Origin of the sequence: Flavobacterium cellulosilyticum (genome assembly GCF_004349355.1) — a bacterium.
Taxonomy (GTDB): Bacteria; Bacteroidota; Bacteroidia; order Flavobacteriales; family Flavobacteriaceae; genus Flavobacterium; species Flavobacterium cellulosilyticum.
Genome location: NZ_SMFK01000008.1, coordinates 1 through 115343 on the forward strand (window position 1 = coordinate 1; position 115343 = coordinate 115343).

The window sequence follows — 115343 nt, forward strand, 5'->3', positions numbered from 1 at the left end:
TAATGCAGTATTTGTAGCGTCAGTAGTTGCTAATCCAGTTAAATCTGATGTATTTGCTTTTAGTGCTAACGCTGTATTTGTAGCGTCAGTAGTTGCTAATCCAGTTAAATCTGATGCATTTGCTTTTAGTGCTAAAGCTGTATTTGTAGCGTCAGTAGTTGCTAATCCAGTTAAATCTGATGTATTTGCTTTTAGTGCTAAAGCTGTATTTGTAGCGTCAGTAGTTGCTAATCCAGTTAAATCTGATGTATTTGCTTTTAGTGCTAAYGCAGTATTTGTAGCGTCAGTAGTTGCTAATCCAGTTAAATCTGATGCATTTGCTTTTAGTGCTAATGCAGTATTTGTAGCGTCAGTAGTTGCTAATCCAGTTAAATCTGATGCATTTGCTTTTAGTGCTAATGCAGTATTTGTAGCGTTAGTAGTTGCTAATCCAGTTAAATCTGATGCATTTGCTTTTAGYGCTAGTGCAGTGTTTGTAGCGTCAGTAGTTGCTAACCCCGTTAAATCTGATGCATTTGCTTTTAGTGCTAATGCTGTATTTGTAGCGGAAGTAGTTGCTAACCCAGTTAAATCTGATGCATTTGCTTTTAGTGCTAATGCAGTATTTGTAGCGTCAGTAGTTGCTAATCCTGTTAAATCTGATGCATTTGCTTTTAGTGCTAATGCGGCAGTATCGACATAGGAAATCCATTTCGATCCATCCCATATTTGCAAACCTGGTGATGAAGCATCTGTTATATATACTATCAAACCTTTTTCATTCGGTCCAAGAATCAAATTGGTTGATTGTTCACTAGTTGTCATTCTAGGAGGCAAAAACCCTTTAGTTTTACTTTCTAATTCTAAAACTGCATGTGGATTAATTGTAAATGAATTAGATCCGATTTTTTGCACAACTTGCGCTGAAACATCTGTAATTGAGAAACCAAATAGTATCAGTGTTACTATAATTTTTGAAATAGTTTTGTAATTCATTTTTTTGTTTTGTTTAATTAGATTAATTGATGATAAACCAGACTTTTCCGTCGGATTGTATCTTAAATGATTTGGGGTAGTTTAGTTGCGATATAGCAACTTTCTTAGTTAATTGAATGGGTGGATTTATATTTAATACATTTGAAGTTTCGTCTATTTTATTAATAACATATACTTTGCCTCGACAACTGCTTACCTCTGGTAAATTAATGGCAAAAGGCTTCGTTTCATTATCACATAAAATGGTGTAATCAGTTAAAAGAAGATTATAATCGGTTGATACAGTTATAACTGCATTTGTGGATTGATTGCCATCTAATTTTTGAATGGCTTGAATAATATTATCATTAGGAGTTATTTTTCCTGCTCCACTTTTATAAGCTGTAAGTGTCTTTGAAATAACGGCATCATTTTTTAAAGTAATAACTCCCGAATTAGTTATGATTGCTTCTCCAGAAACCTGTACTTCTTTAGCATTACCAACATTATCCCCAACGAATATTGCACCAGAAGACAGTTTGTTAGATGAAGAAACAGCTCCATTGTCTCCTACTAAAATCCAAATAGGAGTTGATTTTGTTCCAATATTAATCTCGATTGCTTGCAGAGTACTGTTATAAATTATCAATGCAGTGGCAGGATTCTTAATTAAATCCCGTTCATTAGAACTCATTCTGGGAATTAGTAATCCCTTAGCTTTGGAATCGATATCTAAAACAGAGGATTCATCAGGTTTTTTAGTACCAATTCCTATTTGAGCAACTGCAAAACTAGATTGCAGAAAAATTAATAATATCAAATAATTATATATTTTCATATATTTAAAGGTGATTTATAGAAAATCTAATTATAATTTTTATTAATAATTTTCTTTGTAATAGTTGAAGCTCCATTATCCAATTCAATTTTTGCAATATAGATCTCATCTGAATGGTTGAAAAGTAGGTTGTATTTTAAATCTCCATTTAGGTGCTCCGAAAATATTTTTTTGCCCATAATATCATATATATTTATAGCTGTTATTGGTAAAGTAGCATCAATATATAATCTGTTATTATTTATATATACCATCAATTCTACTTTATCAAATTTAGGAACCAAGAGTTGATTTGTTGTAGCGCCGAATGAAAAAGCAGAATAAGCCGATAAATCTACTTCTACATTTGAACTAATAGAGCCCGAAATCAAACTACTTATTTCGCCCTGTATAGAATATTCATCTACAGTTGAAGGTATTGATACCCACGCTGAACCATTCCAACCTACAATAGTTAAATTTGGTAGCGACGACGATGTTAAATCCGAAATAGCACTTGATGATCTCCAACTAAGCGAAATTCCAGCTTTTACTCCATTACCTATTATGTCCCAATATTCAACCGATGAAATCGATGATATGGATTCTTCCAAAACACTACCAATTGAGTTAAGGGATGATCTAAAGTAAGCAGCTCCTACACCTTCAAAATTAGAAGGAATTACTTGTATGGGTGCATAAATACCAGCTTGTCCAATAGGTAAAATAAAAGCAGTATTGCTTTGCGTTTCAACATAACCATCTACAAAATTCATATCGTTAGCTCCGTCCCATGATACTCCATTAGAAAAAGATAAAACTCCATAATCTAATTTATTTCTACTTGTTGTTGTTGAACCTAAACCAAAATTAAAACCATTTGAACCGTCATAAAAAACGCTACTTCCACTAATATATAACTCTCCGTCATTTTGAACTTGTGCCTGAAGTGTATTGAAATTGATAAAGATAATTATAAATAAAATATATGTGGAAAATAATTTTGTTTTTTGTCTAACTATCAAAGAAATACTTGCAGATGAGTTAATAATAAAATTTATAACTAAAGTAGCTAATTTATCATTATTGAAAGTAAAAGTATTAATAGAGTGCTTTTTACGCATTGATTTTATTTATTTTTCGGCAAACCTATGTTAAAAAATATGTGTTTAACTGAATTAAAAATTAAATCTGTTTAAAAGAGTTTAATGTCCGATTATGTACTTATTTCTCATTTCTTAGGTTCCATATAATTGAATTATTTTTAAAAAAATCAAAATGATTTAAAAATAAATTAATGAATAATTAATAAAATAATATTTTTATTAAAAATAACATAAAAGACAAAATTTCATAGATTCGTTTTGAAAGGTTTATAAACAACAATTCTAATTAGCTGTTTTTAAATAATAAAAACACAAAAGAGGATACCATTCAAGATATCCTCTTTTTTGAAATTGAATTAGTAAACTAATTAATCCTTCAATCCTAATTTAGACAAAATAGTCTCTAACAAACACCATTTGGTAAAACCGGATTGGATTAAATTGACTCCTATAAAAGCAGTGAACCACGACCAGTTTTGATTGACATATATTGTCAATATCAAACTAATTAAGATAAAAGTACCTACTAAAATTCTAAAGACTTTATTTTTCATTTTTTTTTAATTTAGTTAATTCGATATTTCCTCTTCAATCTCTTCTACTTTTGAAGAATCTTTAGATTTTTCCCATTTTTTTCGTTCTGTTATGTAATAGATAACAGGCACAACTAATAGGGTTAAAACAGTCGATACAATGGCTCCAAACACTAATGAAATCGCTAATCCTTGAAAAATTGGATCAAATAAAATAATAGAAGCTCCTATAACAACCGCTCCAGTTGTTAATAAAATTGGCGTTGCTCGTACCGCTCCTGCTTCAATAATCGCCTGTTTTATTGGCACTCCCTCATTCAGTCGGATTTCGATAAAGTCAATCAGTAAAACTGAATTTCGCACCATAACTCCAGCCAAAGCAATCATTCCGATAAATGAAGTCGCTGTAAAAAACGCACTCAATAACCAGTGTCCAAACACAATTCCGATCAACGACATTGGAATTGCCAACATCATCACCATTGGCGTTTTGAAGTTTTGAAACCATCCTACAATTAACATGTAAATGATAACAATTACCACCATAAAGGCTACTCCTAAATCACGAAAAACTTCCAAAGTGATTTGCCATTCTCCATCCCATTTTACAGTGAAATCGCTTTCGTCTGTAGGTTGTTCCATATACAATTCGCTCACTTTATAGCCTTTTGGCACTTTTATTTTGGCTAATTTTTCATTCATTCCTAGAATCGCATACACCGGACTTTCTAATGCTCCAGCCATATCGGCAGTTACATAAACCACCCGTTTTTGATCTTTTCTATAAATGGTTTTTTGCAACGTATCTTTTACCACTTTGACCAAATCACCCACCGGAATCATATTGCCTTCACTTCCTTTGATTTTTAGGTTTTTAATGTCTTGCAAACTTGTTTTGTCTTTGTCGTCAAGCGAAAGAACGATGCTCACATTGTCATTTGAATTTTCATCATACAAATTCGAAATTGGATACTCTTTTAGCAAATAAGTCAAATTCCCAACCACTTGTTGCGGAGCAATTCCATTGAGCATTGCTTTTTCTTTATCGACTTCCAATTTATATTCCACTTGATCGTCTTCTACAGTCCAATCGATATCTACAATATCCGAAGTGTTTTTCAAGATGTCTTTTACCTGATTGGCGACTTTTATTTGGTCTGCATAATTAGGCCCATAAATTTCAGCAACCAAAGTAGAAAGTACTGGCGGTCCAGGTGGAACTTCAATAATTTTTACATTTGCACCGTATTTCTTGGCAATTTTCTGAATATCAGGACGCATTTCCTTAGCAATATCGTGACTTTGCAACTTACGTTCGTCTTTGTGCAATAAATTCACTTGTATGTCTGCCATATTACTTCCGCCACGCAAATCATAATGACGAACCAATCCGTTAAAGGTAATTGGCGCCGATGTTCCAACATAATTTTGATAATTCACCACTTCAGGCTTGGTAGAAAGATACTGTGCAATTTCTTTTGTCACAGCCGCAGTACGTTCTAATGTCGTTCCTTCTGGCATATCAATTACCACTTGGAATTCATTCTTATTATCGAATGGCAGCATTTTGACCACAACCGATTTGGTAAAAAATAGGGTAACCGAACCCAATAATAAAACCACAGTTACCAATAAAAGAATTCTTCTTTTTGTACTGCTTTCCAGTAAAGGTCTTTCGAGTTTGTTGTAAATTTTATACACCCAACTCGTTTCCATTCCAACTTCATGTTTGTGTTCTTGAGATTCTTTTTCCTGAAGCAAATGATATCCCAAATATGGCGTTACGGTCAATGCTACAAACAATGATAATAGCATCGCAATCGAAGCACCAATAGGCATTGGACTCATATAAGGCCCCATCATTCCAGATACGAACGCCATTGGCAATATCGCTGCAATTACTGTGAATGTGGCCAAAATCGTTGGATTTCCTACCTCATTTATCGCATAAATAGCTGCTTGTTTGAATGGCAGTCGCTTCATCTTGAAATGGCGGTGCATGTTCTCGGCAATAATAATACTATCATCAACCACAATTCCCACCACGAAAACTAGGGCAAAAAGCGTAATTCTGTTCAATGTATAACCCAATAAATAATAAGCAAATAAAGTCAATGCAAATGTCAAAGGAACAGAGAAAAACACTACTAATCCGCCTCTCCAACCCATAGCTAATATCACTAAAAAGGTTACTGCAATAATTGCAATTCCGAGGTGTAGCAATAACTCCCCTACTTTGTCCGAGGCAGTTTCACCATAATTTCGGGTCACTTCAACATGAACATCACTTGGAATTATATTCTTTTTTAAATGCTCGACTTTGGCAATGATTTTTTCAGCAATTTTCATCGCATCCGCACCTTTTACTTTCCCAATAGAGATTGTAACCGCAGGATATTCCGATTGATCTTTTTTGAACTTTTCATTGGCTTTGCCATACCCAAAAGACACATAACTTCTCGCTGTAGACGCACCATCTTCGACTGTAGCTACTTGTTTTAAATATACAGGTCTGTTTTTATTTACACCTACAACCAAGCTTTCAACATCTTCCGAACTCGAAAGAAATTTTCCTGTTGTAACAAGATATTCTTGGTCATTATTGACAAAACTTCCCGATTGTGAACTTCCGTTATTGGTCTGAATCATGCCCATAATGCCCAAAGCATCCAGCCCATTTTCGGCCATTTTATCTTTGTCTAGAATTACTTTTAACTCTCTATTTCGACCACCAATTTCTTTGGTAATCGCCACGTCTTTCACTTTTTCAATCTCCGAAGTCACTTCTTCTGCAATTTGACGCAACTGAAAATCATCTACTTTTTCGCTCCAAAGCGTCAATCCCAACATGGGAACATCGTCAATCGAACGAGTTTTAACCATTGGTTTAGATACTCCTTTAGGAAACATATCCTCATGTTTTGCCAATTCATCATATAATTTCACATACGAACGCTCCACATCCTGACCTACATAAAATTGAACAATCAATAGCGCTTGACCGTTCATTGCCATCGTATGCACGTGCTCCACACCTTTGATGTTCGAAATAATTTTTTCGAGAGGTTTGGCCACACGACTTTCTACCTCTATTGGACTTGCTCCCGGATAACCCACCATGACGTCGGCCATCGGCACATTAATCTGCGGTTCTTCTTCCCTTGGAATCAAAAACGAACTATAAACCCCAATAATCATCAAACCTACCATCAACAAAATGGTCAATTTCGAATTGATGAAAAAATGGGCAATTTTACCTGAAATACCTTCTTGCATGTTTTTTTATTTATTTGTGCGTGACCCTCTCAAAAGGTCGGGTCGGGCTATTCGTTACAATCTTTTTCTGGTTCTCGATCCTTCCGCCAAAAAGCGGAAACTCGAACTGACGAAAAAGGATTTTCACTTCTATCCCTCACGCTGGAATTTACAATGAAATCTATTTTCTATAAACGTAGCACTACTTTGGAGCTATAATCTATAATCTGAATTCTTAAATCTGCAATCTAATTACTGAACACTAACCAAAGCTCCGTTATACAATTTTCCATCTGCTGAAATGATATAGTGTTCATTAGCTGATAAACCGGATAAAACTTCCACTTGATTACCAAATGTTTTTCCTAATCGCAACCATCTTAAAATGGCCACATTTCCTGTTCCTATTGTGTAAATTCCTTTTAACTGACCTTGGTTAACTAATGAACTCTCAGGAATTAACACTATATTTTTATTAGAAACTGTTGACTTATTTTCCACTGGAAACTGTACATTTACAAACATTCCTGATAAGACCGAAGCATCAGTTTTGTCTAGATTGATTTTTACCAAATATTGTCCGCCTGTATTAGTTGCCGATGCGCTCACTTCACTTACTTTACCCGTAAGATTGTCATTAGATGATTTCACCAAAACTTTGACAGGCATTCCTTTTTTGATAGCATTAATGTCATTTTCAGAAACCATTGTAGTTACTTCTAATTTTGACACTCCTTCAACGTTTACCAAAGGCATTCCCGGATTTGCCATATCTCCTTCTTTCACAAAAGTATTGGTTACCGTTCCAGAAAATGGAGCTGTAATATTCGAATAAGAAAATTGAGCCAGCACTTCATTTCGCATTTGTTTGGCACCTTCTAAACCTGCTTTCGCCATTTGGTAACGAGACGTCATATCATCCAGTTCTTTTTGGGAAGCAGATTGTTGTTTGAACAAAGTCACGAAACGATCATAGTCTTTTTTGGCATTGTTATATCCAGCAGTTGCTTGCAAAATACTTGCGTCTACTTGTGCTTTTTTTGCCTGTAAATCGGTATTGTTGATACTCACCAACAATTGTCCTGCTCCCACTTTTTGTCCTACTTTCACATGAACTTTAGTTACATAACCCATCATTCGAGTGCTTAAATTAGCACTGTTCTCCGCTTCAATTTTTCCACTTGCAGTGATAAATGCACCTTTGTCATTTTCAGAAACGCCACTTACTTTGACCGCTATAGCAGGTTCTGCCGTTACTGGTTCTTTTTGATCTTTTCCACAAGCGGTAAATAAAACTGCGGTAATGGAAAGGATTGCGATTATTTTTTTACTCATTATTATGTTCTTTAAAAATTGGGTTTCGTGAATCTTCGATTTCATATTGATTTATATTTTTCATCTATTATCTTTTCGTCTATTATCTATTTTCTACTTAGTTAAAAATTGTAAATATTGTTGCGTATAATTATATTCAAAAACGGATTGTAAAAACTCTAATTCTTTTTGGAACATTTGCGTTTCTGACTGCAATAAATCGGTTGTTTTTTCTAAACCTTGAGTAAAACGATTGGAACGAATTCTATAGGCTTCCCGAGATTGTTCCAAAGCTAATTTTTCTAAATTCACTTTGTTTTCAGCATCTTTCAACTGTCGATTGGCTTTATTGAGTTCCATTTGACTTTGCGCTTTGTATTGTTGGGATTCCACTACCGATTTTTGGAATTCAGCTTTTGCTTTTTCCATTTTACCAATCGATTTGTATCCATCAAAAACACTCCATGATAATTGTGCTCCCACTAAATAACCTTTGGCTGTAGTTCCAAACACCGTGTTATCGTACATTTCATAACTTCCAAAAGCATTTAATCTTGGTAAAAAATTCATTTTACTCGATTGCAACATTTTTGCATAAGCATCAGATGATTTATCCATTGCTTGAATGTCTTTTCTGCTATCAGATAATTTTGTATTGATCGTTTCAATAGTAATCGAGTTATCTAGATCTTCCAAAGGTTTGTACACCTTGCCTTTTGTGTCTTCGTTCATTAAAAAAGCCAAATAGTCTGAAGAGTTTTGCACATTACTTTTGGCAAATTGCAATTGGTTTTTAATTTCATTGCCTCGAACTTGCACCGACAATAGATCAGTTTTTTGAAGAATTCCTTGTTTGAAATAGTTTTCTACCAATTTCATATTGGCATCAGCCGTACTATTTGCTTTTTCCAAAACGCTAACCGATTTATATGCTAATTGCAACTGCATAAAAGATTTATTTACCTCGAGTTCAAAATATTCTTTAGTTCGTTCTGTTTTTATTTGATAGGCTTCCATTTTAGCTTTGGCTGCTTGTCTAGCATATATGCCGTCCATATTAATTAATGGTTGCAAAATTTCGATTTTTGTAGAATAATTTTGTGTTGTAGCAGGATTATTCAATAAAGATGGATTAAAATCTGAAGCAGTCAAAATTTCCTGATTCAATTTTGAACCAAAAGCCATCAAAGGATTTGTGGTAGAAATGGCAGTATGTGAAGCAGTAATACTTGGCAAAAACAGCGCATTGGATTGTCGATAATCTGCTTGGGACGATTGTACTTCTTGATTGGAAATCTGGATTTGCAAATTATTGTCAGATGCTTTTTGCCAAATATCTCTTTTAGAAATAGTCAACGTATCTTGGCTATAACCTAATGTTGAAATGGTAATAAATCCTATTAAAAGTATAAAATTGATGTTTCTCATAATTTAGTTTCTTAATTATTGTACAAAGATAGATTCACAGAGTGAGGTGGTCGGTAACAAGTGTTACAATGGGATTAAATTGAAGAATATAAAAAGCAGTTTTTAATTTTTACTATAAAATATTTAATTATTTTGTAATCAACTTTCAAATCATTTTAAATTGTTAATTATAATAAACACCTGAAATTTGAATGTCTAACAAACGTTAGCCGTTTTATTACTACTTCTTAACAGATTATTCACCATAAACACGTATATTACTGCAATTAATTATTACCCTATATTATGCCTGAATTATCTACAAACGAAAGAAATAGACTTGATGAATTAGATTCTTATCACATTTTAGGCGAAATAGAGCAATCTGATTACGATTTTATAACAAAAGTTGCTTCACAAATATGCGGAACTAAAATTTCTTTAATAAGTCTTATTGCAGAAGACAAACAATGGTTTTTGTCCCATCATGGACTAGAAATCCGAGAAACACCAAGAGAGTTTGCTTTTTGTTCCCATGCTATTAATAAGCCCGAAGACGTTTTTATTATTGAAGACTCCCGTAAAGACATTCGTTTTAAAGAAAATCCCCTTGTAACTGGAGATCCAAATATTGTTTTTTATGTGGGGGTTTCATTAGTTTCTGAAAAAGGATATCCGCTAGGTACACTTTGTGTAATAGATGACAAGCCAAAACATTTAAGTACAGAACAAATTGAGACATTAAAAATGTTGTCCAAACAAGTAATGCAGGTTTTAGAATTAAGAAAAAAAAGTATCGTCCTTAAAGAGTTAAATGATAAATTTTTAAAAACAGAGAAATTATTTAATGAAAGTCAGAGATTAAATAAAATTGGTGCTTGGGAGCTTGATTTAAACACAGGTATTACCCATTGGACAGATGAAGTGTATAACATTCATGAACTGCCTCTTGACTTTAATCATAATTTTGTCAATGCAATTGATTTTTATCATCCAGATGATCGAAATTTAATTACTAAAGCCTTGAATAAAACTTTATCTAGGGGAATAAATTTTGATGTAGTTTGCAGATTGATTACAGCGAAAGATAAATTAAAATGGGTAAGAGTAACTGGAATCAAATGGAATCAAATAGAAAATCAACCTAAGTTAATAGGCTCATTTCAGGATATCACAAAAATAAAATTAGCCAAAGAACGACTAGACGAATCTTTAGCTAAAAATAAGGCTATTTTTGATGCCAGCTCACTGGTAAGTATCATTATTACAGACGTATCAGGTATAATTACAGGTTTTAATAAAGGCGCAGAGTTGCAATTAGGATATAAGGCCGTTGAAATTATAGGAAAACATTCAATAGAGAGATTACATTCAAAAACTGAAATAGAAGCAGTAGGAAAAGAGCTTTCTAAAAAACTGAATACAAAAATTGAAGGATTAGATGTCTTATTTTCTAACGCAAAATTAGGAATACCTGAAACTAGAAATTGGACTTATATACGCAAAGACAATACCGATTATCCCGTATTATTATCAATATCTGCAATCAAAAGAAATGGTGATATTACAGGTTTTTTAAGTGTTGGTAGAGATATATATAAGATAAAAAAGGTTGAAAAAGATTTAATTTCATTATTGAATATCTCTGAAGATCAAAATGGACGACTTAAAAACTTTGCCTATATCGTTTCTCACAATTTAAGATCACATTCTAATGGAATAGCTATGTTACTCGATCTCTTGAAGAACGATAACCCTGAAATATATGAAAATGATTTAATAAAACACCTTCAAAAATCATCATACAACCTAACAGACACTATTAAACACTTAACTGATGTAGTTCAGATCAATGCTCAAACTAAAGACAATTTCATAGTTGTTCCTTTGAGACCAATTATTGAAAAAAATTGTAGCAGTCTACTATCTTTAGCCAAAAAAAATGAGGTGAAACTTAAAAACGAAGTACCTGATAACATAAATGTTATAGGTATAACTGCATATATTGATAGTATTATATTGAATTTTCTAACTAATGGGATTAAATATTCATCTAAAAACAGAGTTAGTTTTATTGAAATTAAAGCAGAACTGGTTGAAGAATTTGTAATGTTAACATTTAAGGATAATGGTTTAGGTATCGATTTAAAGAAACATGGACATCAACTTTTTGGCATTTATAAAACATTTCATAAACATGAAGATTCGAGAGGTGTTGGATTGTTTATAACTAAAAATCAAATTGAATCAATGGGTGGACATATCGAGGTTGAAAGCGAAATAAATGTAGGAACTACTTTTAAAATATTTTTGAAAAGTAAAAAATAATATGTCCATTATTATGGCTATCAAATAACTCTTTTTAGTTTAATTATAATTAATAATTTTATCCCCTTATCAAATTATTATTTATCATCTTAAATGCAATTTTACTAACCTAAAATGATTGAAATAAAATGGTTTTATCACACTAAATAATTTTTACAAAAGGCAATAAAAAAGTCAATTACAAGTTAAAAATCAGACAACTACGTTCAATTATTGAATAAAGATCTTTCTTATACGAAAATATTTTTTTAATAAAAAAATAAACTTTACAAATTACTCCAAATTGTTGTATTCTTGATAATTATTATATTAATATATTTACATTACTTATAATTTTCGCAATCTATATGAATTCTAGAAATCATAAACCAACGTATGAAGAATTACGAAAATTAACGAAAGACCAAGAGTCTGAAATTTTTCGTTTACGTAACAATGAAGTAGCTTTAACAAATCTAGATTTCTATTTTAAAGAATCATTAGATCTTATTTGTAAAGTTGGAACAGACGGTTTTTATAAAGAAATTAATCCTTCCTTTATTAAGACATTAGGATATTCGAGAGAGGAAGTATTAAGTATACCTCTTCTTAATTTTATCCATCCTGATGACTTGTATAAATCTAAAAAAGAATTGGAATCATTATCGAAAGGGATTACTTCAATTGACTTTGAGAATAAACTAATTAAAAAAAACGGGGAAATCATTTATATCCAGTGGACAACAAATGTGGATGTTTCAAATGAAATTATTTATGCTATTGGACGAGATGTCACAGCGATCAAAATCGCGCAAGCAGAAATATTATACAGTAAAAAATTATTGGAAAATGCTCAGGAAATTTCCAAAATAGGCAGCTGGGAGTACAATTTTGAAAATCATAAAATGATTTGGTCAAATGAATTGTATTCTATATATGATTTAAAGAAAGAGAAAAATCAAGATTTATTTCAGGAATATGTAAAACGGTTTTCAAAATCAGATGTAGAACTTTTCCTAAATAAAATTAAAAATTCTAAAATTGATAAAAAACCTTTTGAAGTTGAACAGTGCGCTATCCTAAGTAAGAATAAAACAAAATGGGTTCATGCGATTGTTCATCCCGTTGTTAATGAAAAAAAGGATGTTGTTGCATTAAGAGGGACTACACAAGATATCACAGAAAAACATCAAATTAGAAAACTTCTTAAATTTAAAAAACAGCTAGATATTGCTCAGAAATTAAAAAAAGTGGAGGTCGCAAGTAATGCCAAATTTAAAGGTTATGTAGAAAACGCTCCTGATGGTATTTTTGTTGCTGATGAAAACGGAAAATTTGTCGAAGTAAACAAAGCTGTTTCATCAATTTTCGGTTATTCTACAGATGAACTTTTAACCCTTTCTATGATGGAATTAGCATTCCAAGAATCTATTGAAGAATTGGAAATGTGTTTTAATAAATTAAAAAAGTTAGGTGAATCAAGAGGCGAATTTAAAACGATTCATAAATCTGGAGAAATAAGATGGAGTCGAATTGATTCAGTAAAAATTACTGAAACCCGATTTATTGGTTTTATTAAAGATATAACTGATATTAAAAATAGTGGTTTCCTAATTGAAACTAATGAAAAAAGATTTAGAACATTAGTTAAAAACACTAATGAAATCATAACTATTATTGATCAAAACATGAATACCGTTTTTCGAAGTTTGGGTGCAGTACGAATTACGGGTTATACACATGAAGAACATCAAACAGTTCCTACACAAGATTTTGTACACCCCGATTTTATGGACTATGTATACCAAAAACATAAAGAATCTTTTGAGAACCCAAATATACCAATACCAGTTTTGTTTCAAATTAAACATAAAGACGGTCATTATATTTGGCTAGAAGGAGTTTTGAATAATAAATTTCATGATAAAAGCATAAATGGGATTATTGGGAATTTAAGGGATGTTACTGAAGAAACAACAGCAAAAAATGTAATTACAAATAATGAAAAACGATTTAGAGCATTAGTAGAAAATAATGAAGGTATAATTACAGTTGTAGATAAAAATTTAAAAGTTTTATTCAGGAGTCCTTCATCTGCGCGAGTAACTGGATATACCGATAAAGAATTTGATGAAATTCCAGACAAGGAATATTATCATCCCGATTATTTAGAATATGTATATCAAATTATACAAAAAGCTATTGCTAATCCAGGTCAATTGTTCCCTGTATTATTTAGGGTAAAGCATAAAAACGGGCATTATATCTGGTTAGAAGGAGTTGTAAATAATAGAATTCATGATTGCAGTGTGAAGGGGATTATAGCCAATTTCAGAGATGTATCCGATAGAATTGAATTCAATGCAGCTTTAACAAAAGAAAGAGATATTTTTGCTAAAATTGCGGCTACTTCTCCAGGTTTGATTTATTCGATGCGTCAAAATTTGGATGGTTCTATATGTTATCCTTATGCCAGTGACGCCATTAAAGATATATATGGTTTTCGTTTTGAAGAAATTGAAAACAATGCAGATAAGATTTTTGAATTAATTCATCCTGAGGATGTTGCTGCAGTAAAAGAAAAAATAGCCAATACGAAAACAAATTTAGTTCCACTTAAAGGAGAATATCGTTATTTTCATCCAATAAAAGGACTTGTATGGCATGAAGTAAATTCATTGCCGGTAGTTGAACCTGATGGTTCTGTAATTTGTCATGGAATAATTACTGATATTTCTGAAAGAATTGAAGTGAAACAAAAACTTCAAAAAGCCAATAGACTTTATTTTTTTATCAGTCAAATTAATCAAATGATTGTTCGAACTATTGATCAGGAAACTCTTTTTAGAGAAGCCTGCACTATAGCTGTAGATTTAGGTGGATTTAAAATGTCCTGGATTGGATTAGTTGACCCATTAAGTAAAAATATTATTCCTGCAATGATTGCGGGAAATGATCAAGAATATTTTAATATAATTAAAACTATTTCTACTGATGAAAACACAGCCGAAGGTAATGGGCCAATAGGTACAACAATCAGAAGTGGAAATTATTGTATAAGCAATGATATCGAAAATGATTTAATAATGAGACCATGGAAAGAGGAAGCATTAAAATCCGGTTTTCAATCTATTATGGCGCTACCTATAAAAAAATTCGGCGATACCATTGGTGTTTTTGTATTTTATTCCAAAGAGAAGAACTTTTTTGACAACGAGGAGATTGCTTTATTAGAAGAAGCAACGGGTGATGTTAATTTCGCTTTAGATCTTTTCGAAAAAGAGACATTAAAAAAGAAGGTTGAACGTGAAATTTTTGAAAGTGAACAACGTTATCATACGCTAACTGAAGTTTCACCTGTTGGCATATTTCGAACTGATAAAAATGGTAACACCACTTTTGTGAATCCAAGTTGGTGTGAAATTTCAGGAATATCTTTTCAAGAAGCGTTAGGTAGCGGTTGGCTAGATGCAGTTCATGAAGATGACAAACAAAGAATTTTAAATGGATGGGAAAAAGCAACTACTATTGGAGAAAAATCATTGTCTGAATACCGTTTTATTAGACCTGATGGTTCCGTTGTTTGGGTTATGGGCCAAGCCATTGCTGAAAAAGACGAAAAAAATGAAATTATAGGTTATATTGGTACCATAACTGATATAACCTATCGAAAAGTATTAGAATCCAATTTGATTATTGCTAAAGAAATTGCAGAAACAGCCAATAAATCGAAATCTAATTTTCTTGCCAATATGAGTCATGAAATTAGAACGCCTTTAAACGGAATAATTGGTTTTACTCATTTATTAATGAAAACCAACTTAGACAGTAATCAGTTGGATTACATGTCTACAATTAATGTTTCTGCTTCCTTATTATTAGATATTGTCAACGATGTATTGGACTTTTCTAAAATTGAATCTGGAAAATTAGAATTATATATCGAAAAAATTGATTTGTTTAAATTGATACATCAAATTATTGATTTGTTTAAATATCAAGCAATAGATAAAAAATTAGAATTAATTCTTGACATAGATAAAAATGTGCCTCAATTTATTAAGGCCGATGCTATGAAAATAAAACAAATTCTAGTAAATTTATTAAGTAACGCATTAAAATTCACTGAATTTGGTGAAGTGAGATTGGAAATCAAAGAACAACAATCATTAAAAGATGATGTTTCATACCTCAAATTCTCTGTCTTAGACACTGGCAAAGGAATTCAACTGATTAATAATAAAAAAATATTTAGTTCATTTGAACAAGAAGACAATTCAACCAACAGAAAATTTGGAGGTACTGGTTTAGGGTTGGCAATTTCAAATCAATTATTGGCATTAATGGATAGTAAATTGGAATTAAACAGTATTTACGGAGAAGGAAGTGATTTCTATTTTTCCATCTATGTTAAAAAGCTCCAAAAAAGCAAAGTAAATGAAATAGTAAATAGTACTATTGAAGATATTAAACCGACGATTGACAATACGATTGTTAAAAAAATTCTTATCGTAGAAGACAATAAAATAAATATGCTTTTGGCCAAAACTCTAGTCCATAAAATTGTCCCTAATTGCATCATCCAAACTGCTTTTGACGGAAATGAAGCGATCGAAATCTTTTTAAAAGAACAACCCGACCTCATTTTGATGGATATTCAAATGCCAAATAAAAACGGATATGAAGCTACACAAGAAATTAGAAACTTAAAACTTGATGTAATAACACCAATTATTGCAGTTACAGCAGGAATACTTGCAGGTGAAAAAGAAAAATGTTTTGAGGTAGGTATGGACGATTATTTGCCAAAACCAATTGTTTATTCTGATTTAGAAAAAATACTTTTTAAATGGATAAATAAGTAAGTTCCCTTGTAATATTCCTATCAACATCCTATCTCATATAGGATGTTATGTTGTTGATTCTATTTTTTTTTAAGATATCATTATTTTCTAGATTCCTTAATGGAATACTTTTTCTACTACTTCAGGATTGTGTTTGTGTTTGAATAATACAGCAAATGCAATTGCAATTACTAATGCATAAGATGCAAAACTTAACCAGATATTATGCCAATCGCGTATACCATCATGTGTAAAAAAAGCATCTATAACTTGGCCGCTCACTATACCACCAAAGAAAGCTCCAAAACCATTAGACATCATCATAAATAATCCTTGAGCACTAGAACGAATAGACGAATCGGTTGAAGTTTCTATAAATAGCGAACCTGAAATATTAAAAAAGTCAAACGCCATTCCGTAAACGATACAAGACATAATAATTAAAAAAGTTCCTCCAAAAGAAGGATCGCCATAAGCAAAAAATCCGAAACGCAAAACCCAAGCCAACATCGAAATCAACATTACCTGCTTGATACCAAATCGCTTCAAAAAAAATGGAATTGCTAATATAAATGCTGTTTCAGAAAATTGTGAAATAGACATTATTAAAGTTGATTTTTGGACTACAAAACTATTTGTGTATTCAGGAATGTTCCCAAATTCAGATAGAAACACATCGCCATACATATTTGTTAATTGCAAGGCAGCTCCCAAAAACATGGAAAAAATAAAGAACAAGGCCATTTTATAGGTTCCAAATAATTTAAAAGCCTCTAACCCCAATTTTTTGGCAAAAGAAGCATTTTCATCAATTAGCTTTTGTGGAGGACATTTTGGTAATGTAAAGGAATAAATTCCTAATAAAATAGCAGCAAATGCAGCTATGTAAAACATATTTGCTGATGCTTTATTCCCAGTTAAATTAGTGAGCCACATTGCTGCAATAAAACCAATAGTTCCCCAAACACGAATAGGTGGAAAAACTTTAATTACATCGCAATCATTATTCTTTAAAATAGTATAAGCCACAGAATTTGACAATGAAATCGTAGGCATATAACATAGCATGGCTGCAAAAATCACCCAATAAAAAGTAATGGAATCATTAACTTGCGGTATATAACAAAGTGCTAAACCGCCAAGAATATGTAAAACCCCATATAATTTTTCAGCATTGATCCATTTATCAGCTATTATACCCGTTAATGCAGGCATTATTATAGAAGAAAGTCCCAATGTTGAAAATATGGCTCCAAATTCAGAACCACTCCATTGTTTTGTTGCAAACCAATAATTCCCAACAGTAATTAACCAAGCTCCCCAAACAAAAAACTGAAAGAAACTCATCAAAGTTAACCTATTTTTAATATTCATATGATTGGCAATTATTTTTTACTTTCTAATGGTAAATCTACTACTAATTTGAGCCAATCAAAATAAAATTAAAAATTCTTTTGCATAAAAAAAACCGCATTGGGGGATACGGTTTTTCTAACTAATTAACTAACTAAAATCTCAATTATGAATCCTTATATAGTAGGTTAAGGTTTAAAGTAGATTGTGGGGCAAACTTTTTAAATTATTTTTAATTGAGATTCTTGTTTCTAATTCTATGGTGTAAATATACATGTATTACCGATTAAATACCAAATAAAAGAGATGAAATGCACAATAAATAATTTTAATTATGTAAAATTCCTACTTTTTTATTAAAATACATTGCTATTTTAAATTAAATAAAATTAAAAATAGTAATGCATTTAAAAGTTTTAAGGAGCCAATCTATCAATCTTCCAAGAATAATCTTCCTGAATTTGATAACGGATTCTATCATGCAGTCTGTTAGGTCTTCCTTGCCAGAATTCAACTTCAACAGGGCGAACTAAATAACCACCCCAATGTTGTGGCCGAGGAATTTCTTTGCCTTCTAACTCTTTTTCCAATTGTTTCAGCCCTTCTTCTAAAATACTCCTAGATGGAATGACTTCACTTTGGTTAGAAACGATAGCTCCCAACTTACTTCCAGTTGGTCTGGAATCAAAATAACCATCTGAAATATTTTCAGAAGTTTTTTCAGCAATTCCTTTTATAATTACTTGGCGTTCTAGCGAATGCCAAAAAAATGAAAGACAAATATTTGGATTTTTGGTAATAGCCCTACCCTTTTCTGAATTGTAATTGGTATAAAAAATAAATCCTTCGTAAGTGAATTTTTTTAATAACAAAATACGTGATTTTGGAAATCCATCCAATCCAAAGGTGGAAACTGTCATCGCATTAACTTCGTCAACACCTCCATAATCTTCCACTTCATGAAACCATTTATTAAATAAATTAATGGGATCTTCGGGAATATTAGATTCTAGAAGTTCACTTTTCTCATACGATTTTCTATAATTGCCTACGTCTTTCACTTGGATTAAATTTATTAAATGTAAAATTACTCTGTTTTTATAGAAAAAACACTTCTAAAAACATCTATTTCAGTTTAAAACTCAAATGATTTTCCATCATCAGCCAAAAGTATGTTTGGAAAAATCGTTTCTGCTTGTTCCTTAAAGATTTCGATATTTTCATATCGCGTAGAATAATGCCCCAAAATCAATTGTTTTACATTGGCTTTCAAAGCAATTTTAGCTGCTTCTTTAGCGGTAGAATGCATAGTTTTTCCTGCCAAGGCTTCTTCTGAATCTAAAAAAGTAGACTCATGATACAAAACATTCACCTCATTTATAATTGGAATAATACTCTCGTCATACATTGTATCGGAACAAAACGCATAACTCATTGGCGGAACTGGGTCAAATGTCAATTTATGATTTTCTATACACCTACCATCATCTAAGGTGATGTCTTTTCCGTTCTTTATATTTTGATAATAACACTTTTCAATTTCATAGCTTTGAACAGCATCTAAATTTAATTTTCGTTCTTTTATTTTTTCCTGAAATAAAAAACCATTAGTGTAAACTCTATGTTTTAAAGGGATTGTTTTAACAATTACTTTATCGTCTTCAAAAATTATTTCACTTTCTTTAGATTCTAATTCGTAAAAAAACAAGCCGTAATTAGGCCATGAATTTGAATATTTCAATTGCAATTTAATAATTTCTTTAATTCCTTTGGGTCCATAAATATGCAAGTCAGCAGTCCTGTTGAGCAACATAAACGTGGAAACCAAACCCACCAAACCAAAAAAGTGGTCGCCGTGTAAATGGGAAATAAAAATACGATTGATTTTCGAAAATTTAATTTTGTTTTTACGCAATTGCACCTGAGTTCCCTCTCCACAATCTATTAAAAACAGTCTATTTCTTATTTCTAAAACCTGAGAAGTAGGATTGGTATACGTTCTAGGTGTGGCAGCATAGCAGCCGAGGATGGTTAGATTCAATGTAAATTGGTTAACGGGTTAAGGGTTATATGGTTAATCGTGGATTAAAAAGGTGGACTTCATTCGAATAAACAGTTAAACGAATAAACAATTAACCTTTTAAAATCCCAAATCACGCTCAATTTCTTCCATCTCAATAACATCATGGGCTTCTTGCATCGATCTAACAACAGCCAACTTATGAGAAACAGCATTAAAATCAAGTTCTGAAGTTACTATGACAAATGATTTTTTTGCTTTTTTGTGCGTTTTTGAAAGCGGCAAAAAACTTTCCATTTCATTTATCGAAAGTATTTTATGCGGCCTAAGATCAATAACAATATTATCCTTACTAAATGTTTTATATTCATGTGTCAGCTTTAACCGAAATGCAACCAAATCACCTTGCGTATCTTTTATGATAACAGTATGTCCTTTTTGTTCTACTCTCATAATGGAATAATTTAGTGTTTTGCTAATTTACAAAGAATATATTAGTTCCTCTAAATCATAAGATGTAAAATTTACTGAATTTTAGATGCCAATAAATAAATTACCGCCATTCTAATGGCCACACCATTTTCAACTTGATTCAAAATCACTGATTGTTTCGAATCGGCAACATCAGATGTAATCTCCACACCACGATTTATTGGACCAGGATGCATGATTACAATTTCTTTATTCAAGGAATCGAGTAACGTTTTATCTAGTCCATATTGTTGTGCGTATTCCCGAGTTGATGGAAAAAAGTTAACATCCATTCGTTCATTTTGAACCCGAAGCATATTAGCTACATCACACCATTCTAAGGCTTTACGTAAGTTAGACTCTACTTTTACTCCAAGTGATTCAATATGCCTTGGAATTAGGGTTTTGGGTCCGCAAACTTTAACTTCTGCACCTTGCATTTGCAAAGCATAGATGTTGGATAATGCCACTCGAGAATGTAAAACATCCCCAACAATTACCACTTTTTTGCCTGCTACTTCTCCTAATTTTTCTCTAATTGAATAACTATCCAATAAAGCTTGTGTAGGGTGTTCGTGAGCTCCATCACCTGCATTAACGATGCTTGCCTTTACATTTTGCGATAAAAAATGTGCTGCTCCAGGATTGGAATGTCGCATGACTACCATATCTACTTTCATCGAAAGAATATTATTTACGGTATCAATTAGTGTTTCCCCTTTTTTTACCGACGATTGTGCTGCTGAAAAACTAATTACATCAGCCGAAAGTCTTTTTTGGGCTAATTCAAAAGATAGCTTGGTTCTGGTGCTGTTTTCGAAAAATATATTTGCAATAGTAATGTCTCGAAGCGAAGGAACTTTCTTAATAGGACGGTTAATTACTTCTTTAAAATGATCGGCTGTTTCAAAAATAAGGTCAATATCTTTCTTGTTGATATATTTTATCCCTAATAAATGATTTACACTTAACTCGCTCATTTTATTTTATTTATTAATTAAATAAACGGCATCTTCACCGTCTTGTTCTGTCCAACACACTTTTACTCTTTCGTCATTGATTGCATCTACTTGACGGCCACGAAAATCGGGCTGAATAGGTAAATGACGACTAAAACGACGGTCAATTAAAACTAATAATTCGATTTCTGAAGGTCTCCCAAAGGATTGAATAGCAGTCAGCGCCGATCGAATACTTCGGCCTGTATACAAAACGTCATCTATAAAAACGACTTTTTTATCTTCGACAATAAAATCTATTTGGGTTTTATTAGCCTCCAACGGCTTTTCTGTTCTACGGAAATCATCTCTAAAGAAGGTGATGTCCAAATAGCCTAAAGCAATTTTAGAAATTTTATATTCGTTTTCCAACAAATCTTTTAATCGTTCTGCTAGAAATGTACCTCGCGGTTGAATTCCTACCAAAATGGTATTTGAAAAATCAAGATGTTTTTCGATTAACTGACAGGCCAAACGATGCAGAATGATATTGACTTCTTTTGAAGTAAGCAATACTTTTTGACTCATAGTGAAGTGTTGTTTGGGATACAAATATAGGAATTATGAGTTAGGAATTATATAATTTGAGTTGCGAATTTATCAAATAAATTAAATTCTGTAGAATTACACCACTTTTTACACTTTTAATAAATTCGAGCAGACGCAACTATGATTTATATTATTTCAAATACACTAAATTATATAACTTATTCTATAAATTATGTAACACCATTTCTTACTTATTCGATAATTTTATTTTAATTAATAAGAGTAACAAATAGTATTTATCAACAAAATAAAAACAATAAAAATGCAAGACAAAATAACAAGAATACTAATTTTACTACTACTATTGATATCAGTAACAAGCTGCTCATTAGTTGAAGGCATATTCAAAGCAGGAATGGGTGTAGGGATTTTTATTGTAGTTATTATATTGGCAGTTTTTGCTTTTATAATAAGTAAAATAGTTGGAAAGAAATAAATTAAATTACACAAAAAAGCCAGCTTTTATTTCTACAGCTGGCTTCGTAATTTACTAATATAATTCTAATTGTTGAATTTAAGAATACATCTTGGTTCTTAATTCCTGAACACTTTCGTTGTCAAGATATTCATCAAAAGTCATGTAACGGTCAATCGCTCCATTTGGTGTTAATTCGACCACTCGATTTCCAACAGTTTGAGCAAACTCATGATCGTGAGTGGTAAATATAACCGATCCTTTATAATTTTTTAATGAATTATTAAATGCTGTAATCGACTCTAAATCTAAGTGATTAGTAGGTTCGTCCAGCATTAATACATTAGCTCTTTCCATCATCATTCGAGATAACATACAACGTACTTTTTCTCCTCCAGATAATACGCGGCACGTTTTCAATGCTTCTTCTCCTGAGAAAATCATTTTCCCCAAGAAACTACGAATGTTAACTTCATCACGTTCTTCTTCGGTTTTTACCCATTGACGCAACCAATCTACTAAAGAATAATCACTTTCGAAAAAGGAATGATTATCACCTGGTAAATACGCTTGATTTGTTGTCACTCCCCAATCATAAGTACCTGAATTTGCCGTTTGATTTCCGTTAAGGATTTCGTAGAAAGCAGTTGTTGCACGAGAGTCTTTAGAAAATAAAACAATTTTATCTCCCTTAGCCATATTCAAATCAACTCCTTTAAATAAAACCTCTCCATCAACAGAAGCGCTTAAATCTTGAACGTTCAAAATCTGATCACCTGCTTCACGTTCTTGATCAAAAATAATCGCTGGATAACGACGGCTAGAAGGTCTAATTTCTGAAATATTCAATTTAGAAATCATTTTTTTACGTGAAGTAGCTTGTTTTGATTTGGCCACATTCGCAGAAAAACGACGAATAAATTCTTCTAATTCTTGTTTCTTTTCTTCTGCTTTTTTATTTTGTTGTGCGCGTTGTTTTGCCGCTAATTGACTGGATTCATACCAAAAAGTATAGTTTCCGGAATAGTGGTTTATTTTATTGAAATCAATATCTGAGATATGTGTACAAACGGCGTCTAAAAAGTGACGGTCGTGAGAAACAACAATAACTGTATTTTCATAATTAGCTAAGAAATTCTCTAACCAAGCAATAGTTTCAAAATCCAGGTCATTGGTAGGCTCATCCATAATTAGCAAATCAGGATTTCCAAACAGCGCTTGTGCTAATAGCACACGAACTTTTATCTTTCCTTCTAAGTCACCCATCAAAGTATAATGATTATCTTCGGTAATTCCAAGATTTGAAAGCATGGAAGCCGCATCAGAATCGGCGTTCCAACCGTTCATTTCTTCAAATTGCACTTGTAACTCCCCTATTCTATCTGCATTTTCATCATTATAATCCAAATACAAAGCATCCATTTCGGTTTTCACTTTGTACAAAACTTTATTTCCCATCAACACAGTTTCGAGAACGGTATGCGCATCGAACATGTTGTGATTTTGATTTAATACTGACATTCTTTTTCCTGGCTCTAAATGCACGTTTCCTGCTGTAGGATCCATTTCGCCAGCAATTATTTTAAGAAAAGTAGATTTTCCAGCACCGTTGGCTCCAATAACGCCATAAATATTACCGTTTGTAAAAACTGTATTTACTTCGTCGAACAAAATTCTTTTGCCAAATTGAACTGATAAATTATTGATTGATAACATAAATTTTTATTGTAATTTTTTTTGCAAAAGTACAAAAAAATAATAGTTTTTGAACCATAAAACAAACATGATTTCCAATAGTATTGGAATACTACTTTTGGTTTTTTATTTTGTCTTAATCAATACTGAAATCGTTTAAAAGCTTCAATAGCTTCATATTCAGCAAGTCCTAAATCATCATATAATTTTGAGGTATGCTTGTTGCGTTCTTCAGCTCTTAACCAAAATTCTCTAGTGTCATTACCTTGAAAAACAACTCTATCTTTTTGAGATTGATGGTGTAAAATAGCATGTCTTTTTAACATAACTTCGTCAGGACTGAGGGGAACTGCCATATCAATTTCATGAACATCCCATTCATGCCAAGCTCCTCTGTACAACCACAACCAACAATCTTTCATATAAGCCTCCGATTTCAATTTTTTCAAAGCTGTAAAAATAGCGTTGAGACAAACTTCGTGAGTCCCGTGTGGATCAGCCAAATCACCTGCTGCAAAAACTTGATGTGGTTTTATTTTTGCAATAATATCAGCTACAATATTAATATCTTCCACACCAATTGGTTTTTTATTTATCTGTCCCGTTTCATAAAAAGGCATATCTAAGAAATGAATATTTTCATCATTCAACCCAATGTGCCTTACAGCAGCGTAGGATTCACGACGTCTAATCAAACCTTTTAATTTTCGAACTTCTAAGGAGTCTATTTGATTCTCCGATTTGTTTTTCAAAAAATCTATAATTGATTTGAAATTAACTTTATACCCTTCATCAGCTACAAAATCATTACACACTTCGGCAAATTTAATCGCTTCATCATCTGTGACAGCTATGTTGCCTGAAGTTTGATAGACTACATGGACCTCGTGCCCTTGTTTTATTAATTTAGAAAAAGTTCCTCCCATTGAAATCACATCATCATCTGGATGTGGACTAAAAATTAGTACATTTTTTTTTGCAGGATTGGCTCTTTCGGGCCTATTGGTATCATCTGTATTGGGCTTTCCACCTGGCCAACCTGTTATGGTATGTTGCAAGACATTGAACATATTGATATTTAAATCATAAGATGAGCTGCCAGAAGCTAATAAATCGGACATTCCATTATTATTATAATCCCTATCAGTTAATTTTAAAATTGCCTTATTTGTTTTTTGGCAAAGCCAAACAATTGCTTTGTTCTTCAATTCAGGAGTCCAAATACAATCCTTTACCAACCATGGTGTTTTATTTCGTGTTAATTCTGAAGCTGCAGCTTGGTCTAAAACAAAAGTGGTATTGATATGGTTTTGTAAAAATGTGGCAGGAACTTCAGAGCTGATGTCTCCTTGAATAGTAGTTTTTACAATATCGGCTTTGTTTTTTCCCCAAGCCATCAAAACAATTCTTTTTGATTTTAGAATAGTCGAAACTCCCATTGTAATCGCTCTTTTAGGAACATTCCCAATTGAATTGAAATCAGAAGAAGCATCGACTCTAGTTATGTGATCTAAAGTAATAATGCGTGTTCCTGAATTGACATGTGAACCTGGTTCATTGAAGCCTACATGACCCGTTCTGCCTATTCCTAACAATTGAAAATCAAGTCCACCGGAGTTTTTAATTTTCTTTTCATAATCAACACAGTACCGATTTAAATCCTCAAAAGGAATATTTCCATCAGGAATATTTATATTTTCTGGCTTTATATCAATATGATTGAAAAGATGCTGGTGCATAAAATAGAAATAACTTAGATTGTTTTCCTTTCTCATAGGATAATATTCATCCAAATTGAACGTAATTACATTAGCAAAACTTAGCCCTTCTTCCTTATGCAAACGTACTAGTTCTTCGTAAACTTTTATGGGAGAAGAACCCGTAGCCAAACCAAGAATACATGGTTTGTTTTTTTCTTGTTTTGATCTGATTAATAGTGCTATTTCCTTTGCGACAATTTTTGAAGCTATTGTCGAATTTTGAAAAATTTCATTATGAATTTTTTCAAACCTAGTTTCTTCAAATTTTCCTGGGCTTTTATAGCTAATATCTTCATTTATTTTTTTAGGATTCATTTCAAAAATATTTTATCTTTAGTTAGATAAAGATATACTTTTTTGTTTTTGATATCTCAATTTTTAAAATTAAAACACTTAGAAAAACTCAAATTTAACTATTAATTGATGGTATTGTAACAGAGTAATTTTATAGTAAAATATAAATCCACAATTTTAATTAAGTCGACTGCCAGAAAACAGAAGCAGTAAATCAGTATATAAAAAAAATCTAAATTTCTAGTAGAAACCTGAAAGTTTTATAATTTAAGCTATTTTTTTTGGCTCTAAAACCTTTATGTAATTCGCAGTTTGATGAACCAATTTAATGACATACAAATCCACCAAGAAAATCATTAACTAGAATCCTATGGGTGTGTTTTTTTTTGTTGATACTCCAAAAACAAATAATTCTCAAATTATTAGTTATACTAACAAAAAAATACACTTTCCGTTTATTATATCGTTTTCGTTTGGTTTATTATATAATTAGTGTCTGATTTATTTTGTATGTACAAAAATACATATACATTTATAAAAAATTAATCTTAAATTCTGAATTATTAAAACTATGAACGCTGAAAATTCAAAAACCAATTGGGGACAATTCATTCCCTTAGTTACCGTCTTCTTTTTCTGGGGATTTGTTGCCGCCAGCAACGATATTTTAATCCCTGTTTTCAAAAAAGCATTTGATTTAACACAAGGTCAAAGTCAATTTGTATCCATTGCATTTTATATTTCCTATACCGTTGGATCGTTACTTTATATGGGAGTTTCTTTATTGATAGGAAAAGATTTAGTTAATAAAATTGGCTATAAAAATGGTTTGGCTTTAGGACTAATAATTTCAGCGCTTGGAACTTTATTATTTTATCCAGCGGCAAACACAGGATCATATACCTTAATGTTAGCAGGTTTATTTACGGTTGGTTTGGGCTTTTCATTGCAACAAACAGTAGCAAATCCATTAGCGATAGCATTAGGTCCAATAAAAACAGGTTCACAACGATTGACATTGGCTGGCGGAATCAATAATTTTGGAACTACAATAGGGCCACTAATTGTAAGTTTTGCCATTTTTGGAGCAGCTGCTTCAGGAAGCACAGATATGAGTATCGAAAGTGTAAAAATCCCTTATTTAATATTAGGTTTAGCTTTCTTACTTGTAGCTGTATTACTGAAATTTTCATCATTACCGGAACATCCCGAAACAATTGAAGAATCCGTAGAAGATTCCAATTCTGCCAAAAAATCAGCATTGCAGTATCCTCAATTGGTCATGGGAATGATTGCCATTTTCCTTTATGTTGGTGTAGAGGTTTCAACTGCGAGCAATTTACCCGCTTATATGGAAACAAAATTAGGATTTGCCATTGGTGATATTGCACCTTATATTTCTTTATATTGGGCAAGTTTAATGATTGGTCGTTGGACAGGAGCAGTTGAAGCTTTTACAGATAATATGAATACGCAAAAGATATTACGTTTCTTGGCTCCCTATTTGGCGTTTGGCGTTTTCTTACTCGTAAATGCAATCGCAAAACACGACTTAACTCCATTTTATATCTATGGATTAATTATACTAGTCTTAATTGCTGCAGATATGGCCAGTAAAGGCAATCCTGCCAGAATGTTATTAATATTTGCTTTATTAGGAATTGTTGCTTTGTTTACTGGAATGGCAACATCTGGAATGATAAGCGTTTATGCATTTACGAGCGTTGGTTTATTTTGTAGTACCCTTTGGCCATGTATTTTCACTTTAGCCGTAAGTGGTTTAGGAAAACATACTAGTCAAGGGAGTAGTTTCTTGATTATGATGATAATGGGTGGTGGAATTGTAAGCTGGACACAAGGTTATGTATCCGATACTATCGGTATCCAAAACAGCTACATCATTGGGGTCATCTGTTTTGCTTATTTGGCATTTTATGCATGGAAAGTAAGTGGAATTCTAAGAAGTCAAGGTATCGATTTTGATAAAAAAATCAGCGGTGGACATTAATCTATCGTTTTTTTAAGCATAAAAAAAAGGATTCGTTTACACGAATCCTTTTTTATTTAGAGGATCATTTATAATGATTCTTTCTTCTTTGCTCTTTTTTCCTTGTAAGCTTCCCAAGTTGCTCCACCTACCCAATAGGATACGAAACCAACTAAAAAAAACATTAACCAAAATCCTATCGTAAGGACGGTTAAGAAAAGTAAAAAGCCTAAATACTGTTGAAATTCAAACATGTTTTCCGGAATTTTTGAATGTAGGCACAAATGTATGTTTTATATTTTTTCTTAGCAATAATTTGTTAATAATATTTTTTTAAAACTCGAGTTATTTGTAAATTTAGGAACATTTTCGAAGTAATTCCTATAACTTTCTTTACTGAACAGGAATTAAAGTAAATGTCAACACTCTAAAAATTAACGTCAAAATGAAATACAGAACCGAAAAAGACACCATGGGAGAAGTGCTCGTTCCTGCTGAACGGTATTGGGGCGCTCAAACAGAACGTTCCAGAAACAATTTCAAAATTGGCCCTTCCGCTTCAATGCCAAAGGAAATTATTGAAGGTTTTGCTTATTTAAAAAAAGCCGCAGCCTACACCAATTGCGAGTTAGGTGATTTAGCAATAGGCAAACGAGATGCTATTGCAGCTGTTTGTGATGAAATCCTCGCCGGAAAACTGGCAGATGAATTTCCGTTAGTAATTTGGCAAACAGGTTCCGGTACTCAAAGCAACATGAATGTGAATGAAGTAATTGCCAATCGCGCCCAAGTATTAAATGGTTTTGAAATTGGAATAGGCGAACAATTCATCAAAGCCAATGATGATGTTAACAAATCACAATCATCAAATGATACATTTCCTACAGCAATGCACATTGCAGCTTATAAATGTGTTGCCGAATTAACAATTCCAGCAATCGAAAAATTAAGAGATACTCTGCATGGGAAAGCGATCGAGTTTAAATCAGTTGTGAAAATTGGAAGAACACATTTAATGGATGCTACTCCGTTGACATTGGGACAAGAAATTTCAGGATATGCTGCACAATTAAATTATGGATTGAAAGCTTTAAAAAACACCTTGGCACACTTATCAGAAATCGCTTTGGGCGGAACTGCCGTTGGAACCGGCTTGAATACTCCTGTTGGTTACGATAAGAAGGTAGCCGAATATATTGCAAATTTCACAGGACAACCATTTGCAACTGCTCCAAACAAATTTGAAGCTTTGGCGGCTCATGATGCCATTGTGGAAGCACATGGTTCATTAAAGCAATTGGCGGTTTCCCTAAATAAAATTGCCAATGATATTCGAATGTTAGCGTCTGGTCCACGTTCTGGAATTGGAGAAATACGCATTCCAGAAAACGAACCAGGTTCCTCTATTATGCCTGGAAAAGTAAACCCAACTCAATGTGAAGCTTTAACAATGGTTTGCGCACAAGTAATGGGAAATGATGTAGCCATTACTGTTGGAGGAATGCAAGGCCAATATGAATTAAACGTTTTTAAACCTTTAATGGCGGCTAATTTCTTGCAGTCAGCAAGATTATTAGGTGATGCTTGTCTATCTTTTGAAGAACATTGTGCAAGCGGAATCGAACCAAATTACAAACGTATTGAGGAGTTAGTGAATAATTCTTTGATGCTGGTTACTGCTTTGAACACTAAAATTGGTTATTATAAATCTGCCGAAATTGCTCAAACTGCACACAAAAACGGTACGACTTTAAGGGAAGAAGCTATTCGATTAGGATATGTCACCGCCGAAGATTTTGATGCTTGGGTAAAACCTGAGGATATGGTAGGAAATTTAGAGTAAATACGTGTTTTGAATCAAAAAATAAAGCTTGTATTTTGCAATTACAAGCTTTATTAAATATTTTATAAATTCAAAAACAACCCTAATTCATAAGTAATTCATACACTTGGTGAGCGATTTCTAACTCTTCATTCGTTGGAATAACCAATATCTTAGTTTTTGAATTTGGAGTATTAATTTCACGGATTTCTTTTGAACGAATTTCATTTTTAGTATGGTCTAATTCCAATCCGAAATAATCCATATCTTCACAAACTAATTTTCTCATATTTGAAGAGTTCTCTCCAATACCTGCTGTAAAAATAATTGCATCCAAACCATTCATTGCAGCCGAGTACGAACCTATAAATTTCTTAATTCGGTACGCATTCATAGCTAAAGCCAATTGGCATTCGGCATTTCCATTTGCGGCATTAGCTTCAATTTCTCTCAAATCACTAAAACCAGTAAGTCCAAGCATGCCACTTTGTTTTTGCAACATTGTGTTTACGGCATCAATAGAATATCCTAATGTTTTTACTAAATAAAATATCACTGATTGATCGACATCTCCACTTCGTGTACCCATGATCAATCCATTCATTGGTGCGAAACCAAGAGAAGTATCAATGCTTTTTCCATTCTTTACTGCAGTCATACTACAACCGTTGCCCAAATGAATAGTAATAATATTGGAATTATTATCTAAATAATTAATTGCTTTTTCTGAAACATACTTATGACTAGTTCCATGAAAACCATAAACGCGAATTTTATTTTCTGTTAATAAATAATTAGGCAATGCATATTTATGAGCTACAACTGGAATAGTTTGGTGAAAAGCAGTGTCAAAAACTGCCACTTGTTTAGCAGAATTAAATATTTCTTCGGCAACTACAATACCCTCATAATTAGCAGGATTATGTAAAGGTGCCAAATCAAACAATTGTTTTATTTTATCTTTTACTTCTTTATCGATAATCGTAGTATCCGAAAAATTACTTCCACCATGAACTATACGATGACCTACAGCTGAAATTTCTTGAGTACTTTTAATAACACCAACGTTTTCATCCATTAATAATTTAGCAATTTTTTCTAAACCAATTTTATGATTGGCTATAGGTAATATTTCTTCAATTTTATTAGAACTAGTTTCATACGTTAAATTTGAAGCCTCTAAACCTATTCTGTCAATCATTCCCGAACAAATGACTTTCTGTGCTGGCATTTCGATTAATTGGTATTTTATAGATGAACTTCCTGAGTTTATAATTACTATTTTCATTATTCTATTTTATTTACAACTTTAAACCATTAAACTTTTATTTTAGAAACCTTGTGCTTGAATCGCCGTTATCACAACTGTATTGATAATATCATCAACTGTACATCCACGACTTAAATCATTTACGGGTTTGTTCAATCCTTGTAACATTGGACCTATTGCCAAAGCACCTGTTTCTCTTTGTACAGCTTTGTAGGTATTATTTCCAGTATTTAAGTCAGGGAAAATTAAAACACTGGCGCGACCAGCAACTTCTGAATTAGGCATTTTACTTTGCCCAACTGCCAAATCAACTGCTGCATCGTACTGAATAGGTCCTTCAATTTTTAAATCAGGCCGTTTTGCTTTTACGATTTCGGTTGCTTTACGCACTTTATCTACTTCATCTCCTTTTCCAGAGGAACCAGAAGAATAAGATAACATTGCTATTTTGGGTTCTATTCCGAAAGCCAAACTAGATTCTGCAGATGATATAGCGATTTCTGCCAATTGTTCCGCTGTAGGATTAGGATTGATGGCACAATCGCCAAATATTGAAACTCTATCTTCTAAACACATAAAAAATATGGAAGAAACTACAGAAGATGTTGGTTTTGTTTTAATGAATTGTAATGCTGGTAAAATAGTATGCTGAGTAGTATGGGCAGCACCAGAAACCATTCCGTCAGCATGATCCTTATAGACCATCATTGTTCCATAATAAGAACCGTCTTCCATTAAATCTTTTGCAATTTCTAATGTCATTTTCTTTTCTTTACGCAACTCATAGTAAGTATTTACGTAATCATCATAATATTCCGAATTTCTAGGGTCAATTATAGATACTTTAGTTAAATCTAAGGTAATACCTAATACATTTATTTTATCTTCTATTTGTTTTTGTTTGCCAATAATAGTGATATCAACCACATCCATTTCTAATAATCGAGCAGCAGCAATAATAATCCTATCATCGTTTCCTTCAGGTAATACAATATGTTTTCTGTGCTTTTTAGCACGTTGAACTAAATTATATTGGAACATTTTTGGAGTCATGCCTTCTGCTTGAAACTTGATCAATTTATCAGCCAAATTATCCAAATCAACATAATTCTCGAAAGTATTAATTGAAGTTAGAATTTTCTGTTTATTGTCAGCATATATTTTAGGTTTTATATTCCCTATTTTATTAGTAATCATATAGGTACCTCCATCAACTGAAATAATAGGTACAACAGTAGAAAGTCCTTCTATTAATTTCAAAATACTATCTTCTGGCACAATATTACCTGTCAAAACGATTCCAGAAATGGATGGGTAATTAACAGATTCGTTAGCTTGTAAAGCTCCTAAAATAATATCGGCTCTATCACCAGGAGTGATCACCAATCCATTTTCTTTAAGGTTCAATAAATAGTTTCTCAATTGCATTGCTCCTACACTAAAACTACCAATTTGATTGTTTAAAAATGCCGCTCCAAATAACACTTTAGCATCCAAAACATTTATAACGTCTTGAATTGTTGGATAATTTAAACTCGAAATAATTGGAATAGAATTTATCAAAACCGTCTCTGGTAAACTTTTCTTTAATGCTTCAGCTACCAAAATAAGGTTTTCAGGTTGCACTTTGTTAGCAATAACAGCCAAAACTTCGACCTCTTTTGCTTTAAACGAATCATACGCAATATGAAGACTATCTAATAATTCATCTAAAGTTTTCTCAACGCCAGAACCAACGATGATACATGGAATTCCAAGATTTTTAGCGATTAAAACGTTCATATCAAGTTCTATTACCGTTCCTTCTCCAGTAAAACTAGTGCCTTCGACCAAAACAAAATCGAATCTTTCTTCTAAACGTTTGTATTTTTCTATTATCAAATCGACTACTTCTCCTATTTGCCCTTTATTTTTTTTCTTAATTAGCTTACTTTTTGTAATGGCATAAGCATCGTGAAAATCAATATCTAAACCAAAATGGGTAATTACGGTTTCGATATGATTGTCTATTTTACCATCTTCGATGTCTTCTACAATTGGTCTAAAATAGCCCACTTTGGCTGTTTTGCCAATGAGCATACTCATCAAACCTAAAGTAATAATCGATTTACCACTATACTCTTCGCTAGTAGCTATATATATGGCTTTATTCATCTTATTCTATTTTATATTTATTGTACTTTACTTACTTTTTTTTATTTAAAACCATCGTCGTTTTTTAAAATAATATAACATTCCTAAAGTTATAACTATCATAATTCCAATAACAGTATAATAGCCATTTACATATTCTAATTCTGGCATGTATTTAAAATTCATTCCATAAATTCCTGCAATAAAAGTTAATGGGATGAATGTTGCAGATACAATAGTCAGTGTTTTCATTATTTCATTCATTTTATGACTTTGTGCTGAAAAATAAAAATTTGAAGCGCTTTCTAACGAAATCATATCCGATTCAATTTGTTCTAAAAGCTCTAAGCTTTTTTGGTGTAACCTGGAAAAAAAACTAAAATTCACATTCTCAATCACGTTAAAAACAGTGTCCTCTTTCATACTTTTAATATCGTACAAAGAATCTCGTAGGGGAATAATAGATCGTTTCAAAAAATTAAAATTATCTCTGTGTTTTTCGATTCTTTCCAATATTATTGGATCGGCACTTTTTTTAGTTAAACTTATTAATTCTTCGATTTTGTTTTCTTCATTTTCAATTGTGATGTAAAAATTTTCTATGACAGCATCAAGAAGAACATATAATAAATAATCCGATTTTTTATTTCTTATAACCCCAGAATGTGTCCGAATACGTTCCCGAATATGTGTGAAAAAATCGGAACGTTTTTCCTGAAATGAAATCAACACATTGTCTTTTATCCAAAAACTGATTTGTTCCGTACTAATAGTATCCGAATCTTCTACAGGCAACAATGATTTTATATTAAAAAACAATACATCTTGTTGTTCTACAATTTTAGTCCTTCTGGTTGTATTTAAAATATCTGCAAGTAAAATAGTGTCAATTTCAAAATATTTACTAATAGATTGAAGTAATTCAATATCATTTAATCCGTGAATATTAAGCCAATTTGTTTTATTTAAATCAATACTTTTCTCTAAATCCGAAATTTCGAACTTACCATATTCTGACAAACTCTCATTATCATAAACAAACAACTGCATTTCTGAATCTGTACGCTTATGAATTCCAGTATATTCTAGAGTATTCGGTTGCAATTTTCGTCCTTTCTTATATTTTATTTTTCTCATCCGATTTTTGAAATCTATTACAATTAAATAATTTATTAAACTAAAAATCTAAATATACTACAAAAGTATGTTTTTTTAATAAAATTTTGAACTGATCTAATTATAACACAAATATAAACTCAAACCCTATTTCATTTTATGATATAAATCATTTTCAGGTTAAATAAATATAATACCAATCGAAAATACTTTTTAGATCAATTCTATTTTTGTCAAATCGGTCTTTTTTAAAATTATTATTGGTATAAGTACCTAATTGATTTTACATTTATTAAGTCCAAAAAATGACAAAAAAAAAAAAACCGAGCCATTGCTGACTCGGTTTAATCTTAATACTTAGTACTAAAATCTTAATACTTATTTTACTTCTTCGAATTCAACGTCTTCAACATTGTCTCCTTGAGGTTGCTCAGCTTGTGGTTCAGCACCACCTTGAGCTTGTTCTCCTTGAGCGTACATTGCTTCAGTAGCAGTTTTCCAAGCAGCATTGATATTATCTAATGCAGTTTGAATAGCTGGAATATCTTGAGATTGGTGAGCCATTCTCAATTCAGTCAATGCATACTCTACAGCAACTTTATGATCATCAGCTAATTTAGCTCCAAGTTCTTTCAATTGAGTTTCAGTTTGGAAGATCATTCCGTCTGCTTCGTTCAATTTTTCAGCTCTTGCTCTTAATTCTTTATCAGATTCAGCGTTAGCTTCAGCATCTTGTTTCATTCTTTCGATTTCTTCAGAAGTCAATCCAGAAGAAGCTTCGATACGAATATCATGAGATTTTCCAGTTCCTTTGTCAGTTGCTGAAACTTTGATGATACCATTAGCATCAATATCAAAAGTTACTTCAATTTGTGGAACACCTCTTGGTGCTGGTGGAATACCGTCAAGGTTGAAACGACCAATAGTTTTATTATCAGCAGCCATTGCTCTTGCACCTTGAAGAACGTGTAGTTCAACAGTTGGTTGAGAATCAGCAGCAGTTGAGAAAACTTGTGATTTTTTAGTTGGAATAGTTGTATTAGACTCAATAAGAGTTGTCATAACACCACCCATAGTTTCGATACCTAAAGATAGAGGTGTAACGTCAAGTAACAATACATCTTTTACATCTCCAGAAAGAACTCCACCTTGAATAGCTGCTCCAATTGCAACAACTTCGTCAGGGTTAACTCCTTTAGACGCTTTTTTACCAAAGAATTTTTCAACTTCTTCAACAATTTTAGGCATACGAGTAGAACCTCCAACAAGAATAACTTCATCAATATCCGATGTAGACAAACCTGCATCTTTCAACGCTCTTGCAACTGGTGCCATAGAACGTTTTACTAATGAGTCACATAATTGCTCAAATTTAGCTCTAGTTAATTTTTTTACTAAGTGTTTTGGTCCTGAAGCTGTAGCAGTTACGTATGGTAAGTTGATTTCAGTTTCAGTAGAAGAAGATAATTCAATTTTTGCTTTCTCAGCAGCTTCTTTCAAACGTTGCAAAGACATTGGATCTAAACGTAAATCAATACCTTCTTCAGTTAAAAATTCAGCAGCTAACCAGTCAATAATTTCGTGGTCAAAATCATCTCCACCAAGGTGAGTATCACCATTTGTAGACAATACTTCGAAAACTCCGTCTCCTAATTCAAGAACTGAGATATCAAAAGTACCTCCACCTAAATCGTAAACAGCAATTTTTTGATCTTGTCCTTTTTTATCCAAACCATAAGCCAAAGCAGCAGCAGTAGGTTCGTTGATAATACGCATTACTTTTAGACCTGCGATTTCACCAGCTTCTTTTGTAGCTTGACGTTGTGCATCATTAAAGTAAGCAGGAACAGTAATAACTGCTTCAGTTACTGTTTGACCTAAATAGTCTTCAGCAGTTTTTTTCATTTTTTGAAGCGTCATAGCTGACAATTCTTGAGCAGTATACAAACGACCGTCAATATCCACACGTGGCGTATTGTTGTCCCCTTTTACTACTTTGTAAGAAACTCTTTTTGCTTCAGCCGAAACTTCTGAAAAAGAATGACCCATAAAACGTTTGATAGAAGCAATAGTCTTAGTTGGATTAGTTACTGCTTGTCTCTTAGCAGGATCTCCTACTTTAATTTCTCCACCTTCAACAAAAGCGATGATAGATGGTGTTGTTCTTTTTCCTTCTGCATTAGGAATTACAACAGCTTCGTTACCTTCCATTACAGAAACACAAGAGTTCGTAGTACCTAAATCAATTCCGATTATTTTACCCATTTTTATTTATATTTAATTATATTGAATACTAATTTTAATAACTCGAGTTGCAATAGTCAATCTTTGTGCCAATACAAAAGGGTTCAATAAATTGTCAGTTTATGTTAAAATTGGCGGAAAAAGATATGACAAGATGACATTTTACGTGGACTGTCATTGAGAAAACGAAGTTAATCACGCTGTCAGTTTTAATAATGACAAGGAGATATTCCAGCGATTCACTTTATCTTAATGTTCTTATAGTTTAATACAAAAGATGCCGTTTTCATTTGTAATCAAGCATTCTAGGATTACCAATTTATGAAATCATAATGTTGAAATAGTAACTATTGTCAAGCAAACATTATTGACAAATTGGTATTCTGTGATCCTTCTGATTCACCAAAAATGTAATTTCAAACACATAAAACTTAAAATAACTCATTTTTTTTCTATTATAATTTCACTTCCAAAAAAGGAAATTATTTACACCACCTCGGTTACCACAAATTTATAAACTAAAAATGGCGTTAACCACTATGACCACTATCAACAACTTGCTTTTTAAATTAATTATACAGCCCTTAAAATAGTAAAATATTGAATATAACCACATTACAAATAACAAGTTTTAATCAGTTTACTACAGGATAGCACAGGACACGGTCTTTGTATGTATTGCCTAAATTTAGAAAAATAGATTTTTTTTGTACTAAAAATCTACTTTGCAAAACTACTTAAACCTTAATAAATAATTATATAAAACAAAATTAATATGAAATTCAAGCAAAATTATGTAACAAAATTAATCTTTTTATCACTATTTTTTATCGCATTGTCATGTAGTAGAGACTCTTTATATGAACCAACAAATAATGAGACATTAGCTTTAGGAGAGGTAAAATCACTGGTAATAAAACCTGGAATAAATAGTGCTAAAATAGAAGGAGTAATTGATGATCCAAACGTAACGGAAGTGAAAATTTTTTGGGATAATAAATCAAAATCGATTATGGTGCCTGTAAGTAACAATGGTGATGCAAGCACTTTCACGACACAAATTGATAATCTACAGGAGAAACTTTATATATTTAAATTTCAAACATTAGATAATCAAGGAGAAAGCTCTCGAATTACAAGTGGGGGCGCTAAAGTTTACGGCTCTAATTATCTTGCAAAAACTGTGAACAGAAATATTGTTTCATCACAATTAAAAGATAGTGATTTAAATTTTGTTTTTAATTCATTAATGTTAAATACTGGTATTTTAGGAACTGAAATAATCTATATAAACGCGGAAGGCAAAGAAATAGAAGTTTTTAGTAGCAATAATAAAACGAAAATCAATATCGCAGATTTTAAAAGTGGATCTACTTTAAGATATCGTTCATTATACAAATTTTCTCCTCTAGCTCTTGATACTATTTATACTGAATATAATAACCATAAACCATTTGTTCTAGCTGAATTGCAAAATGCATCAGGACCCTTTTCAAAGGCTGAATATGATGGAAAAAGATGGGGAAATCTAGCAGCACCATGGATCACCAACGATGCTGCTAAAAACCACAATGGTTATGGTGGTTTTAATGGCAAAAACAAATTATTCAATATGGAATCTGGTTGGGGTGCTCCTGCGATAACTAACGGAAAAATATATCAAACTATAGAATTAGATCCAGCTACATATCAATTAAAAGTAACTATAAGTGCTACGAACCTAAAAGATTCAGATGATGGCGGTGGATATATTGTAATTGCCAATGGTAATGGTCTACCAGACGTTGAAAATATTACTACTGCTACCGAAGTTTTAGGGTCTGAAAGAATAATAGGTACCAAGGTATATTACGTTGAATTTACGGTTACACAAACCACTGAAGTATCTCTTGGAGAAGTTTCAACACAGTCTGCTTCTGGACGTTATTGTAATATTAATTCTTGGGAGTTATTACACGTTCAATAAGTTTTTATAGTTAGCGATTATGAGTAATTCTAGTCTAATTATTCTGAAATATAGAAAATCCAAAGGCAGTCCATTTTAATTTTTAAATGGACTGCCTTTTCTGTTTTAACTTATGTATGCATTATATAGGAATGTTGTGACAGTACTAAATCTATAATTCCATTAAATTTATTTTTTATAACAACAAATAACATTATTGATATTTGAAAAAAAAATAAAAACATTATCGAAAATTTGAAATTATATTGATTCCTATTTTAAACTTTTCTATGACAAAACAGAAACTGATGGTGCAATCTTTTTTCTTATTAATCAAATTCACTATATTCACTTAAACAAAAAAAAAGAAAGTTTATTTGTTTTTATAGTTACACTTAAAGTGCTATTGTAAAAAAAATAAGTTGCATTGAAAAATCAATAGTTGATTGCATTCAGATCATTCTACTGGACAACTATATTCAAAAATAAATCTAGAGTCACATTTAACCCTCTTTTAAAAACAGAAGGCTGAAAAGACTTAAATGAATTTCAATCAAAAATCTCTTAACAAAAAACCAGATAGAAACTAAAATGGAAAACACCAAAATACTCCCAAATACTATTACCTTTCTAAAAAACCTCGAAACAAACAACAATAGAGAATGGTTTGCAGAAAACAAGCAAACATATATCGAAGCACAAGCCAACATCATTACCTTTGTTGACGAACTTATACTACTCATGAATACCCACGATGCTATTGAAAACACATCGGGTAAAAAAAGTTTATATCGCATTTATAATGATGTTCGTTTTAGTAAAGATAAATCGCCTTATAAACCTCGATTTGCTTTTAGTTTGCAACGTGCAACTAAGTTAAAAAGAGGCGGATATTATGTAAATATACAACCCGGCAATACTTTTTTGGCCTGCGGTTTTTTCTCCCCTAATCCCGAAGACTTGAAAAGAATCAGAAAAGACATAGAAGTCATTCCTGGAGCATGGCGCAAAATTTTAAATGCAAAGCCAATCATCGCTAATTTTGTGGAATTGGCAGGAAATAAAGTACCTACTTTCCCAAAAGGATTCCCTAAAGACCATGAAGCGATTGATTTAATTCGACACAAACAATTTATTTTGAGACATAATTTTACAGATCAAGATGTAATAGACCCCGAATTTGTTAATAAAACAAATGAAATCTTCAAAACAGTACGCCCCTTTTTTGATCACCTGACTTTAGTACTCACAACTGATTTAAATGGAGAAATCAATGTTTAAAAACTCCTATTGAGCAGAGAGTCCTAAACTGTGTAAAATTATAAGTAATCAATATAATCAAATATTACATCGTCTGTTTGATTACAATCGCTAGTCACCTATTTTTACCTCTAAATAAAATTGAAATAGTATTTGGTCTCGTCTATAATTGTGAAATTTTACTCTTAAATCAAACCTAATACATTCCAAGAATCAGTATTATTAATTTCATTTTTATACTAATTAAAAAATTATTAATTGATGTAGTCAAATACTGTGTTATAAAGAGTACTAAAAAAATACAATACAAAAATAAATTATTTCAAATAGTAATAAAAAAAAATATAAATTTACATCCCAAATAAACTTCAAATAACAACTAACTTAATCTCAACCTTATGAAAAAATTATTTATCTTCTTTGCATTATGTGCTCTAAACATGTCAGCTCAGGACCATTTTTCTGGTATTAAAAACTCCAACAAAGTTGGAATACTCAGTATAAGCACTAACCCTGCTGAACTTTCTAATTTAGGCAACAAATACGATGTGAATTTTTTCTCTTTTAGTATAAGTGCCTCAAACAACAAAATAGGCTTTAAAGATCTAATAAACTCCAACAACAATATCGAAGAACTAATTTTTCAAGGAAACGAACCTGTGAATTTACGTATTGATGCTGAAATATACGGGCCAGGTTTTGCAATGAAACACAACAAATGGGCATTTGGAATAACTACAAAATCCTATATAAAAGGAAACTTAGTAGATCTTGACCCACAGTTGGGTAAAGCAATTATAGACGGAAATACCTCTAATATATTAAACTCAACACTTTTAAAAAGTGATTATAATCAGCGTTTGAATGCTACCACTTGGGGCGAATTAGGTTTCACAGTAGCAAGAAATTTATTTGAAAATGAAAAACATAAATTCAATGGAGGTGCTTCTATTAAATTATTATTCCCTGGTTCTTATGCCAACATTGGAATCGATAAATTCCAAGGAAAACTTGATTACAGATTAAATGGCACTAGCCCAACAGCCTATTTAAGTGGTGTAAACACACAATTAAACATTGCTTATTCAGAAAATTTGGCTAATTCAAAAGATTATACAAAATCATTATTTGGAACTTTAAATGGTATGGCTCTTGATTTTGGAATCAACTACCAATTAAAAGATAAAGACAGTTATAAATTGAATGCAGGAATTGCCATAAAAAACATTGGAGAACTTACTTTTAAAAACAATAATAACTCTTCAACTAACTATACTTTAAACATTCCAACGGGTACTATTACCAGTCCAGGTCTTGATCTAAGTCTATTTCAAAATGTTACAAGTATTAAAGATGCAGAAAACACCTTATTAGGAACACCTTATTTAACTAAAAAACAGTCCGAAACTAATATAAAAGTAAAATTACCTTCTGTTTTTTCTGCTTATGCCGATTTTAAAGTAGTTTCGAAACTCTATGTTTCTATTTTTACACAGCAAAAAATCGGAAACGACAATGAGAATAATCAAATAACATCTCAAAATGTAACTTCAATTACGCCACGTTTTTCATTAAAAAATTTCGAAGTGTTTTCACCTTGGGCAAATAATGAAATTTCTGGAACTACAGGTGGTTTTGGATTACGTATTTATGGACTTTATTTTGGATCAAGTTCGATTATTACTGCATTAACCAGCGATACAAAACAAGCAGATTTCTATATGGGATATCGTTTAGGATTACGCTAAAAAATCATATTACTAATATATTTTAATTCTATTTAAATTAAAAAGCAAAACCCCATAAAATTAATTTTATGGGGTTTTCTATAAGAATAAATGCAATAAATTACTTATTTCCTTTTTCGAAATCAGCAACAAATTGTGCCAATCCAATATCCGTTAGTGGGTGTTTCAACAAACCTGCAATGGCAGACAATGGTCCTGTAATTACATCTGCTCCAATTTTTGCACAATTTACAATATGCATGGTGTGACGTACAGAAGCTGCAAGAATTTGAGTTTCGTAACCGTAGTTATCATAAATCAATCTGATTTCTTCAATAAGCGCCAAACCATCTGTTGATATATCGTCTAAACGACCAATAAAAGGAGAAACATAAGTTGCTCCAGCTTTTGCAGCCAATAATGCTTGTCCAGCTGAAAATACCAATGTTACATTAGTCTTAACTCCCTTTTCCGAAAAATATTTAGCAGCCATAACACCTTCTTTTGTCATAGGTAATTTTACTACAATTTGGTCATGTAAATCTGCTAATTCTTCACCTTCTTTGATCATTCCATCATAATCAAGTGCATTTACTTCTGCACTTACATCTCCGTCCACAAGGTTACAAATGTCAACATAATGTTTCAAAATGTTGTTTTTTCCAGAAATACCTTCTTTAGCCATCAATGATGGATTAGTTGTTACCCCATCTAAAACACCTAATGCTTGTGCTTCTTTAATTTGTGCTAAATTCGCTGTGTCAATAAAAAATTTCATAATATATTTATATTTAAATTGTGTATTCTTTTTTTTGGGCGTGACCACAAGGGTCAGGCTCTACATTACAATCTCCCGTGAAAAACGGGAGGATTTCCATTGCGATCCTTCACGCAAATAAAAAATCGCTGCAAATTACAACTTATAATGATTCATAAGCATTTTTTCATAGACTTTATCAGGCATAATACGTTTCAGTACTATAGAAAACTTCTGCATAAACACCCCTACTTTATAATGAATACTTGGATTTGGGTTCTGAATTATTTTATAAACCGCCTCAGCCATTTCATTAGGATTACTCCCACTATCAACGTGTTCGTCCATCATTTTCAACGTATTTCCATACGGAATTTCATATGCCGAATCCTTAATTAGAGGAGCATGAAAACGTCCTGAAGCGATATTTGTCGCAAAGTCACCAGGCGCAACATTGGTGATATTTATTCCAAAAGGCTTTACTTCCATTCTTAATCCTTCTGTAATCAACTCTAACGCTCCTTTTGAAGCAGAATAAACACTGCGATAAGGCAACCCCATATAACCAGCAATCGAAGTAATATTAATAATCAAACCAGAGTTTTGAGAACGCATTTGGGGCAGCACCGCTTTCATAACTTCAATAGGTCCAAACAAATTAATTTCAAAATTATTCTTGATTTCTACTGTTGGAATTTCTTCCAATGGACCAGTAATACCAACTCCAGCATTATTAATAACAATATCCAATTTTCCAGAAATGGCAACAATTTTGGATACAGCCGCAACTATAGAATCTACATTTCGAACATCCAGTTTAACCAATGGGAAAACAGAATTCAAAATGCGTTCTGGATTTCTGCTGGTTCCATAAACTACAAAACCTTTGTTGTGCAAAAATTCGCCAATTGACTTCCCTATTCCCGAAGAACCGCCAGTAATTAGTACTACTTTTTCCATTTTAGATTATAGATTTCGGATTATAGATTTGAAGAACGAAATAAGTCCAAAAATAAAAAAATCACGCTAAAAGGCGTGATAAATATCTATAAAATTACTTTGTAACTTCTTATAATTAAAAAATGGCAAGCGACCTACATCGCACCGCTCAACCACTTACCCTTGCTATGTTCCCATCCTGGGGGATTCTGCAGGAGCTGGTCGTGTAGGACTTGCCGGTGCAAATATACAACCTATTTTATATTTTACAAGTGCTTTGTACCTATAAAATAAGGTTGTATCTTGCATTTCAAAAAAAATATTTTATGAGAAATTATAACTTCCTATTTATCATTTTATTAGGAACTATTTTAGCTAGTTGTGGTGGTACAAAAAAAGGTGAAAATTCTTTATTTACTTTTAATAATTCTAATTTTAAAGCAAATTATATCCTTCAAGATGCAATTGAATTAGGTGTTTTAAATCCAAATACTAAAAATATTGATAGTATAGCCTATTATGTAAATAACAAAAAAGTAGGTGCCGCAAAAGGAAATTCTAAAATATCCTTTAATCTAAAAGACCAAAAATTAGGGTATCAGTACTTAAAAGCTGTTGTCTATTTTGAAGGCGAAAACTCCGAAGCTATTGCAAGAATTGAACTAGTTTCCAGCATCCAACCTAAATTATTAAAATATACTATCATAAATAAATACCCTCATGACATTGGCTCTTTTACAGAAGGTTTAGAATTTTACAAAGATACTTTGTATGAAAGTACTGGACTTAACGGAAAATCATTCCTTAGAAAATACGATTATAAAACAGGTAAAGTCTTCAAGCAAATTGATTTAGATTCACAATATTTTGGAGAAGGTATTACATTCCTAAACAACAAATTATATCAATTAACTTGGCAAAATAAAACTGGTTTTATTTATAATGCCACTACATTAAAACTAGAAAAAACATTTAAATACGATAAAGACATTGAAGGTTGGGGAATGACAAATGACGGAAAATACATTTATCAAACGGATAAAACCGAGAGAATTTGGAAAATGGATCCCGAAACTCAAAAAATGATTGATTATGTCAATGTATATTCCGGAGATTCAAAAATACCTAGCATCAACGAATTAGAATGGATTAATGATAAAATATATACTAATGTATGGCAAAAAGACGCCATAGCTGTTGTAAATCCAACAACAGGTGCTGTTGAAGGAATTTTAGACATGTCAGGATTGAGAAAATTCATCAAAAACCCTGAAGCTGAAGTCCTAAATGGAATTGCCTACAATCCAAAAACAAAAACCATTTTTGTAACCGGTAAAAACTGGGATACTTTATTCGAAATAACCGTTTCAGAATAATTTTACATTAAATGAAAACCCTAATTATCAACATCAAGGAATTAATTCAAGTGCGGGACAAATCCGTATTGAAAGTTTCTGGTGCTGAAATGGCAGTTTTACCCACTATTAAAAACGCCTATTTAGTCTTACAAAATGATCTCATTGCCGATTTTGGTTTTATGGAGGATATGCCCGAAGATTTAAATCCTGAAAAATGCATTGATGCTTATGGTAAAATGGTTTTACCTGCTTGGTGTGACAGTCATACGCATCTAGTTTATGCAGGAAATCGGGAACAGGAATTTGTGGATAGAATCAATGGCCTTAGCTACGAAGAAATTGCTAATCGTGGTGGAGGAATATTAAATTCAGCCAAAAAACTGAACGAAACTAGCGAAGAAGAAATCTACGACCAATCGAAAGTTCGATTAGAAGAAATCATGCGATTAGGGACTGGTGCTCTAGAAATAAAATCAGGTTATGGATTGACTGTGGATGGTGAACTGAAAATGCTCCGTGTTATTCAAAAATTATCCAATAATTATCCAATAACTATAAAAGCCTCTTTTCTTGGCGCTCATGCATTTCCATTGGAATTTGCTAAAAATCATCAAGGCTATATTGATTTAATTATTAACGAAATGCTTCCCGAAATTGCCAAAAACAAATTGGCTGTATATATTGATGTGTTTTGTGAAATGGGTTATTTTACCGTCGAAGAAACAGAACAAATTCTAGAAGCAGGAATCCGTTTTGGCTTAATCCCAAAAATTCATGTAAACCAATTTAATTCTATTGGCGGAATTAAAGCTGGAATAAAATACAATGCCCTAACAGTAGATCATCTTGAAGTAATGAAATCGGAAGATATAGAAGCATTAAAAAATAGCAAAACAATGCCAGTTGCATTACCTTCTTGTTCTTATTTTCTTGGAATTCCATATACTCTATCCCGAGAATTAATTTCAAGCGGATTAGCTTTGGCGCTTGCAACCGATTATAATCCGGGCTCTACTCCATCTGGAAATATGAACTTTGTGGTTTCGACAGCATGTATTAAAATGAAATTAACTCCAGAAGAAGCCATAAATGCTGCAACGATAAATGGCGCTTATGCCATGGGAATTTCAAAAACTCATGGAAGTATCACCATTGGTAAGAAAGCCAACCTTATTATCACTAAACCTATTTCTAGCTATTACCAACTGCCTTATGCATTTGGCAGTAATTTAATTGACGCTGTTTTAATTGAAGGTGAGGTTTTTATATAAAAAAAGAGGAGCAAAATTGCTCCTCTTTTTTTAATCTATTTTGAAAATTGATTATTTCAACGTAAAACTTGTTTTAGAAACCAATTCGTTTTTATCGAATACATTTACAAAGTACGTTCCTTTTTCGAAATTTTTCCCTGGTAAATCTTCTGAAACTTGAACTGTTTTGTTTTCATATTTCACATTAGTAATAAAACTATAAGTTAATGATTTTTCACCAAAATTTTCTGTTTTCTTGTCACCTAAAACATTGTTTTTACTGTCAATAACTTGAACATAATAGGTTTTATCTCCTGATTTGGCAATTTTATTTTCGGCAATTGTAAAACTAATTTTTAGCATATCTGCTCTTCCAGCTTTTTCAGTTTCAATTTGTTTACCTGAACTTCTCAATTTGTAAGCTGAAGTTTTCATGTTTAAAACTGTCAATTTAGAACCTAATTCAACTGTTTTAGAAAGGTCTTCGTTTTGACCAACTAAAACTTCATTGTATTTTTTTGATTCCCCTAATACAACTACAGTGCTATCTCGTTGTGTTGTTAATACTGTGTTTTGTTTTTTCAAACCTTCATTTTCTGCCATTAAATTTTTCATATTGGCTTGCAAAGCGAAAAGCTGTGTTTTGTATTTTGAAACATCCCCTTTTGAATGTTTTATATCATTCATTAGATTCACAACTTTGTCTCTTTCTTTAATTAATTCTTCTGACATCGACGTGTTTTCAGCAATAGCAGCATCATAGGTAGTTTTCAAATCCTGCAAATCTTTCATAACAACATCTTTTTCAGATACAGATTTTGCTAACTCTGTTTGCACTAGTTTTGTATTTGAAGATAATTTATATATATAAACTAGACTTCCTACCAATAGAATTGCTAAAATGGCTATAATTACCTTTAGACTTGAGCTTGAATTGTTTTGTTGATCTTCCATATTTTATTTTTTTTATTACAAATTTAATAATATAATTTGACCTATAAACGAATTCTAAACATTTATATTATATTTGATGTATATAATTTTTTATGGAGAAACTTATCCCTTTTACAATAAACGACCTTGCTAAAGCTACAAACCACAGAAGTGGAGAAATAAAATTTGGAGAAAAAATGATTACTATTCCAAAAGGAATTGATCCAAGTGAATTTCTAAAAACTTCAGATGCAAAATATGTGCTATTTGGAATCCCCGAAGATATTGGCATAAGAGCTAACTATGGCAGACCTGGTGCAGCATCGGCATGGCAAAGTGCTATAAAAAGTATTGCCAATATCCAACACAATAGATTTTGTAAAGGGAGCCATTTACTTGTTTTAGGTCAATTAGATGTAAGTCAAGAAATGAAAGATGTTGAAAATTTAGATTTCAATATATTCAAAGATCGAACTAGGCTTAGTCAATTAGTGGAAATAATTGACAAAGAAGTTTCTCATATTATTTACACAATCGTAAAATCAGGAAAAATTCCAATTATTATTGGAGGTGGACATAATAATTCATACGGAAACATAAAAGGAACAGCTCTCGCCAAAGGAAAATCAATAAATGCTGTTAATTTTGATGCTCATTCAGATTTTAGGATACTTGAAGGACGACATAGCGGAAATGGTTTTTCCTATGCATATGAAGAAGGTTTTCTGAAAAAATATTTTATTTTTGGTTTACATGAAAGTTACACTTCAAAAAGTGTTTTAGATATTATTAAAAAATCGGAAGAACGTCTGCGATATAACTCTTATGATAGTATCAACATTCGCAAAGAAAAAGATTTTAATACTGAGCTAAATAATGCCTTAAAATTTATTGAAAATGATTATTATGGAATTGAAGTTGATCTTGATGCAATACCAAATATTGCAAGTAGCGCAATGACATTAAGTGGTTTTTCAGTTGAAGAACTTCGTCAGTTCATTACTTTTTTCGGTAAAAATAAAAACGCAGCCTATCTTCATATTTGTGAAGGTGCACCTGATTTAGGCGATGAAAAAAACAATCAATTGATAGGAAAACTTATTGGCTATTTAATAACCGATTTTATAAAATCAAACAATAGTATTCCTCTATTATAAAAAAAATCAGCTCTATTTCCACCTCTAGAATTATTTTCTAATTTCTGTCAATAATTTAAATCCTATCTTTGCGGCACTATCTATGCACCTAATACTGGATATTTAATACACAATATATGTTATTCGAAGATTTATCACTTTCAAAAAGTATACAAAGAGCCGTATTTGAGCAAGGCTATACCCAACCCACCCCTATTCAAGAACAATCTATTCCAATAGTTTTAGCAGGAAGAGATTTAATAGGCTGTGCCCAAACAGGAACCGGAAAAACGGCCGCTTTTGCTATCCCAATAATTCATCAATTGCATCGAATTGTAGGCTCTTCTAAAAAAGCCAAACAAATACGTTCCTTAGTGGTAACACCAACTAGAGAATTAGCAGTTCAAATAGGGCAAAGTTTTGATGTTTATGGTAAATATACCAACTTAACCCAATTAACTATTTTTGGAGGAGTTTCTCAAAACCCACAAGTAGATACACTACGTAGTGGTATAGATGTTCTGGTAGCAACTCCCGGACGATTATTGGATTTACACAAACAAGGTTTTATAGATCTTGATCATTTACACACCTTAGTACTGGATGAAGCTGATCAAATGCTTGATATGGGATTCATTAATGATGTCAAAAAAATTGTAAAGCTTACGCCAAAAAACAGACAAACCTTGTTGTTTTCGGCTACAATGCCAATAGCAATCCGTGAACTAGCAGAGATGTTCTTGCAAGATCCTGCAAAAGTAGAAGTTTCTCCCGTTTCATCTACTGCAGAAAATGTGGAACAAAGAGTTTATTTTGTAGAAAAAGGGGAAAAAAGAAACCTATTGTATCATTTAATAAAAAATGAAAATCTGTCCGATGTTTTGGTTTTTTCAAGAACTAGACATGGAGCTGATAATGTGGTTAAAGCATTACGAAAAAAAGATATTCCTGCCGAAGCCATTCATGGTGACAAATCACAAAATGCAAGACAACGGGTTTTAGATGCTTTCAAAAACAAAGAAGTTGGAGTTCTTGTCGCAACCGACATTGCCGCTCGTGGAATTGATATCGATCAATTGCCGATTGTTATTAATTTTGATTTACCAAATATTCCAGAAACTTACGTTCACCGAATAGGAAGAACAGGTCGCGCCGGAAATGAAGGAGTTGCTATTTCGTTTTGCAGTAAAGACGAACATCAATATTGGAAAGACATTCAAAAATTGATAAAAGTAGATGTAAAAATAGTAAGTGATCATCCCTATCCTTGGCATTCAGGTAATCCGGAAACAGCTCCTGCTTCCGCTCAAAACAATTCAAACAGAAGTGGTGGTGCACATAAATCAAGAAAATCTAGCGCATCAAAACAAAACAAAAAACGATGGTATTAATTTCTTAAATATTCCATTATTTCATTATTTAAATCATCTTTTGGCTAGTTCCAAAAGATGATTTTTTTTTATTACTAAGCTTCTTATCACCAACGTATTATGTGTTAACAAATTGTTATATAACTTTTGAAAATGGCTCTTTATTATTAATTTTACATAGATAAATTATTAACTTATATAACATTAAATAGTATGGAAACTTTAGTAAAAAGAAACGGATTATTTCCGTCACTGGCTAACAAATCCGTTAATACGTTTTTTGATGATTTTATTACAAAAGATTTATTTGATTGGACCGATAAAAATTTTGTAGCATTAGGCAGCAACCTTCCTTCAGTAAATCTAAAAGAATCAGATACAAAAATAGAAGTGGAGTTAGCGGCTCCTGGAATGAAAAAAGAGGATTTTAAAGTTGAAATCGAAAATGACGTATTAATGATTTCTTCAGAAAAAAAAGAAGAAAAAGAAGAAATTAGGAAAAAAGACAATTACGTACGAAGAGAATTTAATTATCAATCTTTTTGTAGAACTTTTAGTTTGCCTGAATCTATTGATGAAAATAAAATAGAAGCAAACTATAAAGATGGTGTTCTTCATGTCGTGGTTCAAAAAAAAGAAGGAGCTAAAAGAAGAGCCTTAAAAAGCATTCCTATTAAATAAATCTTGAAATTAGCTTTAATTTAAAACAGAAAACGCTGGCGTTATTGCACAGTGTTTTTTGCATTATATATTTGGTAATTAATAACTTGGAAAAGGTTTAATGCTTCAAATGGTTTTATCATTATATCATTCATCCCTGCAGAAATTGCTTCTTCAGTTATTTCATCTTTTGCAAAAGCAGTCAACGCAATAATAGGTGTTTCAATTCCTTTTTGACGAATTTTTCTAGTAGTTTCAAAACCATTCATCAAGGGCATATTGATATCCATCAAAATAATGTCAAAATCCTCTTTGTCTAATATTTCAATTGCTTGAAATCCATCGTCAACTAAAGTGCAATTTCCGTTATTTTTTTCTATAATTCTTTGGGTTATCATTTGGTTAATTTTATTGTCTTCAACCACTAAAACTCTATATATTTCACCTGAACTTAAATCAACATTTATATTATTTATAAATTCAATTGTTTTTGCAGGATCATGCACAAACGCAATTGTGAATTTGAATGTAGATCCATATCCTATTTCGCTTTCAACCAAGATTTCACTATTAAATAACTCTAACAATCGTTTTACAATGGCTAGACCTAGGCCTGTTCCTTGATAATCATTCTCATTTCTTCCAACTTGCACAAATTTATCAAATATTTTATCTAAGTCTTTAGCAGCTATTCCTACTCCGTTGTCTTTAATTATAAATTCGATATAATTTGAAGTAAATTCTACTTTTTGTAATTTTACATGTATTTCAATAACACCTGCTTTAGTGAATTTCAAAGCATTGCCAATCAAGTTTATTAATATTTGAGAAAGTCTTAATTTATCACCAATTAAATATTCTGGAATTGAAGGATCAATTGTTAATTCAATAGTGTTATTATTATTTTTTGCTAAAAAAGAAAGAGAGTTTTTAATCAATCGTATCTCATCAGAAATATTGAAAACAAAACTTTCTAAATCAACTTTCTTTTCTTCAATTTTATTGATATGTAGAATATCATTTACAAGAGACAATAAATATTTTGCAGAGAATTTCAAAGAAAATAAATGGGGGCTATTTTCAAGCTCTTTGTGTTCGTCTAAAAGCATGTTTGTAATACCAATCACGCCATATAATGGAGTTCTCAATTCATGACTCATTGTAGAAATAAATTGTGTTTTTACATGATCCGCTTCTTCAGCTTTTTCTTTCGCAATAATTAATTCATGATTTGTGAGTAGCAATTCTTTGTTGATTTTTTTCTTGTAATTATAGTTTTTGTATAACGAAAAAAAGAAAAATAATAATGTGATTAATACTACAATAAAAAGAAATACAATAATTAGAGATTTTCTTAGATTTTCAGACTGTAACTTATTCTCAACTTCAATTTTGTTGACCTCTCTTTTATACTCATCCAATTCAACATTAACGCCTGCTACATTAGCTTTGTTAAGTTTATCAGTAGCGTATATTTCGTCTTTAATTTTATTATAAAGAACCAAATTATGATATGCTTTTTCAAAATCTTTGTTTTTAAATAAAAATTTGGAATACTCTAGATGTGAATAAGACAAATCCGATTTATCTTTATTTATTTTCCCAAGTTTTATAGCATTTATAAAGTAATATTCTGCTTTTGATTTGTCTCCTTTATTACTAAAATACATTCCATTAAGCATATTTAAGCAACTTTCCGTCGCGCTTTTACCAAATTTTGATTGATTTTTATTAACATACTCTAAATAAGGCATGCCTTTTGTAAATAAACCAATATCAAAATAAGCCCATGTAATATTCAATTTAGTAAATAGAATTTGTGCTCTATCATTTGTTTTTTGGCTATATACCAAGGATTTTTTAAAATAATAAATTCCTTTTTCATATTGCTTTTTTTCAAAACAATATATATTTCCTAAATTATTATTGATGTAATTTTTAATGGTATCATTATCTGTTTTATCGGCATAAAATAAGCCTTTATTATAGTAGGATATGGCTTTATCAGTTTCAGATAATTCATCAAGATTTGCAGCAATTATATTATAAGAAACAGCAATTAAGCTGTTGTCATTACTATTTGTAGCGTAATGTAATACTTGTCTTGATGTAGATATTGATTTTTCAAAATTTCCTTCTTTAAGAAATTCAACAGCTTGTTTTGCCATTGATACAATTTCTTTTTTAGTAGGTGATTTAGTTTGTGCAAATAAGATACTACTGAAAGGTTTCAGCAAAATTAAAATAAAAATTAAAACTCTTATTTGAAACATAAAAATAAAATGTACATCAAATATACTTTTTATTTTAATTAAATGAATGAATTATAAGTCTTTTCTTAAAACATTACTAACTTATATATTTAAATTGAAATACAATAATAAATTAGTAGTTCATTAATCCCATTATTTAAACTTCATTTACGACATTTAATTTTCCAACCGATTTTGCGACTATTGTACTAGCTATTGCATCACTAGTAACATTAACAACGGTTCTGCACATGTCTAATGGTCGGTCGATGGCAAAAATTAATGCTAATCCAGCTTCAGGAATTCCTGCTTGACCCAAAACAATTACTAACATTACCATTCCAGCACTGGGCACTGCTGCTGAACCAATTGACGCTAAGGTTGCTGTAACAATAATCATCAATTGAGTTTGTATATCGAGTTCAATTCCTAGTGCTTGGGCTATAAAAACCGCTGCAACGGACTGATATAAACTAGTTCCATCCATGTTTACAGTAGCCCCTAGTGGCAAAACAAAACTGGCAACCTCTTCGTCAACACCAACATGCTCAATAACACATTCCATTGTAACTGGAAGTGTTGCCGCACTAGAACTTGTTGAAAAGGCCAATAATTGTGCTGGTGCAATTGCTCGAAAAAATTTAATAGGAGAATATTTTGCAAAAACAATAAGTAAGGTTGGATATAAAACAAACACCATTAAGGATAAGCCAAATACCACTGTTAATGCATAAATTACTAATGCATTCAGAGTAGAAAAGTCCTGAATTTCAACAATAAGTGAAGCCATTAAAGCAAATACTCCTATAGGAGCTGCGATCATAATTAAATCAATAATTTTCAAGATTACGTCATTCATTCCCTTAAAAAAATCGACAACTGGTTTTGCCTTCTCTTCTTCAATTAAAATCAATCCAATACCTATCAATATTACAAATAATATAACTTGTAACATGGCCGCATTATCTGTCAAAGCATTAAAAAAATTATCTGGAACGATATCAACTAATGGTTGCAAGGGTCCTTTACTCTTCGCAGTCTCTGCTAATTCAATTTTTTGAGCTGCATCGCTAGCAAAATTTTCTAGTAGACTTTTTCGAGATGATTCATTAATATACTTACCTGGTTGTATTAAATTAGCTAAAACTAGACCAATAGTAACAGCAGTTATGGTCGTACATAAATACAAAACTATAGTTCTTCCACCTAATTTGGATAACTTAGAAATATCTTTTAGATCAGAGATACCAACAATCAATGAAACTACTATTAATGGAACTGCAATCATTTTTAATAAATTAATAAAAATCGTTCCAAAAGGTTTAATCCAATCGATAACAATACCTTTTTGTTCTAAGTTTTTCATTAAAAAACCAAAACCTAAACCCAAAATCATTCCGATAAGGATTTTCCAATGTATTGCTAATTTCATAGACCTATTTATATGTCTTGTTTATTAAATAAAAATCTGCAAGAACGATGGCCGCCATAGCTTCAACAATTGGAACTGCACGAGGTACTACACAAGGATCATGACGCCCTTTTCCTGTCATTTCTGTGATATTTCCTTTATTGTCTAATGATTCTTGTTTTTGCATAATTGTAGCTACTGGTTTGAAAGCTACTCTGAAATAAATATCCATCCCGTTGCTAATTCCACCTTGAATTCCACCTGAAAGATTCGTTTTTGTTGTTCCATCAGGATTATATAAATCGTTGTGTTCACTTCCTTTCATCTTAGCTCCACAAAAACCACTTCCAAATTCAAATCCTTTTACAGCATTTATGGAAAGCATCGCTTTACCTAATTCGGCATGTAATTTATCAAAAACAGGCTCTCCTAATCCAAGTGGCACATTTTGAATTACACAAGTAACTGTTCCACCAACAGTGTCTCCTTGTTTTTTTATAACTTTAATATATTCTTCCATTTTGGCTGCCGATTCTTCATCTGGACATCGCACTGGATTGTTTTCAGTTTTTGAAAAATCTAATTCTTGATACGGTTTTTCTAAAAAAATATGTCCTACAGAAGAAACATAAGCATTAAATTTTATATCGGGTAACATTTGTTTTGCAATGGCTCCAGCTACTACTCTACTAGCAGTTTCTCGAGCAGAACTACGCCCCCCACCGCGATAATCACGAATACCATATTTTTTTTCATACACATAATCAGCATGACTGGGTCTGTAATTGTCTTTTATATGTGAATAATCATCTGATTTTTGATTTGTATTCGGAATAATAAAACCAATTGGAGTTCCTGTAGTTTTACCTTCAAATATACCAGAAAGAAATTGAACGTCGTCCGGTTCTTTTCTTTGGGTAACTATAGCAGATTGTCCTGGTTTTCTTCGAGACATTTCAATTTGAATGGCTTCAAAATCTAACGCAATTCCAGAAGGACATCCGTCAATTATACCACCTAATGCTTCTCCGTGTGATTCTCCAAAAGTTGTTACTCTAAATAGAGTTCCGTAGCTATTTCCTGCCATTATTATTAGTTTTTAACAAAAGTACTATTTTAGATTAAAGTTTAAAACTTTATCCATTGATTTCAAGATAAAGTTTTAATAGCAGCTGAATTATTTATTACTTGTTACCAATAATGATGAAATTTGATTTCAATAAAAAATACAATTCAAAAAACATCATTTTAATTAACAAACACTCTGATAGAGCCACTTACAAATTTATTTTATTACCATTAAATTTACTTTGTTTTTAAAAATATGGTAATTATGTAACTTTTTTATATTATTGTATAATTTTTTTGTCAAATTTTAGTTACATCTTTGTATAAACAAAAAACAAATTAATTATGAAAAAGATTTTAATTTCGGCTATTATGTTAATAGGATTAACATTTACCGCACAGGCTCAGAAAATTTCAGAAAATGCTTTAGGATTACGTTTTGGAGACAGTGGTGGATTTGGTGGTGAAGTGTCCTATCAAAGAGCTTTATCTAGCAATAATCGTTTAGAATTAGACTTAGGTTGGAGAAACAGAAACAATTATAACAAAAATAGTTATGATGACAAAGCTATCAAATTGACTGGTTTATACCAATGGGTATGGAACATCGATGGTGGTTTCAACTGGTATGCTGGTATAGGTGGTGGTGTAGGTAGCTATGGTAGAAATTATTATGACAACAGAGTGTATGACAATACAATCTATGCTTTTGCAGCTGGAGATATAGGTATTGAATATAATTTTGATATTCCATTACTGATATCGTTAGATTTTAGACCAGAAATTGGTGGAAGTGGTGGTTATTACGATAACAATTATGGTTCTGATATTGCATTAGCAGTTAGATTTCAATTCTAATATAAAATTTATTTAAAATTTGATCCCATTAACTTACGTTAATGGGATTTTTTTATTTTATAATAATTTCTTTTTTTGAATTAATTTTCAAAATAGTGTAGGGAGTCGTTATAACTTGAGTGCTAATTGCATTTTTGTCAGGACTAATTTCTTTTAATGTGATTATGATGTTTTTTTCAGTTTCAACTACACTTTCCACTTTTACCCCATAACCTTCGGATGTTTTTTCTCCTAAATTCAGGACAATAAAATTAGAGTTTTGAATGTCGTTTGAATTAATTTTATGTTTGAGTTTTTCATCATTTTGCAACATGGTAATTTCATTTGGCTCTGATAAAATTTCAAAAAAACGAATATTAGCTCCACCATCTGACTGTTCTGTCAAAATTTCAAACAGTGGCTTTTTTACATTCTTTTTAACAGATGTTGCACAAGAAAATAAAATAAGACTTAACAATAGTATAATAGCTTTTTTCATGAATACTTATTTATTGCTTTTTGATACAAATCTTCATACAATGGTAGAATATTCTTGATGTCAAATTGTTTCGCTACTGACAAGGCATTTTTTTTGAATTCAGCCAAAACAGCATCATCTTTTAGGATTTTTAAAGCGTTTTCCGCCATTTCTTTGGTTTTACCTACATTACTCAAATACCCTGAAATTCCAGCCAAATTTACTTCAGCTAAACCTCCAGAATTACTCGAAATAACAGGAACTCCCCACGCCATTGCTTCAAGAGCAGCAAGACCAAAACTTTCCGTTTCTGATGGTAAAAGGAACAAATCAGTATAACTTAGAATTTTATCAATTTCGTTACTGTTCCCAAAAAAGATCACTTTGTCTTGAATACCTAATTCTTGACACAAATGTTCTGCTTTCTCCTTTTCTGGTCCATCACCTACCATCATTAATTTGGCAGAGATATGCTTTTGAATTTTATAAAACACTTTAATTACATCAGGAATTCGTTTTACTTTTCTAAAATTACTAATATGAGTAATAATTCTTTCCTTTTCAGTTGCCATAACGGAACGACGGCATGAGATACTTGGATCGATTGTATTTTTATCCAATTCAATAAAATTTGGAATAACCTGAATTTCATTTTTTATTTTGAACAATTTCAAGGTATCGTCTTTCAAACTTTGTGACACCGAAGTAACATAATCCGATTTATTAATACTGAAAGTAACAGCCGTTTTATAAAAAGGATGATTGCCCACTAATGTAATATCAGTTCCGTGAAGAGTAGTAATCATAGGAAGATTAATTCCTTCATCTTTGAGCATTTGCTTCGCCATATATCCCGCATAAGCATGAGGAATAGCATAATGTACATGAAGCAATTCAATTTTATACAGTTTTACCATATCGACCAGTTTGCTTGACAAAGCCAATTCATAAGGTTGAAAATGAAAAAGAGGATATTCTGGAACGTTTACTTCGTGATAATGAACATTGGGGTTAAGTAAAGCCAAACGAACAGGTTGACTATACGTAATAAAGTGAATTTCGTGTCCGCGACGAGCTAATTCTAGCCCTAATTCAGTTGCCACAACACCGCTTCCACCAAAAGTAGGATAACAAACAATTGCAATTTTCATGTAAATAATTTAAAATACGAAAATAAGTAAAATAGAACTGGTTTTTGATAAAAAAGCCTTAATTTATTGGTAATAATTCAATTTTACAAAAAACTGGTTTTTCACATTAAATAGCTTCTTGGAAATAATTTTATTATATTTGTAATCAATCATTGATTTTCCAGGTTAAAATTAAATTATTTCCAATATTTAATTCAATCCTTTCTACAATTTCTTTTCTAGAAATTAATAAAAAATCATTCTGTTTTGCAGTGCGCTGCCTCTTTTGCCTTTTGGAAAAATTCCATTTACAGGCTATTAAATAATCAAAATTTAAAATGCACATAATAGATTATCTAATCTTCGTTGTTTATATGCTCGCTATGTTGGGAGTTGGTCTTTATTTTTTCAAAAAAAACAAAAATGCCGAAGATTTTTACGTAAGTGGCAGGAATATGAGTAGTTGGCATATTGGTTTATCCGTTGTTGCTACTGATGTTGGCGGCGGATTTTCAATAGGTTTGGGTGGACTCGGTTTTACAATGGGAATTTCTGGATCATGGATGTTATTCACTGGATTACTTGGTGCATGGTTAAGCGCAGTTTATTTAATTCCAAAAGTGAGTGCATTAGGACATACTTATAAGTTTTTTACATTTCCACAAATTTTCAATTATTTCTATGACGGACGAGTGGCTTTATTGGCCGGAATTATTTCGGCTATAGGATATATTGGATTTACCAGTTCTCAAGTATTGGCTGGAGCCAAATTAGCTTCAGCAACTATAGAAGGGTTAAATATACAAACTGCACTCATTGTCATGGGCGCTATTGCCGTAATCTATACTGCAATCGGAGGATTGAAAGCCGTTATATACACAGATACTATTCAGTGGTTAATATTAATCTGTGGATTAGTTTTTATTGGAATTCCTATAGCATATACTGCCGTTGGCGGTTATGATGTCATCAAGGCTACTTTAGCTCCCGAATATTTATCCTTAACCAATGTCAAATGGTATCAAATTTTAAATTGGTCGATCACCATTATCCCTATTTGGTTTGTGGGAATGACTTTATACCAACGAATATATGCTAGTAAAGGCGAAAAAGAAGTTAAAAAAGCATGGTTAATTGCTGGAATTTTCGAATGGCCCATCATGGCTTTTATGGGCGTAATTTTGGGAATGCTTGCTAAAGTTGCTGCCATTAATGGCTTATTTGACGGTATTACGAATGCTGCATCAATGGATAGTGAAATGGGATTGCCTATTTTACTTGCCACTGTTCTTCCGGTTGGGCTAATGGGATTGATGCTTTCCTCCTATTTTTCGGCTATACTTTCTACCGCTGACAGCTGTTTAATGGCCGCTTCAGGGAATATTGTCACGGATATTATCGCCAAATTTTCTAAAAAAGAATTATCTCATAAAAAAGAATTACAACTTTCGCAAATTGTTACCCTACTGATTGGTGTATTTGCCATCGTACTGGCGTCCCAAATGCAAAATGTTTTGGAACTTATGCTCTATTCCTATGCCTTTATGGTGTCCGGTTTATTCATTCCCGTTCTTGGTGCTTTATTTTGGAAGAAAAGCCATCCAATTGCTGCTTTTTGGAGTATGCTTTTTGGAGGTGGAACTACTATTTTACTAATCATTACTAAAAATAAATTACCTTTAGGAATAAAACTGCCAGAACACTTGGATGCCAATCTTTATGGAATGAGTATTTCGCTTCTTTTATTCGTTACACTATCAATTTATCATTATAATAAAAAAGAAAGACAAAATGGAATTCAAACAAATTAATTATACTTCAGGTGAAGACAAAACCTATCCGAATCAAGTCATTGCTGAATTTCTTTATACTCATTTAGAAGAATATGGAGATAAGGTTGAAGACATTTTAAAATGCATTGACTTTGTTATGAATCCCGCCAAAGGAGGAAATATAGTTGTAGGTATTGATGAAAATAAAATTGTAGGCGTTGTAATATTAAACAATACTGGAATGAAAGGTTTTATTCCTGAAAACATTTTAGTGTATATCGCCGTTGATAATAGTCAAAGAGGAAAAGGATATGGTAAACAATTAATGCAAAAAGCCATCTCAATTGCCGAAGGGAATATTGCATTGCATGTAGAGCCAGATAATCCCGCCAAAATACTCTATGAAAAACTAGGATTTACCAACAAATACCTTGAAATGCGTCTCATCAAATAATCCAAAATGGAAAATTTAGACCTACATATAGCATCTGTTATCAAATTACGAAGGGAATTACATAAACATCCTGAACTATCTGGAAAGGAATTTAATACAGCAAAAAGAATCCTTTCGTTTCTTGAAAACTTTTCGCCAGATGAAATTAGAACTGAAGTTGGAACAACAGGAATTATTGCAATTTATAAGGGAAAAAAAACTGGAAAAACTGTTTTATTTAGATGTGAACTGGATGCATTGCCCATTGAGGAAATCAATACTTTTGAACATCGATCCATTAATAATGGAGTTTCACATAAATGCGGACATGATGGTCATATGGCTATTTTATGCGGATTGGCTACCAAATTGTATCAAAACAAACCTAAATCTGGTACCGTTATTTTATTATTTCAACCTTCTGAAGAAGATGGAAAAGGCGCTAAAAAAGTAATTTCCGATTCAAAATTTAAAGCTTTAAAACCCGATTTTGTATTTGCTTTACATAATTTGCCTGATTTTACAAAAAATCAAATTGTAGTCAAAAACGATACTTTCACCTGTGCAGTTAGTAGTATTATAATCAAATTAAAAGGAAAAACAGCCCATGCAGGAGAACCTGAAAAAGGAATAAACCCTGCATTAGCAATTGCGGCAATTATTAATCAATTTAATTCTAAAATTCAAGCGGACATTACAAAAGAAGATCATTGTCTCATTACCCCTATTTACATCACAATGGGCAAAAAAGCGTATGGAGTTTCGGCAGGAGCTGGTGAAGTCCATTTTACGGTTAGAAGTAACAGTAATTTACAAATGAAAATGAACAAAGTAACTTTAGAAAATATTGCTCAGGCTGTCGCCAATGAATATCTTTTAGACTCTAGTATTAATTGGATACAAAGTTTTGAAGCGAATGAAAATAATGCAACTGCAGTAAACTATATTAGAAATGCAGCAAAAAGTAATAATCTCGAATTATTAGAAAAAGAATTTCCTTTTACATGGGGTGAAGATTTTGGATTGTTTACGCAGCATTTCTCTGGTGCCATGTTTGGTCTAGGTTCAGGCAAAAATACAGCCGCTTTGCACAATCCTGATTATGATTTTCCCGACGATATAATCAAAACTGGAGAGTCCCTTTTTTATCAAATAAGCAAACAAATTACAGATGCATACTAATTCACTTATAGAACTAAACCAAAAAGCATATCAAACCAATATTGATTTTCTAAAAAAAACATTTGGAGATAAAATAACACTTTCTTCGGTCGTCAAGGGAAATGCTTATGGTCATGGTATAGGCGAATTTGTAACGATGGCTTATGGATATGGCGTGACTCACTTTTCCGTTTTTGATGTGGAAGAGGCGAAAGCAGTTTTTGCAGCACTGCAAGATAAAGTTACCATAATGGTTATGGGTTTGGTAAAGGACGAAGACATGGAATGGGTAATTGGTAATGCTATTGAGTTTTTTGTATTTGACAAAAATCGATTAACTAAAGCTCAAAAAATAGCTGAAAAGCTCCAAAGAAAAGCCATTGTTCATATCGAAGTAGAAACTGGAATGAATCGGACAGGTTTCGAAAAAAGTGACTTAAAAAGTGTGTTAGCTATTCTAAAGAAAGAAAAAGAGCACCTCTTTTTCAAAGGACTTTGTACTCATTATGCTGGAGCTGAAAGTTTGGAGAATTATGATCGGGTAAACCATCAAATCAAAAAATTTGAAGAAATTTATCAATACTTCTGCACGAATGATCTTCAACCTGAGATGAGACATTCTGCCTGTTCTGCCGCTTCTATTATTTTCCCGGAAACCAGAATGGATTTAGTCCGAATTGGAATTATGCAATACGGATTATGGCCAAGTCCTGAAGTTTTCGCCAGTTTTTTAAACTCTAAAAAGGATAAAACAAATCCATTAGAACGAGTTATTACATGGAAAAGTACCATAATGAGTATAAAAAAAATTAACTCAGGCAGTTTTATCGGCTATGGAACCAGTTATCTAGCAAAAAGAAAAATGAAAATTGCAGTAATACCTATTGGGTACGCTCATGGATATAGTCGCTCTTTGAGTAATCAAGGCAGAGTTCTTATCAATGGTCAGCCCTGTACTGTGGTTGGCTCAGTAAACATGAATATGATTTCTGTTGATGTTACAGAAGTCGATACAGTAAAAAAAGAAGATGAAGTTGTTTTAATAGGAACACAAAAAGACTTATCTATTTCGGTTGCGTCTTTCAGTGATTTCAGCAACCAACTTAACTATGAATTATTAACCCGAATTTCTAAAACAATTCCACGCAAAATTATAAAATAATGGCTTTTATCGAACTTAACAGACAGAAATTAGAAGAGAATTATGCTTTTCTAGATACTATATTTAAATCAAGAGGTATTGAATGGGGTGTTGTTTCAAAAATGTTATGTGGAAACACATTATATCTCAAAGAAATTATAGCCCTAGGAGCTAGAGAAATTCATGACTCTAGAATTAGTAATTTAAAAAAAGTTAAAAAATTAGATCCAAATATTCAAACGGTTTATATCAAACCGCCTGCAAAACGGAATATTGAAAAAATTGTTAGTTATGCTGATGTCAGTTTTAATACCGAAATTTACACCATACAATTACTCTCGGAAGAAGCCATAAAGCAAAACAAAACTCATAAAATTATCATTATGATTGAAATGGGTGATTTACGTGAAGGTGTAATAGGTGATGAATTAATTGCCTTTTATGAAAAAATATTATGTATGCCAAATATCGAAATCCGAGGGATTGGCACTAACTTCAATTGTCTAAGTGGCGTAATGCCAACTCAAGATAAATTGATTCAGCTAAGCTTATACAAACAGCTTATTGAAGCCAAATTTAACATACAAATCCCTTGGGTTTCTGGAGGGACTTCTGTTGCAATTCCTTTGATTCTAAAAAACGCACGTCCCATGGCAGTAAATCATTTTCGAATTGGTGATGCCTTATTCTTTGGCAAAGATCTTTTTACAGGCGGAACTATTGAAGGAATGCATAATGATGTCTTTAAACTCTATGCACAAGTTATTGAAATTACCGAAAAACCCAATATGCCAACTGGAGAAATTGGAGAAAATGTAGCAGGAAACACTTTTTCCATGAGTGGTGTAGAGAGTTTTGGAGGCACTTCATTACGTGCCATTTTGGATATTGGATTATTAGACATGCAACCGCAATATATCGAAGCTGAAGACAGCGAAATAATTGTAATAGATGCCAGTTCTGATATGATGGTAATGGATATTTCAAATTCTAAAGTAAACTATAAAATAGGTGATTATGTCCCTTTTAAAATTCAATATATGGGTGGTCTTTATCTTTTGAATTCCGATTATGTAGAAAAAACAATTGGTTAAAAATAAAATTAAGTTGAAATAACATAATAAAAAAAATGAGTCCTAATTAAAGGGACTCATTTTTTTATATAAATTAATATCCACAATTCCATTGTATTCAAATCCACTTCTTATGAGGGTGAAAATTTAACGCTTAGCCTCTGGATTTAAGCAAAAGCGAGGCCATAACTAATATACATATCAACAAAAAACATGGAATCAATATAAAGTAATAATTATTTATTTTAATTGTAGAAGCAATTAAAACTTCATTCGTTGTATTCTCACAGCGTTTAAAATAGCCAATAAAGCCACTCCAACATCAGCAAAAACAGCTTCCCACATAGTAGCTAAACCTCCTGCTCCAAGAACAAGAACAATTGCTTTTACTGCAAATGCTAAACCAATGTTTTGATACACGATTTGCTTGGTCTTTTTACCAATATTTATGGCTGTAAAAATTTTTGTAGGCTGGTCATTTTGAATGACAATATCAGCACTTTCGATAGTAGCATCACTTCCCAAGCCACCCATTGCAATTCCGGCATCGGCAAGTGCAACTACTGGCGCATCATTGACACCATCGCCTACAAAGGCTATTTTTAGGTTTTGCGATAGTAATTCTTCGACTTTTTCTACTTTGTGTTCAGGCAACAAATCTCCATAAGCTTGATCGATATTTAATTCGTTGGCAACAGCATCAACAACAGCTTGCTTATCGCCTGAAAGCATTACCGTTTTGATATTTAACTTGTGTAAACTTGTTATAGCTTCTTTTGCATCTTCTTTAATCTCATCGGCAATCAAAAAGTAGCCGGAATATTTTTGATTGATGGCAATGACGATAATCGTAAAAGGGATATTCTCGATTTCTGCATCATAACTGATATTAAATTTATTCATTAGTTTTACATTTCCAACTAAGATTTCGTTTCCATCCACTTTCCCTTTTAGTCCATGTCCTGCAATTTCTTGGACATCGGTTACGGATACATTTTTTTCTGAACCTTTTGCATATTCGATGATTGCTGTTCCTACCGGATGTGTGGATTTGGTTTCTAAAGCTGCTATATATTTTACTAAATCAGCTTCTGGAATCTCGACGGCAACTACTTTTTGAACTTTGAAAACACCTTTGGTCAATGTACCTGTTTTGTCCATAACGACCACTTTAATAGTTGCCATTATATCTAGAAAATTAGACCCTTTGAACAAAATTCCGTTTTTGCTTGCTGCTCCAATACCGCCGAAATAGCCCAATGGAATGGAAATTACCAGCGCACAGGGACAAGAAATCACCAAAAAGACTAATGCCCTGTACAACCAATCGTTAAAGTTGTAATTTTCGACAAACAGCATTGGAACTAAGCAAATGGCAATAGCCGAAAATACTACTGCTGGCGTATATATTTTGGCGAATTTTCTAATGAATAATTCGGTTGGTGCCTTTTTAGCTGTTGCTTCTTGCACCATTTCTAAAATTTTAGATAATTTACTGTCAGTGTACTCAGCAGTTACTTTTACGAGAACAACTGTGTTCAAATTGATCATTCCAGCAAGAACCGTTTCGTCTTTTTGTTTGGCATCAGGTTTACTTTCACCTGTTAGTGCCGCTGTGTTGAACGAGGCTGTATCAGAAAGTAATTTCCCGTCTAATGCTAGTTTTTCGCCCGGTTTTAATTGAATCACTTCTCCAATAGTAATTTCAGTTGCTTTTTTAGAAATCGCATTTTCGCCTTCCATTACAATTGCGGTATCTGGTCTTTGATCTAATAATAATTTGACATTTAATTTGGCTTTTTGAACTGCCAAAGTTTGAAAAATTTCACCAATTGCATAAAATACCATTACAGCTACACCTTCGGGATATACGCCTATAGCAAATGCACCAATTGTAGCAATACCCATTAGTAAAAATTCTGAAAATATTTCTCCTTTACGGATACTTTCAAAAGCTTCTTTTAGCACTGGAAAACCTACTGAAATGTAGGCGACACTATACCAAACTATTCTTATCGAAGCGGTAAACCAATTTGGTGTAAAATAGTTGTCAAAAGCAATAGCAACAACTAGTAGTGTAAAACTTATGATCGCTGGTAAGAACATTTGAAATGTAGTGCGGTCGTCTGCTGAAGGGTAGTGTCCATCATCGTCAGAATGTTTGAGTTCATTCTGAGATGAGCAACAACCACTTTGAATATCATTTTTTTTGTTTGGTTTTTCTTTTAATGCGCAGCAAATTTGTTTGCCATTTTCGTCATTTTTATGTTGGTCTTTCATGTTTTTTATTATTAATTTTCAACTCCGCTACTATTTGGTCAATTCGGACATTAAATAACAGGACTTCTTAAATTACTGCTTATGCAATGGTAGAAATTACCAAACCTTACATTCTTTAAATCAGACTTTTGTAGCGATTAAATTCTTTTTTTTTATGAAGATTAACTGTGTAACATTCGTTTGAAAAAAGTTTTATTTATTCCTCTACATTTTTCATTTTCATTAAAAGTGAATAAGCCCCTTTTATTACAATATTAGCGTCATTCAAATCGTCTGAAAGAATTTCAGTAAATCCATTTTTACTATTTCCTGTCGTAACTACTTTCATTTCAAATTGCTTGTTTGCCTTGGTAACAAAAACATAATTTTTGTTTTCATGACTAACAATGGCAGCTGATGGTAATACATTTGATTTTTGACTTTTTAATTCAATTTCAGCATTCATATACATTCCTGGCAACAAACTTTTATCATAATTGACAAAATGGCAATGCATTTCGGTACTCCTGTTTTCAGAAAAATCTTTTCCAATTAAAATGATTTTACAAGGATATTTTTTTTCTGGATTGGTGTTGGTGTAAGCTATAACCGATTGATCAATTGCTAATTTATTGATGTCTTTTTCAAAAACGGTCAGCGCTAAATGAATATCGGTTGGATTTACAATTTCATATAAAATATCGCTTGGATTTACATATTTTCCAATGTTTACATTCACTTTTGATACATAACCACTTATTGGTGAATAAACATTAATACTTTTTGATATATTTTTTGCAGTTACATTTTTTGGATTGATCCCTGCAAATTTTAGTTTTTCGCCATAGGATTGTACCTTAACAGTAAGTGAATTGTATTCGGCTTGTGCCAGTTGATATACTTTATCACTACTAGCTTTGCTTTGATTCAGTTCTTTTTGACGTTCAAATTCAGCTTTGGCATACCCAATTTTTGCTTTTGCTAATAAGTAATCTTCTTGCAATTGAATGTATTGTTGGTCTTCTACTACGCACAAGACTTCCCCTTTAGCAACATGCATTCCTTCTAGAAGTTTAGTACTTTTTAAATAACCTCCCATTGGTACACTTATAGATACTAAATTTTGAGGTGGTACTTCTATTTTTCCGTTTAGTTTTAGTGTTTCTGAAATTTCTTTTTGCTCGATTTTACCTGTTTCAATACCTGCATTTTTGATTTGTGCATCGGTAAGTGTCGTAGTGTTTTCAATATTTAGGTTTTCAGTTGTTTCTACTTCAGATTTTTTATTTCCACAAGAAATAAGGAATAAAAGGACTGTAAGGGTGATGAATATCTTTTTAAACATAGCTTTTTTATTTTTATTTTGGATTTGCTTTACCTGTTCGCTAAAGCTAGGGTTGTGAATTGGTGATTTCATATTATTTTGATGTTAAGGTCATTAAATTTATAATTATCTCATTTCCTTTTCTAACCGCTTCAATATAATTACTTTGAATTTCAGTACTTTGGTTAATCAACATTACCCATTCAAGATAGTTAATATCACCATTGATAAATTTATCATTAGCAGCATTGGTAACTAAATCTACGTTTTTTAATGCCTTGATTTCATAATAGTTAATCGTTTCTTTGTTTTTTTTGTATTGCTGAAGTAATTCGTGATAGCGGCTTTTAATCTTTAATTTTTCATAACTCAAATTATTTTCTGCAATTTGAGTGTCTATCTCTAATGCCTTTCTCTTATTGTTTAATGCTGTATTGAATAACGGAAATGAAACACCAAACTGACCGTAAACACCATTGTAGTTTTCCTGAAAAGAGGTATTGGTTTTGAAAGTCTGCCAATATACACCACCAATTAATTCAGGCATTTTCTTAGATTTCTCTAATGCAATTTCGGCTTTATTGATATTTACTTCTTGTTCCTTTAGTTTTATGCTTGGCAGATTTACCACTGTATTTTCATCCAGTTTTTCGTCGAAAGTTATTTTGAATTTATCCCAAACTGGCATGAAATATTTATCGTCATTCAACAAATAGTTGAATTGCATTTGGCGTATTTTATAATCGCTTTGCAATTCTTGCAATTGTATTTTTATTTGTCCTGATTGGTTTTCTGCTGTAGCTTTTTCTAAAATGTTACTTTCTCCTTTATCGAAACGGAGTATTGATTTTCTTAAAAATTCGGAATAAATACGGTCGCTTTTAAGCAATAATTTTTCTTTTTCTTGGAGATAAACCATTTCATAAAACACGATTGTAACTTGCTTGGTCAATTCTTTTCTTTGTAAAGCTTCGTTCCATTCGCCAGTTTTGGCCTCTTCTATTAAAAGCTGTTTTTGTCGAGAATAAATCGTTGGAAATTTAATGCTTTGCGAAATTCCAATTTTAATATCATTTACAAAACCATTAAGCTGTCCATATTCTGAAGTAATTCCTGTGTTGGAAATATCATAGCCCGTTTTGGTCATTTTTTGCAAATAATCTGAATTTAATTTTTGGTTTTTAACCGTTAGATTATTTAGCAATGCGGTTTCAATGGCTTTATCTATTGAAATTTTTTCTTGTGCATTTCCATTTTGAAAGGAGAAAAACATTCCCAACACGATGATTGTTGAAATCGATTTTAGCTTTCTTGATTTTAATTTAATTCCTTTTTCGAACATAATGTATAAAATTGGTAAAACAAATAAAGTTAAGAAAGTTGCAATTAATAAACCACCTATTACAACTGTTGCTAAAGGTCTTTGCACTTCAGCACCTGAACCATTACTTAATGCCATTGGCAAAAAACCTAATGATGCCACAAGTGCTGTCATTAAAACGGGTCGCAAACGTATTCTGGTACCTTCAAGCACAATTGCTTTTAAATCGGTTTCGCCTGATTTTTTGATGCGGTTGAATTCGGCTATTAGAACCAAACCATTCAAAACAGCCACACCAAATAAAGCAATAAATCCAACTCCTGCGCTGATGCTAAAAGGCATTCCACGCATTGCTAAAAAGAATATACCACCAATCATTGATAATGGAATAGCTGAATAAATTAATAATCCTTGTTTTACTGATTTGAAAGCAAAAAACAATAAAATAAAGATGAGTATTAAAGATATTGGAACTGCAATCATCAAGCGTTGTTTAGCAGCGTTTAAGTTCTCAAAAGCACCTCCATAAGTCGGGTAATATCCTGCTGGGAACTTGATTTGAGAATTGACCTTGTTTTGTAATTCGCTTACAATACTTTGAACATCGCGACCTCGAACATTAAAGCCAACTATAATTCTACGTTTGGCATCTTCACGTTGAATTTGATTTGGACCTTCGGTAATTGCGACATTGGCTAGTTGCGATAACGGAATTTGCATACCATTTGGCGTTGGAATTAATAAATTTTGAACATCTGTCAAGTCTTTTCTTTTTTCTCCTGCCAACCGAACTACTAAATCAAATCGTTTTTCACCCTCATAAATCAATCCAGCACTTTGTCCTGCAAAAGCGGTATTTACTATTTTGTTAATGTCTTCGATATTCAAATTATATTGTGCAATTGCAGGACGATTGTAGTCAATAACGATTTGTGGCATTCCTGTAACTGTTTCCACATACAGGTCAGAAGTTCCTTCAACAGTATTTACAATCCTTCCTAATTTGTTGGCGTATAAAGCTAATGTATCAAGGTTTTCTCCAAATATTTTACAAACAACATCTTGTCTTGCGCCTGTCATTAATTCGTTGAAACGCATTTGAACTGGATATTGAAAACCATAAGAAACACCGGGAACAGCTTCCAGTTCCTTTGCCATTTCTGCTGCTAATTCATCGAAAGTTGAGGCTGATGTCCATTCTGATTTGTCTTTTAGAATGATCATCATATCACTAGCATCAATGGGCATTGGGTCAGTTGGCACTTCGCTACTTCCTGTTTTTCCCACTACTTTTTTTACCTCCGGAAACTTTTCTAATAAGATTTTTGCCCCTTGCGAAATGGCATTCATGGATGTTTGCAAATTACTTCCTGGCAAAACCCTTGTTTCTACTGCAAAATCACCTTCTTCCAAAGAGGGCATAAATTCGCCACCCATAAATGAAAGTGTAACCATTGCTAAAACAAATAAAACCAATGTAGTTCCGATTATTTTTCTTGGAATGGCTAATGTTTTTTCCAATAGAGGCTGATAGAAATTTTCTAATTTCAACATCATTTTATCTGAAAAGTTTTGTTTGTGTGTTATTTTTTTATTCAAAAATAAAGCTGTCATCATAGGTATATAGGTCAATGACAAAACAAAAGCACCAAATAATGCAAAAGCAATTGTTTGTGCCATTGGCAAAAACATTTTTCCTTCAATACCACGTAATGTAAAAATTGGAATGTAAACAATCAGGATAATTAGCTCTCCAAATACAGCAACATTCCGCATTCTTACTGAAGTTTCTAAAACAGTTTTATCCATTTCGATTTGAGAAATCGCTCCTTGCTTTCGACTGTGCAAACTAAACAAACAGGCTTCAACAATAATTACGGCACCATCTACAATTAGTCCAAAATCTAACGCCCCTAAACTCATTAAATTTCCACTTACGCCAAACAAATTCATAAGTATCACTGCAAATAACATTGCCAATGGTATAACTGAAGCCACTATTAAACCAGCTCTTACATTTCCTAAAAAAAAGATTAATACTAAAAGTACGATTAATGCCCCCTCAATTAGATTTTTACCAACAGTAGAAATAGAATTATTCACCATTTTAGTACGGTCTATAAATGGTTCAACAATTACTCCTTCCGGTAAGGTTTTACTAATTTGTTCAATTCTTTCTTTAATGTCTTTGATAACAATATTACTATTCGCACCTTTTAGCATCATCACCACTGCACCTGAAACTTCTTCTGATGGAGCACCTCTTTTGTTATAAGTCATTGCTCCGTAACGAATAGCACTACCAATACGAACTTCGGCTACATCACGAATAAATAAAGGACTTCCGCTATTGAAGTTTTTAATAGAAATGTCTTTAATATTTTCGATAGTATTGATTAAACCTTCGCTTCTAATGTATAAAACAGTTGGCCCTTTTTCGATATAAGCACCGCCAGTATTTTGATTGTTTTTTTCTAAAGCTGTAAAAACATCCGCAACTGTAATGTTATACGAATGTAATTTATTAGGATCAATCGCAATTTCATATTGTTTTAGTTTCCCACCAAAACTACTCACTTCAGCAACACCTTCAACGCTCAATAATTGACGGCGAACTATCCAATCTTGGATGGTTCTCAACTCGGTTACATCGTATTTTTTCTCATAACCAGGTTTTGGTCTAACTACATATTGGTAAATTTCGCCCAAACCTGTGGTTACAGGAGCTAATTTTGGAGAACCAATGCCCGTTGGAATTTCGTCTTTAACAGCATTTAATCTTTCTGTTACTTGTTGACGCGCCCAATACACATCAGTTGCATCATTAAAAACAATGGTTACCACTGATAAACCAAAACGGGAAAAACTACGAATTTCTTTTAGTCCTGGAATATTACTATTGACTTGTTCGATTGGAAATGTAATCAACCGTTCAATATCGGTTGCGCCCAATGAAGGAGCAGAAGTGATAACCTGAACCTGATTGTCTGTAATATCAGGAACGGCATCTATAGGTAATTTGGTAAATTGGAAGATACCGTACCCAATAAGTACAAGTGTAAATAACCCAACAATGAGTTTGTTTTTTATAGAAAATGCTACGATTTTATTAATCATCTTGATAGTATAATGAATGAGAAATTAGACAATTTCTTGTCTTCTTTTATTTTTGTGTGGAAAAGCCCACAACTCATTTACCCGAATCCCGATAACTATCGAGACAGGCAACATTATGCTATTTGTGGCGGTTGCCAAATACTTCCGTAGAAATTGGAAGTAAGTATTGACTTGTATTCTGGTGTTTTTTTGTCTATTAGAGTTTTAGTAGAAAAAAAAATGTGCGTATAAATAATATTATATGTATAACCTTGGCATCCACAACAGTTACAGATACAAAAAGGGGAACAGGTATCACTGCTTTTTTCGTGGGAATGATTGTCCGCTATTAATGATTTTTCCAGAGAGGAATGAACTGCACTGTTTGCCTCCAAGTCTGCACAAGGCAAACATGAAAGTACTATTAAATAAATAGAAAACAGAGAGCTTATTATATTCATTCAAAAAAATTATACTATTAAAATTTGCAAGCAGTAGTATAAAAACACCTCCAAAAAAAACAAAGATATGTAATAAATTTTGTAACCCAAAATTAAGTAAAACACAAGAGTTTAAAAAACAGTCGGCAGATACTATGTGTCTTCATCTTCATTTGTTATTAAATGCAAATCGAAATGTTTAAAATGTTTTTCGTTTTTATAAACTTGAGCTAACAAACTCGGCAAAACAATTAGTAATAAAGGCAAAGCAATTAGGAAACCACCAATAACAGCAATGGCTAATGGCTGGTGTAATTCAGATCCAGTTCCAATACCAATTGCTAAAGGCAAAAGGGCAATAATCGCTCCTAAAGCGGTCATTAATTTTGGTCGTAGTCGAGTTGAAATAGAATATACAATTGACGTATTGACGTTACGTGTTAATTTGAATGTTTCTCGAAATTGCAGAAAAGTAAAAATGGCATTTTCAGCAATAATACCAACAATCATAATAATTCCAGTATAACTCCCAACGTTCAAAGGAGTGTGTGTTATGAAAAGCAGAAGGTAGCTTCCAGCAATTCCTAAAACAGAAATTAACAATATTACAAATGCTACTCGGAAATCTCTAAAAAGAAATAAGATAACACCAAAAACCAACAAAGAGGAAGCGATTAAGATCATTAACAACTCTTTAAAAGATTGTTGTTGGTCCTTATAAGCTCCCGCGTATTCTATATAATAACCACTCGGTAATTGAATTTGAGCGGTAACCTTAGTTTGAATTTCTTTCATTACACTTCCTAAATCTCGATTGTCCAATCGACCTGTTACAACGCTCATCATTTGAAGATTTTCCCGTTCTATCTCAGCAACTCCTTTTTCGATTGAAATACTTACTAAACTTGTAATAGGAATAGCTTGTCCATTGGGTAAAAATATTTTGAGTTGTTTAATGTCTTCCAAACTTCTTTTTTTACCGTTGGCATAAATCAATCGGATTGGAGTTTGTTTTTCGTTTTCCAATAAATTTCCTACCACATTTCCTTCGAGGGCAGTTTGCATTTGAAATTGCAAATCGGATGGTGTAATGCCATATTGTGCCAATTGGATATAATTGGGTTGAATATTAATAACTGGTCCAGCCAAAACAATTCCATCAAAAACATCTGCAGTCCCTTTTACTTTTTCAACAATTGCAGCAACCTGTTTTGCGATTTTATGCAAATGAGCTTGATCGTTTCCATACACTTTGACTTCTATAGGTGAAACCGAGCTCATTAAATCGCCCAACATATCTCCAATAACTTGACCAAAATCAATTCGCAATGCAGGCTGGGTCGCTTCTACTTTGGCACGAATTTCATCAATCACATCATTACTGGTTTTTTTTCTGTCATTCTTTAATTGGATTAAATAATCCCCACGATTGGGTTCGGTAATAAAAAACCCCATTTGTGTACCAGTCCTGCGACTGTAGGCTGCTACTTCGGGAATTTTGATGATAATTTTCTCTACTTCGTTCAACATTCTATCCGTTTCTTCTAGTGAAGTTCCTGGTGGGCTTTCGTAATCTAATATTACACTTCCTTCATCCATTTCAGGTAAAAAACCTGTTTCTAAATGAGGCAAAATAACAACAATTGAAAGTATTAAAACAATACAAAAGCTAATGCTAATTAAAGGTTTACCAATAAAATAAGACACCCAGTTTTGGGTTTTCACTTCATGATCTTCCGAAATTTTATTTGTTTCTATAATAATTCTGTCTTTTTTCGAAAGCAATAAATAGACCACAGGAAGCAACAACCAAGTCACAAAAAACGAGCAAACCAAAGTGATAATCATCGTATCGGTAAGTACTTTGAAATACGAGCCCGCTACTCCACTCATTAAAACAAAAGGAATAAAAATCACAATCGTACTGATGGAAGAACCCAGCATAGCTGGAAATAAATAGTGAATTGCTTTTTGCAAAAGCGTTACTGTAGGTTCCTCCGGGTGTTCTTCATGGGTTCGGTGAATTTGTTCGACCACAACAATTGCATCGTCAATGATTAGTCCTAAAGCAGCCGCAATAGCTCCCAAAGTCATAATGTTAAAGGTTTGTCCTGTTAAATACAAAACAATCAATGTTAATCCTAAAGTTACCGGAATAATAATCAATATTGTTGCACTGGCTTTGGCCGATTTTAAAAACAAAACAGCAACAATTATAGCCAAAAACAATCCTATTAGTAAACTATCGGTAACACTTCGTACCGCATCATTTACAAAACGAGCTTGTTTATAAAAAGGTTTTAAAGTAATTCCTTTGGGTAGTATTTTTTTTAATTCGACAATCTTGCTATCCATCTCGTCTGTAAGGGAAATCAAATTGGCATTGGGCTGTTTCATTACAGCGACTAAAACACTTTCTTTGCCATTCGCATTGACCTTTATGTATTCTTTTGCTTCTTTAATTTCTACAGCAGCAATGTCTTTTAAGGTTGTAATTCCTTTTCCGTTGTTCCGAATGACAATGTTTTCTATTTCTTCTTTCTTATCAACTTGAGCATCGGTAATGGTTAAATACATATAACGATAATCGGATAAATAACCGTTCGATTTGATAAAATTAGTTTGACTTAAAGCTTGTGATATAGCATCTGGAGTTATACCCAAAGCACTCATTTTATCACTATCAATAGATAACCAATATTCTTTTTCTTTACCTCCAATAATTCTAATTTCTGAAACACCATCAATCTGAGAAAGAAAGGGTTTTATCGTAAAATTGGCAATTGTTTTCAACTCAATGGGCGATTTCCCATTGCCTTCAATAGAATAACCAATTACGGCAAGAATCGAAGGATTCATTTTTTCAATCGTAATTTGGGTATCAGGAGGAAGGTTGTTTTTAATTTGATTGATTTGCTGTTCGATACGAGTTTTACTCAAATCAATATCCGATTTCCAGTCCATATAAGCGGATATCTCGCAACTTCCTCTACTGGTTGTACTTCTTATGGTTTTTAAATCTTGAACTTTTTTAATGGCGTTTTCCAACGGTTTAGTAACCGTAATCATCATTTTATCGACAGGTTGTTGACCTGCATCGGCAATGACTTTTATTTTCGGAAAGGTTATTTCTGGAAACAAACCTGTTTGCATTTTCGAATAGGCAAAAAAACTACCTAAAATAATTAGGAAGATAATAGCACTTAATCCGTTTTTATGTTTTACGAAGAAATTGTTCATTTTTATTTTTTTTTAACCACTGTTTTAGCCACAAAGGCACAAAGTTGCTAAGTTTTTTTTAAACTAAATACATTCAAAGTTTTCTAAACTGAAAACATACCATTAACCAGAAAACTGATTACTGACCACTAAATATTGAATAATGATGACTATTTCTTAATCACTTTTACCTTGATCGTATCGGCAACACCGTAATTTCCGGTTAGTAATATTTTGTCTTCTTTGGTCAAAATTGGTGAAATGATTTCTATTCTATCCTCAGTTTGTATTCCTTTTTCAATTGGTATTTTTATAGCTGTATTGGTATTGATTAATTTCATAATCCAAAAATCCGTTTGGGTTTCATCGCTTAAAACTGCTGCTTTTGGCAACGAAATGGTTGCAGTATTAGCTGTTTTATTGATCCTTACTTTTACAATTAAATTTTCAGGAATATCTCGCTTCCCATTTATTTTCAAAACCACATTTTGCGTTTGTGAACTCGCATCAACTGTGGGTGAAAATTTTTGAACAGTAGCCATTCTCGAACTTCCATCAGGCAAAGCAACTTTCAATTGTTGTCCAACAGCAATATATTTTTTTAATTCGTAAGGCAAACTTAATACGAGTGCAAAACTACTAGCGTCATTAATTGTTACCAATGGATCGCCATCTTGAACATAATCGCCTTGTTGTACATTTACCATTGTTACTATTCCACTTGTGTTGGAATGCACTCTAATTGCTCCACCAAAATTCAAACTAGGATCCATCTTATTTATGGTGTTCCCCAACACTTTTGACTCTCGAGTTTTAATAGAAAACAAGGTGGCACCATTGTTTACAAAATCATTTATTGCTACATTAACTGAACTCAAATAGCCTGTAGCATTCGCTTTGATACTATTTTTAACCAGGTATGTTGCTGTGGCATTCAATTCAATTGTATTTTCAATACCAGTTGTATCTATAGAAGTAATCGTTACCGGAATACTGACATCAATTGGTTTTTCGTCCACCGCATTCTTTTTACATGCAATAAATAACAAAGGAATCAGTATCAAAAAAAAGAAAAATTTAGTCATAGTATTAGTCATTTGAACTCCAATAATTGATTTCATTAATTAGTTGAAGTGTATTGATTGTATTTTGCGAAATAGTATTGTTGATATTTATTACATTACCAATAGCAATCATAAAATCAGTAATTTGAGCATCGCCAGAAAGCAATAGTTTTTTATCGGCTTCGATAAGTGCATCACTAATTTGAAGCTGGGATTGCAGTTGATCTTTAATTTCAACTATTTGTTTTAAGCGCTCATGTAATAGCAACAACTGTTGCTGGTATTGTTTATAGAAATTGTTTTTATAAGCCAAATTGGTTGCCAAAGCCGTTTCGTTTTTTTGATGTAATAATGTTTTCTGATTTCCGTCATAGATAGGAATTGACAATCCAAGCCCAATACTAAATCCAAAATTTTTATATCCTTGATTAGCAAAACTGGACATATAACCCGCATCACCCAATAATGAAAGTGCTGGTTTATAATTGTTATCTATTAATTTATTTTGATTGCTAATTTTCAAACTATCGGTTTCAAATTGTTTTTCAAAAAGAGTAGTTTCTACTTTTTGAATACTTTTCAAAGCAATTTCTGGTTTTTTTAAATTGACAAAAGTAGTACTAGTCTCTCCAGATAAATAATTGAGTAATCCCAAGTCATTTTGATATTGCTGTTTTAGTTGCATTACTTGTAATTCTTGTTGTTTTAATGTTGCAATAAAAATCAAATAATCGGTTTGTTTATAAATCGAATTTTGAGTGAGTTTTTTCAAAATTTCAGCTTCTTCTTTTAGTAAAGCTGCCATTTTTTGATTGTAATCTACTTGCTCGGCACTCCCAAAAGCGGTTATGTATTGGGAAATTATAGCTTTGTTTAAATCCTTAACTGCAATTTTTTTATTCAATACTAAACCATCCTTTATAATTTTGAATGTTTCTGCCTGTGAATTGGCAATCCCTTTTCCAATTATTTTTTGATTAATTCCTACCAAACCAGCAACTGACTGACCATTACTTAAAGCAGTATCATAACCAAAACCATTATGATGAGGAGCCAAATAAGCATTTAGATTACCTGAAACCAATGGTTTATAAGTCGCTCTAACTAGTAAACTATCTATAGTATTAGATTGAATTTGATTGGATAAATCCTTTAGTAAAGGGGAATTGGTTTGGGCCTTTTCAATATAAAAAAGTAAGTCCTTTTCTTGTGAAAAAGACTTAGCTGCAAATAAAAAAATAAGGATTAAAAAGATTGATCTCATTGGTTAAATTTATACAAAATAAATCGTTTATTTCTTATCAATTACTAAAACTACAAAAGAATTTGGAACTAGACTTGCTCTCGGTTTAGGATTTTCAGTTGTTGGTTTTGGTTTTTCTCCAAAATTAGCAGTGGAAAGATACAATTGATTTGTTGTTTTGTTCAAAGCAATTGTTCTGGCTCCTTTTTGCGTTTGTACTGTTTCTAGAACAGAAAAAAGATTTTCGTTTTCTTCTTTTACAACCGTAATTGTACCTTCTCCATTAGAACTGAAAACAAGTTTCTTTTTAGCATCAAAAGCAGCACCATCACAGCCCTCACCTATGGGTAAGGTTTTAATTATCTTACCATTTAAAGCATTAACAACAACCATTATATTATTTCCGCAAACAGAAAATAATCGATTTGTTACTAAATCAATTGCAAGTCCAGACGGTTCTTCGCCTGGTGCTATATTCCAAGTTGCAGTAACAATTAATTTAGTGGCATTGATAGTTTTAATTTCGTTTGTATTTTCGATATTCACATAAATCAAGCCTTTGGTATTCGTTACTGAAAATTCTGGTTTTCCTCCTAGCGGAATATTTTTTATAACCTTATTTGATACTGCATCTAAAACCGTTGCATCGCTGGAATTTCCATTATAAGTAAACACTTTTTTTGAAAAGGTATCATATAATATGGCATCTGGATTTTTACCATCGATGGCCACTTTTTCAATTAATTCAAATGTATTTAGATTAATTATTGAAACCGAATTATCCTTTCCATTTGAAATAAATGCTTTATTCAAATCATTGGCGATTGCAATTCCGTGTACTCCATTAGTATCTGGAATCGTAGCCATTATTTGATCTGTTTTTAAATCGACTACATTTACAACATTTCCGTGTGAAACGAATAAATGTTGGTTTACATCATCGACTGCAAGATAGTCCCAGCCCCCATCACCAGCAATTTTAATTTTTTTTGAAATGGTGTAGTTTTGACTTATTGCAGATGCAAAACTAAAACCAATTAATAAAAGGAAAAGTAATTTTTTCATTGGATCATTTTTTATAATGTGTAAATATCAGAATTTGAATTTTATATTAACTTAAATCTCGTTTTTTTTATTCCTTTTGTCCATCAAACAAAACTGACTTTTGCTTTTTCTTATTAATCCATTTATTCAGTTTATAAGAAAGATATGCTGAACCAGCACCTATAATTGCTCCGGCAGCAACGTCGCTAGGATAATGAACTCCTAAATCCATTCGAGAATAGCCAACAGCACTGGCCCAGATAAATGATGGTGCTATAACATACCATTTCGGAAACGCAAGACTCAAAGATGTTGCCGTAGCAAAAGCCTCAGAAGTATGGCCGGAGGGAAAAGAACCACTACCTCCAGATGACATTTTCTCAATATCAGGATAGGTGACAAATGGTCTATCCCTCTTTACAGCATATTTAAGAGCTGTAGTAATAACGGCATTTACTAAGAATGTTTCTCCAATAAAAATTCCTTTCTTTTTTAAATCAACATCTTTATTTAGCAATCCAACTGAATAAATTAATAAAGGTGCTGCAATACTTATTGGAGAGGCAGAATTGGTTATTAATTTAAAGGTTGGATCTAAGGTTTTGTTGCGTTCAAGATTAATTTCACGTAACTCATTGATATCAAAATTTTGTGCCTTTGCAATATTGGCAAAAAATAATGCAAAAAGAATTAAAACTATACTATTTATTATATTTTTCATTCAAATTAAATTTAATCGGCTGTTTCGCCTTTCGTTGATATTTCATTGTCAATAGTTACACCCCCCTCGTAGCGGGGATTTACGATATTATTGAAAATAGATCCAAACGTATAGCGTACCCCGACTTGCATTGAATAACTAAAATTAGTCAGTGTTTCTCTTTGTTTTAAAATGATTTGTTCTGGAGTTAAACTAACCGAACTCAAAGAAAGTTGGTTATTGATTAAGGAGGCATTTCCCGTTATATTAAAAAACAATCCTTTTGCTACTCTAAAATTTACTTGATTGACTAAATCCACTCGATAAGCTTTTGCATGGTTTAAATAATCAGAACCCGTAAGCGTTGAAGATATATTCCCCCAAGGAGCAATATGAGTGTAGGTAACATCAACAATTTGATTGAATAAAAACTCTTTTGTTTTATTAAAAAAAGTGTTATCTATGTAGGTATTATAAAGGGGTTGAAGTCTGTATTTAAAAGTAAATAAATCATTTACCGATTGAGAATACGGAAAAACATCATATTCTATCCCTGGTGCAATAGAGAATTGTGATTTTACATTACTATAAGTTGAAGCGTAAAATGCGGGTTCTAATCCTATACTCCAGTGGTCATCGATGCTTTTTACTATTAATCCTTTTAGATTTTTGATTACCGTTTTTCCAGTAAAATTATAAGTCGTAGTTTCGTAATTATTACTTCCATAACTTAATCCTGCAGTCAAACGTGTTTTCCACTGGTCTGTAATTCGAGCTGCACTAAATGAACCATCTGCAGACAAAACTTCGGAAACTTTATCACCACTCAAAAAAGTATTTGCTGTTGCGGTATAAACCCAATTTTTATATTTATCAACACTTTGTTCTACTAATTTAGTTTTATCAGTATAATCAAAAGCCATATATTTCTGTTGTCCGTTTGAGGCTAAATAAGGCATTAACCCCATTGTAATGACATTTGTTAATTCATCACGATTTTCGCGGTTGCTATTTTCAACTTTTGCTATATATTGTAAAGTATCATTTTTGTTTTCAAATTTTTCATGTCCTAAAAACCGAATATTATATTGCAACCCTCCTGAAGCTGTGGGTTGCGAATTGATAATTATATGTACTTGAGATTGCTTTCGATCTCGAACGTAATCAATATACCATAGTTTTACCTTAATATAATTTTCACTTTCGGAAGCTCCATCTAAAAAAACACGTAAATAATTGTTTTTTTGAATGGTATCATTTTGTTGGGCAGACACATTAAAAAATGCACCAATAAATAGTAATGCGACAAGAGTTATTCTTTTCATTAGTTTAGGTTTTTAATTATTATATAGAAAAAGGGCAACAAATAAATGCTGCCCTTTACTTAAGAATTAATTAATCTCCTTCTACTATTTTTATAAATTTACCGTTAAAATTAAATAATACATCATACGATTTTCCGTCTTTTCCAATTTCTGCTTCGTAGGTAACTGTATTTTTATCATCTGTAATTTTTGCAGCTTCGGTAATTTTATTTGAAGCATAATTTTTTTTCAAATACTCCAATACATTTACTGGAAGTTCAGCCGTTTTAATAGCAATTTCAAGCACTTTGCGATGTCCTTTTTTGTCATATACAGCAGAAGCATCGCTACCTTTTATTTTAAATTCTGCTTCATATCCACCATCTTCCATTCCCCATTTTGCTATATTGTTCGGGAATTCTTTTGAAAAAGCCGCCTTTACATCTGTTGGGACTACTATTTTTTTAGAATTTTCTTCTGATTGAGCTAATAGTGTTGCACTGAAAACTATTGCCACTACTAAAAATACTTTTTTCATTTTTATCTATTTAAAATTTAATTATAAATAATTTTATATGACAAAGATGAAATAGAATTCTATTTTAATTCTATGTTAAAATGGTAGTAATTCAGTTTTTAAAAATTTTAATTTTCACATGCAATTGTACCATTCTCATTGAAAATAACTTCTTTTGTCACTTTATCTTTGGAAATATCTAAAAGGTATGGAGTGGAGTTGTTCGCCAATGTCAGTTTTTCTATTTGAGGTGCTATTTTGTAACCGGAATAGTTTGTTTTTATTACTTCTATTATTTTGGATAGTGCTGTGCTGATAGCTATATCTTCTTCTAATTGTACAAAAGTTCTGTCTGGAAGAAATATTAAGGAATAATTTGGACTGCCCTTTTTGGTAATAACGACATCAATTGCATCGCTACCAGAACACAAAGATGGTGTCCTGCATTTTTTATTTCGTATCCAGAATGATTTTTAGCAACATAATCAGCAACATTAACAGGTAATTGATCTACTGCGATTTTGCCTTCTTTATTAACCGTAATTTCTAGAGGATTTTCTGTTTTTATATTTTGTTCCGTAAGCGCTTCATTTTGTTCTTCTTTATCGTTTTTTTCCTTGTCTTTACAAGAGTTAAGTGATACTAAAAGAGTAACTACTAACGCTAAAGTTATTTTTACATTCTTAATTTTATTTGATTTAAAAGTTATGCGTTTTATAAATTGAAATACTATTTTGGCTGGCTATGGCCACTAAACGACAAAGAGCTGGATTTAAAACCCAGCTCTCTATAATTGTTTACTTCATGAATTGTAAATCAAAAATTATTCTTTAATACTTGTACCATCTTCTTTAAAAGCAAGACTTTTACTTTTCATTCCTTTTTTTAAATCTACTTCGTAGATTGTTCCGTGTTTCGAACTATCTGTTTTATCAACTTCGGCAATTTTCCAATCGCTATATTTAGATTTTACTGATTCTAATATTCCTTTTGGTAAATTGTCAATTTTAATTTCTCTTTCAGTCTCTAACCAAGTTCCGTCTTCTGAAAAATTTGCAGATACCTTACTTCCTTCATAGGTAAATTCTGCTTCCCATTCTTTTGGGCTTTCTTTACCCCAACTTACTTTGGATGCTGTTGAGAATTTTTTAAGAAAGGCTTTTTTTACTGCTTCTGGTGGAGTCCCTGCAAATGCACAACTGTATATTAATACAATTGACATAATCATCAATAATTTTTTCATAGTTTTAGATTTAAAAGTTAATTATAACTGTTTTTTTATAGTACAAATTTAAAACACAATTCTATTTTAATTCTATGCGTAATCAATTGAAAATCAGTTTTTATTTAACCCTTACAGTGAAACGATGTTTATTATTAATAAATTTATATTTAAAAATCAATCCACTTGTTACAGCAATTTCGTTTGCAATGGCTAAACCCAAACCTATTGATAAATGCGAGTTAGAATTTTTTTGGAACCGTTTAAAAAGGAGCGCCATATTAAGTGGTTCTGATATTCCTGTATTTTCAATTGCAATAGCATTCGATTTAATCGAAATGATTATACTTCCCTCCACAACGTTATGTCTTATGGCATTTTGAATTATATTATTAATAAATATTAAGCATAAATCTGGATTCATATTTATCAAATAATCTGCTTCAATATTTTTAATTACACTTATTTTTTTCTCATTTATATAATCTTCAAATAGTAATAAAGAAGAATCTAATATCTTTTCAACAGCTACTTTTTCAGTTGTTATAAACTGCCTATTTTCAATTTTAGTTAGTAATAATAATGATTTATTTAACCGAGTCAATTTAGAACAAGCATCATCAATCGCGACTATTAATTCAACTTCATTTGCATTTAAATTTTCGGACTGAATAAGTAAGTCGACCTTTGATTTTATTACTGCCAGCGGGGTTTGTATTTCATGTGATGCGTTTTCTGTGAATTTCTTTTGAGTATTATAATCCGCAATCATCTTATGCATCATACTATTAAGCGATTTATTCAATGCTGTAAATTCTTTGATAGTCGTTTTTTCGAATTCTGGAATTTCATTATCGCTGGCTCGAAAAGTTTTTAAATTAGTAAGTGTTGTATAAAAAGGTTTCCATAATTTTTTTGAAATCCAAAAATTCAACATTATGGAAATTAAAAAAAGAGAGCCTAAAATAAGAATTAACAAATAAATTATTCCATCAAATAATTCGTCATATTCTAACGTACTCCGCCAAATCTTTACTTGATAAGTACTGTTACTAACATTAACAATAGATGTAATCATTCTATTTATTGCCATTTCATTTTCTGCTTTGTCAAGAATTAAAGTATCTGTAAAGATCTTTTTGGTTTCTTTTTTTACAAATGGATGACTAATTTTTTTGATTTGAGCTTCTTTACTTTTTGTAATGAGCAGCAAAGAAATAGTGTCATTTTTTTTTAAATAATCTTCAACTTGAATTTCTCGATTAAGCAATAATTCATTATTACTATCTTTAACTTCTTTAGTAATAACATAATAACATACAAATCCCGATAATACTAAAATCGGAATGCTCATTAGTAAATAATACAAACTGGTTTTTGCAAGTAACTTCATTCTTGTGTTTTAAAATTATAACCTATTCCGTAAATGGTTTGCAAGTAATCTTCGCACTTTTTTTCGAGTAGTTTTTTACGTAAATTTTTAACGTGATTGTATATAAAATCAAAATTGTCCAATCGATCCGCATTATCACCCCAGAGGTGTTCAGCCAAAGCATTTTTACTAACTACTCGGTTTTTATTGGCAATAAAATACAATAGTAAATCATATTCTTTTGAAGTTAGAATTACATTTTTGTCATTTACGAAAACACTTCTTTCATTGGGTAAAATCTTAATTTCATTGACAATAATTTCGAGATTTCCATCAAAATTTTTTCTTCTGATTAACGCTTTAATTCTAGAATTCAATTCCGATAAATGAAAAGGTTTTGGCAAATAATCATCTGCACCAAGGTCTAAGCCATAAATTTTATCATCAAGTGAATTTTTTGCAGAAATAATAATAACCCCAGCTTTAGATTTTTTTAGTTTTATTTCCTTGATTAAATCCAATCCAGAACCATTAGGCAAAGTGATGTCTACCAAGATACAATCGTAATCATAAAGCGATATTTTCTGTTCCGCTTTACTGTAATCAGACGCAATTTCTAAAACATTACCTTCCATTTCTAGATATTGCTTGATACTTTTTTGTAATTCTATTTCGTCTTCTATTAACAATATTTTCATGATATAAATGCTGCATTTAATGTTAGAATCTCATTTCCTACAAAATTAACTAAGTTTACTATTTCTTAGTTTAATAAACCATATTTACCCCTGCTAATGTATAACTTTGATTGGAACTAAAAGAATAATGAAACTTAGGTTGAAACGCTTTTACATCACTAACTTCAGTCTTTTTTATTTCAGTAATTCTTGATTTTACAATACTTTTTCCAATAATATACCCCATAAAAATTGCAATTGGAAAATCGGAAGCCCAATGCACTTTACTTTGCAACATTTCAAAACCCATGAGCCCCATAAGTCCGAAACCAACTGGTTTTATCCATTTTACTTCTTTATAATTTTCCGATAGTATCATCACTGTTGTCATTAATGTGGTAATATGTCCTGAGGGCATTGCATCATAAGTTGGTGTGTGCTTTTGATAGGCTGCAAATGATGGTGCAAATTGCCAATTACCACCATTAACACCACTTATTGCTGCAACATCTGGACTTTCCCGACCAGTTAATCGTTTAAAAGGTTGCACTAATAACCCAGATGTAATTAATCCTTCTAGCAATTCACTTGTAGTGTGAATCGCCCGATAATTATTATTAATTAATCCGTAAGTTAACAGCCCTCCTCCTACTAATAGTGCTGTGAATCCATTTCCGATTCTGTAAATTGCTGAATTTATATTTTTTGGATACATTTTTATAGCACCAGAGTAATTATGACTTTCCGGAAATCCTATTTGCTGACCATAATTTCTGGAACTATTTGTGATTTTTTGATCCGCCGGAAGTAATGCCACTGTTGCTGTTACCGATACTCCAAACCAAATCAAATTGCTTCTTTGTATCAGCATACTCCCCATTAATCCAAAATCGTGTGGCTCTTTTGTAATGAAATCAAAGAATTTTGGTTTCGAATATTGATAGCTTAAATTATCATTTATCGTAAACTGTTGACAGTTTACATTTTTTATAATTGAATTCGTAATAGTATCGTTTTGCTGAGCTTGAACATTTAAATAAGTTACAATAAATGAGAATAAAAAAACATTTTTTATAAGCCCAATATTTTTATTCTGTAATGTTTTTATCATACAAGTCAATTTATTATTTTTCAGTTTCAAAGTTGCAATAATTTAATTTAATTTTTTAATTGCAATTTTACAAACTGAATCTATTTAAATTCTATGGTTTACACTTTTATTAGCCCTATTATTTTTAAACTCAAAAAATAGAATTCCAATAGAATTAGAATAGAATTAAGGTAGAATACATACTTACTATTGTGAAAATATTAATTAAAACACAATAAATTGGCACCTATTCTTAATCATATCTTTGAGTTCCAAATTTTTCTTTTCATTTGTATTTTAGTGTTTTTTTGGTTTTTAGAATATTTTCTATTCTCTCAAAATAGAGACACTAAACTTTCACATACTTTTTTAAATGCTAAGTTTTTATTTTTTGTAATTCCAATTCAATTTTCATTATCGATATTGGTATTATTTACTTCCAATTTTGTTGAAGCCAAACATTTGGGGTTTATGTTTTTACTTCCCATTTCTAAAAATTCCTTTCTGTTTTTTATTGTTGCTTTCGTAATCCTTGATTTTTTTGATTATTTGTATCATTTTATGATGCACAAAACTCCTTTGTTCTGGAAATTTCATCAAGTACATCATAGCGATTTAGATGTAGATATCACAACCACAGTCAGAGAACATCCTGGAGAAACGTTTATAAGAGTGAGTTATTCTATTTTAATAATTTGCCTAATTGGAGCAACTCCTTGGGTACTTATTTTTAAACAATTTATTCAAAGTTCATCAAATATTATATCACATTCTAAAACGAAGCTACCAAAAAAGCTAAACAATATAATTTCTAAATTTTTTGTTACTCCAAACACGCATCACATTCATCATCATTATCAATTACCCTATACCGACAGTAATTTTGGTGATGTACTAACAATATGGGATCAATTATTTTCTACTTTTCGTCATCTAAAACAATCCGAAATTATTTGTGGAGTAGACACTAATATGGTCCGTAAAGATAATGAGAATTTTAAAAAGCTAATACTAAGGCCTTTTCAAGAAAAGGATAAATGTTCTAAACACGATGTAAAACCCAAAGTTAAAATATTGAAAGTTAATGGTTTCATCATAGGATTACTTGCAACTTCTAACATTATATCAAGTCAAACCGTTGTAAAAGGAATTCTTACAGACGAAAAAAACGAGCCCATAGTTAGTGCCAATATCGTTTTTTTAGGTTCAAACGAAAGTACATTAACGGATTCAACAGGTAAATTTATATTAAAATCTAATTCTAATTTTACGACTATAAACGTGAGTTACATAGGTTTTGAAAATAAAGTCGTCCCACTGAAAAAGCTAAAGACAGAGGACTTAAAAATTGCACTAAAAAAACAAACCATAATTCTAAATGAAGTTGCAATAAAATCTAGATCAAAAAAAAAATTAAAAAATAAAGAAAATCCAGCCTATAAAATTTTGGAGAATATTTGGAAAAACAAAAAGAAAAATGGGTTACAACTTGCTACATCATATGAATATGAAAAATATACGAGTATTGAATTGGGTATGGATAATTTAGACACATCGTTTGTAAAAAAAATGTTAAAAAAAGATTTTGATAGCTTTGCTTTAAAAATGAAAACTGATTTTAATAATAAATTTTTTGTTCCAATAGAACTAATTGAAAACAATAAAAAAATATATGGTAACAATCATTTAAAGAAAGAACGTATAGATATAGATGGTTCGAGAGCGACTGGAATTAAACAACAGGGTAAAATATTCGACAGAATTGCCAATGTTTTTCAAGAAATCGATGTGTATCAGAACAACATCACCATTTTGAATAAAAATTTTGTAAGTCCAATTTCGTCTGAAGGATTTGGCACTTATAATTATGAATTATCGGACAGTACTTTTGTGGGAGACAAAAAGTATTATTCCATTCGGTTTTATCCTAGAGAATCTAGGGATTTCGCTTTTAGAGGTAGCTTTATTGTTGATTCTAAAAACTATGCACTAACCAAAATTGAAATGCAAACACCACGAAAAATGAATTTAAATTTTGTTCGCAATTTTGAATTCACCAAAACATTTACTATTCAAAACGATAGTATTTACTTGCCTTTATCAAATGAGTACAAAGCCGATTTTACATTACTTACCAAAGAAGAAAATGAAAAAGGAATATATGTAATTAAAAAAGAAAAATTTTGCAATTACATTCTTAACGCACCAAAAGATGTTGATTTTTATGATAAACAAATACTACAATTAACATCCAAACAGTTTGAAAAAGACAGTGTCTATTGGAAAAACAAACAAGATAAAGAAACTAAAGACCTGTATAAAGTTGTAAATGTGATTAAAGACACTAAAAAAATAAAAGCTGTTATTGGAACAATCTATATCCTTTCAGACGGCTATGTTCCTTTATTTAAGGGGTTACAAACTGGTAATATCTGGACAACTGCGGCAAGTAATCAAATAGAAGGTTTACGTTTGCGTTTGGGGTTTAGAACATTTATTTCAGATGAGGATCTTTTTAGAGTGGAAGGTTTTACGGCTTATGGTAGCAAAGATAAAATAACCAAATATGGTTTAGAAGCTCGATATTTAATTACAAATACACCCAGATTAACTATAAGCGCTGCCTTTTTGAAAGATAACGAACAAATGGGTCTAACACAATTTAATGGTATCCATTTATTACCTGAAGCTGATAAAAGTTCTAAAGCATTATTTAACAGAGGACAGAATTATTTTCTTTCAAAAATTCAAAAAAGTATGTTTCGATTTGATGTAGAACCTGCAAAAAATTTACATCTTGGGTTTACATTTACACACAATATAATTCAATCGGCAGATCCACATCAATTTTCGTTAGATTATTTAGATGTTAATTCGGATCAAATAAAATCAGCAACTACAAATTTAAAATCCGATATCTATTTGACGTATACACCAGGAAAAGAAACTTCTGGTTTTGGTGTTGATGAAAAACTAGGCATCAAATTGCATCCTATATTTATGTTTAATTATGAACGAGGTTATAAAAATGTATTTGGCGGAAGCTTTAATTATAATCGATTACAAGTGTTATATAACAATCCTATTTCGTTGGGCAAATTTGGAATATTTGATGCTACAGTTGGTGCTGGTAAAACTTTTGAGGCAACTCCTCTATCTTTATTAACAACGGTTTCAGCCAATCAAACCTATTTTTTATTACCCAATACTTTTGCATTGTTAGATTATTATGAATTTGTTGCGGATACCTATGCTGAAGGGCATTTTGAACAACATTTTAACGGTCTTCTTTTAAATAGAATTCCAATAATCAAAAAATTAAATTGGAGAAGTTTATTAACTATTAGAGGCGTATATGGGACAATATCAAATGGTAGTATAGCCATCAATCAATCATCAATACATTATGTTGCGCCTACAAAACTTTACTATGAATACGGTTTTGGATTTGAAAACATTGGGTATGGAAATGTTAGACCATTTAGATTGGATTTTATTTGGCGGAGTAATTTTCAGAATTTTAATGGACCCGTAAATCCTGGATTTGGTATTAGAATTGGATTAAAAACTTCATTTTAATAGTTAGCTTTTAAAACCATTTCAAAATTAACGAATGTATTTCTAACTAACGAATAGTATAAAATACCATTTCTATATCTATAATCATCTTTTTGACTACTATTTTCACCTAATAATTGGAAAAGATTCTCATTAATTAATGTGACATTTTTAAAAGTTCCTTCAACTTCTTCAAAATAGCTCTCTTTAGTATTAGGAAGTTCAAAAAGCAGGATTATAGTACTATTAAAGATGTTTTTATTGTAATAATTGGTTTCATTATCGTGAATAATGGTATAAACTCCATTTTTTAAATTAGTAGTTGACTCTTCCTTAAGTTTTCCGTTTTTAAAAAGTTTGAAACTACTTTCCTGAAGAATATCATTTTTATAAACTACTGACATTCTCGTTTTTATTTCGGTTTTAAAAATAAAATTTGCACTTGCATCCGCATTTGACATATATGTTGTTTTATTTCCTTCAATTTTTTTGGTTGCAGTTACCGTTCCAATATTTTCTCCTGCTACCAATAACTTATATTGCAATGTTTTTGTTTGTGAATTAGCATTTAGCATATTAAAAACGGATAACAAAACTAAAATTATATTAAATTTCATTTAATTTATTTTAAAATTAATGTTCCTAAATAAAACTTGATTTAGAATATATTTTATCGAAATAAATTTGGTTGTTGTATATGGTACTATAACAAACGGAATTATAATGTATTTAGTAAATTTCAAGATTTCCATAGAAATTTTAACTCCTAAATTGCACTATTATTCTTGAATTTAATTTGATAAGTGGAATAAGAAATAGTCGTAAAAGTAAAATGCTATTTTCTGATTCTTCCTCAATGAGTGATACTTTCATTATGCTTGTAAACATATAGTGAAAATCTATTCCAATTCTATTTTATTATAAATGAAGTCGTTAAAAAGAAGTTTTTTTCCACAAAAGCTCAAAGTTTTGATAAAATTGCAGTCACTAAATGTACAATTTTTTTTTGCCACTAAGATGCAAAGTTCTAATATAAATGAATTAGTTATTCTGGTTCCTAGCCTATAATTATAATATTTATAAGAAAGACCAATTTGTCAAATCGAGCGCAGTCAAGATTCATTAATATATCTCGACTGCGCTCGATTTGACAAAAATAGAATTGGTCTAAAAAGTATTTTCGTTTGGTATTATATTCGTCATATCTGAAGAATATGCACGAACAAAATAAAGAAAAAAAGGCACAAAGTTCCAATAAAAAACTTTGTGCCTAAGCGTCATTGTTTTATTTTTTTTAAAAGAAACGACTGTGCCAGCTATCCATAGCTGGAACTTCCCAAGATTCGTTATATTCTTCGATGTTATTGACCAAATTATTAAAAACGATCGTGTTTTCGGTAACGGCTTTTTCTTTGGCCATTTTTTTGAAATCTATCAATGATTTGTGAGCAATATGTTCTCCGTTTTTGAAAGTAACATTCATTTTATCTAATAAATCAACCTTGTACTTTTGTTCTAATTTTTGAATAAATACAACTGAGGAATCTATTGAACAACCTGTTGCTGCTTGTATTTCTTGATTTACAGCTATAATGATAAATCGATTGTATTTTAATTCATAAGACGATTCAAGACTTACTCCATGCGCTTCCCATTTATTAAGAAAGGATTGTAAATCTGTTTCAATTTCTGCAAATTCGGCATCAGAAAATTTTCTGTTTGATTGATAGATCCAAATTTTAGATTCTCCTGGTAAATTTTCGAAAGGTATATACATGTTATTTATTATTTTTCCCTTAGACAAGCTCAGGGTGATCGTTTTTGATTTGTAATTAAATATTGCTAATTCTATTTTTTATAATTTAAAAAGAAGAGACATAACCAAAGCCAACTTGATTTCCATTATAATACGGTATAAATGCTGATCTTTTATTAGGGTTTGAACTTGAAGTAAATAATTTATTTACAACAGGCAACAACCAATATCCCGCTTTTGCACTTACTATTCCTATTCCTGCACCAGAAACAACATCGGTAAGCCAGTGGCGATTATTGTATATTCTAAATGCTCCTGTGGCTGCTGCAACTACATAGCCTGAAACACCATACCAAACAGAAGTAACTTTGTACTCTTGATAAAGAAATTCGGCTCCCATGAATGCATTTGCTGTATGCCCTGAAGGAAACGAATTATTGCTGTAACCATCCGGTCTTTCAATTTTTGCAATCGATTTTAATGCTGTAACCGTTATACTCATTATTATAAATGAAGTAGCTAGTATAATTGATTTGTCTTTTAAATTATTTTTACCTTTTATTCCTATGGCTCCTAATGCATAAACGGAAAGTGCAGGGGCATATTGCGAAAAATCATCTATAGTCAATCTTCTATCAATATTTTCTGTAACTTCTTCACTTATTTCTTTATTGATATTTTTTACCCAATCCGATTCCATTCCAATAAACCCGTAAGCAATTAACACAGATGGAATTATTAGTTGTTTTGGTTTGAATTTAAAGTCATTGGAAAGTTTTATGTTGATTAATGAATCATTTGTCTTGATTGTATCTAAAGATTGAGCAATTAGCGAACCATTTATTAAAAAAAATAAAATAAACATTCTTAAAGACATATTCCTTTTATAAAAAATAGTGCTATAAATCTTGAGCATTGGCAATCAATTCGGCGATGTCTAAAACTTTTACCGTGCCTTCTTTTTCTTTGTTTTTGATTCCATCAGTCATCATAGTATTGCAAAATGGACAACCCGCTGCTATAATATCAGGTTGCGTTTCTAAAGCATCTTCGGTTCTTTCTACATTAACTTCTTTAGTACCTGGTTCTGCATCTTTAAACATTTGCGCTCCACCCGCTCCACAACACAATCCATTGGCTCGAGAGCGTTTCATTTCGACGAATTCGGCATCTAGTTTTTGAATTAAATCACGAGGCGCTTCGTATACGTTATTGGCTCTTCCTAAATAACAAGGATCATGAAAAGTTATTCGTTTTCCTTTGAATTGACCGCCTTCGATGGTTAATCTTCCATCGTCAAGCAATGATTTAAGAAACTCTGTATGATGTAAAACTTCGTATTTTCCGCCTAATTCAGGATATTCATTTTTTAATGTATTAAAACAATGGGGACACGCAGTAACTATTTTTTTTATTTCATAACCATTCAAGACTTCGATATTTGTCATGGCTTGCATTTGAAACAGAAATTCGTTTCCGGCTCTTTTTGCTGGATCTCCTGTACAACTTTCTTCGGTGCCAAGAACTGCAAAAGTAACATTGGCACGATTTAATATTCGAACGAATGCTTTTGTTATTTTTTTTGCTCTATCGTCAAAACTTCCTGCGCAACCAACCCAAAATAAAACTTCGGGTTGTTTTCCTTGAGCTAGTATTTCGCCCATTGTGGGAACTATTAAAACTTCTGACATATAAAAAAAGTTTAAGGTTTAAGGTTTAAAGTTTGGAGAAACTGTAATCTGAAACCGTTTTGTGTTATTTATTTTTTATTCACTTATGTCCGCGTGAGGGATAAAAGTGGAGCTCTTTTTTGTGAGGCTTTTTTGCCGATCAAAAAAAGCGGGAACGTATAGCCCGACCCGTAGTTTTTACGGAGGGTCACGCCCAAATTATTCTATTCGTTTTTCCAGTTTAATCGATCCTGCTGGTTGTATTGCCAAGGTGCTCCGTTATTTTCGATATTGGTCATCATAGCATTTATAGGGGTTGGCGCTGCGCTTTGTTCCATTACCAAATAACGTCTCATATCCATAATAATGGAAAGTGGACTTATGTTTACAGGACATTCCTCGACGCAAGCGTTACATGAGGTACACGCCCAAAGTTCTTCGGGTGTGATATAATCGTTTAATAATGATTTGTTATCTGGTACAAAAACACCTTTGTTGGCATCAATATTTTTTCCAACTTCCTCTAGTCTATCTCTCGTATCCATCATTATTTTACGAGGTGATAATTTTTTCCCAGTAATATTTGCTGGACATGCAGCCGTACAACGACCGCATTCTGTACAAGTGTAGGCGTTCAATAATTGAACCCAGTTTAAATCCTGTACATCACTAGCACCAAACTTAGATGGAACGGTATTTTCGGGCACTGCGGCATAAGGATCGGCAGTGGGATCCATCATCATTTTTACTTCATTGGTAACCGATTCTAAATTGTCTAACTGTCCTTTTGGATTCAAATCAGCGAAATAAGTATTTGGGAATGCTAATAAAATATGAAGGTGTTTTGAAAAATACAAGTAGTTCATAAATATGAAAATACCAATAATATGCAACCACCAAAAAATCTCGTTGAGAAGGAGTACTGATTCATTTGAAACTCCATTAAATAATGGTTCAAAAAATTGACTTACAGGATAACTTCCTGCTGTAATAAAATGAGAGAAACCGCCAGGAATATTTTGTAAATGCAAATCGGTGGCATTCATAAACAAAAACAAAGTCATCAAAACTAGTTCGAAATACAAGATATAATTGGCATCATTTTTAGGGAAACCAGCCAAATCTTTGTTGGCTAACCTTTTTAATTTAATTGCATTTCTGCGTATCCAAAAAAGTGTTACTGATACTATAACTAAGAGAGCCAATATTTCGAATGAACCTATTAATACATTGTATAAAGTTCCTAGAAATGCAAAAATACGATGGGTACCAAATAAGCCATCAATGATTATCTCTAGTAATTCGATATTGATAATTATAAAACCAGCGTAAACAATAATATGTAGAATTCCAGCAACAGGTCTCTTGACCATTTTTGATTGTCCAAGAGCAATCATTGCCATATTTTTCCAGCGAGCTTTAGGATTATCTTTTCGATTTACATCAATCCCAAGATTGATGTTTCTTCTAATTTTTATGATATTGGAAAAAAAATATCCAAATCCAAAAACCAGCAGTACCGCAAATAAAATTGAATCTAAATAGCTCATAATTGCTAGTTTATTACTTTCGCAACAGTATCTTTTACTGGAGCTACATAAGGCTTGTCTTTCTTTCCAAAAATGGAAACATTTATATATCTTGTTGGATGGAGTCTTACATCTTGTAAAAGTAATTCTAATTCTTTTGAAGTATTGTTTAAATTAGAATATAAAGCATCATCGTTTAGCATTTTACCCATAGATCCTTTTCCTGCTTTAAGATCTGTTATTATTTTATCAACACTTGCCAAAGTCTTTTGTAAATTTTTGACCGTTTTACCTAAATTAGCTTTGTTTAATGAATCTGAAATTTTAGAAAAATCACTAGACACTTTATTAAAGTTAGTTACAACACCATTTATTTTTACTTTATTATCATCTAAAAGCGAATTAATACTTGTTGATGCTTTATGAAATTCTTCCATGGTTTTACTTAATTCAGCAAGACTTTTTTTCATATCTTGTTGCCCTTTTTTATCAAAAACATTATTAATGCCAATTACTAATTTATCTGAATTAAGAATTAATTTTTCGAATTTTTCCTGTAAGGGTACTAGTTTTGATTTTAATGCTTCTGTAAGTCCTGCTTTTACATCTCCTTGAATTCTATCGCCATCTTCCAAAATTGATTTATCATTAAGGTTGGGATAAATTGCTATTTGTTTACCTGCTATAAAACCAGGTTCATAAATAGAAGCAATACTAGATTTAGATATCGGGAATTCAGTTTTTAATTGTAACTCAACCAATATTTTTCCACTATTCGAATTCAATGAGATATTACTTACTTTACCTACAACAAAACCATTTAGAGTAACAGCAGCAGATCTTGCAACACCTTCTACATTTTCATATTCTACATAAACTGTTTTATAATTATTAAAAAGGTCTTTACCCTTTAGAAAGCTATATCCCCAAATAAATAGTAAAATAGCCGAAATGACTAATATAGCGGTTTTAATTTCTCGTGTCAATTTCAAATTTTTTGTGTTTGGACAAATTTAATATAAAATAATTAAACTTTTTGTTATTAATTATTGATTACGTCTTGTATATTAATCTTAATGCCGTTTTTAAAAGCGATTACATAAGCGGATTCATATCCTTTAGCTTTTGCTTCTTGCATTAATCTTTTGGCTTCATTGTAATCATCAGTTTCTCCATACATGTATTTGTATAGTGAACTACCAGACTCCATTGATATATTCCTTAATCCTTTAAAATTATTTGGTGATAATTCAACTTTTCTAACACTAGCCATAAGTTGCACTTTAAAAATTACATCAGATGAATCTAGATTTTTTTTATCTTGATTTGTTTTGGGAGTGTCAATGATTTGTTTTGCCTTTGCTGGAAATGATGAATCTTTATTTGATTTTTCGACTACTTTTTGAGAAGGTCTGTCTATAACACTTTCATAATTTCCATTTCCAAAATATTCAGTTTTATAGCTTAAAATTGCACTAGTAATTGCTTTTGCAATATCCATTTGTCCCTCTTCCGAATCCAATATATTTCCTTCGATAGTATTTGAAATAAATCCAGTCTCAATTAATACTCTTGGCATATAGGCTTTGTGAAGTACCATAAATGGTGCCTGCTTCACTCCTTCTTGTCTTATTTTTTTACCTAAAGCGGCAAATCGATCTTCTATTTTGCTTGCTAAAGAAATACTATTATCTAAATATTCTTCTTGCATCATAGTCACTCCTAACATTGTTTCAGGAGAATTGGGGTCAAATCCTTCGTATTTTTGTTTGTAATCTTTTTCTAAAGTAATTACCGAGTTTTCCGCTTTTGCAACTGCTAGGTTTGAAGAAACCTTATTCATACCCATAACATAAGTTTCGGTACCATCGGCTGATGTATTTTTATTTGCGTTGCAGTGTATCGAAACAAATATATTGGCATCAAACCTATTGGCAATATTAGCTCTTTCTATTAAATCGATAAAAACATCCGTTTTCCGAGTATAATTTACATCAATTTTAGGATTTTGCTCTAATAATCGTCCTACTTTTAATACAATGGCTAAGTTTATGTTTTTTTCGACGTGACCATTATAAGTAGCGCCAAAATCATGTGCACCATGTCCTGCGTCCAATGTTACTCTAAAGTTACCAGACTGACCGTAAGAAACTAATGTTAAGATAGTTAATGAAAAAGCAAATTGTAATTTAATTTTATTTATAATATTCATATATCTAAAAGTTAATTTTATTTAAAACACTATGGTTTAAATTTTATTAATTGATTATTTTTGACAAAATTTTATATGTAAGTTTGACACATCAATAAACAAGCCATATTTTTACAAAAATAGCATTAAAACCTTTGAATACAAACTTATTTAATATCGTTTTTTTTTCAATCTTCCTAACTATAGGAAATTGTAATTTATATTCACAAGATATAGCAAAAAAAAGCACAGCGGTACCTACTAACGGCAAAAAAATTAGTGGCAATTTAATTAGTGAGAATAATGATAAATCAATTATTGTTCCAAAAACTCAATTAGATTCCATAAAAAAAGATAGTATTAAAACCAAAGCATTTCTTGAGGGAAAGATAAAATACAAATCTGAGAATTTCGTTAAAATTGAGCAAAAGAAAAAACTGATTACTTTATACGACAAAGCGGAGTTGTACTATCAAGATATCGAGTTAAAATCTGGAATTATAGTCATGAACTATAAACTAAATGAAGTAAATGCTGGAAGAATAAAAGATTCTGTTGGAAAATTTACTCAATTTCCAAATTTTAAACAAGGAGAAAACCTTATCGAACCTGATTCAATTCGCTTTAATTTTAAATCAAAAAAAGCCATAATTTGGAATTCAAGAACAGAACAAGGGGAATTTAAGGTTAAAGCGGCAATTACCAAAAAAGAAAATGATTCTGTTTATTTCTTAAAAGGGGCTCGTTTTACAACTTCTACAGATGTAGATAATCCAGAATATTATTTTCAAACCAATAAAGTAAAATTTATACCAGGTAAAAAAGTGGTTACTGGATTAACAAATTTAGTTATTGCAAACGTTCCCACTCCTATAGCTTTACCATTTGCTTTTTTCCCTATGAGTAAAGAAACTAGTGTGTCAGGAATTTTATTACCCAGTTATAATGATTCAAATACGCGAGGATTCTCGTTACAAAATGGAGGTTATTATTTTGCACTTAGTGATAAATATGATTTAACTGTTTTAGGTGATTATTATACAAATGGTAGTTATGCCATGCGATTCGAGTCTAATTATTCTAAAAGATATAGTTATAGAGGAAATGTAAACATACGATTTGAGAATTTAATAAATAGCGAAAGAGGCTATCCTGATTATTCAAAACAAAATATATATAATATTCAGTGGTCGCATTCTAAAGATTCAAAAGGAAGCCCAAACTCTAGTTTTTCAGCCTCTGTCAATCTTGGTAGCAGTAAATATTTTAAACAGTCTATCAATACTGCAAATATAGGTTCCACTCTAAACAATACTCTTAGTTCATCCGTATCTTATAGTAAAACTTTTAATGGTGAATTAAAATCACGACTGTCCTTATCTGCAACACACTCTCAAAACACTCAGACTTCAGTAATTAATATGACATTGCCGGATATGCAATATAGTATCGAAAGCATCTATCCGTTTGCTGGTAAAGGTGGAGAAAAAAAAGGTTTTTTCAAAAACATCAACTTGCAATATAATATGAGTGGAAGAAACAGTTTCGTAACAACCGATACTTTGTTTTTTAAATCTCAAATGTTTGAAAATGCAAAATTGGGTATGAAACATAGCATACCTTTAAGCACAAATTTTAAATTGTTCAAATATTTCAGTGCCACGACTTCTGTTAACTATGATGAAGTTTGGTATATAAAAACAATCAGTCGGAACTATGATAAGGATTTAAGTACAGTTGTTGATAAAATAAATAATGGATTCGACTCCTATAGAACTTATAACTTTTCAAGTAGTTTAGGTACTACAATTTATGGAACTTTTAATTTTGGCGAAGACAAAAAGATTAAATCCATCAGACACGTCATGAGACCCGCTTTATCCCATAGTTATACCCCCAGTTTTTCCAAATATTACGATACTTATGCAACCGATGGGTCGGGTACAATTAACAAAGATTACTCTCGTTTTGAAAATGGTATTTTTGGTGCGCCAGGAAATTCAAAATCCAATAATATTGGATTTAGTTTGAGTAATACTTTTGAGGCAAAAGTGGCTGATAAAGACAGTACAAAAACAGAACTCAAAAAAATCATGCTTTTAAACAATTTAAATCTTTCTACAAGTTATGATTTAAATGCTGATGGAATTAATTCACTCGCTTGGTCTCCAGTAAGATTAAGTGGAGGAACACAGTTATTTAAAGATAAAATGAATGTAAATTTCGCTACAACATTAGACCCTTATGCAATTGATAATTCTGGAAACAGAATGAATGTTTATAATATTAATAATGGAGGTAGTTTATTTAGAATGACAAGTGCTAATATGACCTTAAATTATTCTATAGCTAGCAAAAAAGATAAGGATGATGATAAAAGTCAAAACGACCAAACACAAAGAAACGGTGGTCGTGATGATGATTTATTTGGTAAAAACACTATTGATAGCGAAAGAGGAAAAAGTCTATTTGATGATAAAGAAAGTGGCGAAGACAAAGTTTCGGAGTTTTTTAAATCCGTATTACCTTGGGATATGACTTTTGCTTATTCATTAACCTACGGAAACAACAACAGAGAACATAAAATAACCGGAAATTCAATAATGATTTCTGCCAATACCGATTTGACTCCAAAATGGAAAGCAGGTATTTCGACAGGATATGATTTTGTACAAAATGGAGTTACATATACTCAATTTCGTTTTGAAAGAGATTTATTAAGTTGGAGAATGTCATTTAACTGGACTCCTTTTGGAACAAATTCAAATTGGAGTTTCTTTATCGGAATAAAATCAGGAATTTTAAGCGATATAAAATGGGATAAACGTAGTGTTAATAAAAGATAAAATTTTATGAAAAAAATAATTTACACAGAAAATGCTCCTGCACCTATAGGACCATACAACCAAGCTGTTTTAAAAGGAGATACGCTTTATACATCAGGTCAAATTGCTATTAACCCAAAAAGTGGTGAGTTAATCATTGCAAACATTGAAGATGAAACGAATCAAGTTATGGAAAATATGAAAGCTGTTTTAGAAGCCGCTGGAATGACATTTGAAAACGTAGTAAAAACAAGCATCTTCATAATTAATATGGATGATTTTGCGGCTATTAATAAAGTATACGGAGCTTATTTCAACGAAAAAACCGCTCCAGCACGTGAAACGGTTCAGGTGGCTTGTTTGCCTAAAAATGTAAATGTCGAAATATCTATGATTGCTGTACTATAGCATACAATAATAATTGTGCTGAAGCTTCATTAGTTGCTATTGGCACATTGTGTACATCACATACGCGCAGCAACATATTGATATCGACTTCATGTGCATGACTTGCTAAAGGGTCTTTAAAAAACAAAACCATCTTCGTTTTTCCTTCTGCCACTCTTGCAGCAATTTGAGCATCACCTCCCAAAGGACCTGAAAGCATTTTTTTTATTTTAAATCCTGCTAATTCAGCTTTATAACCAGTTGTTCCAGTTGCAATAAGTTTGATAAAATCTTTGTCTAAAATATCTTTATTTTTATTCAAAAACTGAACCATATCGGCTTTCTTACCATCATGTGCAATAATAGCAATTTCCATAACAATATTATTTATTGGTTATATGATAAGCAATAAGTCCATCAATAGGTCTTCTCAAAACATTACCTAATTTCATTTCGTATTTATCAAAAGTGATTTGAAGTTCGTCTTTCAAATAAAAAGCTATCGAACCTACAAAATGTACTGGCACCTGTTTGCAATTATCATATTGGCGTATGTAGTTTTTTACAAATGATTTCATCCCCTTAAAAATTATTTTTTTACAAAACTCTGCGTCTTTATGTTGAATAAGGAACTTTGCAAAAGTGGCCATATAAGCATTAGGATTTGCTTCTTTGTATAATTTGCTTTTTATATAATCAGGATCTAAATTATATTCTTTCTCAAATTCAACAGCTAACTCCTTTGGCATTTTATTAAAATAATATTTTCGAATTAATTCTTTACCAAAAACATTGCCACTACAATCATCCATTATAATATACCCAAGCGATTGCACTTTTTGATGTAAAACTTTTCCATCATAATAACTACAGTTTGATCCCGTTCCCAAAATGCTTACAATAGCCTGTTCCCCTTTTGGAGTTGTAGCGTATACAGCCGCATAGGTATCTTCACGTACATCAACGATGGCATTAGAAAAATACTTTTGAAAGGTTTGCGAAAGATTTATTTTCATTCTATCCGTACCACATCCTGCACCATAAAAGAATAAATGTGTCGCTTTGTCTTTATTTTGAAGCAAATCAAAACGATCATTTATGCGTGAAACAATTTCTTCAGCATCAAGAATTTCAGGATTTAAACCTAAAGTTTGAGTAGTGAACAATATTTTTCCATCATCATCTATAGCAATCCAATCAGCTTTGGTAGAGCCACTATCTACAATTAATCTCATAATTTATAATAATTTAGTTTTAGCTAATATAAAAAAATCCCGTTAATTTATATAACGGGATTTTGAAAAAAATGGTTTTGAATTATTTCAATCCAGAAATATAAATTGATAAATCAATTAATTTACTTGAATATCCATATTCATTATCATACCAAGAGATGATTTTGAAGAAAGTAGAATTCAAACCAATTCCTGCATTAGCATCAATGATAGAAGTTCTAGCATCACCAACAAAATCTTGAGAAACAACTAAATCTTCAGTAAATCCTAAAACACCTTTCATAGTAGTTTCAGAAGCTAATTTTAAAGTCGCCATAATTTCTTCATAAGAAGTTTCTTTAGCAACTTTTACAGTTAAATCTACTACAGATACATCTGTTGTAGGAACACGGAAAGACATACCTGTTAATTTTCCATTCAATTCAGGAATTACTTTACCAACAGCTTTTGCAGCTCCTGTAGAAGATGGGATGATGTTGCAAGATGCAGCACGTCCACCTCTCCAGTCTTTTCTAGAAGGACCGTCTGTTGTCATTTGAGTTGAAGTTGTAGCATGAACAGTTGTCATTAAAGCTTCAACAATTCCAAAGTTATCATTAATAACTTTAGCCAATGGAGCTAAACAGTTAGTAGTACAAGATGCATTTGAAACTACTAAGTCAGTAGCTTTAGCTTCAGTATGATTTACTCCCATTACAAACATTGGAGCATCCCCAGAAGGAGCAGAAATGATTACTTTTTTAGCACCACCTTTTATGTGCTCGTTTGCAGTTTCAAGTGTTGTAAAGAAACCTGTACATTCAGCAACTACATCAACATCTACTTCATTCCATTTCAAGTCTGCTGGATTTCTTTCAGCAGTAATACGAATGTTTTTTCCGTTAACGAATAATTTACCTTCTTTAACTTCAACAACACCGTTAAAACGACCGTGAACTGAATCGTACTTTAATAAATATGCTAAGTGATCTACATCTAATAAATCATTGATTGCAACTACTTCTACATTGTCTCTATTGAAAGATTCTCTAAAAACTATTCTTCCAATTCTACCAAAACCGTTTATTCCTAATTTTACTTTTGACATTCTATTTAATATTTAATTTATTAATATTCTATATTTATTTATTATGTTTAACTTTTTTAAACAGACATTATTTCAGAAACTCGAAGTAATTCTCTATCTATTTCTGTATGTCCTTTTATTGCGTGTAATAATGGGGTAAGTGTTACAGCATCATTAAGCATTCCTACCATAAAGTTAGATTTTCCTGCTAATAAACATTCAACAGCTTTTACACCAAGCCTACTCGCTAAAACTCTATCAAAACAAGATGGTGACCCACCTCTTTGCATGTGTCCTAAAACAGAAACACGAACATCATATTCTGGCAGATTTAAATCAAAATAATCTTTTAATTCAAAAACACTCTTACCTATTTTATCCCCTTCTGCAATGACAACAATACTAGATGACTTTCCTGAAGCTTTGCTTTTCATAAGTGATTCTACCAATCGATCTAAACCCAAATCGGCTTCAGGAATTAAAATTTCTTCGGCCCCTGCTCCGATTCCTGCATTTAATGCAATATGACCTGCATCACGTCCCATAACTTCCACAAAGAATAATCTATTATGAGAACTGGCAGTATCACGAATTTTATCGATACATTCTACTACAGTATTTAGAGCAGTATCATATCCTAAAGTATGGCTGGTTCCAAAAATATCATTATCAATAGTTCCCGGAATTCCCATTACTGGAAAACCATATTCGCGATTAAAAATTTCAGCTCCTGTAAAACTTCCATCTCCTCCAATTATTACTAATGCATCTACTCCTGCTTTAGTAAGTTCATCATAGGCTTTTTTACGACCTTCTGGTGTTCTAAAGTCCTTAGATCGAGCCGATTTAAGAATCGTTCCTCCTTTATTTATAATATTATGAACACTTCGTGGTCCCATTTCTATAAAATCACCTTCAATCATTCCTTGGTAACCTCTATAAATTCCGACACATTCTATTTTATGATAAGAACATGTACGAACAACAGATCTAATTGCGGCATTCATTCCTGGTGAATCTCCACCTGAGGTAAGAACTCCAATTTTTTTTATTTCTTTTGACATTTTAAATGTATTAAAGTGTAAATTTAACAAACATTCATCACTTATAAAACTATGTTACGAATAAATTAAATTTACACCCTAAATTCAAACGTTTTCGTTAATAAGTTGATACGTTTGTTGAATAAAATGAATTTACACGTACTGATTTTAACTGTTTTATGAGACATATTCAAAAGATAGAAATTAAAATTCAGAATTCTTAAAATATAGATTTCTTACGCTACTCTTCTTCTGATGGCTTTCCTTCTTGATTTATTTTAAAATCTTGTGAAGTTGATTTTTTTGGTTGAGATGTATTTCTATTTTCAGGAAATGGTCTGGAATCTTGGTCCACTTCATATGATTTTTCAGCTCTTTCTATTTTTTTATTTTTAAAAAACTTATTAGCCAATTCTTTGAAAGTATCAAAATCCACTTCATAAGAAACTCCAAAACCTTGAGTATACCCGATTCCTTCCCCAATATAATTTATATCATTTTCTCTATTAAAAAACCTTAAATTTAAGGTTCCGTCTTCATTTACCCTATATAAAATTTCCACATTTCCAACTACTGCAGTTTCATTAATACCACCAAATGGAACACCTAATTTACCATTTATAGTAATTCTATCATTTATTTTAGAAGAAATAGAGGCAACAAATCGACCATCTGCTTCTTTTCCAATGGTTTTATCAGCAGAAATAATATTTAAATCTAACTTAAATTTATCGTTTTCTGAACGAATCATTCCTGTTAGTAAATTTGTAGCTGTTTCAAACACATTAGACGATAACGCAGATTGACTCAAACCTGCAGTACTTAAAAAATTCCCTGTAGATAACAAATATAGCGCTTGGGTTTGTCGAACATCTTTATCGTTTAACTTGTATTCGATTTCTGATTTTAACACGTTACTAACCGTCGGGAATTCGAAATTAAAGTCAGGTTCAGGACTGGCCAAATCTCCACGAACACCAATTATGACGTTTACATCAACTTTCTTATTATAAGAAGAGTTTTCTAATAATAAAGCTGGATTTGCTGATGTTTTATAGATGGCTTCTAAATTCAAACGTGCTTTCATAGGATCTCCCTCCCATGAAATATAGCCTCCTTTTTTCACTATAAACTTCTTATCAATTATCCCTCCATATTTAAAATTATAGGTTCCGTCATAGGCTTGAAAATCACCCCACATATTAAATTTACCTAGTGTATTTATTTTAAATAAAAGGGTTCCATTTCCTCGTCCTTTCATTCCATGTCCTGAATTTCGATCTAATATAACTTCGACTTCGGCATCAGGAGTTATATCAAGATCAAACTCTAATTCAAGCCCTTTATAATGTCGCGTATTATCAACAATTCCTTTTTTAAGATTGAATTTTTCTTTGGCTGATAAAAAATGGATGAAATTATTTTCGCTAACATTATCAGCATCGTTTATGGGAATTTTTAAAGAGGAACCTTTTTCAGATTTTGCATCAACTTTAATAAACAAGCTTTCCGTTGGTCCTTTTATAGAGGCGACACCATTAATATAAGCAATTCCATAATAAGCAGAATCTTCATGATCTTTTGTATCTAACACCAATAATCTTTTTGAATTGATAGTCAAATCTAACTTCCAATCTGAAAAATTATTATGCTCAATACTTCCGTTTAAAGTCCCTTTTGTACCATATTTTGTATCGGTAAGTATCGTGTTTCTAAACAAAAACTTTTCATCACTAAGATCAACAATAGTACTTTCTTTCAAAGCATAGTCAACATTTAAATAAGGAATTGTCAACCCAGCTTCATCAACATATAACCGTCCGTTAATTGTTGGTTTTTTTAGATTACCTTCAATTCGTGCATTTCCGGAAGCAAACCCTCTTATATTTGATAAAACTTCTCCTCCAAGCGTTCCTAGTATTCCTAAATTAAATTTATTTAATTGCAAATCTATATCTAAAATTGTTTTTTTGTCTATAATTTCAAAACTACCATTGACATCAAAAGATTTCTCTAAATTATGGACAATACTTGAGCTTACAGTAAATTTTTTAAAGCTTTCATCTCCCGATATATTAAAATTTAAATCACCTAAATCTATTTTATTTATATTCAATTTATCAATTTGAATAGATGCTGTGGGCTTATAAACTTCATTATTTTGTTTGTAATTTACTGTCGCATTCATATTTCCATTAAATACGAAATGTGGATCTGTTGGAGTAATTTGATTCAAATCTACATTTTTTAAAGTAGCTTTTAAATCTTTGTATTTGGAACCTTTTATATCTCCCATGAAGGTTATTTCTTGATTTTCATGAGTTAGAATTATGTTGTCGAAATTAAAATTCTTAAATAATTTATCAAAAACAATTTGATTATTTGGTGTTTCCTTTTCATTTAAATACCATAAATAATCTTTGAGTTTTATCTCCGATTTATTCAATCCTACTACATTGTTATTATCTGCGTTAATGGTATGATATAGATTCAAATTAAAATAATCCTGACCTTTAGAACCGCCTTTAAATTCGGATCTAAAAAACAAAGTATCTTTCATTGTCACATTAATCAAACTAAAATCTCGAATATCATAAAACTTAGTCTTTATACTATCTATTTCAATATAAGCATTATAAAGTGGGTTTTTATTGTCTATTTTAATTTTGATATTATCAAATGTATTTGTCGAAGCTGTTATTTTTGGAGAATTAAAATTTAGTTTAAATTCCTGATCATCACCATTTATAGTACCTTTAACAACTGTATTTGTTCCTAGTGAAATTTCCGGGTAAAAGATTTCTATAATTTTATTATAAATAGTGAAATCAAATTTTAAAAACTGTCCTTTCTTAACTTTCAAAGGCTTGTAATTTGTATAAAGACTACCTAACGAATTAGTTACTAGGTTTTTTACCTGATTAAATTCGTACTTTCCAACAATTTGACCTTTTACAATATCAACAGAATTTACCGTAATTGTCCTTACCCGATCCTGATCAAAAGTTGAATTGATATAAAAATCATCAAAATTATAAGTCGCTTTGACGTTTTGATAAGTCGTTTGATTAATAAAAACATCACCATTAAGATTGTCGACAGAATTGCCCGAAAGTTGAACTATTACATCTCCTTTAAAAATAGAAATTGAATCTTTAATGAATTTTAATTTATGTAAATCTGCATTTACTACATTTATATGAAAATCATATTTACTTTCTTTTTTACTTAAATCAACAAGGCCATCAAAATTCATGTTTAAATTGGGATCATTTACAGTAGCCTGACCTTTATATAATCCTTTTTTAAAAATCCCGTTTAAAACTACATTACTATAACTATAACCGTTATAATTCACTTTAGATACATCCCCTTTTATGGTTGTGTTTAAGTACTTTTCAGAAAATCCTACACCATCAACATCTACATTTAAACTTACTCTTCCAATATCCGTTCTTTCTAAAAAAGTACCTAAATCAAAATCATCCAAAACAACATTACCCTTATAAGCTGCTATATCGGATAAATTCATGTTTTTAATTATCAATTCGGAATTTACCTTTCCTAAAAGCGTAGTCATTGCAACATGAGCAGCTACTGAAGTTGTAGTAACTTTTGTATTACCAACAATTGAGATAGTGCCCAGTTTTTTCAAAATAATTGGCAATCGTTTACCCAAAACATTTGGCAATATTGCAACTAGATTGTTATAATTGGTAGTAAGTTTTGTGAATTTACCATCCATAAAGAATTCCTGTTCTTCATTTGGAAAAAGATTTTTGAAATTGATATAACCAATTATTTGTGATTTTTTAGAATCATTCAAATTTAAATTTGATATTCTCAGATTATTCAAAGGACCTCTAATTCTACCTTTTATATAAAAACGCTGATTTCTTCCCAATTCATCGTAAAAAAATCGAATATCATTTGACCCTATCGATGCTTTGTCTAACTTCACGTCAAACTCAACTTTATCTGTAAAATGTGCGAAATCTCCATTGTCAATATCGTAATACAAAACTGCGCTCCCTGTCACATTAGATTCTTTAGTTTCTAAATAAAGACTCTCTAATTTTATGTATTGTCTAGTAAAGCTGAATTTTGTATTTAATTTCTTAACTACAATTCCCCTATGATCAACAAATGCCATTTTATAAATTACAGCATCAACTTGAGGTCCAGTGATTTTAAAATCATTGATTGTAGCGTTAATTTTAGTGAAATCAATATTTTTTGGATCTTGTCTATTTTCGTTTATTAACAAATAACGTCCATTTCTTATAGATATATTAGATGCCTGCAAAATAAATTTTTTATCGGAAGGCGGTTTTCCGGTATCAAATGAAGCTATAAAACGATCAAGATTGGAATCTTTCTCTTTTTTATACGTTTTCATATTAAAAATCAATCCATCTAATTGAATTTCACCAAAGTACAAATCGGCAATAAATAATTTATTCCAATCTAAAACATTGGTTTTAATTCTATTAGCAAAAATCAATGTGTCTTTGTGATGATCTAAGATCAGAACTTTTTTAAGTTTCACTCCTCCAAAAATGGTTACTGAAACTTGCTCAACATTAATATTTGTTTTAAATTCTTTGTTAATTTTATTAGTAGCATAAATTCCAATTTTAGTTTGAACAAATGGCAATGAAAGCGCAATGCCTAGTACCAATAACAGCAGAATTAGTCCAAGTATAAAACGAAATATTATTTTTTTAAGTTTTTTGATACTTATTAAATGTTTTAAAAATTTTAAAAATTATTATATTGCCTGTAGAAACAGCAGCCCTTTAATAAAAATTCTTTAATTTTGGCCTCGCCGTAAGTCTATCAAACAGTTTGTCAAATATAATTCAAAATTCTTCCTTAATTATGCAAAATTCCGAGGTTTTTATTCTTGCCATCGAAAGTTCTTGTGATGACACGGCAGCAGCAGTTTTACATAACGACAAAGTACTATCTAATGTTGTAGCTAATCAACTTATTCACAATCTATACGGAGGTGTTGTTCCCGAACTTGCTTCAAGAGCGCACCAGCAAAATATTGTACCTGTCATTGATGCAGCTCTTAAAAAAGCAAATATAAAGAAAGAGCAGCTTTCTGCCATTGCTTTTACTCAAGGACCCGGATTAATGGGATCCCTTTTAGTAGGAAGTTCTTTTGCTAAATCTTTGTCATTAGCATTACAAATTCCATTAATTGCTGTTAATCACATGCAAGCCCATATATTAGCTCATTTTATTGATGAAGAAGATTGTCAAAAACCAACTTTTCCTTTTATTGCTTTAACCATTTCTGGTGGTCATACCCAAATTGTTAAAGTAAATGATTTTTTTGATATGAAAATAATCGGCGAAACTACAGATGACGCTGTTGGAGAAGCTTTTGACAAAAGTGCCAAAATACTAGGACTTCCCTATCCTGGAGGACCATTAGTTGATAAATATGCTAAACTTGGAAATCCAAAAGCCTTTGCGTTTACTAAACCTAGAGTTCCAGGTTTAAACTTTAGTTTTTCCGGATTAAAAACCGCTATTTTATATTTTATCCAAAAAAATAAAGTAATTAACCCCAATTTTGTTGAAGAAAATTTAAATGATATTTGCGCTTCTATTCAATATACCATTATCGAAATTTTAATGGATAAATTAAAATTGGCAGTTAAAGAAACTGGAATCAAGCAAATTGCAATTGGCGGAGGTGTTTCAGCTAATTCGGGAATCAGAAATACTTTAATAGAAGCCCAAAATAAATACGGATGGAAAACGTACATTCCAAAATTTGAATACACCACAGATAATGCTGCAATGATAGGAATTGTAGGTTATCAAAAGTTTTTATCTAAAAATTTCGAGACTTCTGCCGTTGTTTCAAAAGCAAGAATACAATTCTAAATTATGCAATTATTTTACAATCCAACTATCAACGAAACCACTGAAAGCTTTTCTTTTGACAAAGAAGAAAGCAAACACATCATTAAAGTATTACGTAAAAAAGATACCGATATCTTATACGTTACCAATGGCTTGGGCTTGTTATTGAAAACAGAAATAACATTAGCTTCGGACAATAAGTGCACCGTGAAAATTCTATCCTTCGAAAAGGCAGAACCATCAAAATTCAGATTGCATTTGGCTGTTGCACCTACTAAAATGAATGATCGTTACGAATGGTTTTTAGAGAAAGCTACTGAAATTGGCATTCATGAAATTACACCAATTATTTGTGATCGCTCTGAACGAAAGGTGATTAATTTAGATCGATTTGAGAAAATTTTATTAACGGCTATGAAACAATCTAATGTATTATTTCTTCCAAAATTAAATCCAGCACTATCCTTTAAAGAGTTCGTAAAACTCGAAAATGAAGGCATGCAACTTATAGCACATTGTGAAGAAACACACAAGAGGTCATTGAAATCTGTTTTAAATCCAAATGAAAATATAACAATTTTAATTGGTCCTGAAGGCGATTTCTCTGAAAAGGAAATCGAATTGGCAATTGAAAATAAATACATTCCTGTTTCTTTAGGAAATACGAGATTACGAACAGAAACTGCAGCTATAGTCGCTTGCCATAGTGTGGTTTTTGTAAATGAATAATTTAGACAACTATAACTAGATAATTTATCTTTTTATGAAAAGAGTATTTTACATTTTATTACTAATTTCCTTTACTTCCTTTTCACAAGAAATTGCTTTATTAAAATATAGTGGCGGTGGCGATTGGTATGCCAATCCCACCTCCTTACCTAATTTAATCAAATATTGCAATGCCAATATCAATACAAAAATAAACCTTAAGCCAGCAACTGTAGAACCAAGTAGTCCTGATTTATTTTCCTATCCTTTTATACACATGACTGGTCATGGTAACGTAGTTTTTAGTGATGTGGATGTTGTTAATTTACGAAATTATTTAACCGCTGGCGGTTTTCTTCATATCGATGACAATTATGGTATGGACCAGTACATTAGAAAAGAAATAAAAAAATTATTTCCTACTACTAATTTAATTGAAATTCCTGCCAATCATTCTATTTTTCAAAAACCAACTATTTTCGCTACTGGATTACCCAAAATTCACGAACACGAAGGAAAACGCCCTCAAGCATTTGGAATATTTATAGACAATAGATTAGTATTACTTTATACATTCGAATGTGATTTAGGTGATGGATGGGAAGATGCAGAAGTACATAATGATCCTTTCGAAATTCGTCAAAAAGCCCTAAAAATGGGTGCCAATATAATTTATTATGTTTTTGGCAATTAAAAAAAATGTTTCTTTTGCAAAATAACCATTAACAACTTCAAATAAAACCATTTAGACTTTACAAAAATAATTTTCGACAATAATTCTTAATAAAAAAAAATGGGATTGGCATCAAAAACATATAGTTTGCAGAAAAACTTCATAAAAATAGGTTTTTTATTTTTTTTGTTATAAAATTGTTAATGAATTAACTTGCTATTCTTAATTATAACTATAAAATTATGAAAAAACCTATTCTATTCGCAACTTTAGTGTTGGTTCTTTTTTCATGTCAAAACGAAACAACAGAATTAATTTCACCAGATACTAATTCAATTGCGCATCGTGGATGTGCAACTGAGGAAGTATTGGCAGAACAATTAGCGTCTGATCCAACTTTAGCCATAAGAATGAACGAAATTGAAGCATTCACTCAAAAAGCTCAATTTTATAGCAGCCGATTGGTAAATGGAAAAATTGTAATTCCTGTAGTAGTAAACGTATTGTATAACACTAACGCCGAAAATATTTCGGACACACAAATTCAATCTCAAATTGATGTTTTAAATCAAGATTTTACAGCTTCAAATTCAGATTTTAATAAAATTCCTGATGAATTTGCTCTAGTAGCAGCAAATGTTGACATCACTTTTGAATTGGTAAATATTATTAGAAAATCTACTTCCAAAAAATCTTGGGGAACGAGAGATGCTATGAAAAAATCCAAACAAGGTGGAATCGACCCTACATCACCGGCTACCACTCTTAATCTTTGGTCTTGTAATATTGGTGGAGGAATTTTAGGATATGCTCAATTTCCTGGAGGTGCTGCAGCAACAGATGGAGTAGTTATTGATTCAGATTATTTTGGTTTATCAAGTACTTCTAGTTATCCTTATAATTTAGGCAGAACTGCATCTCATGAAGTAGGTCACTGGATGAATCTACGCCATATTTGGGGTGATGCTTCTTGCGGTAATGATCTAGTTGCAGATACACCTATTGCTAAAACAGCGAATTTTGGCGTTCCAAATTATCCTTATATAAGTACTTGTGGTACAGATAATCATGCCGAAATGACAATGAACTATATGGATTATACTGATGACCGAGGAATGTATATGTTCACTAATGGTCAAAAATCCAGAATGTCTGCTTTATTTGTTTCTGGTGGAGTAAGATCTGGCTTTAGAAATTAATCTAAAACTTATTTAGCTACTAAACTCGCTACTTGTTAGCGAGTTTTTTTTATCTTTATCAAAATAAATAAAAGCAATGATTACGTCTAAAATAATAGCAAACGGAATTTTAAGGGCTATAACAATAATAGTTTTAGTTGCACTATTTATCTTTTTTTTATATCAAATTCAGTCCGTTTTAATATATCTAGTTGTGGCTTTGATACTTACATTAATAGGAAATCCAATTCTTGATTTCTTTAAAAAGAGATTAAAATTCAAACAAACTTTGTCCACAATAGTTACATTAGTTATTTTTATCCTGATTATTAGCTGTTTTGTATTGATGTTTATTCCATTAATTTCTACTCAAGGTCAAAATTTGTCACTTTTAAAAACATCAGAAATTGAGAAAAACTTAAATCAATTATTGAATCAAAGTTCTGCTTTTTTAGAAAGTTATCATATAGATTCTGAAAAAATGATTAAAGAAGCCAATATTGCTTCTAAAATAAATTTCAATTTTATTCCAAATTTTTTAAATTCAATCATTGGGACAATCAGCAGTTTCGGTATGGGTTTAGCATCAGTATTATTTATAACTTTTTTCTTTCTAAAAGATAGATTGCTATTTGTTAAAGGATTAAAAAAATTAATTCCAGATAGTCAAGAAGTCAAAATAATACATTCATTACATAAGATTGATCATTTGCTTTCCCGTTATTTTATTGGTTTATTACTTCAATTATCTATTATCTTCCTATTATATCTAATTGTCTTATTTATTTTTGGGATTCCCAATCCATTTATCATCGCATTTTTGTGTTCTGTTTTAAATATTGTCCCCTACATTGGCCCATTAATTGCCTCTGCCTTAGCAGCAATTTTAACAATGTTGAGTAATTTAGGAAATGATTTTCAAACTGAAATATTACCTACAACAATCTTTGTCTTAATTGGTTTTTGGATTGTTCAAATCATTGATAACAACCTCTCACAACCTATTATTTTTTCAAAAAGTGTCAGTTCTCATCCATTGGAGATATTTCTAGTTATACTAATCGCAGGATTTCTTTCGGGAATTTTAGGGATGATAATTGCAGTTCCTTTTTATACTATTCTAAAAGTTATAGGAAAAGAATTCTTTCCAGAATATAAAATAATTCATCTATTAACTAAAAACATCTAATTTTGGATTTAAACATTCTTAATCCTAAAATTCAAGAATTTATTAATTCAAATATCGGCTTTTCTGTTTCAAATCTAGCTTTGCAAAAAAATCCATTTTCAGGATTAGATTGGATTCAAATATTGAATCAAATTGAAGCTAAGACAAAAGCAAAAACTAAATTACCCACTTGGTTTGCAACTAAAAACATAATTTACCCCAGTAAAATATCAGTCGAACAAACTTCATCAGAAAAAACAGCTCTTTACAAATCTTCAATAATTACGGGCGAGAGCTTAATTGATTTGACTGGTGGTTTTGGCATTGATGATTACTATTTTGCTCAGAATTTAAAATCCGTAGTTCATTGTGAAATAAACCCGGCACTTTCGGCTATTGTACAACACAATTACGTGCAGTTAAATAGCATAAACATTGATTGTCAAACAGGAGATAGCATAGAAATAATAACCCGTTTAAACAAAAAATGGGACTGGATTTATATTGATCCATCAAGGAGAAATGATTCAAAAGGCAAAGTTTTTATGTTGAAAGATTGTTTGCCAAATGTACCTGAAAATCTTAACATCTATTTCAACTATTCCAATTCAATTTTACTAAAAACAGCACCATTATTGGATATTTCGGCTGGTTTAACTGAATTAAGCCATGTAAAGGCAATTCATATTGTAGCTTTAGAAAATGAAGTAAAAGAATTGTTATGGGAATTACACAAGGATTATTCTGGCACTATTAGCATGAAAACTGTCAATATTTTAAAAACTAAAACAGAACAATTTGAATTTGTTTTGGGCGAAAATGAAGGTGTCACAAATTATACTGTACCTCAAGAATTTTTATACGAACCCAATAGTGCCATAATGAAATCGGGCGGTTTCGAAGAAGTGGGATTATTTTATGATTTGAATAAACTACATAAACATTCTCATTTATATACCAATTCTTCTTTAGTTTCATTTCCTGGAAGAATTTTTGAAATAGAGAAGTCAATCTCTTATAACAAAACAGATATGAAAGCGTTTTTAGAAGGAAAAAAAATCAATATTACTACCCGCAATTTTCCTGACTCTGTTGAAAACATTCGAAAAAAATGGAAAATAAAAGAAGGAGGAAATCAATATTGTTTTTTTACAACAGACGTAAATGACAATAAAATTGTTTTAATTTGCAAAAAAATATAATATAATGAAACAATTCCTATTCGCCCTATTATTCTTGATAAGCTGTACTCTATTTGCTCAACAACCATGTGAATACAGTCAGAACGTTAAAGATTCTATTGGAATTTATAAATCTACCAAAGAATACATTATTTATGAGAAAAATTTTGCAGGTAATACTAATTATATTTTCTATTCTCTAGAATCGACTGACGGTATGCCCACATTAAAAATTAGTTTTATTCAAAAAAGCAAAGAGTTTATTAAAACCAATTGCTTGGATAAAAATTCGAAATTATACTTACAATTAAATAATGGAAAAGTCATTACCCTTATTCACATTGATCAAGAAGTTTGCGGCTCAATGATTCGTGATAACAATGGTTTTGATAATCGCCTTTTAACAGCTAACTTTATGTTCATTAAAGGCTCTATAGAAGATTTAAAAAGTTCTCCAGTAAATTTGATGAGAATAAAATATTTGACAGATGTAGAAGATTATGTCATTAAAAAAGAATTTCAATCGGAATTAGACAATAAAATTTACAATCCAGAAACCTATTTTATCAATTATTTGCAGTGTATTGAATAACTAATTGCATTTCCATTTTACATTTGAAACTTTATCATTTAGAGCCGATTTTAAATTATAATGCCACCATTCTGAATCGAAGGAATTAAATCCATTTTCTGTCATAATAATTTTCAATAATAATCTATTTTCTTTTATTTTTTCAGAAAAATTGGTATAATTATGACTGGCTTCTATTCCAAAAAAGTCAAATGGAGTACCCATATCCAGCTCTACCCCATTGGCATCAACTAATGTTATATCTATGGCTCCTCCTCTATTGTGTATCGATCCTTTATTTGGATCGGCAACATAAGTGGGATTTGGAACCAATTCCCACATTTTTTTTTGTATATCCAATGGTCTATAACAATCATATAATTTGATTTTAAAACCCATTTTCACAAAGATATTATTTGCTTTTACCAATGCTTTTACGGTTTTCAATCGCAATAAGCATTCGGCACAATCATATACTTTAGCTTTCAAAAAATTATCTGGAGTGGCATATTTCATATCATAAATAAAATCTTTACTGTACTCTTTTAGATTGACGAATGCTGTATCTTTTACTTCATTTTGATTTTCAATAGTGCTTTTAGGAATTACAGTTTGTGATTTACAGGAAATATAACAGAAAATTAGCCCAATAATAACTAAAGATTTAAATTGAAAAATCATAAATTTCATTTTTTTATAAAAATAACAAATTAAGAAGAGTTTATACGAAAATTATTAAATAAAAAAAACAGCACTTTCTCAAGTGCCATTTTAAATATTCATTTTTATTTAGCTAAATATACAAATACTTATTTTTTAAGTATTTTTTTTGTAATTGTACCTTTGTCTGTAGTAACTTTTACAATATATGTTCCTCGTTGAACATTAAAAGGAATTTCGATTGAATTTGAATTTGATTTTTTTTCAGTTTTAATAAGTGATTGACCCAAAATCGTGTATATAGTTACATCTTTGATAGTACAATTTGAATTTTGTATAATCTTCAAATTGTTTTGTGCTTCATTATTGTAAATCAACACCATAGATTCAGGCAATTCATTTGTTTTTATTGCAAGTGTTTCTTTATTTTTAAATGTCATTTCAAAACGAGAATTATAAGTACCTTTTTCTAAAGTGACATTAGCTTCATGTTCCGTTATATCATAAAAAACATCCGCTTCTTTGTCATGAATTAGTATTCGAACCTCTTCATTCAACCGCTCTGTTTCATCTACCATAAATTTCACATCTCCTCCTGATACATTAGACTTAACTCCTAAAGGATACGATTTTGAAACATCGAATACTCCAACTCCTTGAATTGAATATTCTAAATTATTTATTATAAAATAGGAATCATTTTCTTGAGTTTCTATTTGATACCCATCATAGCCTACATCTAATCCATCAGTGGCTCCAGAAATCATGAATCCAATTAATAATTGTCGATGAAAATCATTTGCGGTAAACCCAAGTCTGATTTTGGTTTCAAAATTATTATAAATAACATCATTACTATTATCATTGAAACGACTTATAGTGGTAGTTTTTGCTGTATTAGATTTGGTTTTAAATAATGTATTTGAAACAGGATGAGAAACATCATCTACATCATTTTCTTTAATAAATAAACGCTGATTATTATTAAATAGTATTGCTTTATTACCACTAGAAGTCACTGCACCATTAACAAAGAACCCCTGTCCTACGGGTATAAATTGGTATGGATTTTTAGTACTTGTACCGATACCGCTAATTTGTGATGGAGCAATTGGAGGTGTTCCCCCCACTAATGTTAATGCTGCATATCCACCTGAATATTCTGACAACACATGAGAAGCATTTGTAGGTGAATGTTGCCAAAAATAAAGTGTCCCATCAATAACATCTACTGCATTGGTTCCACCATGAGCAACTGAAATATTATCATAAATAAATTTATAAGCATCTAAAGCCGATGGATAAGGATTCCCAACCAAAAACAAATTGTCTGGCAAAACAGAATTACAATTTATTAAACCATTGAATGGTTTTCCAATAAAGGTGTAATTTTGAGCTATAGAATTAGTTGCGT

86 protein-coding genes, 1 other RNA gene and 1 pseudogene (1 of these 88 running past the window's edge) are annotated in these 115343 nt (G+C 31.4%); 29 read left to right on the top strand and 59 right to left on the bottom strand.

Going from position 1 to position 115343, the window contains the following annotated elements; translation table 11 throughout:
- The 7 genes and pseudogenes from E0F76_RS12350 to E0F76_RS12380 form a co-directional block, all read right to left on the bottom strand.
- Positions 1 to 975, bottom strand: a pseudogene (locus tag E0F76_RS12350) (hypothetical protein); the annotation flags it as partial.
- A 22-nt stretch (positions 976 to 997) separates the two neighbouring features.
- Positions 998 to 1792, bottom strand: a complete 795-nt coding sequence (locus E0F76_RS12355; protein ID WP_132006366.1) for a hypothetical protein — start codon at positions 1790 to 1792, stop codon at positions 998 to 1000.
- A 26-nt stretch (positions 1793 to 1818) separates the two neighbouring features.
- Positions 1819 to 2895: a hypothetical protein gene (locus E0F76_RS12360; protein WP_132006369.1), complete on the bottom strand. Its 1077-nt coding sequence runs from the start codon at positions 2893 to 2895 to the stop codon at positions 1819 to 1821.
- A 350-nt stretch (positions 2896 to 3245) separates the two neighbouring features.
- On the bottom strand, positions 3246 to 3431 hold the full coding sequence (locus E0F76_RS12365; protein ID WP_132006372.1) for a YgaP family membrane protein: 186 nt from the start codon (positions 3429 to 3431) through the stop codon (positions 3246 to 3248).
- 15 nt (positions 3432 to 3446) lie between these two features.
- On the bottom strand, positions 3447 to 6686 hold the full coding sequence (locus tag E0F76_RS12370; RefSeq protein WP_132006375.1) for an efflux RND transporter permease subunit: 3240 nt from the start codon (positions 6684 to 6686) through the stop codon (positions 3447 to 3449).
- Positions 6687 to 6917: 231 nt separating this feature from the next.
- Positions 6918 to 8000, bottom strand: a complete 1083-nt coding sequence (locus tag E0F76_RS12375; protein WP_132006378.1) for an efflux RND transporter periplasmic adaptor subunit — start codon at positions 7998 to 8000, stop codon at positions 6918 to 6920.
- Between the two features lie 93 nt (positions 8001 to 8093).
- Entirely contained in the window at positions 8094 to 9407 is a 1314-nt protein-coding gene (locus E0F76_RS12380; RefSeq protein ID WP_132006381.1) for a TolC family protein, read from the bottom strand.
- A 285-nt stretch (positions 9408 to 9692) separates the two neighbouring features.
- Between E0F76_RS12380 and E0F76_RS12385 the strand changes: the two genes are divergently transcribed.
- Positions 9693 to 11714, top strand: coding sequence for a PAS domain S-box protein (locus tag E0F76_RS12385; protein WP_132006384.1), 2022 nt, complete (start codon positions 9693 to 9695; stop codon positions 11712 to 11714).
- Between the two features lie 347 nt (positions 11715 to 12061).
- Entirely contained in the window at positions 12062 to 16558 is a 4497-nt protein-coding gene (locus E0F76_RS12390; protein ID WP_132006387.1) for a PAS domain S-box protein, read from the top strand.
- A gap of 96 nt (positions 16559 to 16654) precedes the next feature.
- Here E0F76_RS12390 and E0F76_RS12395 read toward each other — a convergent pair whose 3' ends face one another.
- The 6 genes from E0F76_RS12395 to pyrR all read right to left on the bottom strand — a co-directional run bounded on the left by E0F76_RS12395 (position 16655) and on the right by pyrR (position 21907).
- Positions 16655 to 17911 (bottom strand): nucleoside permease, encoded by a 1257-nt coding sequence (locus E0F76_RS12395; protein WP_132006390.1) that lies wholly within the window; start codon positions 17909 to 17911, stop codon positions 16655 to 16657.
- Between the two features lie 395 nt (positions 17912 to 18306).
- Positions 18307 to 18951 (bottom strand): pyridoxamine 5'-phosphate oxidase, encoded by a 645-nt coding sequence (pdxH, locus tag E0F76_RS12400; protein ID WP_132006402.1) that lies wholly within the window; start codon positions 18949 to 18951, stop codon positions 18307 to 18309.
- Between the two features lie 74 nt (positions 18952 to 19025).
- Complete coding sequence (locus tag E0F76_RS12405; protein ID WP_132006405.1) at positions 19026 to 19931, bottom strand: ribonuclease Z; 906 nt, start codon at positions 19929 to 19931, stop codon at positions 19026 to 19028.
- Positions 19932 to 20030: 99 nt separating this feature from the next.
- Positions 20031 to 20363, bottom strand: coding sequence for a ribonuclease Z (locus tag E0F76_RS12410; RefSeq protein ID WP_132006408.1), 333 nt, complete (start codon positions 20361 to 20363; stop codon positions 20031 to 20033).
- A 71-nt stretch (positions 20364 to 20434) separates the two neighbouring features.
- A complete protein-coding gene (locus E0F76_RS12415; RefSeq protein WP_132006411.1) occupies positions 20435 to 21361 on the bottom strand; it encodes an aspartate carbamoyltransferase catalytic subunit in 927 nt (308 codons plus the stop codon).
- 6 nt (positions 21362 to 21367) lie between these two features.
- Positions 21368 to 21907, bottom strand: coding sequence for a bifunctional pyr operon transcriptional regulator/uracil phosphoribosyltransferase PyrR (pyrR, locus tag E0F76_RS12420; protein ID WP_132006414.1), 540 nt, complete (start codon positions 21905 to 21907; stop codon positions 21368 to 21370).
- Positions 21908 to 22190: 283 nt separating this feature from the next.
- Between pyrR and E0F76_RS19345 the strand changes: the two genes are divergently transcribed.
- Positions 22191 to 22364 (top strand): hypothetical protein, encoded by a 174-nt coding sequence (locus E0F76_RS19345; RefSeq protein ID WP_165932697.1) that lies wholly within the window; start codon positions 22191 to 22193, stop codon positions 22362 to 22364.
- A gap of 78 nt (positions 22365 to 22442) precedes the next feature.
- Here the strand turns inward: E0F76_RS19345 and E0F76_RS12425 are convergent, their stop codons facing one another.
- Positions 22443 to 24059 (bottom strand): ABC-F family ATP-binding cassette domain-containing protein, encoded by a 1617-nt coding sequence (locus E0F76_RS12425; protein WP_132006417.1) that lies wholly within the window; start codon positions 24057 to 24059, stop codon positions 22443 to 22445.
- Positions 24060 to 24178: 119 nt separating this feature from the next.
- Positions 24179 to 26113 carry a glucosamine-6-phosphate deaminase gene (gene nagB / locus E0F76_RS12430; protein ID WP_132006420.1) on the bottom strand — a complete coding sequence of 645 codons (1935 nt, stop codon included), beginning with the start codon at positions 26111 to 26113 and terminating at the stop codon, positions 24179 to 24181.
- A 550-nt stretch (positions 26114 to 26663) separates the two neighbouring features.
- Here nagB and E0F76_RS12435 point away from each other — a divergent pair.
- Positions 26664 to 28100 carry an MFS transporter gene (locus E0F76_RS12435; protein WP_132006424.1) on the top strand — a complete coding sequence of 479 codons (1437 nt, stop codon included), beginning with the start codon at positions 26664 to 26666 and terminating at the stop codon, positions 28098 to 28100.
- 68 nt (positions 28101 to 28168) lie between these two features.
- On the opposite strand, the gene E0F76_RS12440 is transcribed toward E0F76_RS12435, so the two are convergent.
- Positions 28169 to 28333, bottom strand: coding sequence for a hypothetical protein (locus tag E0F76_RS12440; RefSeq protein WP_132006427.1), 165 nt, complete (start codon positions 28331 to 28333; stop codon positions 28169 to 28171).
- 191 nt (positions 28334 to 28524) lie between these two features.
- Here E0F76_RS12440 and fumC point away from each other — a divergent pair, with 191 nt between their 5' ends.
- Positions 28525 to 29922: a class II fumarate hydratase gene (gene fumC / locus E0F76_RS12445; protein WP_132006430.1), complete on the top strand. Its 1398-nt coding sequence runs from the start codon at positions 28525 to 28527 to the stop codon at positions 29920 to 29922.
- Between the two features lie 82 nt (positions 29923 to 30004).
- Here the strand turns inward: fumC and E0F76_RS12450 are convergent, their stop codons facing one another.
- From E0F76_RS12450 to dnaK, 4 genes are all read right to left on the bottom strand, one after another.
- Positions 30005 to 31189, bottom strand: a complete 1185-nt coding sequence (locus E0F76_RS12450) for an acetate/propionate family kinase (RefSeq protein ID WP_132006434.1) — start codon at positions 31187 to 31189, stop codon at positions 30005 to 30007.
- Positions 31190 to 31231: 42 nt separating this feature from the next.
- Positions 31232 to 33325, bottom strand: coding sequence for a phosphate acetyltransferase (pta, locus tag E0F76_RS12455; RefSeq protein ID WP_132006437.1), 2094 nt, complete (start codon positions 33323 to 33325; stop codon positions 31232 to 31234).
- A 45-nt stretch (positions 33326 to 33370) separates the two neighbouring features.
- Positions 33371 to 34441 (bottom strand): magnesium/cobalt transporter CorA, encoded by a 1071-nt coding sequence (corA, locus tag E0F76_RS12460; protein WP_132006440.1) that lies wholly within the window; start codon positions 34439 to 34441, stop codon positions 33371 to 33373.
- 357 nt (positions 34442 to 34798) lie between these two features.
- Positions 34799 to 36685 (bottom strand): molecular chaperone DnaK, encoded by a 1887-nt coding sequence (gene dnaK / locus E0F76_RS12465; RefSeq protein ID WP_132006442.1) that lies wholly within the window; start codon positions 36683 to 36685, stop codon positions 34799 to 34801.
- A gap of 754 nt (positions 36686 to 37439) precedes the next feature.
- Between dnaK and E0F76_RS12470 the strand changes: the two genes are divergently transcribed.
- From E0F76_RS12470 to E0F76_RS12480, 3 genes are all read left to right on the top strand, one after another.
- Positions 37440 to 38630, top strand: a complete 1191-nt coding sequence (locus tag E0F76_RS12470) for a DUF4998 domain-containing protein (protein ID WP_132006446.1) — start codon at positions 37440 to 37442, stop codon at positions 38628 to 38630.
- A 570-nt stretch (positions 38631 to 39200) separates the two neighbouring features.
- The gene (locus E0F76_RS12475; RefSeq protein ID WP_132006449.1) at positions 39201 to 39890 is read left to right on the top strand and encodes a DUF2461 domain-containing protein; all 690 of its coding nucleotides are present in this window, start codon (positions 39201 to 39203) and stop codon (positions 39888 to 39890) included.
- Between the two features lie 377 nt (positions 39891 to 40267).
- Entirely contained in the window at positions 40268 to 41617 is a 1350-nt protein-coding gene (locus E0F76_RS12480) for a DUF5723 family protein (RefSeq protein WP_246022053.1), read from the top strand.
- A 100-nt stretch (positions 41618 to 41717) separates the two neighbouring features.
- On the opposite strand, the gene fsa is transcribed toward E0F76_RS12480, so the two are convergent.
- The 3 genes from fsa to ffs all read right to left on the bottom strand — a co-directional run bounded on the left by fsa (position 41718) and on the right by ffs (position 43531).
- Entirely contained in the window at positions 41718 to 42374 is a 657-nt protein-coding gene (fsa, locus tag E0F76_RS12485) for a fructose-6-phosphate aldolase (RefSeq protein ID WP_132006453.1), read from the bottom strand.
- Between the two features lie 135 nt (positions 42375 to 42509).
- The gene (locus E0F76_RS12490; protein WP_132006456.1) at positions 42510 to 43313 is read right to left on the bottom strand and encodes an SDR family oxidoreductase; all 804 of its coding nucleotides are present in this window, start codon (positions 43311 to 43313) and stop codon (positions 42510 to 42512) included.
- A gap of 120 nt (positions 43314 to 43433) precedes the next feature.
- An RNA gene (ffs, locus tag E0F76_RS12495) (signal recognition particle sRNA small type) lies at positions 43434 to 43531 on the bottom strand.
- A gap of 87 nt (positions 43532 to 43618) precedes the next feature.
- Here ffs and E0F76_RS12500 point away from each other — a divergent pair.
- Both E0F76_RS12500 and hutI read left to right on the top strand, forming a co-directional pair.
- Entirely contained in the window at positions 43619 to 44668 is a 1050-nt protein-coding gene (locus E0F76_RS12500) for a glutaminyl-peptide cyclotransferase (RefSeq protein ID WP_132006459.1), read from the top strand.
- Between the two features lie 11 nt (positions 44669 to 44679).
- Positions 44680 to 45921: an imidazolonepropionase gene (gene hutI, locus E0F76_RS12505; protein ID WP_132006462.1), complete on the top strand. Its 1242-nt coding sequence runs from the start codon at positions 44680 to 44682 to the stop codon at positions 45919 to 45921.
- A 51-nt stretch (positions 45922 to 45972) separates the two neighbouring features.
- Here the strand turns inward: hutI and E0F76_RS12510 are convergent, their stop codons facing one another.
- Positions 45973 to 46854 (bottom strand): hypothetical protein, encoded by an 882-nt coding sequence (locus tag E0F76_RS12510; protein ID WP_132006465.1) that lies wholly within the window; start codon positions 46852 to 46854, stop codon positions 45973 to 45975.
- A gap of 92 nt (positions 46855 to 46946) precedes the next feature.
- Between E0F76_RS12510 and E0F76_RS12515 the strand changes: the two genes are divergently transcribed.
- From E0F76_RS12515 to E0F76_RS12525, 3 genes are all read left to right on the top strand, one after another.
- Positions 46947 to 47990, top strand: coding sequence for a formimidoylglutamase (locus E0F76_RS12515; protein ID WP_132006468.1), 1044 nt, complete (start codon positions 46947 to 46949; stop codon positions 47988 to 47990).
- Between the two features lie 116 nt (positions 47991 to 48106).
- Positions 48107 to 49360, top strand: coding sequence for a DEAD/DEAH box helicase (locus E0F76_RS12520; protein ID WP_132006471.1), 1254 nt, complete (start codon positions 48107 to 48109; stop codon positions 49358 to 49360).
- A 192-nt stretch (positions 49361 to 49552) separates the two neighbouring features.
- Entirely contained in the window at positions 49553 to 50020 is a 468-nt protein-coding gene (locus tag E0F76_RS12525; RefSeq protein WP_132006474.1) for an Hsp20/alpha crystallin family protein, read from the top strand.
- A gap of 41 nt (positions 50021 to 50061) precedes the next feature.
- On the opposite strand, the gene E0F76_RS12530 is transcribed toward E0F76_RS12525, so the two are convergent.
- The 3 genes from E0F76_RS12530 to aroC form a co-directional block, all read right to left on the bottom strand.
- Positions 50062 to 52167: a tetratricopeptide repeat-containing hybrid sensor histidine kinase/response regulator gene (locus E0F76_RS12530; RefSeq protein ID WP_246022054.1), complete on the bottom strand. Its 2106-nt coding sequence runs from the start codon at positions 52165 to 52167 to the stop codon at positions 50062 to 50064.
- A 241-nt stretch (positions 52168 to 52408) separates the two neighbouring features.
- Positions 52409 to 53683, bottom strand: coding sequence for a dicarboxylate/amino acid:cation symporter (locus tag E0F76_RS12535; protein ID WP_132006480.1), 1275 nt, complete (start codon positions 53681 to 53683; stop codon positions 52409 to 52411).
- A gap of 4 nt (positions 53684 to 53687) precedes the next feature.
- Positions 53688 to 54749 carry a chorismate synthase gene (aroC, locus tag E0F76_RS12540; protein ID WP_132006483.1) on the bottom strand — a complete coding sequence of 354 codons (1062 nt, stop codon included), beginning with the start codon at positions 54747 to 54749 and terminating at the stop codon, positions 53688 to 53690.
- 326 nt (positions 54750 to 55075) lie between these two features.
- Between aroC and E0F76_RS12545 the strand changes: the two genes are divergently transcribed.
- A complete protein-coding gene (locus E0F76_RS12545) occupies positions 55076 to 55588 on the top strand; it encodes a hypothetical protein (RefSeq protein WP_132006486.1) in 513 nt (170 codons plus the stop codon).
- Positions 55589 to 55640: 52 nt separating this feature from the next.
- Here the strand turns inward: E0F76_RS12545 and E0F76_RS12550 are convergent, their stop codons facing one another.
- A complete protein-coding gene (locus E0F76_RS12550; protein WP_132006489.1) occupies positions 55641 to 56066 on the bottom strand; it encodes a protease complex subunit PrcB family protein in 426 nt (141 codons plus the stop codon).
- Complete coding sequence (gene bshA, locus E0F76_RS12555) at positions 56063 to 57196, bottom strand: N-acetyl-alpha-D-glucosaminyl L-malate synthase BshA (RefSeq protein WP_132006492.1); 1134 nt, start codon at positions 57194 to 57196, stop codon at positions 56063 to 56065. The genes E0F76_RS12550 and bshA overlap by 4 nt, the downstream gene beginning before the upstream one ends.
- A 317-nt stretch (positions 57197 to 57513) precedes the next feature.
- On the opposite strand from bshA, the gene E0F76_RS12560 reads away from it, so the two are divergent.
- The 5 genes from E0F76_RS12560 to E0F76_RS12580 are packed head-to-tail and all read left to right on the top strand — an operon-like array spanning position 57514 to position 62776.
- Positions 57514 to 58986 (top strand): sodium:solute symporter family protein, encoded by a 1473-nt coding sequence (locus E0F76_RS12560; RefSeq protein ID WP_132006495.1) that lies wholly within the window; start codon positions 57514 to 57516, stop codon positions 58984 to 58986.
- The gene (locus tag E0F76_RS12565) at positions 58967 to 59401 is read left to right on the top strand and encodes a GNAT family N-acetyltransferase (protein WP_132006498.1); all 435 of its coding nucleotides are present in this window, start codon (positions 58967 to 58969) and stop codon (positions 59399 to 59401) included. Before E0F76_RS12560 ends, E0F76_RS12565 begins: the two co-directional genes overlap by 20 nt.
- Positions 59402 to 59407: 6 nt before the next feature.
- Positions 59408 to 60562 carry an amidohydrolase gene (locus E0F76_RS12570; RefSeq protein ID WP_132006501.1) on the top strand — a complete coding sequence of 385 codons (1155 nt, stop codon included), beginning with the start codon at positions 59408 to 59410 and terminating at the stop codon, positions 60560 to 60562.
- On the top strand, positions 60552 to 61703 hold the full coding sequence (gene alr / locus E0F76_RS12575) for an alanine racemase (RefSeq protein WP_132006504.1): 1152 nt from the start codon (positions 60552 to 60554) through the stop codon (positions 61701 to 61703). The genes E0F76_RS12570 and alr overlap by 11 nt, the downstream gene beginning before the upstream one ends.
- Positions 61703 to 62776, top strand: coding sequence for an alanine/ornithine racemase family PLP-dependent enzyme (locus tag E0F76_RS12580; RefSeq protein WP_132006507.1), 1074 nt, complete (start codon positions 61703 to 61705; stop codon positions 62774 to 62776). The genes alr and E0F76_RS12580 overlap by 1 nt, the downstream gene beginning before the upstream one ends.
- Before the next feature lie 240 nt (positions 62777 to 63016).
- Here E0F76_RS12580 and E0F76_RS12585 read toward each other — a convergent pair whose 3' ends face one another.
- The 16 genes from E0F76_RS12585 to E0F76_RS12660 form a co-directional block, all read right to left on the bottom strand.
- On the bottom strand, positions 63017 to 65035 hold the full coding sequence (locus tag E0F76_RS12585; protein WP_132006510.1) for a heavy metal translocating P-type ATPase: 2019 nt from the start codon (positions 65033 to 65035) through the stop codon (positions 63017 to 63019).
- 196 nt (positions 65036 to 65231) lie between these two features.
- Entirely contained in the window at positions 65232 to 66359 is a 1128-nt protein-coding gene (locus tag E0F76_RS12590) for an efflux RND transporter periplasmic adaptor subunit (protein ID WP_132006513.1), read from the bottom strand.
- Positions 66360 to 66432: 73 nt separating this feature from the next.
- On the bottom strand, positions 66433 to 70776 hold the full coding sequence (locus E0F76_RS12595) for a CusA/CzcA family heavy metal efflux RND transporter (RefSeq protein WP_132006516.1): 4344 nt from the start codon (positions 70774 to 70776) through the stop codon (positions 66433 to 66435).
- A gap of 113 nt (positions 70777 to 70889) precedes the next feature.
- Positions 70890 to 71216, bottom strand: a complete 327-nt coding sequence (locus E0F76_RS19980; RefSeq protein WP_132006519.1) for a DUF6660 family protein — start codon at positions 71214 to 71216, stop codon at positions 70890 to 70892.
- 132 nt (positions 71217 to 71348) lie between these two features.
- A complete protein-coding gene (locus E0F76_RS12605; RefSeq protein WP_132006521.1) occupies positions 71349 to 74435 on the bottom strand; it encodes an efflux RND transporter permease subunit in 3087 nt (1028 codons plus the stop codon).
- Positions 74436 to 74584: 149 nt separating this feature from the next.
- Positions 74585 to 75535 (bottom strand): efflux RND transporter periplasmic adaptor subunit, encoded by a 951-nt coding sequence (locus E0F76_RS12610; protein WP_132006525.1) that lies wholly within the window; start codon positions 75533 to 75535, stop codon positions 74585 to 74587.
- Positions 75504 to 76742: a TolC family protein gene (locus tag E0F76_RS12615; RefSeq protein WP_132006528.1), complete on the bottom strand. Its 1239-nt coding sequence runs from the start codon at positions 76740 to 76742 to the stop codon at positions 75504 to 75506. Before E0F76_RS12615 ends, E0F76_RS12610 begins: the two co-directional genes overlap by 32 nt.
- A 27-nt stretch (positions 76743 to 76769) precedes the next feature.
- Positions 76770 to 77786, bottom strand: coding sequence for a YncE family protein (locus E0F76_RS12620; RefSeq protein ID WP_132006531.1), 1017 nt, complete (start codon positions 77784 to 77786; stop codon positions 76770 to 76772).
- 67 nt (positions 77787 to 77853) lie between these two features.
- Positions 77854 to 78486 carry a phosphatase PAP2 family protein gene (locus E0F76_RS12625; protein WP_132006534.1) on the bottom strand — a complete coding sequence of 211 codons (633 nt, stop codon included), beginning with the start codon at positions 78484 to 78486 and terminating at the stop codon, positions 77854 to 77856.
- 11 nt (positions 78487 to 78497) lie between these two features.
- Positions 78498 to 79790 (bottom strand): hypothetical protein, encoded by a 1293-nt coding sequence (locus E0F76_RS12630; protein ID WP_132006537.1) that lies wholly within the window; start codon positions 79788 to 79790, stop codon positions 78498 to 78500.
- Positions 79791 to 79860: 70 nt separating this feature from the next.
- Positions 79861 to 80307 carry a PepSY-like domain-containing protein gene (locus E0F76_RS12635; RefSeq protein ID WP_132006540.1) on the bottom strand — a complete coding sequence of 149 codons (447 nt, stop codon included), beginning with the start codon at positions 80305 to 80307 and terminating at the stop codon, positions 79861 to 79863.
- A 107-nt stretch (positions 80308 to 80414) separates the two neighbouring features.
- Positions 80415 to 80717, bottom strand: coding sequence for a hypothetical protein (locus E0F76_RS12640; protein ID WP_132006543.1), 303 nt, complete (start codon positions 80715 to 80717; stop codon positions 80415 to 80417).
- A 392-nt stretch (positions 80718 to 81109) separates the two neighbouring features.
- On the bottom strand, positions 81110 to 81529 hold the full coding sequence (locus E0F76_RS12645; RefSeq protein ID WP_132006546.1) for a PepSY-like domain-containing protein: 420 nt from the start codon (positions 81527 to 81529) through the stop codon (positions 81110 to 81112).
- A gap of 100 nt (positions 81530 to 81629) precedes the next feature.
- The gene (locus E0F76_RS12650) at positions 81630 to 82901 is read right to left on the bottom strand and encodes a sensor histidine kinase (protein WP_132006549.1); all 1272 of its coding nucleotides are present in this window, start codon (positions 82899 to 82901) and stop codon (positions 81630 to 81632) included.
- Entirely contained in the window at positions 82898 to 83578 is a 681-nt protein-coding gene (locus tag E0F76_RS12655) for a response regulator transcription factor (RefSeq protein ID WP_132006552.1), read from the bottom strand. The genes E0F76_RS12650 and E0F76_RS12655 overlap by 4 nt, the downstream gene beginning before the upstream one ends.
- Before the next feature lie 70 nt (positions 83579 to 83648).
- A complete protein-coding gene (locus E0F76_RS12660; RefSeq protein ID WP_132006554.1) occupies positions 83649 to 84668 on the bottom strand; it encodes a phosphatase PAP2 family protein in 1020 nt (339 codons plus the stop codon).
- Positions 84669 to 85118: 450 nt separating this feature from the next.
- On the opposite strand from E0F76_RS12660, the gene E0F76_RS12665 reads away from it, so the two are divergent.
- Complete coding sequence (locus E0F76_RS12665) at positions 85119 to 88226, top strand: DUF5686 family protein (RefSeq protein ID WP_132006557.1); 3108 nt, start codon at positions 85119 to 85121, stop codon at positions 88224 to 88226.
- Here E0F76_RS12665 and E0F76_RS12670 read toward each other — a convergent pair.
- The 7 genes from E0F76_RS12670 to E0F76_RS12700 all read right to left on the bottom strand — a co-directional run bounded on the left by E0F76_RS12670 (position 88223) and on the right by E0F76_RS12700 (position 95372).
- On the bottom strand, positions 88223 to 88822 hold the full coding sequence (locus tag E0F76_RS12670; protein ID WP_132006560.1) for a DUF6134 family protein: 600 nt from the start codon (positions 88820 to 88822) through the stop codon (positions 88223 to 88225). The genes E0F76_RS12665 and E0F76_RS12670 overlap by 4 nt on opposite strands.
- A gap of 677 nt (positions 88823 to 89499) precedes the next feature.
- Positions 89500 to 89982: an ABC transporter ATPase gene (locus tag E0F76_RS12675; RefSeq protein WP_132006563.1), complete on the bottom strand. Its 483-nt coding sequence runs from the start codon at positions 89980 to 89982 to the stop codon at positions 89500 to 89502.
- Positions 89983 to 90067: 85 nt separating this feature from the next.
- Positions 90068 to 90826: a phosphatase PAP2 family protein gene (locus E0F76_RS12680; RefSeq protein ID WP_132006746.1), complete on the bottom strand. Its 759-nt coding sequence runs from the start codon at positions 90824 to 90826 to the stop codon at positions 90068 to 90070.
- A 34-nt stretch (positions 90827 to 90860) separates the two neighbouring features.
- On the bottom strand, positions 90861 to 91652 hold the full coding sequence (locus E0F76_RS12685; RefSeq protein WP_132006566.1) for a (Fe-S)-binding protein: 792 nt from the start codon (positions 91650 to 91652) through the stop codon (positions 90861 to 90863).
- A 203-nt stretch (positions 91653 to 91855) separates the two neighbouring features.
- Positions 91856 to 93181 (bottom strand): (Fe-S)-binding protein, encoded by a 1326-nt coding sequence (locus E0F76_RS12690; RefSeq protein WP_132006569.1) that lies wholly within the window; start codon positions 93179 to 93181, stop codon positions 91856 to 91858.
- Positions 93182 to 93186: 5 nt separating this feature from the next.
- Positions 93187 to 94152 carry an MlaD family protein gene (locus E0F76_RS12695; RefSeq protein WP_132006572.1) on the bottom strand — a complete coding sequence of 322 codons (966 nt, stop codon included), beginning with the start codon at positions 94150 to 94152 and terminating at the stop codon, positions 93187 to 93189.
- 50 nt (positions 94153 to 94202) lie between these two features.
- On the bottom strand, positions 94203 to 95372 hold the full coding sequence (locus E0F76_RS12700; protein WP_132006575.1) for an N-acetylmuramoyl-L-alanine amidase family protein: 1170 nt from the start codon (positions 95370 to 95372) through the stop codon (positions 94203 to 94205).
- Between the two features lie 134 nt (positions 95373 to 95506).
- Between E0F76_RS12700 and E0F76_RS12705 the strand changes: the two genes are divergently transcribed.
- Positions 95507 to 98197, top strand: coding sequence for a putative LPS assembly protein LptD (locus E0F76_RS12705; protein WP_407920991.1), 2691 nt, complete (start codon positions 95507 to 95509; stop codon positions 98195 to 98197).
- A 6-nt stretch (positions 98198 to 98203) separates the two neighbouring features.
- Positions 98204 to 98584, top strand: a complete 381-nt coding sequence (locus E0F76_RS12710; RefSeq protein WP_132006578.1) for a RidA family protein — start codon at positions 98204 to 98206, stop codon at positions 98582 to 98584.
- On the opposite strand, the gene E0F76_RS12715 is transcribed toward E0F76_RS12710, so the two are convergent.
- From E0F76_RS12715 to E0F76_RS12735, 5 genes are all read right to left on the bottom strand, one after another.
- Positions 98565 to 98939, bottom strand: coding sequence for a methylglyoxal synthase (locus tag E0F76_RS12715; protein WP_132006581.1), 375 nt, complete (start codon positions 98937 to 98939; stop codon positions 98565 to 98567). The two genes, E0F76_RS12710 and E0F76_RS12715, sit on opposite strands and share 20 nt — an antisense overlap.
- 7 nt (positions 98940 to 98946) lie before the next feature.
- Complete coding sequence (locus E0F76_RS12720; RefSeq protein ID WP_132006584.1) at positions 98947 to 99798, bottom strand: N-acetylglucosamine kinase; 852 nt, start codon at positions 99796 to 99798, stop codon at positions 98947 to 98949.
- An 82-nt stretch (positions 99799 to 99880) separates the two neighbouring features.
- Positions 99881 to 100885, bottom strand: coding sequence for a type I glyceraldehyde-3-phosphate dehydrogenase (gap, locus tag E0F76_RS12725; RefSeq protein ID WP_132006587.1), 1005 nt, complete (start codon positions 100883 to 100885; stop codon positions 99881 to 99883).
- A gap of 56 nt (positions 100886 to 100941) precedes the next feature.
- Entirely contained in the window at positions 100942 to 101928 is a 987-nt protein-coding gene (gene pfkA / locus E0F76_RS12730) for a 6-phosphofructokinase (protein WP_132006590.1), read from the bottom strand.
- 220 nt (positions 101929 to 102148) lie between these two features.
- Positions 102149 to 106588 (bottom strand): translocation/assembly module TamB domain-containing protein, encoded by a 4440-nt coding sequence (locus tag E0F76_RS12735; protein ID WP_246022055.1) that lies wholly within the window; start codon positions 106586 to 106588, stop codon positions 102149 to 102151.
- Between the two features lie 200 nt (positions 106589 to 106788).
- Here E0F76_RS12735 and tsaD point away from each other — a divergent pair, with 200 nt between their 5' ends.
- The 7 genes from tsaD to E0F76_RS12770 all read left to right on the top strand — a co-directional run bounded on the left by tsaD (position 106789) and on the right by E0F76_RS12770 (position 113290).
- Positions 106789 to 107811 carry a tRNA (adenosine(37)-N6)-threonylcarbamoyltransferase complex transferase subunit TsaD gene (tsaD, locus tag E0F76_RS12740; protein ID WP_132006596.1) on the top strand — a complete coding sequence of 341 codons (1023 nt, stop codon included), beginning with the start codon at positions 106789 to 106791 and terminating at the stop codon, positions 107809 to 107811.
- A 3-nt stretch (positions 107812 to 107814) separates the two neighbouring features.
- Positions 107815 to 108519, top strand: coding sequence for a 16S rRNA (uracil(1498)-N(3))-methyltransferase (locus tag E0F76_RS12745; RefSeq protein ID WP_132006599.1), 705 nt, complete (start codon positions 107815 to 107817; stop codon positions 108517 to 108519).
- 34 nt (positions 108520 to 108553) lie between these two features.
- A complete protein-coding gene (locus E0F76_RS12750; protein ID WP_132006602.1) occupies positions 108554 to 109192 on the top strand; it encodes a DUF4159 domain-containing protein in 639 nt (212 codons plus the stop codon).
- A 221-nt stretch (positions 109193 to 109413) separates the two neighbouring features.
- A complete protein-coding gene (locus tag E0F76_RS12755; protein WP_132006605.1) occupies positions 109414 to 110370 on the top strand; it encodes a zinc metalloprotease in 957 nt (318 codons plus the stop codon).
- Between the two features lie 76 nt (positions 110371 to 110446).
- A complete protein-coding gene (locus E0F76_RS12760; protein ID WP_132006608.1) occupies positions 110447 to 111538 on the top strand; it encodes an AI-2E family transporter in 1092 nt (363 codons plus the stop codon).
- A gap of 2 nt (positions 111539 to 111540) precedes the next feature.
- A complete protein-coding gene (locus E0F76_RS12765; RefSeq protein WP_132006611.1) occupies positions 111541 to 112719 on the top strand; it encodes a THUMP-like domain-containing protein in 1179 nt (392 codons plus the stop codon).
- 4 nt (positions 112720 to 112723) lie between these two features.
- Positions 112724 to 113290, top strand: coding sequence for a hypothetical protein (locus E0F76_RS12770; RefSeq protein ID WP_132006614.1), 567 nt, complete (start codon positions 112724 to 112726; stop codon positions 113288 to 113290).
- Here E0F76_RS12770 and ddpX read toward each other — a convergent pair whose 3' ends face one another.
- The gene (ddpX, locus tag E0F76_RS12775; RefSeq protein ID WP_132006617.1) at positions 113291 to 113950 is read right to left on the bottom strand and encodes a D-alanyl-D-alanine dipeptidase; all 660 of its coding nucleotides are present in this window, start codon (positions 113948 to 113950) and stop codon (positions 113291 to 113293) included.
- A 128-nt stretch (positions 113951 to 114078) separates the two neighbouring features.
- Positions 114079 to 115343, bottom strand: partial view of a LamG-like jellyroll fold domain-containing protein gene (locus E0F76_RS12780; protein WP_165932699.1) — the final stretch only. It continues 3598 nt past the right edge of the window; 1265 of the gene's 4863 nt are visible here — the last part of the coding sequence; its start codon lies off the right edge, out of view — the gene reads right to left on this strand; the stop codon is at positions 114079 to 114081.

Coding starts and splice junctions, on each gene's coding strand:
- E0F76_RS12355 (WP_132006366.1), bottom strand. CDS start 1,792: ATGAAAATATATAATTATTTGATATTATTAATTTTTCTGCAATCTAGT.
- E0F76_RS12360 (WP_132006369.1), bottom strand. CDS start 2,895: ATGCGTAAAAAGCACTCTATTAATACTTTTACTTTCAATAATGATAAA.
- E0F76_RS12365 (WP_132006372.1), bottom strand. CDS start 3,431: ATGAAAAATAAAGTCTTTAGAATTTTAGTAGGTACTTTTATCTTAATT.
- E0F76_RS12370 (WP_132006375.1), bottom strand. CDS start 6,686: ATGCAAGAAGGTATTTCAGGTAAAATTGCCCATTTTTTCATCAATTCG.
- E0F76_RS12375 (WP_132006378.1), bottom strand. CDS start 8,000: ATGAGTAAAAAAATAATCGCAATCCTTTCCATTACCGCAGTTTTATTT.
- E0F76_RS12380 (WP_132006381.1), bottom strand. CDS start 9,407: ATGAGAAACATCAATTTTATACTTTTAATAGGATTTATTACCATTTCA.
- E0F76_RS12385 (WP_132006384.1), top strand. CDS start 9,693: ATGCCTGAATTATCTACAAACGAAAGAAATAGACTTGATGAATTAGAT.
- E0F76_RS12390 (WP_132006387.1), top strand. CDS start 12,062: ATGAATTCTAGAAATCATAAACCAACGTATGAAGAATTACGAAAATTA.
- E0F76_RS12395 (WP_132006390.1), bottom strand. CDS start 17,911: ATGAATATTAAAAATAGGTTAACTTTGATGAGTTTCTTTCAGTTTTTT.
- E0F76_RS12410 (WP_132006408.1), bottom strand. CDS start 20,363: ATGAGAGTAGAACAAAAAGGACATACTGTTATCATAAAAGATACGCAA.
- E0F76_RS12415 (WP_132006411.1), bottom strand. CDS start 21,361: ATGAGCGAGTTAAGTGTAAATCATTTATTAGGGATAAAATATATCAAC.
- pyrR (WP_132006414.1), bottom strand. CDS start 21,907: ATGAGTCAAAAAGTATTGCTTACTTCAAAAGAAGTCAATATCATTCTG.
- E0F76_RS19345 (WP_165932697.1), top strand. CDS start 22,191: ATGCAAGACAAAATAACAAGAATACTAATTTTACTACTACTATTGATA.
- E0F76_RS12425 (WP_132006417.1), bottom strand. CDS start 24,059: ATGTTATCAATCAATAATTTATCAGTTCAATTTGGCAAAAGAATTTTG.
- nagB (WP_132006420.1), bottom strand. CDS start 26,113: ATGAATCCTAAAAAAATAAATGAAGATATTAGCTATAAAAGCCCAGGA.
- E0F76_RS12435 (WP_132006424.1), top strand. CDS start 26,664: ATGAACGCTGAAAATTCAAAAACCAATTGGGGACAATTCATTCCCTTA.
- E0F76_RS12440 (WP_132006427.1), bottom strand. CDS start 28,333: ATGTTTGAATTTCAACAGTATTTAGGCTTTTTACTTTTCTTAACCGTC.
- fumC (WP_132006430.1), top strand. CDS start 28,525: ATGAAATACAGAACCGAAAAAGACACCATGGGAGAAGTGCTCGTTCCT.
- E0F76_RS12450 (WP_132006434.1), bottom strand. CDS start 31,189: ATGAAAATAGTAATTATAAACTCAGGAAGTTCATCTATAAAATACCAA.
- pta (WP_132006437.1), bottom strand. CDS start 33,325: ATGAATAAAGCCATATATATAGCTACTAGCGAAGAGTATAGTGGTAAA.
- corA (WP_132006440.1), bottom strand. CDS start 34,441: ATGAGAAAAATAAAATATAAGAAAGGACGAAAATTGCAACCGAATACT.
- dnaK (WP_132006442.1), bottom strand. CDS start 36,685: ATGGGTAAAATAATCGGAATTGATTTAGGTACTACGAACTCTTGTGTT.
- E0F76_RS12470 (WP_132006446.1), top strand. CDS start 37,440: ATGAAATTCAAGCAAAATTATGTAACAAAATTAATCTTTTTATCACTA.
- E0F76_RS12475 (WP_132006449.1), top strand. CDS start 39,201: ATGGAAAACACCAAAATACTCCCAAATACTATTACCTTTCTAAAAAAC.
- E0F76_RS12480 (WP_246022053.1), top strand. CDS start 40,268: ATGAAAAAATTATTTATCTTCTTTGCATTATGTGCTCTAAACATGTCA.
- fsa (WP_132006453.1), bottom strand. CDS start 42,374: ATGAAATTTTTTATTGACACAGCGAATTTAGCACAAATTAAAGAAGCA.
- E0F76_RS12490 (WP_132006456.1), bottom strand. CDS start 43,313: ATGGAAAAAGTAGTACTAATTACTGGCGGTTCTTCGGGAATAGGGAAG.
- E0F76_RS12500 (WP_132006459.1), top strand. CDS start 43,619: ATGAGAAATTATAACTTCCTATTTATCATTTTATTAGGAACTATTTTA.
- hutI (WP_132006462.1), top strand. CDS start 44,680: ATGAAAACCCTAATTATCAACATCAAGGAATTAATTCAAGTGCGGGAC.
- E0F76_RS12510 (WP_132006465.1), bottom strand. CDS start 46,854: ATGGAAGATCAACAAAACAATTCAAGCTCAAGTCTAAAGGTAATTATA.
- E0F76_RS12515 (WP_132006468.1), top strand. CDS start 46,947: ATGGAGAAACTTATCCCTTTTACAATAAACGACCTTGCTAAAGCTACA.
- E0F76_RS12520 (WP_132006471.1), top strand. CDS start 48,107: ATGTTATTCGAAGATTTATCACTTTCAAAAAGTATACAAAGAGCCGTA.
- E0F76_RS12525 (WP_132006474.1), top strand. CDS start 49,553: ATGGAAACTTTAGTAAAAAGAAACGGATTATTTCCGTCACTGGCTAAC.
- E0F76_RS12530 (WP_246022054.1), bottom strand. CDS start 52,167: ATGGCAAAACAAGCTGTTGAATTTCTTAAAGAAGGAAATTTTGAAAAA.
- E0F76_RS12535 (WP_132006480.1), bottom strand. CDS start 53,683: ATGAAATTAGCAATACATTGGAAAATCCTTATCGGAATGATTTTGGGT.
- aroC (WP_132006483.1), bottom strand. CDS start 54,749: ATGGCAGGAAATAGCTACGGAACTCTATTTAGAGTAACAACTTTTGGA.
- E0F76_RS12545 (WP_132006486.1), top strand. CDS start 55,076: ATGAAAAAGATTTTAATTTCGGCTATTATGTTAATAGGATTAACATTT.
- E0F76_RS12550 (WP_132006489.1), bottom strand. CDS start 56,066: ATGAAAAAAGCTATTATACTATTGTTAAGTCTTATTTTATTTTCTTGT.
- bshA (WP_132006492.1), bottom strand. CDS start 57,196: ATGAAAATTGCAATTGTTTGTTATCCTACTTTTGGTGGAAGCGGTGTT.
- E0F76_RS12560 (WP_132006495.1), top strand. CDS start 57,514: ATGCACATAATAGATTATCTAATCTTCGTTGTTTATATGCTCGCTATG.
- E0F76_RS12565 (WP_132006498.1), top strand. CDS start 58,967: ATGGAATTCAAACAAATTAATTATACTTCAGGTGAAGACAAAACCTAT.
- E0F76_RS12570 (WP_132006501.1), top strand. CDS start 59,408: ATGGAAAATTTAGACCTACATATAGCATCTGTTATCAAATTACGAAGG.
- alr (WP_132006504.1), top strand. CDS start 60,552: ATGCATACTAATTCACTTATAGAACTAAACCAAAAAGCATATCAAACC.
- E0F76_RS12580 (WP_132006507.1), top strand. CDS start 61,703: ATGGCTTTTATCGAACTTAACAGACAGAAATTAGAAGAGAATTATGCT.
- E0F76_RS12585 (WP_132006510.1), bottom strand. CDS start 65,035: ATGAAAGACCAACATAAAAATGACGAAAATGGCAAACAAATTTGCTGC.
- E0F76_RS12590 (WP_132006513.1), bottom strand. CDS start 66,359: ATGTTTAAAAAGATATTCATCACCCTTACAGTCCTTTTATTCCTTATT.
- E0F76_RS12595 (WP_132006516.1), bottom strand. CDS start 70,776: ATGATTAATAAAATCGTAGCATTTTCTATAAAAAACAAACTCATTGTT.
- E0F76_RS19980 (WP_132006519.1), bottom strand. CDS start 71,216: ATGAATATAATAAGCTCTCTGTTTTCTATTTATTTAATAGTACTTTCA.
- E0F76_RS12605 (WP_132006521.1), bottom strand. CDS start 74,435: ATGAACAATTTCTTCGTAAAACATAAAAACGGATTAAGTGCTATTATC.
- E0F76_RS12610 (WP_132006525.1), bottom strand. CDS start 75,535: ATGAAATCAATTATTGGAGTTCAAATGACTAATACTATGACTAAATTT.
- E0F76_RS12615 (WP_132006528.1), bottom strand. CDS start 76,742: ATGAGATCAATCTTTTTAATCCTTATTTTTTTATTTGCAGCTAAGTCT.
- E0F76_RS12620 (WP_132006531.1), bottom strand. CDS start 77,786: ATGAAAAAATTACTTTTCCTTTTATTAATTGGTTTTAGTTTTGCATCT.
- E0F76_RS12625 (WP_132006534.1), bottom strand. CDS start 78,486: ATGAAAAATATAATAAATAGTATAGTTTTAATTCTTTTTGCATTATTT.
- E0F76_RS12630 (WP_132006537.1), bottom strand. CDS start 79,790: ATGAAAAGAATAACTCTTGTCGCATTACTATTTATTGGTGCATTTTTT.
- E0F76_RS12635 (WP_132006540.1), bottom strand. CDS start 80,307: ATGAAAAAAGTATTTTTAGTAGTGGCAATAGTTTTCAGTGCAACACTA.
- E0F76_RS12645 (WP_132006546.1), bottom strand. CDS start 81,529: ATGAAAAAATTATTGATGATTATGTCAATTGTATTAATATACAGTTGT.
- E0F76_RS12650 (WP_132006549.1), bottom strand. CDS start 82,901: ATGAAGTTACTTGCAAAAACCAGTTTGTATTATTTACTAATGAGCATT.
- E0F76_RS12655 (WP_132006552.1), bottom strand. CDS start 83,578: ATGAAAATATTGTTAATAGAAGACGAAATAGAATTACAAAAAAGTATC.
- E0F76_RS12660 (WP_132006554.1), bottom strand. CDS start 84,668: ATGATAAAAACATTACAGAATAAAAATATTGGGCTTATAAAAAATGTT.
- E0F76_RS12665 (WP_132006557.1), top strand. CDS start 85,119: ATGTTTTTACTTCCCATTTCTAAAAATTCCTTTCTGTTTTTTATTGTT.
- E0F76_RS12670 (WP_132006560.1), bottom strand. CDS start 88,822: ATGAAATTTAATATAATTTTAGTTTTGTTATCCGTTTTTAATATGCTA.
- E0F76_RS12675 (WP_132006563.1), bottom strand. CDS start 89,982: ATGTATATACCTTTCGAAAATTTACCAGGAGAATCTAAAATTTGGATC.
- E0F76_RS12680 (WP_132006746.1), bottom strand. CDS start 90,826: ATGTTTATTTTATTTTTTTTAATAAATGGTTCGCTAATTGCTCAATCT.
- E0F76_RS12685 (WP_132006566.1), bottom strand. CDS start 91,652: ATGTCAGAAGTTTTAATAGTTCCCACAATGGGCGAAATACTAGCTCAA.
- E0F76_RS12690 (WP_132006569.1), bottom strand. CDS start 93,181: ATGAGCTATTTAGATTCAATTTTATTTGCGGTACTGCTGGTTTTTGGA.
- E0F76_RS12700 (WP_132006575.1), bottom strand. CDS start 95,372: ATGAATATTATAAATAAAATTAAATTACAATTTGCTTTTTCATTAACT.
- E0F76_RS12710 (WP_132006578.1), top strand. CDS start 98,204: ATGAAAAAAATAATTTACACAGAAAATGCTCCTGCACCTATAGGACCA.
- E0F76_RS12715 (WP_132006581.1), bottom strand. CDS start 98,939: ATGGAAATTGCTATTATTGCACATGATGGTAAGAAAGCCGATATGGTT.
- E0F76_RS12720 (WP_132006584.1), bottom strand. CDS start 99,798: ATGAGATTAATTGTAGATAGTGGCTCTACCAAAGCTGATTGGATTGCT.
- gap (WP_132006587.1), bottom strand. CDS start 100,885: ATGTCAAAAGTAAAATTAGGAATAAACGGTTTTGGTAGAATTGGAAGA.
- pfkA (WP_132006590.1), bottom strand. CDS start 101,928: ATGTCAAAAGAAATAAAAAAAATTGGAGTTCTTACCTCAGGTGGAGAT.
- tsaD (WP_132006596.1), top strand. CDS start 106,789: ATGCAAAATTCCGAGGTTTTTATTCTTGCCATCGAAAGTTCTTGTGAT.
- E0F76_RS12745 (WP_132006599.1), top strand. CDS start 107,815: ATGCAATTATTTTACAATCCAACTATCAACGAAACCACTGAAAGCTTT.
- E0F76_RS12750 (WP_132006602.1), top strand. CDS start 108,554: ATGAAAAGAGTATTTTACATTTTATTACTAATTTCCTTTACTTCCTTT.
- E0F76_RS12755 (WP_132006605.1), top strand. CDS start 109,414: ATGAAAAAACCTATTCTATTCGCAACTTTAGTGTTGGTTCTTTTTTCA.
- E0F76_RS12760 (WP_132006608.1), top strand. CDS start 110,447: ATGATTACGTCTAAAATAATAGCAAACGGAATTTTAAGGGCTATAACA.
- E0F76_RS12770 (WP_132006614.1), top strand. CDS start 112,724: ATGAAACAATTCCTATTCGCCCTATTATTCTTGATAAGCTGTACTCTA.
- ddpX (WP_132006617.1), bottom strand. CDS start 113,950: ATGATTTTTCAATTTAAATCTTTAGTTATTATTGGGCTAATTTTCTGT.